Here is a 115,343-nt window from a genome sequence, read left to right on the forward strand (position 1 = left end):
TCAAGAAAATGTTTCCTAGAACAATACATGCAGTTACACTTGAAGGTTTTCTAATAAAGTTAACTCTGTTTGTGTTTGGACTCCAATTAAACAAATCAATTAACTAGCAACTTGAATTAAATATTAAAAGTCACACAAGTTGGTATGAGGTAATTAAATTTTACAAGGCACGAAAGTTGTCAAAAAAAGTGAGAAAGAAAATTACTGAATTTAAGTCACAATTATTACTCCCGGATAATTATGATGAGAGTATAAAAAGAAGCGGTTCTGATAAATCTGGTGCTTCAGTTAAAGTTAGTGCTGCTGGAAGTGAATTAAATGCTTCAAATGAAAATGTTTATGCAACGGAAACGCAAAAATCTTTGCAAATTAACAAGCTTAATAATTTGAGAAATGAACTTACTGAATTAAAAAAGATAGTAATTGAAATTTCTAAGTTTCTTGATAATAAACATATATATTTAGTTTTAGATGACTTTTATTTTGTTAAAAAATCAGATCAATCAAATTTTGTGGATTTTTTTCATAGGCTATCAAAAGATACTCCTATATATTTGAAAGTTGCTACAATTAAGCATAGATCAGCTTTATATAGTCACGTAAATGGAATTATTAGTGGAATTGAAATAGGGCATGATGCTCAACCAATAGAGTTAGATTATACACTTGATCAATTTCAAGCGTTATCAAATTTCATGTGGGATTTATTGATTCAAGCAAATAGAAATTCCAATGCAGGAGTTGATTTAAAAACACTTATTTCTGATAATGCTTTTAAGCAACTTTGTTTAGCTTCAGGTGGAGTTCCCAGAGATTTTTTGTCACTCTTTATAAAGCTCTGTAATAATATTATTTCAGGTAAATCAATAATCACAAAAACTGATGTTAATGAAATTGCAATAGAAAATTACCCTATTAAATTGGAAAACTTTAAAAGGGATACAGCAGAAGAAAAGGATCTTCTTGAATATTATCTTAAATTTCTGCGTAATTTTATGCTAACAGAAAAGAATACTAACATATGTTTAGTATCAAATAATGATTTGGGAGATTATAGTCAAATAAAGCAAGCTGTCAAAGAATTAGTTGATTTGCGATTATTACATCTTGTAGATTCAAATACAAGTTCAGCTCCATCTGATGGAAAGAGGTATAGTGCATACATGATAGATATTGGTTTGTATCCAAATTCAAAGCCACGTAATTTTAATCAAATTGAGCCAGGAGTAGTAGATGAGGCAGGGAGAAAGGATCAGATAAGATCATCACCAAAAGTTAACTTAGAGAGATTTAAGGATTATATTGATGATTTAAATCTATCGCATCAATTAAAGGAAACTGAATAAGTTCTGATAATATTTTATAAACACCCGATAGCGCGGATTTGCAATCCGTGCCCACAAAGTATGTAAAGCAATAAAAATCAAAATACTGTAACAAACCCCAGATAGCGCGGATTTTTAATCCGTGCCCGTAATGATAATCAAACTAAAATTGTTTTTAAAATGATTTTTGATACGCCGGAAGAGTGCAATAAGCTGAAACCATTTGTAGTTGATAAAAACGAAGAGAACTTTGATAAACTGGAAACTGAATTATCTAAAATGATATGACTTTTTTGCCAAATGGCAAATCACGTAAAAACAACTTTGATTAACTTGCCGTTATGAAAGCATTTATAGACTACATTTTGCAGTTTGGTGATTTAAACCAACAGCAAATTGACTTAATTACAAAAAAGGCTGGAGAGCTGGAACTTTTAAAAGACGAATATTTTTCGGAAGCAGGGAAAATTGCCCAGCAGGTTGGTTTTGTTTTGGAAGGTGTTATTCGGGTTTGTTACTACAATAACAAAGGCGAAGAAATTACCAAATATTTTATTGACGAAAATAATCTGGTGGTCGATTTAGAGAGTTTTAATAATGATATTTGTTCAAACGCTTATGTGCAGGCGGTGACTGATTGCAAAGTTTTGGTTTTTTCTAAAAAAGACTGGAAAGAACTTTTGGATATTATCATTCCGTGGCAGGCGATTGTAAATAAAATTATTTCAAGAGCGTTGATGCAGAAAGTAGAAAGAAGAAGTCCTCTGGTTTCAGAAGATGCTACGACGCGTTATTTGATGTTTCTAAAAATTTATCCTAATGGTGTAAATCGTATTCCGCTTTCTTATATTGCTTCTTATTTAGGTATGACACAATCTTCTTTGAGCAGAATTAGAAAAAACATCCGTTAAATTGCTTTTTGCCAAATGACAAATGATTTCATTTTTAAAGGAATCACCTTTGTATTGTTAATTTAAAACAGTAAAAAATGAAGTCAGTATTAATAACAGGAGCCAACAGAAGTATTGGTTTAGAAACAGTAAAACAGCTTTCGAAAAAAGGATTGTTTGTTTATTTAGGAAGTCGTGATTTAGAAAAAGGAAATGAAGTTGCAGACGAGTTAAAAAAGAATGGATATGAAAACGTCAAAGCCATTGAAATTGATGTTACAAATTCTAATTCAATTTTCGCAGCGAAGAAAATTATTGAAAGCGAGCAGGGAAAATTGGATATTTTGATCAATAACGCCGGAATATTGGGAACAAATCCACAGCACGCATCAGATACACCCATTGCTGATATTCAAAAAGTATTTGACACTAATTTCTTTGGTGTAATAAACGTTACTCAGACTTTTTTAGAATTGCTTAAAAAATCCGAAAGCCCAAGAATCAGTAATATTACTTCGGGTCTTGGTTCTTTAACATTGCACAGCGACCCTAGCTGGAAATATTATGGAATCAAAACAGCCGGTTACGGGACATCGAAAGCAGCTTTGAATGCTTATACTATTGCGTTGGCTTATGAGTTAAAAGAATTGTCTTTTAAAGTAAATGCAATTGATCCGGGCTATACCGCAACAGATTTCAATCACCATAGCGGACCCGGTACGGTTGAAAGTGCGGCGAGTTTTATTGTAAAACATACCTTAACGAAGGACAATGCGCCAACAGGAAAGTATTTCAGTAACGACATTGAAGATGAAACGGAAGAAAGTCCGTGGTGAGAAAATTTTTCAATCTTAACAGTGAAGTTTGAAAAACAAAAAACCGAAGCAGAGAATTTTTTCTGCTTCGGTTTTTGGAATTTGGATTTTTTTATTGGAATTTAGTTAATCCACCCATTTATAATAACGCGCCCCAACCAAAGTTGGAATATCTTTTTCGATTCGTTCTAAAATCCATTCGTTTTTTGGAGTTCTGACACTTTGTTTTTGTTCTTTTTTGTGAAGACTTTCGTAAGTGTTGAAGTCAATTTCTACGCTTTCTGCTAAGTTTTCAAAAAGTTTCACATTCACTAGAGCTGATTTCCATTCCGGTTGAATTGTACCTTCAAAAACTTTCGATTTCGATCCGCTTCCGTAAGCTAAGAAACCGAATTTAGTCTCTGCAACTTCTTTGTTAGTATCATAAAAATGAGCCAGAGTCGACAATAATCCCATGAAGATAGATCCGGTGTAAAGATTTCCAATTAAAGAAGAAGCCAATTCAGCAGGCTGTAATTTTTTGGTAACAAAAGTTCTGTAATCATCAGATTTTGCAACTTCTTTAATTTTTGCCTGATAATCAGCAGGCGCAATATCATCAGCAATAATTTTCCCGGCACTGTCTAAAGCGTAGATTTCAGACAACATTCTTCTTCCCTGGAAAGAGTAAGGCAAATGCATCACAATACTGTGCCAGGTGTTGTATAAAGTTTCGGTAGTATTTTTTAGTTTCTTGAATGAAAAGTAAGCGTTTCGTGTACGATCCATATAACACTGATTTGAATATTGTCCGTCAAAAACCGGCTGATCTTTATGGATTTCGATTTCGGCTTCTAAATTGTCAAACCAGGAGTCGTTATTTGTGTTTTGTGTAATGGCTTCTTTTGAAATCGTTCTGTATGGTTTAAAGAAATCAAAAACACCTTTTGTGCTGGTTGCCCAATTGTCATCAAAAGCAATGATTTTTGGATCTGCAGTAATCAGCATGGCAACAGCACCGGCGCCCTGAGTATATTCTCCGCCTGAATTTAAATCGTATTTGGCAAAATCACTGGTTACGACAATTGCTTTTTTCTCCGGATTTAATTTTACAAAATCAAGACAGTTTTGTAAAGCGTCAACTCCGCCAATACAAGCGAATGTAAAATCGACCACGTCACATTCTGCCAAAGAATCTTCTCCAAACTTTTGCTCCATCAAACTAATCAGATAAGAAGCAATTGGTTTTGAACTGTCAATGCCGCTTTCTGTACCAACATAGATTCGGCTGATTTCGTTTAGGTTTATATTATTGTCAATGATCAATTTTGTCAAGGCATTTGCTCCAAAAACTACAGCGTCCTGATGAACGTCAGGGAACGTCATTTTTAGTAAGCCTAGACCTTTTTCGAGTTTTTCGGGTTCAATATTTCTGGCAACAGCCAATGTTTTTATGGGTAAATGTATGTTGGCTACATCAAAAGAAATAGCATCAATTCCTGTTTTCATTCTCATTTTTTTTGAAGGCGGTAAAGGTAAAGTTATTAGAATGGAATGGCAATTTTTTAGGAATATAAAATTCCTGTTTAACGGTACATTTGTAGAAAACAAGCCAAAAGTTGAAGTAAAATAATAATTTAGTAAATTTTTGTTATTTTTTTACGGGATGCATATTGTCTGAAATAAATCGACTTAATTATAGATATGAAAATTTTTATAATAAATTAATGAGTAATCTGTTTTTTTTTATACGTAAAAGTACGTATACGTAGTCTATTTTAAAATGATTATAAATAACAACGAAATGGTTGTAGTTGATGTGTATTTGAGTTATTTTTGCTTAATTTTTAAAACAAAACTACTTAAACACTTATGGCACAATCTGCACTATTGAATGCTTCCATCTTAAAGAAAGTAGCTATGGCTCTTTCGGGAATATTCTTAATCACGTTTTTAGCGCTGCATGTTACCTTAAACTTCATTTCTGTTATTAGTGAAGACGTTTTTAACGAGGCTTCACATTTTATGGGTTACAATCCGCTAATACAATTTGTAATGCAACCAATTTTGGCAATAGGAGTAATTTTCCATTTCGTAATGGGATTTGTACTTACTGTTCAAAACAGAGCTGCAAGACCTATTGCGTATGCGAATTACAATGGGGCTGCAAACGCATCATGGAGTTCTAGAAATATGATTATTTCTGGATTGGTTATTTTAGCATTCTTAGGATTGCATTTTTATGATTTCTGGTTTCCTGAAGTTACGTATAAATACATAGCAGGAACAGCACCAGATGCTACTAGGTATTATGGAGAGTTAGTTCATAAATTTCATGACCCGATCCGTACAGGATTGTACTGCGTGTCTTTTATCCTTTTAGGATTCCACTTATGGCACGGGTTTGCATCTTCTCTTCAGTCTGTAGGGATGCACAACAAATACTCAAGATTTTTGGCAAAAGTGGGTTACTGGTTCTCAGTTGTAGTTCCGGCACTTTTCGTAATTATCGCTTTATTTCATCATTTCAATAATTAATATCAATTATAATGGCATTAGATTCAAAAATTCCAAATGGTCCTATAGCGGACAAATGGACAAATTATAAAGATCATATTAATTTAGTAAACCCGGCTAACAAACGTAATTTAGATATTATCGTTGTTGGTACAGGTTTGGCTGGAGGTTCTGCTGCGGCTACTTTGGCTGAGTTAGGATATAACGTAAAAGCATTTTGCTTTCAGGATTCTCCACGTCGTGCGCACTCTATCGCTGCACAAGGAGGTATCAATGCTGCAAAAAATTATAAGGGTGACGGTGACTCAGTTTACAGATTGTTCTACGATACTGTAAAAGGGGGTGACTACCGTGCACGTGAGGCAAACGTTCACCGTTTGGCTGAGGTTTCTGCAAATATTATTGACCAGTGTGTGGCTCAAGGGGTGCCATTGGCTCGTGAATATGGCGGATTATTAGATAACCGTTCTTTTGGAGGAACTTTGGTTTCCCGTACATTTTACGCACAAGGACAAACCGGACAACAATTATTGTTAGGAGCTTATTCTGCAATGAACCGTCAGATTGGTCGTGGAAAAATAAAAATGTACAACCGTCATGAAATGCTTGAATTGGTTGTCATTGATGGAAAAGCAAGAGGAATTATCGCCCGTAACTTAATTACAGGTGAAATCGAAAGACATTCTGCTCATGCTGTAGTAATTGGTTCTGGAGGATACGGTAATGTATTCTTCCTTTCAACAAATGCTATGGGAAGTAACGCAACAGCAGCCTGGAAAATTCATAAAAAAGGAGCGTTTTTCGCAAATCCTTGTTACACACAAATTCACCCAACATGTATTCCGGTTTCTGGAGATCACCAGTCTAAATTGACTTTGATGTCTGAATCGTTACGTAATGACGGTCGTATTTGGGTTCCTGCAAAATTAGAAGATGCTCAGGCAATTCGTGAAGGAAGAAAAAAAGCAACTGACTTATCTGAAGAAGAAAGAGATTATTTCTTAGAAAGAAGATATCCGGCGTTTGGTAACTTAGTGCCTCGTGACGTTGCGTCCCGTGCAGCAAAAGAAAGATGTGATGCCGGTTTTGGAGTTAATAAAACCGGAGAAGCAGTTTACTTAGATTTTGCTGCGGCTATTGAACGTTACGGAAAAGAAGCGGCTTATGTAAAAGGTTTGGATGCTAATGATAAAGCATTAGTGACTAAATTAGGAACTGCAATCGTAAAAAGTAAATACGGAAACTTATTCCAAATGTACCTGAAAATTGTTGACGAAGATCCTTATGTAACACCAATGATGATTTACCCTGCTGTTCACTATACAATGGGGGGAACCTGGGTTGATTACAACTTAATGACTACAATTCCGGGATGTTTCTCAATTGGAGAATCTAATTTCTCTGATCACGGAGCAAATAGACTAGGGGCTTCTGCTTTGATGCAGGGATTAGCTGATGGATATTTTGTGTTGCCATATACTATCGGGGATTACTTAGCTCCGGATATTAAAATGGGACCAATCTCTACAGACTTGCCGGAATTCGTTGAAGCTGAAAAATCAGTAAAAGATCTAATCAATAATTTTATCAATAATAATGGAACTCATTCTGTAGATTATTTCCACAAGAAATTAGGTAAAATTATGTGGAATAAAGTAGGTATGGCTCGTAATGCTAAAGGTTTAGCTGAAGCTATGGAAGAAATTGCCGCTTTACGTGAAGAGTTTTATAAAGATGTAAAAGTTCCTGGAAGTGCTAACGAATTTAATCAGGAATTAGAAAAAGCAATACGTGTTGCCGATTTCTTAGAGTTAGGAGAGTTGTTTGCGAAAGATGCTTTACACCGTAACGAATCTTGTGGAGGTCACTTCCGTGAGGAATACCAGACAGAAGAAGGAGAAGCACTTCGTGACGACGAAAACTTTGCATACGTTGCAGCCTGGGAATACAAAGGAAAACCAAGTGATGCAGTGTTACACAAAGAACCTCTTAATTACGAAAACATTAAATTAGTACAGCGTAGCTATAAATAAGAATTTGGTCGAAAGCCCAAAGTCTTAAAGTTAAAAGGCAAAATGTGCCAGGCGACTTTCGACTTTCGACTTTATGACTTTCAAACTAAAAAGGTATGAAACTTACATTAAAAATATGGCGTCAGAAAAACGCCCAGGATAAAGGAGGAATCGTTGATTACCCAATTGACGGAATCGAACCAGACATGTCTTTCCTTGAAATGCTTGACGTTCTTAATGAACAATTAATCAATAAAGGAGAAGAACCTGTTGCATTTGATCACGATTGCCGTGAGGGAATCTGCGGAATGTGTTCTTTATTTATCAACGGTGAAGCACACGGTCCGGACAGAGGTGTTACAACTTGTCAGTTGCACATGCGTATGTTTAAAGATGGTGATACGATTTTTATCGAGCCATTCAGAGCAAAAGCTTTTCCTGTAATTAAAGATTTAGTTGTTGACAGAAGTTCATTCGACAGAATTCAGCATGCAGGTGGATTTATCTCTGTAAACACTTCAGGAAATACAATCGATGCCAATACAATTCCAATTAACAAAGACGATGCAGATAAATCATTTGATGCTGCTGCGTGTATTGGTTGTGGTGCTTGTGTAGCCACTTGTAAAAACTCTTCTGCAATGTTGTTCGTTGGTGCAAAAGTATCTCAATATGCTTTATTGCCACAAGGTAAAGTTGAGGCTACAGAGCGTGTATTAAACATGGTTCACCAAATGGATTTAGAAGGTTTTGGTAACTGTACTAACACCGGAGCTTGTGAAGTAGAATGCCCTAAAGGAATTTCTCTTGAAAATATTGCACGTATGAACCGTGAGTATTTAGCAGCAAGTTTAAAAGGATAATTTAATTTGTCATTTAGACTGAATAATATAAAAGCTTCCCAAGTAATCGGGAAGCTTTTTTTGTAGTATAAATAATCTTAATATTTTATTTATATTTGAAAAAAAATGCTTTCGCATTTAATAAAAAAGCATTTGTAAAATCAATTAAATATATATGAAAAAAAAATTACTACTATTGATGCTAACTTCTTTTCTGATTGCTTGTTCTAGTGATTCAGCATCAGATGATTCCCAAAATTCATCTTCCAACAAAATAAGAAAAGTTGAAGAAATTCAAAACGATTTTGTAATAAAAACAAGTGAATATGAATATAACAGTGCAGGAAATATTTCTAAGCTAACTATAAAAGATCAATCAAAATTTTACCAGACAACTTTTAATTATGACACATCTAATAAAATGATTAGCTGGAATTTGAAAGAATACTATATATCTAGCCCTTCTGACGTAATACAACAATTGAATACACTGGAATATACAAACGGACTGATTACTAATATTTGTATTGACCGAAAAGAAACCGAATCAGATTATGTGACAAATTCAGCAGACAGAATTAGTCAGAGCTATTCAGGATTTGGTCTGACTTCTATAAAACATTATATCCAGATCACTGGTGGTGAAAACACATCATGTGATGAAGTTACAGATGTTGATACTGAGGAATTTTTTCAATACGCTAATGGAAATTTAATTCGTTATGAAGCACCAGGGACGGGATTCTCGGATGAATATTATAAAATAGAGCATGACGAGGGGAATAATTATTTATCAGGAGTAAAACCAGATGCATTTAGATATTCCATGGGTAGTCAGGTATCTGTCAATAATTTAAAAAATATAAATATATATAGTTCGTATAATGATAAATTGACGGCAACTGTCAAATTTGAAAATACGTATGATAAAAATAAAAATCTTATAAAAGCCGTAGAAAAATATTATTATGCTGGAAGTACAACTCCGTCTAATACCACAACAATGAACTACTATTACTATTAATTCAAAATTAAAGGAGAAAGACCAAAGTTGGTTTATGCTTAAAAAAGTTTTCTTAAAAGCGCATTCATTAAATTTTGGATGCGTTTTTTTTATCTTTATATAAAATTAAACAACATGAAAATCGCACTTATTCAATCGAATCTGATTTGGGAGAGCCCAAAAGATAACAGAACTAATTTTGAGGCTAAAATAAACGAAATAAAAGCTTTAGTTGATTTGATTGTACTTCCGGAAATGTTCTCGACAGGATTTAGTATGAATGCCTCAAAAATGGCAGAAACGATGCAGGGGGAAACTGTTTTGTGGATGCAGGATTTAGCGAAAAGCAATAATTGTGCGATTGCAGGAAGTCTGATTATTTCTGAGGAAGATAAATGCTATAATCGGTTATTGTTTGTTTTTCCGACTGGTGAAATTCATTACTATGATAAAAGGCATTTATTTACACTGGCAGGAGAAGATAAAATTTATACTGCCGGGACTAAAAAACAGATTGTTGAGTATAAAGACTGGAAAATTTGCCTTCAGGTTTGTTATGATTTGCGTTTCCCTGTCTTTATCAGAAATGTAGAAAATTATGACTTGCTTTTGTATGTTGCCAACTGGCCTAAAGTAAGGATTAATGCTTGGGATATTCTGTTAAGAGCCCGTGCGGTTGAAAATCTTAGTTATGTCATTGGAGTCAACAGGATAGGGGAGGATGCGAATAACTTCGAGCATAATGGTCATTCGCAAGTTGTTGATTTTTTAGGAAATTATATTCTACAGCCTCAGGAAAATGAAGGTGTTTTTTTAGTTGAATTAGACAAAAATATAATGCTTGAAACCCGTGAAAAAGTGAATTTCCTGAATGATAAAGACGGCTTTGAAATTAAAATTTAAAATGCAGTTTTCTTTTTCTTTTTTTCTGCTTTTATTTTTGCTTCTTCATTCTTCTTAGCCAGTTCCGGACTGTAGGGAATGCTTAAATCTATAGATTCAACTTTGTCCCAGTTCGCATGCAAATCAATTTCTTGCTGATAATAAAAAACTTCTTCGGCATATTTTTTTTCTAAATAGCTACCGGTATCGTATGCTTTGTTTTTATTGTCGTCATAAATAATTCGTACAGTATATACACTTGGCTCTAAAAGTAGAAAATCAAATTGGGTCTGTTTTTCAGAATAATCGCTCGCCATTACAACGTCTCCTTTTTTATTGGTTAATTCAACTATAATTGGAAAACGTTTTGCATTTTGTAAATTCAGTGTAAGATTGCCGTATTCTTCCACTTCTCGTGTAGTGAGTTTGTATGATAAGGTATCATTCGATTTTTCATAAAAATCGGTTAATGCACCCGGTAAAAAAGTAAAATTGTACTTTTCGGAAGGCTCTTTTTTAAAATCGATGTATAGTTTTTGTTCAAATTCATCATATTCAGTTGTATAAGCAACTGCAGCAGAATCTTTGTTAACTAATTTTATTTTTGATTTGTCAAATTTGACAAGCGGTGTAGCTGTTTCCAGTGTAAAGCGATCCCTGAAATGTATGATTCCATTTTGTAAAGCTGTAATGTTCAGGGTGTCTTTCTTTTGGTTTTTAATTTTGAATGTAAATTTTTTATCATAGTTGTCCTTGTTGATTTCTAATGATAATGAATCTGCTTTTAAAGGTTTATACCAAACTTGCAAAGAGTCCTTTTTTGGAAATTGAGTTATAATGGTTTCAAGAACTTCATTGCCGTTTTTAAGTACAATTTTAGGTTTTGAATCTTTAAAGTTTCGTTTTCCTTCATACGGAAGCAGTAATCTGTTTCCGGAAGCCTGGATTGGTTTGAATGCTTTTAAAGGAAGTTGTTCTTTGAATAATTCCAGTTCAAATACGGTATCGTTTGGGATGGTTATAGGTTGTTTAAGGAAGCCTATTTTATCATCCTTTGGGTTAAATTTATTATTGCTTCCCTTGTCTTTTAATGCAACCAAAAGATATTTTCCTGCTTTTAGGTTTTCTAAACGAAAAGTCGTTAAACTGTCTAGAGTATTGGTAATGTATCGTGGATTTTCTTTATAAATAACAGAATCTTTGAATTTGTCATTAACCTCATATAGCATTACAGATACAAAGTTATCGGCATTTTTTTCATAGGAATCTTTAATTTTTCCGTTTAACGCAAGTGAATCAATGTAAGAACCTGTTGAAAATACGTATTTGAATTGATTTAAGGGGTTTCCTTCGTTATTGTCAGCAATGCTTTGCCCAAAATTGAAGCTGTAAGTAGTATTAGGCTGTAAAGTATCTTTTATTTTTATACTGATAAATTTACTTGCATTAGTTGGCTCAATAATTGGCGGATTTTTCAAAGGGGGAGAAACAATTAGCTGTTTATTGGCGTTTTTAAGTTTTACATATTCATCAAATGTCAGAATGATTTCGTCTGCCTTGAAATCGGTGCTGAAGTTTTTAGGAGTGCTTGATTTTAATATTGGAGCAAGTGTGTCTTTTAAACCTCCTGTTATACTGCCGCGTTTTGCGCAGCTTAGCATTAAAAATACAAATAAAAAAGAAAAATATTTTAAACTGTTTTTCAGCATAACGATTTGTGATTTAATTCCACAAAATAACAATTATATTTGCTTTAATCGAAATTTTTTATCGTTTTATTGGCTTTTCAAACATCGTTTAAATTCCATAATTTTTTTTCTGACAATCTGCAATCAGACTATAATATTCTTACATTTGAGTTAGAATTTAATATTGCAGGTTTGAAAAAGAATTTCTTTTTGGTGTTGCTCTTCCTTTTGTTGGTTTCTTGTAATGAAAAAGCTAAGCCAGTTGTTTCATTTTATTACTGGAAAACCATTTTTAAATTATCAGAAACTGAAAAAAAAGCCATTCATGAAAATAATGTCAGAAAAATTTATATCCGTTATTTTGACATTGATTTAAATCCGAATGATGAAAATCCAATTCCTCTTACGCCGGTTCGTTTTCAGGAAAAAATGAATGATTTTGATATAGTTCCTGTGGTTTATGTCAAAAACAAAGTGATGCTGAAGCAAAATATCAATTTAGAAGATTTGGCTCAAAAAACGATTAAGCTGGTAAACGAAATCAGTTTAAAAAATAAAATATACAACAAAGAAATTCAAATCGACTGCGACTGGACACTTTCTAGCAAGGATAATTATCTGAATTTTATTGAAGTTTTGAAAAAGCTTTCGCAGAAGAAACTTTCGGTGACAATACGATTGCATCAGGTAAAATATTTCAGAAAAACCAAAATACCAAATGCTGATTCTGGAGTTTTAATGTATTACAACATGGGTAAGATTGCTCCTGACTCGTTAAATTCTATATATGACAGGAAAGTGGCAGAACGTTATCTTAAAAGTTTAAAAAGATATCCGCTGCATCTTAACTTTGCTTTGCCTATATATTCCTGGGCAGTGCATATCAGAAATCAAAAAGTGATTGGACTGCGTTCAAAACTGCATGTTTCATCGCTCAAAGAAGATGAAAATTTCGAGCAAATGAATTCTGTTTTTTTTAAAGTTAAACACTCTAATTATAAAAATGGCGTTTTTTATGAAGAGAATGATTTGCTAAAAACAGAGTCTGTTTCTTCTGAAGATTTAAAAGAAATGGCTCAGGATTTACAAGACAATCTGGCTCAGCCCCCAAATGAAATTATTTTTTACGACCTTGATGAATTCAATATAAAAAACTATGAAAAGAATATTTTTAAACAAGTTGTTTCTTGTTTCTAGCGCTTCTTTGCTTCTTGCTTACGGAGTGATATTTGCCTGTGCAGATGGAGATTTTGGTTATTTTGGAGGAGATTCTAATTTTACACCTGAAACATTTGTTGACGAATCCTATACGCCGCTTTTTTTGTCCGGTGATATTTTTTATGGAATTGGTTTTGATACTGAGCATAATTCCAGATTTAATAATGAAATCAAATCTGACTGGAATAAATATTTGAAAACAAAAGTTGATACAACTACAGTTAATTATTTTTTGATTGGAGAAGTAGAAAGACGGTCTTATTCTGAGGAAAAGAAAGTTTCGCAAAATAAAACGGATGTAACCCAGCTGCACGTTTTTCTTAAAACCAAAAAGCAAAATCAGGCAGCTACAAAATGGAGCAAAAAGATGGATTTGAAAGATGCGAAAGTTAAAAGCTTTATCGAATTTTTGTATTTGGCACAGAAGATTGAAACAGTTTCAGTAAATAAAGATTATTGGAGTTATGAACCTGTAGTGGCTAAAACGTTTAACGATTTGAAAATGATTCAGTCTATTGAAAATGTTTACAACACAACTTCTGATCCGTTTTTGAAAAACAGATATTGGTTTTTGACTATGAAGGCTTATTTTTATAGTAACAACAAGCAAAAAGCAATTACATTCTTTAATAAAACCGAAAAATCAGTACCGAAAAACAGTTTGTATTACAGGGCCTTGGCTTATGTTGCCGGAATTCAGCATAAATCAAAACAATATGCGGTTTCAAATTATTTGTATGCTTTGGTTTTTGATAAATGTCCGGAAATGCGAGTGGTAACAGCCTACAGCTTTCGTCCAAAAAACGAATCAGACTGGAATAAATCGTTGACAATGGCTAAAAGTAATGATGAAAAAGCAGCGCTTTGGGCTATTCACGGATATTACAAAGATGAAGTTCAGGCAATAGAGAAAATATATGGATTAGATCCTAAAAACCAGCATCTGGATTATTTGTTAACACGATTGGTAAATAAACAGGAACAGCAGGTAAATAATGAGTTTTATCAAAGGTCAGACGATTACAAAATTTCAAAATATCTTACTGTAGCAGAAAATAAATTAGAAAATAAAAGCAAAATAAATACAAAAGCTTTTGATCTCGTAACCAGAATTGCTGCATCCGGAAATGCAAAACAGTCTTATTTGTGGGATATTGCGTTGGGATATTTACAAATTTTAAAAGCAGATTACGCAAAAGCAGATGCAAATTTTGATAAAGCAGAAAAAACAATGCCGAAAACTAAACTTTCTATTAATCAGTTACGATTGCTTCGATTTGTAAATAATCTAAGTAAAATTGACAAGCTTACACCTAAAAACGAGAAAACAATTTTAGCTGATTTAAATTGGCTCTACCAGGAATTGCCTAAAACATACAAAGGGCAGGAATTTCGTTATCAAAATGCTTCGGCATGGAGTAAGCGATATCTGGCGGCGCTTTACAAAGAAGAATCAAATCCGGTTATGGCCGAATTGTTCGGCAATTCACAGGATTATTATTGGGGAGAAGGAAATTCTTTTTATGATAATGAAAAAGATTTACTGGCTATGAAAAAGTTTCTGACTAAGACTAATAAATCTGAAATTGAAAAAATTGGTTCAGAAATTTATAGCTTGAAGCTAAAAGATATCAATAATTTTCAGGCAGTTCAGGCGACTTTCAAAAATAAAATTCCGGAAGCAATTGCTTTTATGAAAGAAACAGATTCGATTCAGAATATGCTCTTTTTGGGAAATCCTTTTAATGGGAGTATAAAAGATTGTCATGACTGTGATCACGCTGCTTATCAAAAGAAGAAATATTCGTTTAATGATTTTTTAAATACTATAAAAATAATACAGGATAAAGTAGCTCAAAAAGAGGATGAGTATACTAATAATTTACTGCTTGGAAATGCATTTTATAATATTACGCATTTTGGAAACGGAAGAACTTTTTATGAAACGAATATTGTAGGATATGGATCAAGTCCTTATTCATTTAGGGGGCCAATGAAGGAAATGATAACCAATTGTAGTGTTTCCAAAATGTATTATCAAAAAGCATTTGAAGTAGCTGCTACAAAAGAACAAAAGGCAAAATGTATTTATTTGATGGCAAAATGTGAGCGCAATCAATATTATAATAATAAATACAGTACAGCTAAGAACTGGTGGGGAATTCAGGATGATAAAATTAATTTTATAGCATGGAACGGATTCAAAACACTGCAAAAGGAATACTCAGACACAAAATACTATCAGGATGTAATTGCAGAATGTGGTTATTTTAACACTTACATCAGTCAATAAAAAATTGTAATATTTATGGTAAATAAAATTGAGCATATAGGAATTGCAGTCAAAAATATGGATGAGGCCAATATTTTGTTTGAGAAATTATTAGGTGTTGCGTCTTATAAAACAGAAACGGTAGAAACAGAAAAAGTTGTTACTTCTTTTTTTCAGACAGGAGCTAATAAAATTGAACTTTTGATGGCAACCGATCCGGAAAGTCCAATTGCAAAGTTTTTAGAAAAAAAAGGAGAAGGGATACATCATATTGCTTTTGATGTTGAGGATATTTTTGCAGAAATGGAACGGTTGAAAAAAGAAGGTTTTGAGCTGATAAATGATATTCCTAGAAAAGGTGCCGATAATAAATTAGTGGTTTTTTTATATCCAAAAAGCACAAATGGTGTTTTGATAGAGCTTTGTCAGGAAATCAGATGATTTTTTTTATTAAAATAATTGATTGATAATCAATTTGATTTGAGTGATAAATGTAAATATTTAAATTTATATACAAATCATAGCGCAAAATATTTGGAGCAAATAAAAAATAGTAGTAATATTGCAAACTCTTAACCGGTCCTATAGCTCAGCTGGTTAGAGCACCTGACTCATAATCAGGTGGTCCCTGGTTCGAGCCCAGGTGGGACCACAGAAAAAAGCTTCATAATTTTTATGAAGCTTTTTTTGTTTTGGTTTGATGTTTTTTGAATAAAAAGCATACATTTGTAGCAGATTTTTGTGAAAGAACCACGCTTTTGTAGAAATTCAAACAAAACATTTTTAGTATTATTCTAAGATTTTAAATTGTCCCATTCTATGAAAATACCAGGTAAAATTGCAATTTTGTTACTGATGTTGTTTAATGCGGTAATGGTTTTTGCTCAGCCACCCTGCCCTACTTGTCCTGTTGCACCTCCTTCTGTGCCAATTGATGGCGAGTTTTTAGCTGTGTTAATTGCTGCCGGTTTTCTGTTGGGAGTGTATACTATATATATAAAACAAACAAAAACAAAAGCTTCAGTGTAGAGTGAAGTTTTTGTTTTTTGTGGAAGCGTTTTAGGGCTATTTATTTATAGCATACAATCTTGAAATGTATTTTCCGACAACGTCAAATTCTAAATTAATCTTAGTGCCAACTTTGAAATTTTTGAAATTTGTATTTTCAAAGGTATAAGGTATTATCGAAACACTGAATTCGTTTGTTTTTGAGTTTACAACAGTTAAGCTGACGCCATTTACGGTTATTGACCCTTTTTCGATGGTGATGTTGTTTAGGTTTTTGTCGTATTCAAACGTGTAATTCCAGCTTCCGTTTGCTTCTTCAATGTTGGTGCAGGTTCCGGTTTGGTCTACATGGCCTTGTACTATATGTCCGTCAAGACGTTCGCCAAGTCTCATTCCTCTTTCTAAATTAACAATGTCATTAATTTTCCAGTCTCCAATATTGGTTTTCAGAATGGTTTCATTAATGGCTGTCACAGTATAAAAGGAATCTTTTATGGCGACTACTGTCAGACAGATGCCATTGTGTGAAACACTTTGGTCAATTTTTAATTCATTTGTAATAGAAGAGTCTATTGTGATATGAAGGTTGTTCTGGTCTTTTTGTATTTCGTGAATCCTTCCTAAGGTTTCTATAATTCCTGTAAACATTGTTGGTTTTATTTTACTAAATTTGCACATCAAAATTAGTAATAAATAATTGGAGCTCATGAATAAAAAAGCAGAAAATATAATTGTTGGAATTTCAGTCGGAGATTTAAACGGTATTGGAAGCGAAGTTATATTGAAAACATTCGAAGATTCCCGTATGTTGGAATTATGTACGCCGGTTATTTTTGCAAATGCTAAGATTCTTTCCTTTGTAAAAAAGAGTTTTACCTCTACAGTTCAGTTTCATGGAGTAGATAAATTAGATCAGGTAATTCCGGGGAAAGTAAATGTTTATAATCTTTGGAAAGAAGGAGTCGATATTAATTTAGGTACTAATGATGAGAAAATAGGTCAGTATGCTATAAAATCATTTGTTGCAGCTACAAAAGCACTGAAAGAAGGTGAGGTTGATGTGTTGGTAACAGCTCCAATTAATAAATATAATATCCAGTCGGAAGATTTTAAATTTCCGGGGCATACAGATTATCTGGATCAGGAGCTGGAAGGCGATGCGCTAATGATGATGGTTCATGATGATTTGAGGGTAGGACTGCTGACCGATCATGTTCCTTTAAACGAAGTGTCTTCTTATCTGACAGAAGAATTGATTAGGAGAAAAATAAATACCATTTGTAAATCCTTAATTCAGGACTTTAGTATTGTAAGACCGAAAATTGCGGTTTTAGGATTAAATCCACATTGTGGAGACGGAGGTGTTATTGGTAAGGAAGAAGATTTAGTGTTAAAGCCTGTCTTGAAAAAAATATTTGACGAAGGGACAATGGTTTTTGGGCCTTTTCCTGCAGATGGTTTTTTTGGAAGTGGGCAATACGAAAAATATGATGCCGTCGTAGCAACATATCATGATCAGGGATTAGTTCCGTTTAAAACTTTATCTTTTGGGAAAGGTGTAAATTATACAGCTGGTCTGAATAAGGTAAGGACTTCTCCGGATCACGGTACGGCTTATGATATTGCCGGAAAGGATATGGCAGATTACAATTCTTTCAAAGAAGCCGTCTATCTGGCAATTGATGTGTTTCGTTCACGTAATCAGTATGAGGAGATTAGCAAAAAACCTCTTAAAATAAAAGAAAAACAGTTATAAACAAAAAAAGGTCAATAAGATTATTAGTTTTATAATAATTTTATATCTTTGCACCCCAATTCAGGTATCTGAGTTTTAGAACCTAATTGTACAAATTGATGTTGAAATGAGCAAGACAAAAGAATTTTTAATTCCTTTCGTGGGGTTAAAGCTAGGAAAACACCATTTTGAGTATCAAATAAATAATAAGTTCTTTGAGGACTTTGACTATGATGAATTTCAAAATTCAGATATCAAAGTCAGTTTAGTTTTAGATAAGAAAAGCAATATGCTGGAGTTGGATTTCAAACACAAAGGTACAGTAAACGTTCCTTGTGATCTGACCAGTGAAGATTTTGACTTGCCTGTTAAAGGGAAAATGAAGCTCATCGTTCGTTTTGGAGAAGAATTCAATAATGATAATGAAGAGTTGCTCATCTTGCCTCATGGTGAATTTGAAATAGATGTAGCGCAGTACATTTTTGAAATGATTGTATTGTCAATTCCGCAAAAAAGAATTCATCCGGGTGTAAAAGATGGAACTTTGAAGACAGAAGCGCTTACAAAACTAAATGAGTTAAAGGTTAAAGAACAAAAGCAAGAGAGTAAACAAGAAGAAGATATTGACCCGCGTTGGGAAAAATTAAAAAAACTATTAACGGATAAATAATATAGTAAAATGGCACATCCTAAGAGAAAAACCTCGAAAACAAGAAGAGATAAGAGAAGAACACATTATAAAGCTACTGTAGCTCAAATCGCTACATGTCCTGTTACAGGTGAAGCGCATTTATACCACAGAGCTTACTGGCATGAAGGTAAAATGTACTACAGAGGGCAAGTTGTTATCGATAAATCTGAAGCGGTTGCTTAATACATTTTTGTAAATGATATTGGAACTCTCACTATGTGAGAGTTTTTTTTGTTGGATATAACTTTATTTTTTAAAGAATTTTACGACAATACGTTTAGATTTTTTTTTGTAATTTTCACGTCTTTTAAAAATTTTTCAAATAGAAATATTTGAGAGGAAATAATAGAATATAATGAATACAATCACAGCCGCAATTACCGCTGTTGGAGGATACGTTCCTGACTTTGTACTTTCTAATAAAGTACTAGAAACAATGGTTGATACCAATGATGAATGGATTACTACCCGTACCGGAATAAAAGAAAGAAGAATTCTTAAAGATGCTGATAAAGGGACTTCTTATCTTGCTATAAAAGCAGCACAAGATTTAATAGCAAAAGCCAATATTGATCCGTTAGAAATTGATATGGTAATAATGGCAACAGCAACACCGGATATGATGGTGGCTGCTACAGGTGTACATGTTGCTACAGAAATTGGTGCAACTAATGCATTTGCCTACGATTTACAAGCGGCCTGTTCCAGTTTTTTATACGGAATGTCTACAGCAGCAGCTTATGTACAATCAGGTCGTTATAAAAAGGTATTACTAATTGGTGCCGATAAAATGTCCTCAATTGTAGATTATACAGACAGATCTACCTGTATCATTTTTGGTGATGGAGCTGGAGCAGTTTTATTCGAACCTAATTATGAAGGTTTAGGTTTACAGGATGAGTATTTACGAAGCGATGGCGTAGGACGAGATTTTCTTAAAATTCCTGCAGGAGGTTCTTTAATTCCTGCTTCTGAGGAGACCATTAAAAACAGACAGCACAATATTATGCAGGACGGTAAAACAGTGTTTAAATATGCTGTTACTAATATGGCTGATGCAAGTGAATTAATTTTGCAAAGAAATAATTTGACAAAAGAAGAAGTAAGCTGGCTGGTGCCACATCAGGCAAACAGACGTATTATAGATGCTACAGCAGGGAGACTGGATCTTGATGAGTCTAAAGTACTTGTAAATATCGAAAGATATGGTAATACAACTTCTGGAACTTTACCATTAGTATTGGCTGATTTTGAGCACAAGTTCAAAAAAGGAGATAATGTTATTTTTGCTGCTTTCGGAGGTGGATTCACTTGGGGATCTATTTACCTGAAATGGGCTTACGATAAGAAATAAATTAAAACTAAAAACGAATCATTATGGATTTAAAAGAAATTCAAAACCTAATCAAATTTGTAGCAAATTCGGGTGTTGCAGAGGTAAAGTTAGAAATGGATGATGTAAAAATTACCATCAGAACAACTTTAGAGACAAATACAACGGAGGCTACTTATGTACAGCAATTACCAGCTCAGACCGTTATACCTCAGACTGCAGTTCCTCAGGTTACTGCTCCGGTAGTTGTAAATGTAACTTCGGAAGCACCAGCTGCCAACGATTCTAAATATATTACAATAAAATCTCCTATCATTGGAACATTCTACAGAAAACCATCTCCGGATAAACCAGTTTTCACTGAAGTAGGAAGCACAATCGCTAAAGGTGATGTTCTTTGTGTGATTGAAGCAATGAAATTATTCAACGAAATTGAATCAGAAGTTTCAGGTAAAATTGTGAAAATTCTTGTTGACGACATGTCTCCTGTAGAATTTGACCAGCCTTTATTCTTAGTTGATCCATCTTAATTTTAGATCGTTAGATCGTTACATTTTAGACTTTTTCGAAAGTGCTTGAAATCTAATTATCCAATTATCTAATTATCTAATTATCTAATTTTAAAAAGATGTTTAAAAAAATATTAATTGCGAATAGAGGAGAAATTGCACTACGTGTAATTCGTACATGCAAGGAAATGGGAATTAAAACTGTAGCAGTTTACTCTACAGCCGATGCGGAAAGCTTACACGTTAAGTTTGCTGATGAAGCGGTTTGTATTGGTCCTCCTCCAAGTAACTTATCGTATTTAAAAATGTCAAATATTATTGCTGCTGCAGAAATTACAAATGCAGATGCAATACATCCGGGATACGGATTTCTTTCAGAGAATGCTAAATTCTCTAAAATTTGTCAGGAGCATGGAATCAAATTTATTGGTGCAGCCCCTGAAATGATTGACCGAATGGGAGATAAAGCTTCTGCAAAAGCGACAATGAAAGCTGCAGGAGTACCTTGTGTACCAGGTTCTGACGGATTATTAGAATCTTTTGAACATGCACAAAAAACAGCCAAAGAAATTGGTTACCCAGTTATGATGAAAGCTACTGCCGGTGGTGGTGGAAAAGGAATGCGTGCGATCTGGAAAGAAGATGAGCTTTTAAAAGCATGGGAAAGTGCCCGTCAGGAAGCAGCTGCAGCTTTTGGAAATGACGGAATGTACATGGAGAAACTTATCGAAGAACCACGTCATATCGAAATTCAGGTTGTGGGAGATTCTTACGGAAAAGCATGTCACCTTTCTGAAAGAGATTGTTCTGTTCAGCGTCGTCACCAAAAATTGACAGAAGAAACACCTTCGCCTTTCATGACAGATGAATTGCGTACAAGAATGGGAGAAGCTGCTGTAAGAGCTGCTGAGTTCATTAAATACGAAGGAGCCGGAACGGTAGAATTTTTAGTGGATAAACACAGAAATTTCTATTTCATGGAAATGAATACCCGTATTCAGGTAGAGCATCCAATCACAGAACAGGTTATTGATTACGATTTAATTCGTGAGCAGATTATGGTTGCTGCAGGAATTCCGATTTCAGGAAAAAACTACTTACCAGAACTACATGCAATCGAATGTCGTATTAATGCTGAAGATCCTTACAACGATTTTCGTCCTTCACCTGGAAAAATTACTACACTTCATATGCCGGGAGGTCACGGAGTTCGTTTAGATACTCATGTTTACTCTGGCTACAGTATTCCGCCAAATTACGATTCGATGATTGCGAAGTTAATTACAACAGCACAGTCCCGTGAGGAAGCTATCAGTAAAATGAGAAGAGCGCTTGACGAATTTGTAATCGAAGGAGTGAAAACAACAATTCCTTTTCACAGACAATTAATGGATGATCCGAAATACATTGCAGGAGACTATACGACTGCTTTCATGGATACTTTCAAAATGAATAGTCCGGAATAAATAATATTAAACCTCATTGAAAAATGAGGTTTTTTTATGCACTGATTTAACTGAAAAATGCCAATTATTTAATCTGGATTTAAAATTATAGCCAGCTAAAGGAAATATTTTTGCAGACAAAAAAATATGAAATCCTTTTTGTTTCTCGGTATTGCACTTTTTACAGGTTTTGTAATAATGTCATTTAATCCCGGAGATAATGAATATATCACTACAAATGCAATAGTCAATCAGGGTTTAAAAACTTTTAAGGATGAATTGACTGTTTTAAAATCAGACACCCATCTGTTTCAGCAGCATAAAATCTCAAAAGAAGATTTACAGAAATCTTTAAGAAATACCAGAAATTCATATAAAGAAATAGAATTTTATGTTGCGTATCATTATCCTGAATTTTCAAAAACACATCTGAATGCCGCCCCATTATTTCATATTGAAGGGACAGGGACCGCTTCTAATACCTTGCCTCCGGAAGGATTACAGGTTTTGGATGAACTTATTTTTTCAGATGAAGTTGGTACGCAACAGGATAAGATAGTGGAAATAACAGATTTTCTTTATAATAGTTATAATGATTTTTATCTAAGCACATTAAAAAATGGGTTTTCAGAAGAAAATAATAAAACGCTGCCACTACGAATAGAACTTATTAGAATTTACACAATGGGTGTTACAGGATTTGATACGCCGGGATCACTTAACGTTTTCGAAGAATCTATCCATGCTCTTAAAGGAATTGATAACTACATTAAAAAAGATGATTACTTTAAAAAATTTGACACCCAAAAAGCTGAAGACTTATTAGCGGGTAGTATCAAGTACCTTTCTGAAAACACCAATTTTGATTCTTTTGACAGAATAGAATTTTATAAAGATCATCTTCAGCCTTTGTATGAAGAACTGGGAAAATGGGACAATACTCCGGATGATTTAAAAGAAATTTCAGGCTGGAATATTAATAATAAAAACTTTTTTAGTGATGATTTTCTAAATCCTTATTTTTATACACTCTTAAAATCATCTGAAGATAATGCTGAATTGAGGTCTTTGGGAAAAGCAATTTTCTATGACGAAAGTTTAAGCAAAAATGAAAAAATGAGCTGTGCTTCATGTCATTTGCCTGAAAATGCTTTTACCGATTTAAAAACAAAATCCTTAAGTAATGTAGAAGGTAAAACTGTTTTAAGAAACTCTCCTTCTCTGTATAATGCTGTTTTTGCTAAAAGATTCTTTTATGATTTACGCGCTTTTTATCTTGAACAGCAGGTAGAACATGTAATCTATAATGAACAGGAATTTAATACCAGTTATGAAAGTATCATTAAAAAACTAAAAACAAATCCACAGTACAAAAGAGGTTTTAAAAAAGCCTTTAAAAATGGAGATGTCAATAAACAGAACTTCTCTAAAGCCTTAAGTTCTTATGTTGCTTCGTTATATTCTTTCAATAGTGATTTTGATAAATTCATGAGAAACGAAAAAGAAATTTCTGAAGATGCCAAAAAGGGTTATAATCTTTTTATGGGAAAAGCTGCCTGCGCGACCTGTCATTTTGCGCCCCATTTTTCAGGATTAGTGCCTCCTTTTTATAATGAAAATGAATCTGAAGTTTTGGGTGTAACAAAACAGCCATTACAAATATTGCCTATTGAGATTGATGATGATAAAGGAAGAATAAACAGCAATGTAAAAAAAGAAAATTCATGGATTTATGAAAATTCGTTTAAGACAATGACTGTAAGAAATGCGGCTCTTACAAAACCGTATTTTCATAATGGAGCATTTACAACTTTAGAAGAAGTGATCACTTTTTACAATGAGGGAGGTGCTGAAGGAATGGGGCTGGAAATTAAAAATCAGACATTGTCTCCGGATAAACTGAATCTTGATCAAAAAGAAATAAAGCAGCTTATCGCATTTATCAATTCCCTGACAGACATCAGTAAAGTGCAATACTAACTTAATCTTAACAGGTTAACATTTAGTTTAAGATTTGCTAATTTATAACAAGAGTTATTTAAAATAGACTTAATACAAAGTCCGGCAGAGGAAAATAACTTCGCACTGTATAACAAAACACACTATACCGTGAAAAGAAAATTACTTTCAGTTGCCGCTTTTTTATTGATGACTAATTCAGTTATTCAGGCTCAAACTACAATTTTTGATAAAGCTTCATCATGGAGTTATGATGACAAAGGAGTACAATTGGCTGATGAATGGAAAAAACCTGCATTTGATATTTCAGCCTGGAAATCAGGAAATGGGCCATTAGGATATGGTGATCCAGTAACTACTACCATCACAAAACCTTTAAATGCAGCTTATTTTACTAAAGATTTTACCGTGAATTTAGCTGATCTTACCGAGACAGTGGAGCTAGGTGTGATGAGAGATGATGGTATTCTTGTTTTTTTAAATGGAGTAGAAGTAGTAAGGGATAATATGCCTGCTGGAACGATTACCTACGCCACACTTTCAAGTACGACAATTGACGGGACAAATGAAAGTATTTATAATGTTTTCTCCATCCCAAAAGCAAATTTTGTACAGGGAACAAATAGGATTTCCATTGAATTACACAACCGAGGAGCAAGCAGTTCTGATTTGAGAATGGATGCTTATCTTAAGAATACAGCTCCACCAGTAGTTATTCCACCGGATACTTCGTGTAATGACGGAAACCATATTAGCTGTTTTACATCTATTGTACCTACAGCACAGACTTCAAAATTAATTATTCCTACACAGCATAAATTTCAATTGATTCTTAAGGAGGGTGATTCTTATACTGAAGGAGGAGGGTTTGTTGGAGGGCAAAACGATTTTACAGGTTATGTGGCTAAAAAAGTAGGTGGTACGCCAAGCAGTACAGATGGATATCTTTCTGTAAATCATGAGACAAATCCGGGTGGGGTTACGATGGCAGAAATTAATTTCAATGCTACTACCAAACTTTGGGAACTTACAAAGTCAAGAGCTGTAGATTTTTCATCGGCGAGTTTAGTACAAACTATCAGAAACTGTTCAGGAGGAGTTACACCTTGGGGAACTATTGTTACTGCTGAGGAATCTGTAACAGGTAACGATACAAATGGCGATGGATATAAGGATTATGGCTGGTTAGTAGAGATTGATCCTGCTACTGCAGAGGTTTCTTCAAAAAACACCAATGGAACGAAAGGTAAGCTTTGGCAAATGGGGATTATGAATCACGAAAATGTAGTGGTTAATGATGCAGGAACTTTGGCTTATTATGGTGAAGACGGAGGAACACACATGGTATACAAATATGCAATGGATACTCCAAATGATCTTTCGTCTGGGAATTTATATGTTTTAAAACTGGACCAAGGTATAGTAAATGGAGATCCAGTAGGTTCTACAGCGACATGGATTCAGGTTCCGAATAAGACACAAGCGGATCAAAACAATACAACTTCTTTGGCTGAATCTTTAGGAGGAACTAAATTTAACGGAATAGAAGATGTAGAAATAAGTCCGTTAGATGGTAAAATCTATTTTACAGCAAAAGGACTGGATAAAGTATACCGTTTAAAAGATAGCGGAACAACAGCTTCAGAAGTAGAAGTTTTTGTTGGAGGCGGATCAACGGTTTACAATTTATACACAACAGACGGAGTTAAAACAGAAGCCTGGGGAGATGGAAATGACAACTTGACTTTTGATGAATTAGGGAATCTTTGGGTGCTACAGGATGGTGGAAAAAATTACATTTGGGTAATAGCTCCGGATCATACTCAGGCAAATCCTAAAGTTAAACTTTTCGCTTCAATGCCAGCTGGTTCTGAACCGACAGGACTTACTTTTACTCCTGACCATAAATTCGGGTTTTTCTCTATTCAACATCCAGGTTCAGGTATTGATACAGATGTGGATGCAACTGGTAACACGATTGATTACAAAGGAAAATCTGCTACAATAGTTATTGCGCTCAAACAAAATCTGGGTAAAGACGGCTCTTTAGGTACTATTGGTCACAACATACAAAATGATGGTATTGTTTCTCCTAATCCAACTTCAGGAGTTGTAAATATTAATTCGGAGAATCTTAAAAACCTAACGCTTACTGCTTATAACTTGCTGGGACAGATTGTTTATAAGAAAGCTTTCGCCGAAACAAGCTCTGTTTTAGAATTAGATTTCACGGCTCAACTGCAATTTTCAAATATGTTGATTTTAAATATAGAAGCAGATGGTTTCCAAAAAACTGTAAAACTTCTTAAAAAGTAAGTACTAATTTTATTTTTTAGCTGCCGGCATTTACTGTCGGCAGCTTTTATATTTATGAAAAAAATACTTTTATTTATTACAATTATTTTTTCGTTCTCTAATGTAAAAGCGCAAATTGATCCCGTCAAATATCCAACATATACCGATATTGATGCGGCACTTTTAAGCAAAAAAACAGTTTACAGTATGAGTTTCAGGAACAAAGGATTATATAATCTTCCTCCTAATCTTGTAAAAATGGATTCTCTTTTTTTTCTAAATCTAATGGCGAATCATTTAGAGAAAATGGATAGAGTAATATTCTCTCTAAAGGAGCTCGAAATTTTGAATGTAAACGAAAATAGTATCCGGTTTATTCCCTGTGAAATTAGTGAATTGAAAAAGTTAAAAACGTTATCGATGAATCTTAATAGCCTGACGGTTGTAAATTCGGAAATTTCAAAACTCAATAACTTAAAGATTGTACATTTTGATTCCAATAATTTAAGTGTTTTTCCTGAAGCGCTTTTAAGTATACCATCTCTGGAAGAAATAAACCTGCACAGTAATCAGATTAGCAATGTTTCTAACCGGTTAGATAAAATAAAAAACTTAAGATATCTGAATCTTTCGTCTAACCAAATTAACGATTTGGGCGAAATGAGATTACCGAAATATCTAAAATATTTAGAATTGCAAAAAAATCATATTGTGAAAGTCCCTGAAACCATATTTCAGTCTAAAAATATCGAATATCTCAATGTAAGCGATAATGCTATTACTCAGATTTCTCCAAAAATAGGTCAATTAAAAAATGTCGTAAGTATGAATTTGGCCAATAATAAACTAAAAGATCTCCCAGAAGAAATTAAATATCTAAAACAGCTCAAAACTCTAATTCTGGTGGGCAATCCGATGACTAAGGAATCTATTGCTAAATTGAAAGTTTTGATGCCTGAAACCACTATTTATTTTTAAAGTCATAGTTTCAATTCAAAAATATTCCGATAAAATTTAAACCGCAGATAATATGCGGTTTTTATTGTTTTCAATTAAAATTCAATTTTCTAAAAAAAAAGCCACATCAGTAAAGATGTGACTTTTTGATTGTAAGCTGTAATTAACTAATATTTAGTTCTTAATTTTAAAAGTAACTCTTCTTGCTAATTTTCTTGCCAAAGCAGAATCTTTATCAACAGAAGCATCTATACCTCCGCTGGTAATAGTTATTCTTTCAGGAGCTATCTTAGCTTTAGTTAAAATGTTTTTTACATTGTCTGATCTTTCATTAGCTAATTTTTCGTTGTATGAAGAGTTGCCAATCTCATCTGCATAACCTGTAATTTCAACAGTAGCCGAAGGGTTGTTTCTTAAGTAGTTCAATACAAAGTTAATTCCGTCTAAAGAAGCTTCTGTTGGGGTAGATTTGTTGAAATCGAAATAAGCAGCAACATAACCTCCGTTAACTAATTTTGTAATTGATTCTTTATCACTTACAGGATCGTCACCACTAGTAGCTTTTGGATAAGTTTTGGTTAAGTAACGCTCTAATTCATCTGGAATTGCATTATTGTTCGTGTCAATAGCTCTTCCTTTAGAATCTACCATAAGTCCGGCGATGGTATTTGGTTCAAGATCCAGATAATCAGCCACACCATCTTTATCAGAATCAATCAGCATTTTTTCAAGTTCATCAACTCTGTCTTTTAAAGCTGTAGCTTCTCTGTCGGTAATTATGATCCAGTCTGCATGTTTTTGGCTTTTACCAAGATAAACAGTTAAACCTAATGTCCCATTAAATAAAGCTCCTGCAAAACCTTTTTCAGGGTTTTTAGCTGCGGCATCGTAAGTATTATCCTGAAGAGCGTTAACTATTGTTGTAAAATCTGCTGTAAGTGCTAATTTGTCTGATAATTTAATTTGTGTAGTTACACCGACCATGTAATTGATCATTTTGTCATCTAATGAAGAATTTTTATCTTCAAAGTAAGCACCCCCAAATCCCGTATGTAACAATAAACCAATAGTATTAGTCCAGGTTTGAAAGTCCATAATACGGCCCAAATTAGCTACACCCTGAATGTCAAATCTGTAATATTTGGTATCAAAAGGCTTTGAGCCTTTTCCTTCCTGAAAACTGTTGAAACCAAAATCAGCTTTTAAACCGAATTTAGTGTTGAACATGTATCGCGCACCCAAATCTACAACGTACGGACTTACTTTTTCCGTGTAGTATTTCATAGGCTGGGTTGGTTTGTTAATTCCTCCAGCAAATTCGATAGACCATTTATTGAAATCTACATCTGTTAAACTTTCACCAATGCTTGTCTGAGCGGTAACATCCCCCAATGTCGCAATTAGAACAAGTAATAGTATAATTTTTTTCATTTTACAATTTTTTAAATTTTGTGCAAAAATAGGATATTAATGCTAAAAATTAAGAAGTTGGGCGCAATTCTGCCCAGATGAAGAACAATTATATGAAAAAACAGGTTACTCAATATTTTTATTGATAATATTCGGTTTTAAGGCACGTTTTTTTCAATAAAATGAACTGATTAAATTTCTGTTTATCAAACAATTGACCTGAAAAGTAAGGTTAGTATTTCAAATTAAGTACAGCCAAACTGATGATGCGTTAGATTGTTTCGCTGATCTGTCTAAATCGAGGAAAAATCTTGTGGATAAATTCTTAATTTTTGGATTACAGAATAAAAATCATGTTCAGAAATCCTTTTCTCGAAATTACATATAATTGATAACAAACCTTTGTTTTGTATACTTTTTACACACTATGTTTTTAAAATTACACACAAACAACTCTTTTTAAATCAGAACGTTTTCTTGGTTAATTCCTTTAAAAATAGTACTTTAGGTGGTTTTGAAAGTGTATTTTAAGTTACGGCATAATAATTTCTTTACCTTAAGCGTAGAAAACTATTAATAATTTAAAATATACACATTATGAAAAATTTATTTTTATCAGCCGCAATCGTTTTGGGAGGTTTAACTTCTTTCGCATCAACCTCTCCAGTTTCAAATACTATTGTAAAAACAATTTCTGTTCAGGATGAATATACAGAAGTAAAATTAGAAGAAGTACCAACTGCTATTACTGATGCTCTTAAAAAAGCATATCCGGATGCAGTACTTTCAAAAGCCTATAAAAATGCAAAATCAGAATATAAACTGGATGTTACTGTAGGAGACAAGGTAGGTAATCTTTTTGCAAATGCAGACGGTACCTGGATCAAAAAATAATCACAATAATCTTTAAAAAAATATTATTATGAAAAAGTTAATCTTATCGGCAGCTATCCTTTTAGGAGGGTTGTCACTTCAGGCAGCTACACTGAGTTCAATAAATCCTGTTATCAAATCAGTAGATGTTCAGGATGAATATAAAGAAGTTGATGCTGTACCTGCAGCAGTTAAAACAGGTTTAGATAATGCGTATCCAGGTGTAAAACTTGATAAAGCTTATGTGAACGATAAAAAAGAGTATAAAATCGAAATAACAGTAAGAGGAGAAAAATCTACTGTTTATACAGATGATAAAGGAAATATCATTAAAAAATAATCCGAAATAAAAACCAATAATTATGAAAAAGCTAATCTTATCTGCAGCAATTATTCTGGGAGGATTATCGGTTCAGGCAGCTGCTCCGGTTATAACAGCTTCAGTTCTTCCTGTAAATATTCAGGATGAATATACAGAGGTTACTGCAGATGCAATTCCGGCAGCTGTAAAATCTACAGTTGAAAAATCTTTTCCAAACACTAAGCTTGAAAAAGCGTACAAAAATCAGAAAAACGAGTATAAACTTGAGATTTCCAATGGAGATAAAAAGTATACTATTTTTACAGATGCATCAGGAAACATCATTAAAAAATAATTTTTTAAAATCAGTATTATGAAAAAGTTAATCTTATCCGCAGCGATAATCCTTGGAAGTTTATCAATTTATGCATCAACAGCTAATGATGCAGAACCAGTAAAAACTACTGTAAATTTTCAGTCAGCATATACTGAGATTAAAACAGATGAAGTACCTGCTGCCGTAAAAACAGCACTCGAAACTGCTTATCCAGGTGCTAAACTGGAAAAAGCTTATGTAAACGAAAAAAAGGAATACAAATTAGACATAGCAGTTGGAGACCAGAAGGCTACTGTTTACTCAGATGCCAATGGGAACTGGTTAAAAATATAATTAGGTGAATTAGATTTATGTTTTTGGTGAAAAAGAGATTGCTACGGCAGTCTCTTTTTTTTTGCATAATTTTGTGAAAATACTGTATTAATAGTGGTATTTTAGCAAAAAAGTCCCAAAAAGTAATGCCAAAGATATTATTAATAGAAGACGATATTTCGTTTTGCAAATTATTAGAAAAGTTTCTGATAAAAAAGACGTTTGATGTAACTATTGCTTTCTCAGCAGAAGAAGCCCGATCCTATATCAAAAAAGAATCTTTCGATTTGATTTTGACGGATCTTCGTTTGCCAGATGCTGACGGTATTGTTTTGATGACCGAATTCAAAACTTCCTATCCTGAAATTCCTGTTATACTTATGACAGGCTACTCTGATGTAAATACGGCCGTAAAAGCAATTAAAAACGGCGCCTCTGATTATATTTCGAAGCCATTTAATCCTGATGAAGTTTTATTGGTGATTACAAACGCATTGCAAACTTTTCCGGTTGAAAAAGAGGTTGTAAAAGAAAAAAAACTTCCCCAAAAACTGGTTTCTGCTGAAAACGAATTTGTAAAAGGAATTTCTGTTGCCTCCAAAAAATTATTAGAGCATATTAAACTTGTCAGTCCAACAGATATGTCTGTTTTGATTATTGGTGAAAGCGGAACAGGAAAAGAAATTATTGCCAAAAGTATTCACCAGCAAAGTCATCGTAAAAACAATAATTTTATAGCTGTTGACTGCGGTGCAATTCCGAAAGAATTGGCTGCGAGTGAGTTCTTCGGTCATTTAAAAGGATCTTTTACCGGAGCAATCAGTGATAAAACAGGTTATTTTGAAGCGGCAAACGGCGGAACTATTTTTTTGGATGAAATAGGAAATCTTTCGTATGAAAACCAAATTCAGTTGTTGAGGGCGCTTCAGGAACGAAAAATAAAACCGGTCGGCAGCAACAAAGAAATCAATGTTGATATCCGGATTATTACTGCAACCAACGAAGATTTGCGTGAAGCTGTTAAAAACGGAGATTTTCGTGAAGATTTATACCACCGAATCAATGAATTCTCCATTCAGTCGCCTTCATTGACAGACAGAGGAGAGGATTTGATGGTCTTTGCTGATTACTTTTTAGAAAAAGCCAACCAGCAGTTAAACAAGGATATTATTGGTTTTTCACCAGAAGTGGTAGCCATTTTTCAAAAATACAGCTGGCCGGGAAATTTACGCGAACTTCAAAACTGTATCAAACGCGCTACACTTTTGTCTCAGGGAGATTTCATAGAAAGTGATGTTTTACCAATCGAATTTTTTCAATCGGAAAAAAGGGAGAATTCAGGAAGTTTCTCTTTGTCTGATAATGAAAAAGAAGCTATTATTCATGCTTTGTCGAGAACCCAAAATAATAAATCTGAAGCGGCAAAGCTGTTGAAAATAACCCGAAAAACACTTTACAATAAACTGAAACAGTACAATATTGATTAAAGATTTTCTTTCTTTAGACTATCAAAAAGCCAATCGATTTTGATTTTTAAATTATTGTAAAGAGCTTCCAAATCCGAATTTTGCAAAGTATTTTGTTCTAATTTTTTTAGAATTTCTCCGGTTTCATGTGCCTGAATTTGTCTGAACATTGGTGCCATCCTATGACTGATTGCATTTACTTCGGCTATGTTTTTTTTCTGAACCGCATATTCCAAAGCGTTTAAATTTTGCTTTGTACTTTCTATAAATGATTCAATAAATTCCTTTGCCGATTCAGTATCGTTTCCTAAAAACTCTTTTAAGGTTTCTAAAGAATATGATTTTGAAGAAATTTCTTTTTCGTTTTTTACAATTGTATTATCAAAAGTTATAGTGTTGTCTAAAACTTTCTGTATGGTTTCAAGTAAGACTTTTGGAGAATAGGGTTTGTTTATTACTGTCGAAAAACCAGCGTCCGTATAAGTAGAAAAATCCAAATCTGTTCTTCCTGTGATAGCAATAATGGGCTGATTTTTATAAAATGAATTGGTTTTACTTTTTAATTTTTTAACAAACAAAAACCCGTCAATTTCAGGCATTTGAATGTCTGTAATGATAAAATCAAAATCAGTGTTCCGGATAGTTTCTAAGGCTTCAGCTGCGCTTATAAATGATAAAACCTGATGTTTCTGCTGTTTTAAAACAGTGCTGGTCAAATTCAGTAAATTGATATCATCATCCAGAACAATAAAAGTAAATTTTTCAGAATTCGAAATTATTTCTTTTTGTTCTGGTTCGGGTAAAGCTACACTTGTATCGAACAACAGCGGAAGTTTAATTTTAAAAGTACTTCCTTCTCCAAACGTACTTTCAAGATTTAATTTTCCACCTAAAATCGAAATAATTTTCTGGCAGATAGCAAGGCCTAAACCTGTTCCGCCGTATTTTTTTTCGATGTTTTCATTGGCCTGGGCAAATTCTTCGAATACGAGTTTCTGATTTTCTTTCTCAATTCCAATACCGGAATCTTCAATGGTAATGGCAAAAAAATCATTGTCTTCGGCAACATAAGCACTGATTCTTATGAAACCCTGTTCGGTAAATTTATAGGCATTTCCAACAATGTTGCTCAAAATCTGTTTCAGACGAAACGGATCTCCAACAATTTTTGTATTTAGCTTTTCATCCACATTAATGATGAGGTCAATGTTTTTTTGTGTGTAAACGGTCTGAATACTTTTGGCCACTTCATCAATGATTTCTGGTAATAAAAAAGGAACTTTTTCTATCGTAATTTTGCCGGCTTCAATTTGAGAAAAATCCAATAAATCCTGAACCAGCTGGGTGATGTATTCTGAAGAATTCTTAATGTTTTTAATAAAATACGATTGTTTGGTACTGACATCAGAATTGCCCAAAAGTTCAGAATACCCTACAATCGTGCTCAATGGCGTTTTTAAATCATGACTTACGGTAGAAATAAGCTGCTCCCGGCTTTTTAGAAGGTTTTTGGTTTTAAAATTGGCAATCTCCAGCTGCTTTTTATACAATTGGGATTTCGAATAATCGCTTACGATTAAAATAGAGAAAAGAATCGTAAGTAATAAACCCGTAACGGCCGAAGCGGTAACAATTTTATTAACTTTTTTAAGCGACTTTTCTTTTAATGAATTGTTTTTGATAGAGTTGATGATAATTTCCCGTTCAATAATCCGGAGCACTTTTCGGAGCTGTTCAGAAATGGCAATTTCATTTTTAAGCAGCTTGTTTTCTTCAAAATTGAGCGATTCCTTTTTCTTCTCTGCTTTTTGTTTTACGTCACTCAAAAGTTTTTTAGAATTGGCCAAAATCGAATCAGAAGCTTGTTTGCTCAGGGTATTTGTACTGTCATCCGGAATATTCTGGTTGAGGTAATCAACATATTTTTGCAGCACACTACGCTGATAGCTTCCAAGTTCATTCGGACTTTTGGTAAAATCCTGAAGTTCCAGTTTTCTGAGCTTAAACTCCATTTTGGTAATTTCATCGATAGCAGTATTTACAGAAACTTCATCATCAGCTTTGTTTTTGATGGTTTTTAATTTTCGGATGTTTTCTGTTTTTTCAGACAGAAAGTAAGTGACACTGTCTAATAAAGTTTTTTCATATTGCGAATTGACAATCTGTTTTAATGTGTCAATCCTTGATTTTAAAGAATCTGTTTCAATAAGATAACTTTTAAAATCCTTTTCAGAATTGGTCTGAATCGTTTTACGTGCCAGACTTTCTGTTTTATATACGTTTGAATAAAGCTTGCTGACCCTTAAAATTTTTGTTTTTTCAAGGGCAATTTTATCTTCGAGTCTGTTGTAGATTACATTTTCAGAATATAAAAACCAGCCTACGGTAACAACCAGTGCCAGTAATGCAACATAGCTAAGAAGAACCTTGATAGGCATGTAGCTTTTTTTACTTTCCATAAAATGTTATTGAGATTGTTTTAAGAATTGATTACTGCAATTTATTCAATATTTTCTGTTTTAAAAAGCCAAACTTTCTTTAAAAAAAGAGGCCACAGACTGTAAATCTGTGGCCGTTTTATTTTCTTTATTTATTAAAGGGTTTCGTTGAGCCATTTAAAAAATTCGTTTTGCCATACCTGTGCGTTTTGAGGTTTTAGAACCCAGTGATTTTCATCTGGGAAATAAAGAAAACGGCTTTTGATTCCTCTTAATTGTGCCGCCTGAAAAGCTTCCTGACTTTGCCCGATTGGAACACGAAAATCTTTTCCGCCCTGCACAATTAAAATAGGCTTGTTCCAGTTTCCAACCAAAGTAGCAGGGTTAAAAGTCGTGTATGTTTTTTGAGCAACTGCATTGTCTTTTTCCCAGTAAGCTCCGCCAAAATCCCAATTGTTAAAGAAAACTTCTTCGGTAGTTCCAAACATACTTTGTGTATTGAAAACCCCGTCATGAGCGATAAAAGTCTTAAAACGGTTTTTGTGAATTCCGGCCAGATAAAATACAGAATATCCTCCGTAGCTTGCGCCCACACATCCTAAACGGCTTTTGTCTACGAAGTTTTCTTTGGCAACATCATCAATCGCAGACAGATAATCGTCCATAACCTGTCCGCCCCAGTCTTTACTGATCTGTTCGTTCCATTCTACACCATGACCCGGCATTCCGCGACGATTTGGCGCTACAACTACATAGCCTTTAGCAGCCATTAAGGAGAAATTCCAACGGAAAGAATACGATTGTGTTAACGGACTTTGAGGTCCTCCCTGACAGAACAATAAAGTTGGGTATTTTTTTGAAGCATCAAAATTGGGAGGCAAAATTACCCAAACCAGCATTTTTTTGCCATCAGTTGTAGTCACATAACGCTTTTCGGTTTTGCTAAGGGCTAACGTTTTGTATGTTTCTGTGTTAATGTTTGATAATTGCTTCCAGGTGTTTTTCTTTAAATGAAAAGAATAAATTTCTGAAGCGTGATTCATATCAGAACGTGTTACGATAATATCATCACCAGCAAAACCAACTAAATCATTAACATCAAAATCTCCATTTGTCAACTGACGAACCGTAATTGCAATTCGGGTCACTCCTGGAAAATTGACAATAAAAAGTTGTTTTGTCCCGTCAACCGGAGCTGTAAAATACACATTTTTACCATCTTTGCTCCAGATAAAGTTATCTACAGTTCCGTCCCAGTTTGCGGTTAAGTTTTGTTTGATTCCTTTAAACTCAACAATAATATCGTTTTTATCAGATTCATAACCGTCACGTTTCATTTGCAGCCAGGATAAATTTCCTGTTGGAGAGAATTGCGGAGCAGTATCGTAACCCAAATTGTCTTCGGTTCTGTTTACTGTTTTTTGAGTTTCTAAATTGTACTCATAAATATTCGTATTGGTAGAAATAGCATATTCGGTTCCTGCTTTTTTCTTGCATACATACAAAATGTTTTTGCTGTCCGGAGACCAGATATAATCTTCATCACCTCCAAAAGGTTTTTGCGGACTGTCGAAATTTTCACCTTTTAAAATGTCAATTCCTTTTGCACCGTCTTTGTTTTCTTTATAAAAAACATGATTAAATTTCCCTTCGTTCCAGGTATCCCAATGACGATAATCCAGTCCGTCATAAATTTGGGCATCCGATTTGTCAAGATTTGGATAGAAATCTTTACCTAATACTTTTTCCAGTTTTACTTCTTCATTATATATCAGATATTTTCCGTCAGGCGAAATGTTTTTGTCGGTCAGAACTTCTTTGGTGTCTTTAATTTCAGTTGCATTTCCGCCGTTTACCGGCATAATGTAAAATTTAGAATTCGATTTGTTTTCCTCTACAGAAGGAATGGAAACCTTAAAAACCACATTTTTACCATCTTTCGAAAGTCCAAGTGGTGTTACTCTTCCTAGTTTCCATAGTAATTCCTGCGACATTACATTTTGTCCGATAGCGCTTAAACTCATCATTATTAAGGTTATAAATAATACTTTTTTCATAATAAAATTCTATTTTCTGTGGGGCTAAAAATACAACATTTAAAGCCTGGATAGTTAAATTTCAAATTTCAATAATTGTTAAAATTTAGAAAATCAAATTCCAATTTTTAAATTCTAAAAACTACAGTGGGAATTTTTGTATCACGAATAAATTTAAAAACAAAGTTTTGAATTTGAAATTTAAAAAATTGTAATTTACACCAAGATTGGAATTTGGGATTTTTAAAATTGGAATTTAACAAAATGCAAAGATGGAACTAAGTTATTGGGAACTAAAAAACTGGTTTACAAATGTTGATTATACCATAGTCGGGAGTGGGATTGTAGGTCTTCATACAGCACTACGCTTACGCGAAAGATTTCCGGAAGCAAAAATTCTCGTATTAGAAAAAGGAATGCTGCCTCAGGGAGCAAGTACCAAAAATGCCGGTTTTGCCTGTTTTGGAAGTATTTCTGAAATTATGGAAGACCTAAAAACACACACGGAAGAGGATGTTGTTCAGTTAATAGAAAAACGCTGGCAGGGTCTGCAGTTGCTTCGAAAAAGACTTGGGGATAATGTCATAGATTTCAGGCCTCACGGCGGTTATGAATTGTTTTTGAAAGAGGATGAATCTGGATTTAATGAATGTATTTCTAAAATTCCTTTTATAAATGAAGTCCTGAAACCAATTTTTAAAGCAGAAGTTTTTACTAAAGAAATTGACCGTTTTGGATTTGAAAACATTCAGGAGTATTTGATCTTTAATCCTTTTGAAGCGCAGATCGATACCGGAAATATGATGCAGGAATTGCTCAAACAGGCTGTTGCTGCTAATATCTTAATTCTGAACCAGCAAACGGTAACTTCTTATACTGATGCCGGAAACCATGTTGAAGTAATACTGAATGATTTTAGTTTTAATTCTAAAAAATTACTTTTTGCTACTAATGGTTTTGCAGAATCTTTGACAAATGGAGCTGTAAGACCTGCTCGTGCTCAAGTTTTAATAACAAAGCCAATTGAAGGCCTGGATATCAAGGGGACTTTTCATCTCGATCGGGGTTATTATTATTTTAGAAATATCGGGAATAGAATTTTATTAGGAGGCGGTAGAAATCTGGATTTTGCAGCAGAAAACACATCAGAATTTGGTCAGACGAAAATTATTCAAAATAAATTGGAGAATTTACTTATTAATGTAATTTTGCCACATCAAAATTTTCAAATTGAACATTGGTGGAGCGGTATAATGGGGATTGGAAATAGTAAGAATCCAATAGTTACGCAGTTATCAGAAAATGTCTTTTGCGGAGTGCGTTTGGGAGGAATGGGAGTAGCAATAGGAAGTTTGATAGGAACAGAATTAGCAGATTTAATATAACACGTTTAAACGAAACCACTAACTAAAAACAATCCCAAACATGCAAAAAACTACACTTGTTGTTCTTTTTTCTATTTTTAACCTACTTTTTTTACGAGCAAACCCAATTGCCGAAAACAAAATTGCAGAACCTAATTTTAGTGTTACCGTTTCTTATACAGGAGATGTTGAGGTTACATTTAATGATTATGACTTTATGTCAACTTATGAATGGCAATTTGAATACGGTCCAATTGGTTTTAAATCCGGACAAGGCACCGTTAAAAGTGTTTCAGGGATTCACTTTTATAGATTTACAGTAAATCCTTTATATGGCTATGATTTTAGAGTGAGACAAAGATATTTAACCAACAATAATCTTGTGTGGACAGATTGGTCTGCAGCAAAAACAATTTTTCCAACAAGTGATAAAGTTTTTTCGGTAGGATATACAACAAATTTTGATACTCAAAGCGAAACAAAATTAGAATGGAGGGGATTAATTTATAAGAATTCTTCCAGTACTGCAGGGATCTATCCGAGCCAAGACAATCATAGTGAGAGTAATAAACCAGGATTTTCAATGAGCATGACAAATTATAATTATGCTACCGGTTCTGAAATAGCTTTAGTATCTCCAAAATTTAATGATTTGGCAACTGACCGAAAAATAAAATTTTGGACTTATGGCTATGGTAGTGATAGTGAATTGCTTGTAGGAACAATGACAAACCCAAATGATCTAAGTACTTTTCATTTGCTTTCACGTCCAGAAACTACACAGGGCTATGGCTGGCATCAGAAAACTGTATATTTTAATAATTATAAAGGCGGTGATCAATATATTGTGTTTTTATTTAAAAGAAAATATTATGGTGCCAATGAAGAGATAACTATTGATGATTTTAGCTATGAAACGGCTGCGAATTGTTATGATCTGACTAATTTTTCGCTGACAAATGTAGAACAGAATTCGGCTCAGATAAGTTTTGATTCTCAAAATCAAAATGATTATGAAATTAGTTTAACCAATGTTGTTCGTCGTACGACCGAAATTGTAAAGTTTCAGGGCAGTCTTTACACTCTAACAAATTTAATTGGGAATACAGATTATGAAATTAAAGTAAGAGCTCATTGTATTGATGATTTATATTCTAACTGGACAAAAACGATTAGTTTTAAAACTCCTTGTGCAGTAATTTCGGGATATTACAGTACCTCGTTTGAAGGTGCAAAATATGTCGATCCCTGCTGGAGTACAATTGAAAATAATTGCTTAGTAAGATCTAGCATGGAAAATCTGGGAGAAACACCAAAACTTATAGCCAAAACAGGTGAGGCAAGTATCAGAATGTCGGATTTTGTAGGAACTTTAAATGTAAACAAAGCTTATCTCATAACACCCTATATTGGAGACTTAGATGCCGATAAAAGAATAAAATTTAGCCTGATAACTTATAGTGGAGAGGATACATATAACCGAACAAGTCTTACAATTGGAACAATGTCTGATCCTAAAGATGCCTCAACATTTGTAGCCTTAAAGTCGATTTTGCCTTCAGAAATGAATGAGCTCCAAAATGATAACAAATCTTCAGAATGGAAAGAGCATACCGTTTATTTAGATAATTATATAAAAAGCAATAATCATCATTACATTGCAATTAGGTATAATAATGAAGGTAAATCACAATTTAATATTGATGATTTTATATATGAGAAAGCTCCTTCTTGTAATGAACCCCTAAACCCAGTGACAGTCGATTTTGGATATGATTTTGCAATAGTAAAATGGGATAACTATAAACCAGCCTCAGAATGGCAGGTCGAATATGGACCAAAAGGTTTTGAGCATGGAAAAGGAACAATTGTTACGGCAACAGGTTATCCTTTTAAAATTACAGAATCGATATTAGGGGGAACTGATTATGACTTTTATGTGCGTTCTAAATGTGGAAGTAATTACAGCCCATGGTCAGATAGGGGATACTTTAGAACAAATTGTGAAGGTTTTACGGAAGGTTACACTGACGGTTTTGAAAATGTTTCTTTTGAAAAGACAGGATGCTGGACCAGAATAGTGCCTTACTTTAATGAAAGATGGTATAATAAAAATCGTTACATTTCTGAAATAAAGGGGAGTGCTGGAACTTTGATACACAGTGGTACCAAATCTATTTGTGTGACCAACCAAACAGATGACCCTTTTCCGACTGGTACAGGTGAGGATGCTGATCGTGTTGTATTAGTATCACCAAGACTGAAAGATCTTGACCACTATAAAAAAATTGTTTTTTGGTTGAAAACAAGAGCAGGAATTTCAAAGGGGCCAGTAGAAGTTACCATCGGGACATTAGCTGATCCTAGAGATTATAATACGTTTACGACCTATAAGGTTTTAACTGTTCCTGTCGGAAATAATGATAAGTGGATCAAATATGAAGTAGAGTTTTCAGATTATTACGGAACAGATAAGTTTGTTGGTTTCAAACATAGTTCCAAAAACCAGCGATTGGATTACTTTTATATTGATGATTTTGAATATATTCAAAATGAATGTCCAAGATCCGGACTATTAGGTGCCAGACAATCAGGATCTGATAGTGTTTCTTTGGATTGGAGAGATAATAACACAAAAAAAACATCAGAAAGCTGGGATATAGAATATGGACCAAAAGGTTTTGCAGATGGCCAGGGAATTCTTATCAATGTGAATACTAACCCATATAATTTGACAGGTTTAGCGCAAGGAATCTATGACTATCGGGTGCGTGCATATTGCGAAAAAGCAATTGTAAGTGAATGGTCAGATCGTTATACCTTTAAAATTGGATGTACAGAAAAAGCGCCATTTATTGAGAATTTTGATCAATATCCGCTGTCTAATGAAATTCCTAATTTTTGCTGGACTAAAAATAGTTTTATTGATACTCAGCTCTACGAATATCATTTACCAAATATAAATAGCGGACCAAATGTCTTTTATCTCCAAAACAATGAGGACACTGCACTTTTGGTATCGCCTTATTTAGATGATTTTGATCAAAATAAAAAAATTAAATTTTGGCTTAATCAGCAAATAACTAATGCCAATTTGAAATTTGCTAACTTGATTATTGGAACTATTAAGAACCCTATTGATATAAGTACTTTTGAACCTTATCAATATATTTCATTAGAAGAATTACGAAACCTTCCTGTATACGGAAAAGAGATAAACGTTGACTTTTCTGAATACAAAGGAGCTAATAAACAAATCGCTTTTCGATTTGTAGCTGAGAATTTAGAATTTCAAGGGACCAATAGGGTTTTAATTGATGATATTTATTACGATCACACTTTGTCATGCAAGGATCCTGTTGATGTTGTGTTTTCAAATATAAATAGTGAATCATTGCAAATAAACTGGACTTCTAAAAATAAAACATCAGAAAACGTGGAGATAGAATATGGCCAGACAGGTTTTATTCCCGGAACAGGTAAAATTATTGTTGTCAATACAAATGAAATTAAGATTTCTAATTTAGCAGAAGGAACTTCCTATCAGTTTTATCTAAAAACAGTTTGTGATTCTGGAAATTCGATTGTGGTGGGGCCAAAGAAAATTGAAACTACCTGCAAAAGCAAATCGCTGCCGTGGATAGAAAATTTTACCAATTTAGCAAATTATGGGGCAAATGTATTGCCGGACTGCTTTAAGCTCTTGTATGGAGATTTGACATTAGAAAAGACTGCTGTTTCAGATAATTATTACAATTATGGCCCAGATTATATACGTACCGGATATGATGATACAAGTTATTTGCATATAAGAGGGAGTCATCGTACAGAATTGATGACGCCCATGTTTTTTCTGACTGCCGGCACAACATATAAATTTAGTTTAAAAGCCCGAAATAGTTACGAGTACAGAACGCAGGGAGTCGGTCTTTCTGTGGGTAGAGGACAGAACGACTACAATATGGAGACAAATATATCAACATCGGGTTCAGGTAGACTTACAGAATATAATTATACAGATCTGTCCTATTACTTTACTCCTATGATTTCTGGTGATTACAGTTTTTTGATGAATTTTTCAAACTTCGGTGCTCCTAATTTAGTGGCAGATAAATTTGAATTAAAGGAAGGGTATAAAGCAGCTGTTGATGGAAATAAAGCATTAACTGTTTATGATTTTCAAAATGAAATTTCAGATGATGTAATTTTAGAAGAAACTACAAGTTCTTATATCGATGTTGAATCTGATAATCAATCCATCAATAATAAAATTGCTGTGATGAAAGGAAATAGCAGTTCTGATGAGTGGGTAACTGCGTCTAATAACTCTGCTTCCGGGAAAACAGCAGAAAATTCAGTTTCGGTTTGGGAATTAAACCAAAGGAGCATTACAAAAGTTAACACAAAAGTAGATGCTACAAAAGCTACTTCTTTGTTTATGAGTTTTGACCTGAAACAGACTTTTGTTAACAGTAATATCGAATCGATGTTTAGGGTTGTTGTAAACGGTAACGTTTTAGGTGAAATAATAAAACCCGAAAAAAATAGTGGAGACAATTTTGAAAAATATTTGTTTGACTTAACTCCGTATGTAGGTTCAGAAATTAGAATTTCGCTGCAGCATATCGGAAAATCTTATTTAGGAGATAATGCATATTTAGACAATCTTAGCTTTGCTAAAACAGTCGAAAGTTTATCGATAGATGAAAATAAAATGACTGATTTTAAATATTATCCAAATCCAGTAGAAAATATTTTAAATATAGAAAGTAATTCAATAATTTCGAATTTAGAAGTTTATGATGTAAACGGACAATTGCTTTTTGAGAATAAATATTCAGATTCAAAAATATCGGTCGATTTTAAACGATTTTCAGCTGGTTTGTATTTGATTGTTTTAAAAAGTGAAGAAAAGAAACAAATTTTTAAAGTGATTAAAAAATAATTGTAAGCTCTAGTTTGGATGGTGCAATTAATAAATAGAATTCAATATAATGGCAACCAAAAAACCAATACCGAAAAAAACTACAGCAGGCAAATCTAAAACAGTTTCAAAGAAGTCGAACCGTTCTTGGGGAGAAAAAATAAAATGGTTTTTTATTAAACTGATGTTATGGTTCTTTGGGCTTTCGATAGCATCGGTTGTGATTTTTAAATATATTCCTGTACCGTTTACACCACTAATGCTGATTCGTGCGATCGAAAATAAAATGGCCGGTAAAGAAGTTTATTTTGATCACGACTGGGAGCCTATTGAAAAAATTTCGAAGAACCTCCAGAAAGCAGTCATTGCCAGTGAAGACGGAACTTTTTTATACCATAACGGATTCGATTTTAAAGCACTTCAAAAGGCATATAAAAGTAATGAACGAGGACGCAGAATTCGTGGAGGAAGTACGATTTCGCAGCAGACAGCCAAAAATGTTTTTCTTTGGCAGGGAAAAAGCTATTTCCGTAAAGGTCTCGAAGCCTATTTTACCGTTCTGATTGAAATTATCTGGGGCAAAGAACGTATTATGGAAGTGTATCTGAACAGTATCGAAATGGGGGATGGCGTTTACGGGGCGTATGCTGCAACAGAACACTGGTATCGCCGTGATGCTTCGAGCTTAACACCAATGCAGGCGGCCGGAATTGCTGCAATTCTGCCTAATCCAAGGAAATTTAAGGCAACAGGATCTTCTAGTTATATCAACAGAAGAAAAGAAAGAATTGTTCGTGAAATGCGAGCAGTTGGTAAATTAAACTATGATGGGAAGTAAAAAACACTTATTTCTGCTTTTCATGGTATCAGCATTTAGTTTTGCTCAGGGGAAAAAAGCAGAATTTGGTTTTATCTCAGATAATGATTTATATACCTCGTCCAAATATGACATGTATTATACCAACGGTCTCGAGATTTTTTATCGGTTTTTATCTAAAAATGACAACGAAAAAATCAATAAAAAAATCACAGAATTCAGAGTTGGCCAATATATTTACAATCCCAGGTTTATCAATAAGGAAGCTGTTACTATAAACGATCGTCCATTTACAGGTTATCTTTTTGCAGAAGCGGGAAGAAGTTTTTTTTACCAGAGTGAATCGGTTTTAAAAACTGATTTTCAATTAGGTTTTATGGGGCCGAATGCTTTTGGCGAAGAAGTACAGGAAGGTTTTCATCATATTATTGGTTATAAAGAAGTCTATGGCTGGGAAAATCAGTTGCATAATGCATTTGCCGTACAGACACATGTTATGTATTCTAAGAAATTATTCCCAACAAAACATAATGATTTTGTAGACCTTCATTTTCAGTCTGAAGCCAATCTGGGAACTATTTTTACAGGTGTTTCCGCAGGATTTTTAGCCCGTTTTGGATTCAAAAAGCTACTGCCTGTTTACGACTCTAATTTGCACGATGCCTCGGTAAGTTTTGAGTCTCAGTATAAAATTCGCGAGTTTTATTTTTATGCGATGCCAATCGTAAATTACCAGTTTTATGACGCCACAATTCAGGGCAGTATTTTTAGTGATTCCAGTCCGTTGACTTTTGATCTGGAGCCTTTGCGGTTTAATGCCGAGGCTGGTTTAAAGTATCGTTATAATAATTTTAATATCTCCTATTCGTTTATTTATCGCGGAAGGGAATTAAAAGATCCTGAGACTAATACCAATACGGGGTATTTTTACGGTTCGATTCGTTTGGGATTTTTATTAAAATAGTTTATAAAATCGACAATTTATGGTTAACCTTAAAATCGTATTTCTAAGTTTTGTAATTTTATATTATGCAGAGTAAAATGATTTCTAACTTATAACTTAAAAGAAAAAAACAGCATGGGAAAATTTGTAATTACCAAAAGAGCCAACGGAGAATTTCAATTCAATTTAAAAGCAGGAAATGGTCAGACCATTTTGACAAGCGAAGGTTATTCAACAAAGGCAGCTTGTTTAAACGGAATAGAATCTGTAAAAACGAATTCGCAGGACGATTCAAGATTTGATAAAAAAGAATCAGCAAACGGGAAACCGTATTTTAATTTAAAAGCATCAAACGGTCAAATTATTGGAGCAAGCGAAATGTACGAAAGCACAGCTTCCAGAGACAACGGAATTGCATCTGTAAAAACTAATGCTCCGGATGCAGAAACTGATGATCAGGCTTAGGTTTGGATTTGTAACAATATAATTGGAAAGCTCTCGTAATTGGGGGCTTTTTTTTATGTAAAGTGTTTGAGGTTCCTGAAAAATTGAGGGGCTCTAACTTAGCCCTGATGGTAGCGGCATCTCCCGATTTAAAAAAACAAGGCTATTTAGCCGTAGTTTTTGTTATCGGGAATATAGCGGACAGCAGGACAAAATTTCTATTTGAAAAACCAAATAAACTGCTCCTGAACTATTCAATAATACAATCTAAAGTCGAGAAGTTTGCAAAGGTCGTAATGCTTTTCGTAGAGTGTTTCTACAATTTCAATAAGGTCATCCTCTTCTTGGCATAATTTGAAGAAAGCTTTGTCGACAGAACCGGTACTGGTAAATTTATTAGAAACCGTTCCGTAGCCGGAAATAGCTCTCGCGCCAGTGATATCCAGAAAATATTGCGCTTCTTCTTCGTTTAAATCCAATATTTTCGAATTGGCAAAATGCAGGATTTTACCTTTCATTTTTCCTTCAAAAAGTTCGGCGATTTCTTCTAAACTGTAATAATAGTCATGAAGACAGATGTTGTTTGCTTCACCTTTCATTACGAGATAGATGATTTCGTAATCTTTAAAATTATGATCGTCATAAAGCAAGGTGTTCAGACTTTCTTCAAGCCCCTCGATCGTGTCACAGGCTTTGTAAATACTAGAAATGCCCTGGTTAAAAGCGAGTTTTTCAAGGCTTTTAACGACTTCAGTAGCGGTGTTGTTTTCTATATCGGAGACGCCTTCGAGGCAGAAAATAAATTTATCAGAATCCATGACGATTGCTTTATGCAGTCCAAAGGTGCAATTGGTACTTTTTTAATCTTTGTGACCAATTTAATTATAATTGTCCAAATTTAAGGCAGCAGAAAAGAGTTTAACACAAATTACAAAGCTTAACTTTTAGATAATATCCTGCAGTTTTAAAAGTATTATTTTTAATTCAAAATTAAAATTATGGAAATCAACTGGATAGTTTTAAGTGCAGTTGCTGTAGTCGTTTTTATTTTGATTGTATTCATGATTAGGAAAAATCAAAAAGAAAAAAAGAAATTAACGGATCTTCTGAACAATGATTTTAAAAAAGTGGATGAAGACGAGCCGGATTTTGAAGATACTGCAAATGAAAAATAAAAGATAAACCCTTGTAAAAACAGAATTTACAAGGGTTTTAAATTTGTGGAGAATACCGGATTCGAACCGGTCACCCCTTGCCTGCCAGGCAAGTACTCTAGCCAAATGAGCTAATCCCCCAATTCGATAGCAAATAAAGTCAATTAATTTTCAAAAAACAAATTTAAGGGAGTTTCAGGTAAAATATTTTTCAAAACCGTAACTTTACGTTTAAATCCATTTTTATGAGTTTAGAAAATGTAAACGGAAGTTTAGAAACTTCTTTTCAAAATACCATCGCAACTGTTCAGTTTGGTCATCCGGCAAGTAATTCTTTTCCGCGCCAGTTGTTGAATCGCCTTACTTCCGAAATCAATTTATTAAGTCGAAACGAAAGTGTTTCGGTAATTGTTCTGCAAAGCGAAGGCTCAAAAGTGTTTTGTTCCGGAGCTTCGTTTGATGAACTTCTAAAAGTACAAAACGAAGAGCAGGGAACCGAATTTTTCTCCGGTTTTGCTCATTTGTTAAATGCGATGCGAAATTGTACCAAACTCATTATCGGGCGTGTTCAGGGAAAAGCCGTTGGAGGGGGAGTGGGTATTATTGCGGCCTGCGATTATGTTTTGGCAACGCCTGAGAGTGCTGTAAAACTCTCAGAACTTGCTATTGGAATTGGCCCGTTTGTGATTGAACCAGCTGTTTCACGTAAAATAGGTAAAACTGCTATGACCCAAATGACTTTGGCAGCACACGAATGGAAATCGGCAAGCTGGGCTTTGCAAAACGGACTTTATTCGGCACTTCATCACGCCGATTTACTAGATGCAGAAGTCGAAAATTTTGCACAAAAACTAAGTTCATATAATCCCGAAGCTTTATTAGAAATGAAGAAAGTCATCTGGGAAGGTACAGAACAATGGGAATCGATCTTAATTGAACGCGCTAAAATTACCGGAAAACTGGTTTTGTCTGATTTTACCAAAAAGGCTTTATTGCAATTTAAGAAGTAGTTTTTTCAGGAGCTGTTCCTGCTGTCCGCTATATCTTTTGTGGCAAACCCTGCCACAAAAGGATGCCGCTTCCATCAGGGCTAAGGTCATAAATCAGACCTTTTTGTATTAAAAGACCATTTCTCACATCTATTTCCTAAATTTGCAAAAAAAATACCCGATGAGTAATATCAGAATTACAAAACAATTTAGTTTCGAAACCGGACACGCTTTGTACGGCTACGACGGAAAATGTAAAAACGTTCACGGACACAGTTACAAATTATCGGTAACGGTTATTGGTTCACCAATTACAGACCGATCCAATGTAAAATTCGGAATGGTGATTGATTTTTCGGATCTAAAGAAAATTGTAAAAGAAGAAATCGTCGATCAGTTTGATCATGCTACTGTTTTTAACGAAACTACACCTCATGTCGAATTGGCAAACGAATTGAAAAACCGTGGACATCACGTAATTTTAGTAGATTATCAGCCAACCAGTGAAAACATGGTAATAGATTTTGCCAAAAGAATTATATCGCGTTTGCCTGTAGGAATTTCGCTTTTTTCCTTAAAACTTCAGGAAACCGAATCGTCATTTGCAGAATGGTTTGCAAGTGATAATTTGTAAAAAAGTAAAAAGTTCTCAGTAAAATGTGAAAAGGAAATACACAATAAACAGTTACATTTTACATCTCACAAATCACATTTCACAATACAATAAATGAAAAAAATATATTTTGCTTCTGATCAGCATTTTGGAGCTCCAACTCCCGAATTGAGCCTGCCCCGTGAAAAGAAATTTGTAGGCTGGCTGGATGAGGTAAAAGAAGATGCAGAAGCTATTTTTTTATTAGGTGATTTATTCGATTTTTGGTTCGAATATAAAACGGTTGTGCCAAAAGGTTTTGTTCGTATTTTAGGTAAACTGGCAGAACTTCGCGACAGTGGAATTCCAATTTATTTCTTTGTCGGAAACCACGATTTGTGGATGAATGATTATTTTGAAACTGAATTGAATATTCCGGTTTATCATGATAATAAAGAATTTACCTTTAACGGAAAGACTTTCTTAATTGGTCACGGCGACGGAAAAGGTCCCGGAGATAAAGGCTATAAACGAATGAAAAAGGTCTTTACAAATCCGTTTTCAAAATGGCTTTTTCGCTGGCTGCATCCTGATGTTGGTGTAAGTTTGGCGCAATATTTATCAGTAAAAAATAAACTGATTTCAGGTAATGAAGATGTGAAATTTTTAGGAGAAGAAAACGAATGGCTGGTTTTGTATGCCAAACGTAAACTCGAAACCAAACATTACAATTATTTCATATTCGGTCACCGTCATTTGCCTATGATTATTCCGGTTGGAGAAGATGCTAAATATGTAAATCTGGGAGACTGGATTGGATATTTTACTTATGGTGTTTTTGACGGAGAAACTTTTGAACTTAAAAAGTTTGAGAAATAATTAATTCTTAGTGGCAGGATAAACAGCTATTTTGTGTGTTCTTAGCGAATAACTATTAATAGCTGGATTATTTGATTGCTGAAAACGAATTGCTTTAGAATCCTGTTTGGGCATGTGGCATTCTACGCAATTATTTGCTAGCCCTGATTTTGAAATTGTTTTTAAGGTAATGGCTGTATGTTTGGTACTTTGGTGGCAGCTCATGCAGATTTTAGAATAAGTAATGTGGTTTTGTGGCGTATCCTGATGAGGATTATGACAAGTGATACAATCCATAGTCTGGCTTTTCTGAAAACATTTGCTCTGCGAAAGCAAACCTAACTGATTGCCATGAACATCATAATTCAAAGTGTCTTTTGAGCGTGGATTTTCCTGAAAATAGTCCGAAAGACTTTCTCCGGGTTTGAACTGAAATCGTGATTTTAATTTGCTTTTATCATTTCCCGAATGACATAAGGCGCACGCATCAATTCTTTGCTGCCTGTTTAGATTCCGAAAAGACACCATATTTTGAGCTTTCTTTAAATCAGGAAATTTTAAATGCGTCTGAACGTGAGTCTTTGCCGGACCATGGCATCGCTCACAATCTATCCCGTAAATCAGCGTGTTTTTGCTCATAAAATCATCGACTTCCATTCCCATAAAAGTATAAGTTTCAGAGCTCGAGGTAGTCACATATTTACTTGCAATATTAGAACTGTGGCAGGCAAAGCATTCTTTTAATATTTTTCTGTTAAAGTCAGGTTTTGTAGCAGAATAATTTGGACTTGTTGCCCAGTTGTTTATTGATTTATAGTAAGAAACAGGTAATTCATAAAAATAATGATTTTTCCAGTACCCGCTGGTTTGTGCATGTTTGGCACCGAAGAGAACATCAAAGGGATACGCTTTAATTTCCTTACCGTTTTTGTATAAAACCTGATAAAGAGAATCATTACGTTCCTCCATGACTACTTTAGTGTTTTTGTCATAAACGAAAATATTTTTGCCATTTTCAAAATGACCTAAAATATTTTCTTTGGTAGCCGGTAACGAAGCTTTGTAATGAGAACTGTGAATGGCAGTTTCGTGTTGTTTTTGATGGCATTGAATACAGCTTTCAGAACCTGCATAATCGGTTCCGCGAGGGTCTGTATAGTCGTCCGATTCATTTTTGCAGCTTGTTAAAAATACACCCCAGACAAAAATGATAAAAAGAATATATGCTTTTTTCATTATTGTAAATATACTTTTTTTAAATAAATATATTTAAATTATGAAAAAAATACTGTTAAATAATTTTGAATTCACTAGTTTAAGCCCGATCCGTATACATATTCATCAAGTTCAATTTTGAATAATGTACCTTCAACCAAATCCTTTATCGATTTTATTTCTTTCATCGAAACTGCCAAATCAACTTGAGATAAAGGTGTTTTTAGTAAAAATTTATGGCATGAATTTCTCATTTCACATGCTTTACAGCAAGTGTTTTCGATAAGACTATTCTCAATCAAATCACAAAACTGATTCAATTCGGCAACAGAAAGATAAAATCCGGTCTCTCTAAAAACCAATTGTACTTTATCTAATATCGTTTTGTTTTCCTTTTTCCAGTAAAAGGCAACGCCAAAGTTATTATGGTATATCTGTTCAATATCTTTCATTATAAATGCTTTATTTCAACAAATATAAATATTATTTATATTAATTCTAAATAAAAGAAATGAAAAATATTAGTTATTCTGATTTAAAGTTTGCCTATTCCATATTCTGATGATCTTCCATATCTTTTTGAAGATCTAAATTTCTAAAGGTTGGTGAAGCCGCTCCAAAACCTAAAACGGTTAATAATGTCATACTTCCTCCAAAAATTACAGAAATCACGGGTGTCATTAATTTAGCTGTCAAACCGCTTTCAAAGGCACCTAACTCATTTGATGAGCCAACAAACATTGAGTTTACGGCAGCTACACGCCCACGCATGTGATCGGGAGTTTTAAGCTGCAGAATAGTCTGGCGAATTACTACTGAAATTCCATCAGCAACTCCGCTCAAAAATAAGGCTGCGACTGAAAGCCAGAAAATAGTAGAGATTCCGAATAAAATTATACACAATCCGAAAACAAAAATGGCGATTAAAAGTTTCATTCCGGCTTTCTTATACAAAGGAACATAAGCAGAAATTAACATGGTAATAAAAGCACCAATAGCCGGAGCTGCCCTTAATACTCCAAATCCTTCTGGTCCTACTTTTAAAATATCCTGAGCAAAAACAGGTAATAAAGCGACTGCACCACCAAACAGAACCGCAACCATATCTAATGAAAGTACACCAAGGATGGTTTTATTGTTAAACACAAATTTGATTCCTTCTTTCAGGCTCTCCATTACCGGTTCACCAATTTTTGGATTTAAAATCGGTTTTTTCTCTATTTGTGATAAAGCAATTAAAGAGAAAACAGAAAATCCAACAACTGTACACATAGACCAGTGAACTCCAATGAAATTAATTGAAAACCCCGCTACAGCCGGTCCTAAAACTGCTCCGATCTGCCAGACAGAACTGCTCCAGGTCGCAGCATTTGGATACGCTTTTTTAGGTACGATTAAGGACAATAGGGAGAAAATTGTTGGTCCGAGAAAGGCACGAACCAATCCTCCTAAAAATACTAAAGCATAAATAGAATATAAAATAGTATCAGCAGATAAACCGCCTACCACTTTTGGCCAGGTTAGTAAAAAGAGTCCGAAGCTAATCACAGAGAATCCGAGGATACATTTTACCAATAAGCCTTTTTTCTCTCTTTGATCGACCATATGTCCGGCAAATAAGGCCATCGAAACAGCCGGAATTACTTCCATTAAACCAATCATTCCCAAAGAAAGCGGATTCTTAGTTAAACTATAAACTTCCCATTCAATAACAATAAACTGCATGGACCAGGCAAAAACCATGGCGAAACGCAATAATAAAAAAACATTAAATTCTCTATAACGTAACGCCTGATACGGGTCGTTTTTCTTTTCTTTATTCTTCATTTTTTCTAATATCTTTAAGCATAAGCTGAGTTGAAACAGTGTCATTCCACTCATTTTCAGCCAGTGAATAGGCTAGCTGAAAAGTATTTTGATTTTTTGTAATTTCAATTTTTTTTCCAAGTCCAAAACCTATCGCCGCAATTCCGTCTGAATTATTTTGTTTTACAAAAAGTCTCAAATGTTCATCATCTGCGCCTAAAGTTTTAGCGTAGCCCGTATCTTTTACGTTGGAAGACATAAAAACCGGAGTCATGTTCTGTGGTCCAAAGGGTTCAAATTGTTTTAGAATCCGAATGAGTTTTGGCGTTATGTCTGAGAAATTAATTTCGGCATCAATTTCGATTTCGGGTGTTCGCATGTCGGGATGAATAGTTTCTTCAACACATTTCTCAAAAGCTGCTTTGAAAGCCAGATAATTTTCTGCCTTCAAGGTCATTCCGGCTGCGTACATGTGACCTCCAAATTGCTCCAGATGTTCTGAGCAGGTATCTAATGCATTGTAAACATCAAAACCCTTTACTGATCTTGCAGAAGCTGCATATTTGTCACCGCTTTTTGTAAATACCAAAGTAGGACGGTAATACGTTTCAATTAATCTTGAAGCCACAATTCCGATTACGCCTTTGTGCCAGTCTTCCTGAAAAACAACGGTAGAAAAGCGATCTTCTTCCTGGTTTTCTAAAATTTGCTGAAAAGCTTCTTTGGTAATTTTTTTATCCAAATCTTTTCGGTCTGCATTGTATTGCTCAATTTCTGAAGCAAATTGCTGCGCCTGTTCAAAGTCAAATTCGGTCAGCAATTCAACAGCATGATTACCATGTTTGATTCTTCCCGCCGCATTAATTCGGGGAGAAATAATAAAAACAACATCGGTAATATCCAAGACTTTCTTTTTGATTTGATGTGTCAGGGCTTTAATTCCAGGTCTTGGATCACTGTTGATTACCTTTAATCCAAAATAAGCCAAAACCCTGTTTTCACCTGTAATTGGAACGATATCTGCTGCAATTGCCGTAGCAACTAAATCCAGATAGGGAACGAGATCTTCGATTGTCTCATTCCATCTTTGACCTAAAGCCTGAATCAGTTTAAAACCAACTCCGCAGCCGCATAATTCATCGTAAGGGTAGGAACAGTCTTCTCTTTTTGGATCTAAAACAGCCACAGCATCCGGGAGAATTTCTCCGGGACGGTGGTGGTCACAAACTATAAAATCGATATTTTTTGCTTTCGCGTAGGCGATGTGATCTATTGATTTTATTCCACAATCTAAAGCGATAATCAAAGAAAATCCGTTGTCGTCTGCAAAGTCAATTCCTTTAAAAGAAATTCCATAACCTTCATCATAACGATCCGGAATATAAGTCGCAATATTTGGGTAATGGGATTTTAAATACGAAGAAACCAAAGAAACAGCAGTCGTTCCGTCGACATCATAATCACCAAAAACTAAAATGTTTTCCTGATTTTCAATTGCCGATTCGATTCGGGCAACGGCTTTATCCATATCTTTCATCAGATAAGGATCATGCAAATGTTCTAATGAAGGGCGAAAGAAATTTTTAGCATCTTCGAAAGTTTCAATTCCACGCTGAATCAAAAGTGTGGCTACAAAATCTTCTACGTTTAAGGCGGCTGCAAGATGTTTTACCTTTCCTTCTGAAGGTTTTGATTTGAGGGTCCAGCGCATAAATAATTATGAATTGAAAATTAAGAATTAGGATTTTATGTGAGAGAACAAATTTAGTTTAAAATAGCGAATCATTTTAATCTTCTTCAATGCAAATTAATCAAATAGAAACCTTAAGTTATCTTATATGGTTATCTGTCTTAATAAGCGATATTAAGTCATATGAGAAAAGAAAAATGAAAATTTGTTATTACTTTTGAGTATATCATTTTTAAAACAAACAAAAATGCAAATTCAAGGACAAATTATTGACATCAAGAACCGACGTATTTATGCTGGGGAAATCACTGTCGAGAACAAAAAAATCACTTCGATAATTGAGAAAAAACACAATGTAAAAAATTACATTCTGCCGGGATTTATTGACGCTCATATTCATATTGAGAGTTCGATGCTTGTTCCTTCCGAGTTTGCAAAAATTGCCGTACTTCACGGAACAGTCGGTACCATTTCTGACCCACACGAAATCGCAAATGTTTTAGGAACGACAGGGGTTTATTATATGATTGAAAACAGTAAAAAAGTACCGTTGAAATTTCATTTTGGCGCACCGTCCTGTGTTCCTGCAACTTCTTTTGAAAGTGCCGGTGCTATCATAGATTCAGACGGAATTAAGGAACTACTGGCTTCTCCCGACATTTATTATTTGGCAGAAATGATGAATTATCCCGGTGTTTTATTAAATGACGAAGAAGTTTTAAAGAAAATTCAATGGGCAAAACATTTTAACAAACCCGTTGATGGTCATGTACCGGGATTAAGAGGTGAAGCGGTTGAAAAATACATTTCGGCCGGGATTTCTACCGACCACGAATGCTTTACTTTTGAAGAAGCCGAAGAAAAATTATCTCTGGGAATGAAGGTAATTATTCGCGAAGGAAGTGCTGCCAAAAATTTCGAAGCGCTCATCGATTTGCTTCCAAAACATTTCGAAAACATGATGTTTTGTTCAGACGATAAACATCCTGATGATTTAATTATAAGTCATATTAATTCGCTTTGCGCCCGCGCAGTTGCAAAAGGAATTGATGTTTTTAAAGTCTTACAGGCAGCTTGTGTAAATCCTGTGAATCATTATAAAATGGATGTAGGTTTATTGAAAGTAAACGATGCTGCCGATTTTATCGTAGTCGAAGATTTAGTTGATTTTAAAGTGAAACAAACTTACATCAACGGCGAATTAGTTGCCGAAGATGGTGAATCTTTTATAAAACATATTCCGTTTGAAACGCCTAATAATTTCAATATCACTTCTAAAGAAGTAAGCGATTTTAAAGTTTCGGGTTCGGGTTCAAAAATCAGAGTAATTGAAGCTTTAGATGGACAATTAATTACCAATGAAATTCACCATCAATCCTTAATCGTTGATGGAAAAATCGTTTCAGATACCGAAAATGATATTCTGAAAATGGCTGTTGTGAATCGTTATCAGGATACCAAGCCTGCTATTGCTTTCATTAAGAATTTTGGCCTGAAAAAAGGTGCTATTGCCAGTTCTGTAGCACACGATTGTCATAATATTGTTGTTGTGGGAACTTCTGACGAAGAAATTTGCAATGCTGTTAATCTGATTATTAAAAATACGGGTGGAGTTTGTGCCGTAAATGGTTCTGAAAGCAAAATGCTGCCGTTGCCTGTTGCCGGAATTATGAGTGACAAAAATGGTTGGGAAACAGGAAAATTATATCAGGAAGTTGATGCAATGGCAAAAGAATTAGCTTCGCTCGATTCGGCTTCGCCTCGGGTAGGAAGCAATCTGAAAGCGCCTTTTATGACGCTTTCGTTTATGGCTTTACTGGTTATTCCCGATTTAAAGTTATCCGATAAAGGATTATTTAGCGGAAATAGTTTTTCATTTGTTGATTTGGAAATTATTTAACCATAAAGGTTAAGAAGTAACTTATTTTTCTCAGTAGTAGTGAGAATTCGTTTTATCCGTGGCCAAAATAGTTAAGATTTCAAAGTCAAAGCATCTCCTTCAAACTGGATTCCGTCCCAGCCTAAATTGATGAAATTTCTAATGTTTTGATGGTTTGTTCCGTTTGGATCACCCAGAACTTCTTCAAAATAAAAAGTACCAAAGCATGCTAAAGTTTCTTCTTTGCTTAAATTCTGCAATTTTGCGAAAGAAAATAATTTGCAGGAACCTGAATTTTCGCCTGCAGCGTTATGTTGTGTCCCGTTTTGAAAAGCAGTTGGCGTAAAGTTGTAGTTTTCCTCGATTACTGAAATAGTTTCAGGAAATGTGATTTGAGTTGGGTTTTGTTTTACTTTTTCTAAAAAGGTTTGAATGCTCATTATGTATTTATTTTTGTAAGTTTTAAAATTATTTTTGGTCTATAAATTTATACAAGTCAGATATTATATTATCAAGTTGTTCATTATTTTCAATTAGTTCTGGATAGCTATAATCTCCATTAATAACAAATTCACATAGCTTAGTTTTATATGAAGATTTTAAAGTTCCACTGTCATCTTTAAATTTTTTAAAATCTTTTATATGATTTTTTTCAAATAAATCAGTAATAAATTCTCCAAGTCCTATCGAAATATAATCTTTTCTATCAAAAGAAATTTCATTGATATTTTGCTTTTCAGAAGAATTAATGAGCTCGATTAAAAAATCTTTAATAACTTTTACAGGCAGAAGGTTTTCAATTTCTCTGTAATTTGTGTTTTGATATTTAAAGTGTTTTTCATTTTTAGAGATTTCTTCTAGTCCTTGTCTTCTTTTAAGCTTTTTACCTTTAGGATTATCATTGTCAGAAAGAAGATAAATTTTGTTAGATAAAGCAAATGAATTGATTTTATCACGAACTTCTTCTTCACTAAAGAGTTCTTCAAAATCTTCATCGAACAAATAATGTTCAATTAGGTTTCCTCCATATTCAAAAAAAGCAAAGTCAATATCTTCTTTTAAATGTTTTCGATTATGTTTTGTACAATAAAGTTTTAAAAAAAATGAAATATATCTTCTGTCAGTTGGACCTTCAACCCAAATAGATGAATTTGCTATTAAAACGGACGAGTTATTTACACCTAGTAAATCAAGAGTTTCTTTATTAGGTTTAACATTCTTTATCTTGAAAACTTCTTGATTTTCTTTATGAAATTGGAATATAGAGATATCATTAGTGTGAAGAGATAAATCAAGAAAATGATTAGAATGGGTTGTGAAAAAATATCTTAAATTTTTACTATTTAAATATTCATTGTTTAATAATGTTTCTATAAAAATTCTTTGGAGACCTGGATGCAAATGTGTTTCAGGTTCTTCTATAAAGCACCAAGTATTGTCATCTGATGTGAAAATTGGAAATAACAATAAAATTAATTGTTGGATTCCGTCTCCGATATTAAAAATGGAATTCATTTCGTCACCAATTTTTAATAATAAATTACCATTTGCCATATCTGGAATTAATTGTAAACTTTTATTTTGATAAAAATTATCTTTTATCCATGAAGTAAATTCCTCTAGCTTAGTAAAATTTTCTGAATTATGAAGCTTGAAAACGTCATCGAACAGTTTTAATCCCGTAAAAACATTTTCTTTTAATCCATATTTGTTTTCTAAAATTTTATTAAATGATTCTTTGTCTAATTTAGAATCAGAAATAATTGATCTTAAAATTGGAATATAAATTTTATGTTTATTCTTATGTTTAGCATTATATTTAAATAGTTCCAGCAAATCATATATCGAATTAAGAAGCGATTTTTGATTCTGAAATTTATTAGACTTACCAACTACTTTTTCTATTAGTATTGAATGTTCTACTTTTTTTGTATAATCTTGTATTTCATTTGATAGGAGTTCAAAGTTGTTGGCGTAATTGGCTTGACTCTTAAAATTAGCCCAAAAGTTTAAAAAATCTTTATCAAATTTTTCAGTGTCATCATAATTAATTGCAGCATCTAATTGAATTAATAAATCAGAGATGTTGTTTTTTGTTTCTAATAACATCTCATAGTTATGAGATTTGAAAAGGCCTCTTAAAAACCTACTTTTGCCAGAATTATTTGCTCCAACAAAAAAATTTATGAGACTTAACTTACCAAATGAAGCTTTTCCTTTATCAAAAAGTCTAGAATTATCTAAGAAGTAATTGTTTTTTGAAGTAGCTGTTTCGTTATTGAAATCAAAATCTAATTTCCCAAATTCATTAGGAAAATTATCTTTGTTAACTCTTTGGCTATAATTAAAATATATATACATATTATGTATTATTCTTCTTCTTTAGAAAATTTACTTTTCTTAGGCTCTTTAGTTATTGTTTTTCCCGCAACAACCACAACGATTTCACCTCTTGGAGCAGTTTTTTCAAAGTGTGCTAAAACTTCTTTGGCTGTTCCACGAACATTTTCTTCATGTAGTTTTGATAATTCACGCGAAACACAAACTTGTCTGTCTTCTCCAAAATACTGAATAAATTCGCTTAAAGTTTTAACCAGCTTATGTGGCGAAACATACAAAATCATCGTTCTTGTCTCTTCTGCCAAAGCCAAAAAACGGGTTTGACGCCCTTTTTTATCGGGCAGGAAACCTTCAAAAACAAATTTGTCATTTGGGAGTCCGCTGTTTACTAAAGCGGGAACAAAAGCTGTTGCTCCAGGAAGACATTCTACTTCAATTTTATTTTCAACGCAGGCGCGGGTCAGTAAAAATCCGGGATCTGAAATGGCGGGAGTTCCGGCATCTGAAATTAAGGCGATGGTTTCACCTGCTTTCAGACGGGCGATTAGATTTTCGGTTGTTTTGTGTTCGTTGTGCATGTGATGGCTGTGCATGTGCGTGCCAATTTCAAAATGCTTCAGGAGTTTACCGCTCGTTCTGGTGTCTTCGGCCAAAATCAGATCGACTTCTTTCAAAACCCGAATGGCTCTGAAAGTCATATCTTCAAGATTGCCGATTGGCGTTGGAACGATATATAATTTTGACATATTTTTTTATTCGTGAAATGTAAAATGTGAGATGTGAAAATGTCTTAAGAGAATTTCTTTTCAATTATTCCAAGAAAACGTTCTGCATAATCGTCTTTTCCTTCCCAGTCGTTATAATCAGGTTTTACCATGGTTTCGATGAATTCTTTTGCTTCATTAAAACTGTCGAATGTCAATAGCTGATTCAAAACTCGGCTGTAATCTTCGGTATTATTTCCGAAAAGATTTTTGGTAAAGGCAATTCGGTCATTCAGATCAATATGAAAACCTCTGGCTAATTTTTCGTTAAGCGGCACTGTTTTAGGTTTTTCCGGTTCTGCAATTACCGTTTCAGCTACAGCTTTTTTCTCTTTGAATTCATTTATTGATGGAGCTGGTGTAGCAGTGATGTTTTCAAAATCATCCACTTTTACAAATTGTGCTTCGGCATAATTAACGCCCAGAATATCTGCAAATGAAATATGAACAGCATCTGATTTTACGGGAGTTTCAGTTTTTGGTTCTTCTGTTTTTAGCTCTTCCGTTCTTAATTCTTCTGCTTTCGGCTCTTCTTTGTCTAATTCAAAAGTAGGTTTAAAATCAGGAATTGGTTTTAAATCGCTTACGGTTTTAAAGGAAAGTTCTTCAGCAGGTTGTGTTTCTTTTTGGATTTGAGAAACAGGTTTTTCAATTTTTGCAGCAATTTCCTCGACAACTTCTACCGGAATATCCACTACGATTTCTTTCTTTTCAGCGATTATTTCCGGAATTTCAGCAATGATTTCAGCCGGAGTTTCTTCAATAATTTCAGGTTCAGTAATAGTTTCTGTGACAATTGCAGTTTCTTCAACGGCAACCGGAAGTGTTTCTTCAGCTTTAATTGCTGCAGGAAGATTTTCTTCTTTTTCAAAAACAGTTTCAATCTGTGACTCTATTTCACCGTATCCGATAGTTGGTTTTATATCGTCGAAATTTTCATCAATAAATTTCAAAACCGCTAATTTTTCGTATAATTTCTGTGTTTCCAGATACAATTGATTGATATCGGATTTGTTTTTAAGTTTTAAAATTCGATGTGCAATGCTGATTAAATCGGCTTCCAGTTTTTTTTTCATAACTATTGAAATTATAGTGAATAGGGTATTTTAGTATATTTTGAATGTCTTTTTAATTCGCAAAAGAAATTTGCCTGATATTTATTTTCTGTTAATAAACGCGAGCGAATCTTCAATTTGATAAAAATTCTCTACTTTTGAAAAAGTGTAAAAGAACAATTTTTCACGTCAATTTATTACCAGTACAAAGTAATAAAAACTATTCATTTTTAAAGGTAGAAAAATACAAAATGTTTCTCGAAAATACAGTAAATCACAAAGAACAATTTGGCTGGATTGAAGTTATTTGTGGATCAATGTTTTCGGGTAAAACCGAGGAGTTAATCCGCAGATTAAAACGTGCGCAATTCGCCAAACAAAGAGTCGAAATCTTTAAACCTGCCATTGATACCCGCTATCATGACGAAATGGTCGTTTCTCACGATGCTAATGAAATCCGCTCAACACCGGTTCCTGCAGCTGCCAATATTGCTATTCTGGCACAAGGCTGCGATGTTATCGGAATTGACGAAGCTCAGTTTTTTGATGATGAAATTATTACCGTTTGTAATGATCTTGCGAATCAGGGAATTCGTGTAATTGTGGCCGGGCTGGATATGGATTTTAAAGGGAACCCATTCGGACCTATGCCGGGACTTATGGCAACTGCTGAGTATGTTACGAAAGTGCATGCAGTTTGCACCAGAACCGGAAACCTGGCGAATTACAGCTTCCGAAAAACGGATAATGATAAATTAGTAATGCTTGGCGAAACCGAAGAATACGAACCGCTTAGCCGTGCAGCGTATTTTAATGCAATGAAAAAGAATCAGGAGAAATAACAACCCTAATTCATAAGCCTTAACAATACAACCATGAGAAAACAAAATATTCTATTTTTAACAATTATCGTAATTGCGTTGGGTGTAGTAGCTTATTTTTATTTTTTTCTTGCCGAAAACACTGAAGAAGCAACTGCAGAAATAACGGAATTAGTAGCGAAATACAATAAAAATTGCCCATTGACCATTCAGGAAGGGATTCGTTTAGAGAGTGTGGGTTTGCACGAAGAGAGAACGGTTCAGTACAATTTGACTTTGTTGAATGTTGTAAAAGAAACGGCTGAGGTTAATGTTATAAAAACAGAAATTGAAAAGAGTCTGATAAGTACAGCAAAAGCAAATCAGGGACTTCAGGTTTTTAGAGATAACGATTATACTTTGATTTATAGTTACGGTGATAAAAATAAGACGTTTTTATTTAATGTAAAGATATTACCGGATCAGTATAAATAATTGAAACGTTTTTACGTTGCTAAACCCGACAGTTTTCAGACCTATCGGGTTTGTTATTTTTAAATAACTTATATTTCTTATATGGTTATAAAAAAATTAAATTTTCTTCCTCATTCTTGCAACCGGAATATCTAGCTGTTCACGGTATTTTGCAATAGTTCTTCTCGCAATTGGATACCCTTTTTCTTTTAAGATTTCGGCTAGTTGATCGTCTGGTAAAGGTTTCTTTTTATCTTCTTCTTCAATTGTATTTTTAAGAATCTTTTTAATTTCCAAAGTCGAAACATCTTCTCCCTGATCGTTTTTCATGGCTTCAGAGAAAAACTCTTTAATCAGTTTGGTTCCGTATGGAGTTTCAACGTATTTGCTGTTTGCCACACGCGAAATAGTCGAAATGTCTAAACCAACCATATCAGCAATGTCTTTTAAAATCATTGGTTTTAGTTTGGTTTCGTCACCGTCTAAGAAATATTCTTCCTGATAATGCATAATCGCATTCATCGTTACAAATAATGTTTCCTGACGCTGTCTGATGGCATCGATAAACCATTTCGCAGAATCTAGTTTTTGTTTGATAAACTGAACCGCATCTTTCTGAGCAGTCGATTTGTCTTTAGATTCTTTATACGTCTGCATCATTTCTTGATAATCCTTAGAAACGTGCAGGGAAGGGGCATTACGGCCGTTTAAAGTCAATTCTAATTCACCATCCACAATTCTGATAGCAAAGTCTGGAACTATATTCTCAGTAACTTTATTATTCCCGGTGAAAGACCCGCCTGGTTTTGGATTTAAACGTTCAATTTCGTGAATTGCTTTTTTAAGCTGTTCGTTCGAAACACTGTATTTCTGTAAAAGTTTATCGTAATGTTTTTTGGTAAAAGCATCAAACTGATTTTCGATAATGTCAATTGCTAAATCAACATATTCAGTTGGGGTTTTGTGCTTTAACTGCAATAATAAACACTCCTGCAAATCACGAGCGCCGACTCCCGAAGGTTCCAGTTCGTGAATCACCGTCATCATTTTCTCAACCATTGCTTCATCAGTATAAATTCCCTGAGTAAAAGCCATGTCGTCTACAATGTCTGGAATGCTTCTGCGGATATACCCCATATCATCAATACTTCCAACAAGAAATTCAGCGATTTCGCGTTCTTCATCATTCAGAATAAAAGTATTGAGCTGATTGATTAAATCCTGATGAAAACTAATCGGAGCTGCAAAAGGCGTTTCACGTTCCTCATCTTCGCTGTAATTGTTTACCTGAGTTTTGTAATCAGGCGTATCGTCGTCGCTTAGATATTCATCGATATTAATGTCGTCTGCTTCGATTCTGTCAGATTCTGCATCATCATAATCGTCGTAATCCTCGTTATCGTATTCATCAGCTTCGTAATCGTCTTCTTTTCCAGCTTCCAGAGCCGGATTTTCGTTCATTTCTTCTAATAAACGCTGTTCAAAAGCTTGCGTAGGCAATTGAATTAACTTCATCAGCTGAATTTGCTGCGGAGATAATTTTTGAGATAATTTTAAATTTAAAAATTGCTTTAGCATAAAAAAAGTTGCTAAGATACTAAGCTCCTGAGAGGCTAAGTATCTTATGTTGACGAATTGAATTCGCGTAAAATTATTTTATTTATATTTTAAAAACTTAGAATCTTAGTGTCTTAGCGACTTAGAATCTTAGATTAAAACTCTGCACTTCCAGGAGTTCTTGGGAAAGGAATTACGTCTCTAATGTTTGTCATTCCAGTTACAAACAATACCAAACGCTCAAATCCTAAACCAAATCCTGCGTGTGTTGCAGAACCAAATCTTCTGGTGTCTAAATACCAGTATAATTCTTCTTTGTCTATTCCTAGTTTTTCCATTTTCTCAACTAGAACATCGTAACGTTCTTCTCTTTCAGAACCTCCAACGATTTCTCCAATTCCAGGGAAAAGGATATCCATTGCGCGAACAGTTTCTCTGCCTGGTTCAGTGTTGTCGTTCAAACGCATGTAAAACGCTTTAATGTTTGCTGGGTAATCGTATAAGATTACCGGACATTTAAAGTGTTTTTCAACTAAGAAACGTTCGTGTTCTGATTGTAAATCAGCTCCCCATTCGTTGATTAAGTATTGGAATTTCTTCTTTTTATTTGGAGTTGAATCTCTTAAAATATCAATTGCTTCTGTATAAGAGACACGTTTGAAGTTGTTTTCTAATACGAAGTTCAATTTCTCTAACAAAGCCATTTCGCTTCTTTCAGCTTGTGGTTTTGATTTTTCTTCTTCTAAAAGTCTTCCTTCCAAGAATTTCAAATCATCCTGACAATTGTCTAAAGCATATTTAATCACGTACTGAATAAAATCTTCAGCCAAATCCATGTTGTCATCAAGATCGTTGAAAGCAACTTCCGGCTCGATCATCCAGAATTCTGCCAAGTGACGAGAAGTATTTGAATTTTCTGCTCTAAATGTTGGTCCAAAAGTATAAATCTGACCCAGAGCCATTGCAAAAGTTTCACCTTCTAATTGTCCAGAAACCGTTAAGTTGGTGTGTTTTCCAAAGAAATCTTTTTTGAAATCAATGTTTCCTTCTTCATTTTTTGGAAGATTATCCAAAGGCAATGAAGTTACTTGAAACATTTCTCCAGCACCTTCAGCATCAGCTCCGGTAATAATTGGCGTATTTACATACACAAAACCTTTTTGCTGGAAATAACTGTGAACTGCATAAGATAAAACCGAACGCACACGCATAATCGCGCCAAAAGCATTTGTACGTACACGCAAGTGAGCGTTTTCACGTAAAAATTCTAAAGAGTGTTTTTTAGGCTGCATTGGGAATTTCTCTGCATCAGAATCTCCAAGAATTTCAAGTTTGTTTACTTGAATTTCGTATTTCTGACCTGCACCTTTACTTTCAACCAAAGTTCCAAAAACCGAAACCGCAGCTCCAGTCGTGATTCTTTTTAAAGTCTCTTCTGGCGTATTTTCAAAATCAACAACACATTGTATATTATTAATTGTAGAACCGTCATTTAGCGCGATGAACTGATTATTTCTAAAAGTTCTCACCCATCCTTTTGCATTCACTTCCTGTAGCGTAGTCGTACTGTTTAATAAGTCTTTAACCTTTGTGTGTCTCATTTTAATTTTAGATTTATAGATTGCTGATTTTAGTTTAAAATAAAACCAGTGTTTTTATATCGAATTGCAAATATAATTGATTTGTTTGTAATTGCCACATTGGATATAGAAGTTAGGAGCTGTTTCCAGCTATTCGCTATATCTCTTATGGCGAACCCCGCCACAAGAGGATGTCGCTGCTATCTGGGTTAGCACTTTTGAGGTAAAAAAGCACCCAAGAATTAATTTTTTAAACTTAAACTTTTAAGAATAAAAAAAGCCACAATTTTTACAGTTGCAGCTTTTGAAATATGATTTTATTATTTTTTTAGTTCTTTATAAACTTAAATGTTTGCTTATTATCTGTTGACAAAATATACAAACCATTACTTAAATTAGAAACATCAACAGACTGAATGTTTTGAGCGTTTTTAACCGTTTTAACTGTTTTACCTGTGCTGTCACTGATAATTAAAGATTTTACGTTTGACTCAGTACTAATATTCAAATTGTCCTGAACCGGATTTGGATAAAATACTACTTTACTGGCTTCGTTTTCAAATTTTTCATTCGCCAGAGTGATATTCGCTCCAATAAAAGTAATATCATCAATATAAAAAGTAGTTGTACTTTTTCCTAAATCAAGATTAAGTCTGGTTGAAGTGTTTTTTGCAGCAAAGCTATACGATATTTTTTGCCACCCTGCTATCAGTGTTGTATTTGGGCCATAATTTGCATCTGATGAAGGAGTAGTGGTAGTGGAGAATCGCACAGTTGTACCGGCAGTAGAAGGTTTTATCCACATGCTTGCAGTGTATGTTCTGCCAACTACGAGAGTCATAGGATCACTTACCAATTGCACATTATATTCTGCTGATCCAGTTGAAACCGCTTTTAATGCTCTAACTCCTCCATGAACTTCTACAGTTTCTGCCGTTAAATTAGCGGCACCATTATATTTTGACCAATTGGTAAATACATCGCCTGTTCCGGCCTCTAGGTTGCCATTTAAAATAAAATCTAAAGAAGGTGATGTTGTTAAGTCATACATTGCAACATCGTCAATATAAAAGATGTCAGTTCCTTTTCCTAAATCAAGACTAATTTTAGTGGCAGTTGCTGTTGCGGTAAATGTGAGAATACAATTTTTCCATCCGCTATTTATATCTGTAACTGCAAAAGCAGGTCCGTAAACTGCTGTTCCTCCAGAAGTCGAGAAACGTACAGTATTGCCTCCAAGCGTTCCTTTAATCCACATGCTTACCTCATAAGTATGTCCAATTACAGTTGCAATATCCTCAGTTTGAATCTGAACGTTGTATTCTAACAATCCTGTCGAAATTGCTTTCAGGGATCTTGATCCACTGTGTACTGTTAAAACATCAGCTGTTAAATTTGCTGCGCCATTGGTTTTAACCCAATTTGTAAATATGTCTCCGGTTCCTGCCTCAAAATTTCCGTTGACAATTAAGTTTTGTGCGCTTAGAGATGTAAAGCCGGCAGTGAATACTAAAAAAAGTAGTTTTTTAATCATGGTTTAGTTTTTATAGTTAATAAAGTTAAAACAATCGATTGCGTAAATAAAGAATGGTTTTAACAAATGTAGGAATTTATTCTATTCAAAAAATAATTTTAAATATTAATAATCAGTATGTTGTGTAAAATTGTTAATATTTAAAATTTTCAAGCAACCGTTTGTGTAGTTTTGATTATTTTGAATATAAAAAGCTGAAATGCAATGAATTTTCAAACTTTTGGGAATAAAAAAAACTACAGACTGGAAAGCTGTAGTTTTTTAATATTATTCTAAGATCTGTCTTTTAAGATTTGTGATGGTCAGGATTATTTTCTAAACTCTCCAATTCCTCTTTCCTTGTTTTCTTCTTTTCGAAAGTTAAAACCAGCGATGGTAAAACCACCAGGTTAGCAAACATTGCAAAAACCAAAGTACAGGAAATCAATCCTCCTAAAGCAATGGTTCCGCTGAAGCTCGATAATGTAAAAGTTGCAAAACCTAAAATTAAAACTACTGAAGTATAGAATGTACTTACTCCAGTTTCTCTCAAGGCACTGAAAACAGATTTTTTAACTTTTCCTTTGTTTTGTATTAGGTCATGTTTGTATTTCGCCATAAACTGAATCGCATTATCGACCGAAATTCCGAAAGCAATACTAAATACCAAAATCGTCGAAGGTTTTAGCGGAATTCCGAAATAACCCATTAATCCCGAAGTAATACAAAGCGGTAAAATATTAGTAATCAAAGAAGCGGCTACCATTTTGAACGAACGGAATAAGTACAACATCAAAATAGCAATCGTCAAAATTGCAAAAAGCAATGACTCTATTAAATTGTGCGCCAGATAAGTTGTTCCTTTTTGGAAAACCAATGCTTTTCCGGTAATCGTAACTTCAAAACGGTCTTTTGGGAAAATTTCATCGATTTTTTTGCGAAGTTTTTCCTCTACTTTTGCCATTTCATCCGTTCCGATATCTTTCATGAAAGTAGTGATTCTGGCATATTGTCCAGTCGAATCAACGTAGGCTTTCATTAAATTTTCTTTACTGTTTTTAGTTGCGTTTTTAGCATAACTCAAAATAAAAGTCTGCTCCTGCGAAGTAGGCAATTGGTAATATTCAGGGTTTCCGTTATAGAAAGCCTGTTTAGAATATTTTACTAAATTCACCACAGAAACCGGTTTTGCCAGTTCCGGAATTTCAGCAATTGTATTTTGCAGTTCATCCATTTTGCGAATCGTCGAAGCTTTCATGACACCTTTTTTCTTTTTGGTATCAACCATAATTTCAAGAGGCATAACTCCGTTAAATTCTTTTTCGTAAAACAAAATATCTTTAAAGAAAGAAGCGCTTTTGGGCATTTCACCAATTAAACTTCCCGAAACTTTCATTTGTCGAACTCCATTTAAACTCACTACAAAAAGAACCGCATAAATGATGTAAACTACGGTCTTCTTACCTTTAACGATAGTTGTAACGGTGTTTAAAAGGGTTGAAATATAGGTTTTGTCTAAATGATACAAATGTTTTGCTTTGGGTAAAGGCATAAAACTGTAAATAATCGGCACGATAAAAAGTGTCAAAGTATAAACAGAAAGTACGTTGATAGAAGTTACCAATCCGAATTCAAAAAGCAGTTCGTTTCCTGTAATCATTAAGGTTGCAAAACCAATTGCGGCTGTTAAATTGGTCATCAGAGTAGAAGATCCGATTTTTGAAATCACACGCTGTAATGCTTTTGCCTGATTGTTGTGTAATTTAATTTCCTGCTGGTATTTATTAATAAGGAAAATACAATTTGTGATTCCGATTACAATAATCAACGGAGGAATAATGGCTGTTAAAATCGTGATTTTATAACCAAATAATCCGAGTGTTCCAAATGACCACGTTACACCGACAATTAAAATAACAATCGAAATAAAGGTAGCTCTGAACGAACGGAAAAAGAAAAAGAAAATTAGGGAAACTGTCAATAAAGATGCTCCGATAAATAATCCGATTTCGCCTTTCATATCATCCGCATTGATTGTTCTGATATATGGCATCCCGGAAACTTTTAAGTCAATACCGGTAGTTTTTTCGAATTTGTCAATTTTAGGAACTAAATTTTCAAGGATAAAAGTCTTTCTCCCTGCAGTATTCACAAGTTTTTTATTTATGTAAATCGCAGAACGGACACTGCCGCTTTCTTTATTGAATAAGAGTCCTTCGTAAAACGGTAAATTATGGAACAATTCATGCTGAACACTTTTTAAGTAAGCAGGATCAAGAACTTTGTTTTGATCAATAAATGGTGCTAAGACAAATTTTTCGTTAACGGTGTCTTTTTCCAGTTTTTTCAAATCATTCAAAGAAACGACCAAATCAACTTCTTTCGATTTTTTTAAACCGGTCATCAATTCGTTCCAGGCGGCATAATTTTTAGGAGTAAAAAAGTTTTTATCCTGAAAACCAATCACAACAAGATTTCCTTCTTCACCAAACTTATCAAGGAATTTTTGGTATTCTTTGTTCGCAATATGATCTTTCGGAAGCAGGTTCGCTTCTGTATAGGTCATAGAAAGGTTTCTCCATTGAAAACCAAAGAAAATGGTTAAAGCAGATAGGATAACTAGAATTGTGATTCTGTTTTTAAGTATGATTCGGGCTAATTTTTCCCAAAAACCAACTTGTATAGTGTTTTTCATAAAATTTGTAAAATGGATGCAAATGTAATGAAAAGCGCTAAAAATCATTTAAAAGCGTTTCTGTTTTTACGATATGTTAACATAAATTAACAAACTCCTTTAAATGAAAACGGTCTTTTTTCTGTTATACTCTGTATGCTTTTCTGATATTTGCAGCGATTTAAAAATGAACGGAAAGGAATTAAGCTTTTTAATGCCAAAATTGTTATTTTTATCTCTTAAGAATCCTAAAAAAACTATTGCTAACAATAAATTACAATGCAGGAAAACAATACCATAACGTTTATTTTTTTGGCAATTCTTGTGTTGCTTGTTGTGATCATTTGCTTTATGATATATCAGTTAATGCAGTCAAAGAAGGCAAAAGAAAATGCAGAACAAAGTTTTTATGCTTTGGAAGCAAAAGTAAACGATCTGCAATTAGAAAATCTAGAGTCTAAACTGAATCCGCATTTGTTTAAGAATATTCTAAATTCGATTCAGTCACATGCTTATCAGACTTATTTTGCCCTTGATAAACTGGCGAATGTCCTGGATTATATTTTATACGAAAGCAAAAAGAAATTTGTTACGGCCAAAGAAGAAATCGATTTTGCATTGAATTTAATTGAAATCAACAAAATCAAAATCAGCCCGCTTTTTGAATTAAAAATCAAAACCAATATTAACAAAGAAGACAAATTGTACGATCAGCCTTTACTGGCACCGCTGATTTCGATTGATTTGATTGAAAATGCTTTTAAACACGCCGATCTTCAAAGTGCCGATGCTTTTATTTCGGTTGTTTTTGAGTTTAAAGACAATGCTTTTTTTATGACGGTTTCGAATAAAATCTCCGATAAAAAAGTGTTGAAAAAGGAGCGAAGCGGTTTTGGACATGCGACTCTCGAACATCGTTTACGCATCATTTATAAGAATAATTTCAAATTGGAAAAGTTTATAGAAAACAACGTTTATATTGCTCATCTAAAAATCGATTTACTTGAATACAAAACTGAAATGCTTACTTCTGGACGATGAGCTTCCCGGACTAACGTATTTAAAGATGCTTTGCGAACAAATTCCCGAAGTAGAAATTGTAAAAACGTTTAATGATCCTGAGAAACTTTTATCTGATATTGCCAGTCTTGATTTTGACTTGCTGATTTCTGACATTGAAATGCCGGGAATCGACGGACTTCATCTTGCGGAAATGTTACAGGGCAAATTGGTTGTTTTTTGTACAGCCTACAAAGAATATGCAGCAGAAGCTTTTAATATTGATGCGGTAGATTATATTACAAAACCAGTAAAATTGGAACGTCTTCAAAAAGCAATTTCAAAAGCAACAGAGCGTTTGAATAAACATGATTCGGGTAAAAAATTTATTCAGTTAAATACAGATAAAGGTAAAACACTGCTTTATTTTAACCAGATTCAATACATAAAAACAGCTCTGAGTGACAGCCGCGATAAAACTGTTTTGCTCACAGACGGAAGCTTTCTGAATCTGAAAAACATTAAATTCGATACACTTTTAAATGAACTGCCTGAGACTGAATTTTGCAGAGTAAACAAAAAAGAAATTATTGCTGTAAAAGCAATTAAATTTTTTAATCATAACGAAATTGTGCTGCATCATCAGGAAGAAAACAACAAGAACACAACCTTGATTTTGAGCGAAACCTATCGCCCCGAATTTTTAAAAAAGGTGAAACTGTAAGCTCTTCGACTCCGCTCAGAGTGACACACTGAGTTTTAAATATAATAAAGTTTTAATGATGAATGGGGTTTGAAATTTTAGAGTTTAGGACTTGATTTCATTGTCAGGCTGAGCGGAGTCGAAGCCCGTTTTAGAACTTATTACAAAGTTTTGCAGACTTATTACATAGATTGAAAATTACCTTTAAAATTGCTTTTTCAGGTAAAACTGACTTCTGATATTTGCTCCATAATTTTAAAAAACGGGTTATGAATAACTTTAAAAACTCCTTGTTTTATATTACGGTAATCGGCGGTTTTACTGCTTTAATATACTGGACAATTTCGAAGGGCGCTTCGCTGGAAGCCGGACGAAATGTAGTAGAGAAAAAAATAGAAAGCAATCACTGGAACGACTTTCTGCATTCAATGGTCGAAAACCTGCAGCATCCTCTTGCAATATTATTGGCTCAGATTGTTACAATTATTTTAGTGGCGCGATTGTTTGGATGGTTTTTTAGAAAAATCGGACAACCATCTGTAATTGGAGAAATGATTGCCGGGATTGTTCTTGGGCCATCTTTAGTTGGAATGTATTTTCCGGAGTTTTCAGCAGCTTTGTTTCCAAAAGAATCTTTAGGGAATCTTCAGTTTTTAAGTCAAATAGGTTTGATTCTTTTCATGTTTGTGATTGGGATGGAACTGGATTTAAAAGTGCTTAAAAACAAAGCTCATGACGCTGTTGTAATCAGTCATGCCAGTATCGTTATTCCGTTTGCCTTAGGATTAGGTTTAGCTTATTTTATCTACGGAACTTTTGCTCCTAATGGTGTTGCATTTTCTTCTTTCGGATTATTTATGGGAATTGCCATGAGTATTACGGCGTTTCCGGTACTTGCGAGAATAGTACAGGAACGAGGACTTCAAAAAACTAAACTGGGAACAATTGCCATAACCTGTGCTGCTGCAGACGATATTACGGCATGGTGTATTTTGGCTGTTGTTATTGCAATCGTAAAAGCAGGATCATTAGTAAGTTCGCTTTATGTGATTGGTCTGGCAATTTTATATGTGATTATAATGCTGAAAATTGTTCGTCCTTTCCTGAAAAGGGTTGGAGATTTAAATTCAACACGAGAAAGTTTAAATAAACCAGTTGTTGCAATTTTCTTTTTATCACTTTTATTTTCGGCTTATGCAGCTGAATTAATCGGAATTCATGCTTTATTCGGAGCTTTCCTTGCAGGTGCAATTATGCCGGAAAACAATAAATTCAGAAATATTTTTATCGAAAAAGTTGAAGATGTTTCAATCATTGTCCTTTTGCCATTGTTTTTTGTATTTACAGGTCTGCGTACCCAAATCGGATTATTGAACGATCCTGAGTTGTGGAAAATAACAGGTTTGATAATCGTAGTGGCTGTAGTAGGTAAATTTTTTGGAAGTGCTTTGGCTGCAAAATTCGTTGGACAAAACTGGAAAGACAGTCTGGCTATTGGTGCCCTCATGAATACAAGAGGTTTGATGGAACTGGTAGTTCTGAATATCGGTTACGATTTGGGCGTTTTGTCTACAGAAATTTTTACCATGATGGTTATTATGGCTTTGGTTACAACTTTTATGACCGGACCGGCTTTAGATTTTATAGCTTTTGTTTTTAAAGATAAAACGACTGTAGTGCCACAGGAAATCGGAAACAAAAGCAAGTATAAAATCCTGCTTTCTTTTGCCACTCCCGAAAAAGGAAAAAAACTGCTTAAAATTGCGAACAGCTTTGTAAAAAAACAAGGTGATAATTCAATTGTAACAGCAATGCATTTGTCCCTGAGTACCGAAATACATTCATTTGATGTGAAAGATCATGAGCGCAAAATGCTGGTTCCCGTTATCGAAGAATCACAGCGCCTGAATCAGAATATGGTGAGTGTTTTTAAAGTAACAAACGATATTGATACAGATATTATTGATACGGCAAATCAGGGTGAATTTGATTTATTGCTGGTGGGCTTGGGTCAGTCTATTTTTGACGGAACCCTGCTCGGAAAGATTTTAGGTTTTACCACCCGAATTGTAAACCCTGACAGGCTAATTGATAAGTTTACGGGTAAAGAAGGTTTGTTCGAAAATTCTCCTTTTGACGAAAGAACACGACATATTATCACCAAAAGTAAAATGCCGGTCGGAATTTTTATTGACAAAGATTTAGAGGAAGTAAATCAGGTTTTCATGCCAATTTTCAGCAAAGAAGACTCTTTCCTGATCGAATATGCTAAAAAACTAATCAACAACAACGGATCACAGATTACGGTTCTTGATGCTGGCGGAGAGGTTAGAAATACAAGAGATATTCAGGAGACAATTCGTTCGATTGAACAAATTGCACCAAATCATATTATGATTATGAACGACAGGACTATTAAAAAGGAATTTCTTGAAACTCAGAACATCATGATTATAAGTTTAGAGAGCTGGAAAAAACTAATTGAATCCCAAAGTATCTGGCTGAATAACACGCCTTCGGTTTTGATTCTTAAACCTTAAGTTTTAGAAACCTGAATTTTTAAAATCTCAAATTCCATTGGAGTTTGGGATTTTTTTGTTTTATATAATTTCTACTGAAAGGAGAGATTGACGATTTAGATTGTAGAATTTTTAGTATGAACGTTCTTTACTCGTGACAAACAATACGTAAAATTGGAATTTGGAAATTTAAATATTGGGATTTAAACTTTAAAGCCCCAAATCAATCACATACGAAATCTTTATGGCGATATTATCTTCAAATTCCATTAGTTGATTTGGACCGTAGCGGTAAAAGCCACCCAAACCAAATCCTTTAAAAATCTTGTTTAACTCAATTCCTGATTCAAAGAAACCTTTATTGAGGGTTTTGTAAGCTGGACCAACATGTTGTTCGGGTTTTTCCATATCTCCCCATGCCATTCTTGTAACTAATACCAGCGAAGGGCGTACTTTTTTCATGATTCTGATTCGGTCAAAACCATGTTTGATTTGAAAAAAGACATATTGGCTAGAGAAAAACTCATTAAAATACATGGTTTCAAAACTGTTTCTTCCTGCAAAAGTAATACGCTGAAAAATAGTTTCTTTGTTGAGGTTATTCGGCATAGTATTGTACAAATGTGTGATAGGTACATCGCCTATAGCATAACCTCCCTGGAGTAAAAAACTGGTTTTCTGGCCGTTTAAGTATTTTTTTTCAAACTCGGTTTTAAAATCTATTTTGCTGAATGTAAAATCATTGTCTAAAACATTTGGTAAAGACTGTGTGAGCTGAAAGGTAAATCTTGGGAAACGTTTCTCTGTTTCGGATCTGCCGGTCGGTGTCTGCATGAAGTCACTAAATGGCGCCCAGACTATAGAAGCCATTGCGGTGGTCATAACATAATTCGAATACAAATTACCGTTATAATTAAAAAGATAATCGAATTTTGGTTCAACATACGTTCTTGCTAATTCAAAAACAGCTTCTGTTTTCGGAATAATTTTGGTCTGCAAATTGGCTTTCCAGCTGATATAATGATAAAAAGTGCTAATGTTAATAGGACGAGGGTCATAAATTTTAAAAACACGTTTGTCAACCGCAAAAAGTGTACTCGCAATCTCGCGAACATCGTCTGTATATGATCCGTTTAGCCATGTATTAGTGTTTTTTTCTAATAAAAAACCGGTGCCGAGATTGTACTTGAATTTACCGTCTTTTGTTCCGTATGCACCGTAACCCTCAATCCTGAAATATTTAGAAAAACGATCATTTGTAATTCCGCCAAGACCTAATCTAAAACCTTCGTAATTGTTATAGCTGATTACCTTTTTTAAATCCATGTCAACTGGTCCCAGCGGGAGATAGCCATTTATGATTTTTCGCCCAAGACCCAAACGTTTTTCGATTCTTTTTTTGATGGAAATACTATCTAATAACAGATAGGTTCTCTGGCTTTTCAGGTCAAGGTTTTCTTTTCGGTATTCATCCCAGAATTCTTCCGGTTTTTTACTGGCATCATCTTTAATTTCGATATAAAGTGACGGATCTTTTATCGGAGCAGTTGTATTGTAATGTATGTCGAAATTGTTGCTTTCTGAGAGCAGGTAAGTAAAATCAGAAGCCGTTTTTTTTCTGGTTTCAAAAAGGTTTTCCCCGTCCCCGTCAAACTGAATGGTTCCGCCTAAAAAATTGATATCTTCATTATTTCTTCCTTTTACAATTTTAAAGGAAGTATTAGTCGGGAACCATATTTTTTCTTTATGAACATATTCAAATTCATGAATTCCACTAATGTCCAGTACGCCTTTTATACGCATTATGGCTTTTGCAATGGCAAAATTTTCCTGATCGATATACAAAACTCCTTCTAAGCCGGCAGCCTTTCTTTTTTCTTTATTCTTAAAATAAATCATAAAAGTATTTCGTCCTTTAATATCAACAGTATCCAATAATTTATAATTGTAGTCTTTTAAAGCATCGTTTGAAACTGGATTGCTGTATTTGGTCTCAAAAAGTTCATATTTCGAATCATAAATAGAGATCGACTGCAAATTAAAAGCAATGATTTCGTAAACAGGCTGTTTAAAACCTGCCATTTTGGTACCCAGAATGGTTTCTTTGAGCTTTTTATTTCCGAATTGGTATTGCGAAACTTTTTCAGTCTGAAATAAATGCTGCTTGCTTATCACTTCTTTAAACTTATAGTCTGAAGAGTCAATGTTTATTCTTTTTTTCTTTAAATCTTTATAAGACGCTGACGAATCGATCCTGCCGTTAATTGAATCCGGATTAGCTGTTACTATAAGTTTATTATAGGTTTTGTATTCAAAGTTCTTGAGTTTTTTCTGCGGATTATTGGTGTTTTTGTTTGCAATTACCTTTCTCAAAATAGCCAGAGCAGGATTTTCATTAGAAACAACAACCTCTTTCAGGTCATCTGTTTTTTGCTGAAGATATACTGTATAAAACTTTTTGCTGTCTGAAACCGTAATGGTTTTAGTCTGAAAACCTACGTAAGAAATGGTAAAAGAATTGATTTTTGTTTTTGAAGAAATTGTAAATTTTCCATCCACATCAGTAATCGCATTATTGTTGTCCGAAGTTGTAATCGTAGCAAAGGGAAGCGGATCGCTGTTGGAATCGTTTACAATTCCGTTTATTTGAAATTGCGCCTGAAGTGTAAGCGTAAAAAACAAAGTAAATAAACAGAATAGCTTCATACAGAGTGTTGTGGTTTCGAAACCAAGGATATTGTTTTTGGTATGCAAAAATAGCAATAAAAAAATCCGTCTGGTAAAATTTTAACCAAACGGATTCTTAATTTTGTGTCAAATTTGTTACACCTTCATGATTTCGGCTTCTTTAGCAGCCAATAATTCATCTATTTTTTTAATGTAAGTATTTGTTAAGTTCTGGACTTCTTCTTCAGCAGATTTGCAAATGTCTTCAGAAGTACCTTCTTTTTCTAATTTTTTGATATCGGTATTAGCATCTTTACGTGAGTTACGAATACCAATTTTTGCATCTTCAGCTTCAGATTTTGCCTGTTTAGCCAAATCTCTACGGCGCTCTTCTGTCAAAGGCGGTACACTGATGATAATTACGTCACCATTGTTCATTGGGTTAAAACCGATATTGGCAATCAAAATTGCTTTTTCGATTACAGATAACATGTTTTTCTCAAAAGGCTGCAACGTAATTGTTCTTGCATCAGGCACACTAATTTTAGATACCTGAGAAAGCGGTGTTGAGGCACCATAATAATCAACAAAAACACCTCCAAGCATAGCCGGAGAAGCTTTTCCTGCACGAATATTTAGAAATTCTTTTTCTAAATGGGCAATCGTACCATTCATTGATTCTTCAGTACTTTCTAATATGAAATCTATTTCTTCAGTCATTTTGTTTAGATTTTAGATTCTTAGAAGATTAGATCTTTAGACTTTAAAAATGGTTTCTTCTAATTTACTAACTAATATTATTTTTCTTTTTTTGATTATCTTAATTGTTGTTAAAAATTCAGAAATCCTATTTAATCTAAAATTCTAACAATCTAAGAAGTCTAGATATTTACTACAGTTCCGATGTTTTCGCCTTTGCAGATTTTCAAAAGATTTCCAATTTTGTTCATATCAAAAACAACAATCGGTAATTTATTTTCCTGGCTTAAGGTAAAAGCTGTGGTATCCATTACATTCAGTCCTTTTTTAATTACATCGTCAAAAGAAATGAAGTCAAATTTTACTGCCGAAGCATTTTTTTCAGGATCACAATCGTAAACACCGTCTACGCGGGTTCCTTTTAAAATAACATCAGCATTGATTTCGATTCCTCTTAAAACAGCTGCTGTGTCGGTAGTGAAATAAGGGTTTCCCGTTCCGGCACCAAAGATTACAATTCTTCCTTTTTCAAGATGACGGTCTGCTCTTCTTTTGATATAAGGTTCTGCAATAGATTCCATTTTCAAAGCAGTCTGCAAACGAGTTTTCATTCCTTTGTCTTCAAGAGCACCTTGTAAAGCCATTCCATTTATAACAGTAGCAAGCATTCCCATATAATCACCCTGTACTCTGTCCATACCTGAACTTGCACCGGCAACTCCTCTAAAAATATTTCCTCCTCCAATAACAATAGCAATTTCTACTCCTTTGTCGTGAATCTGCTTGATTTCATCGGCATATTCAGCTAATCTTTTAGGGTCGATTCCGTATTGTAAATCTCCCATTAAGGCTTCTCCACTTAGTTTTAGAAGAATTCTTTTATATTTCATGTGTGTTGCGTTTGTTTGTGCAAATATAGACATATTCTGTTTTTTTAAAATAGTGTTTTAAAAAATTAATTGTTTCTTTTCTAAATTAAATTTCAGCTGATTTTTAGGATTTATTTCTTTCAAATGTGATAAAAGTCATTCGGGAATCTTTTTAAAAAGCTTAATTTTATGATGTCAAAACGAAATAAATATGAAAAGTATTGTAGCCAAAGCATTATTCAGTAGTCACTCTTATACTGAATACAGAAAACTAGTTGCTGATTTATTGTTAGAAGGCAAATCAACCGGTAATGAACAGTCTGAAAGTCTGACAAATTATTCTAAACTAAACGAAGCCAGAATGAACAGGCTGGAAAAAACAATTCAAATCTCTGAAGATGTTATTTTGAAACTTCAGCATCTGGACAATCATTACATCTGGCTTGTAATTTCTGAGGGCTGGTGTGGAGATGCGGCTCAGATACTTCCAATATTGAATAAAATGGCACTTGCTTCGGAGAAAAAGATCGATTTAAGAATTGTGCTTCGAGATGAAAATGATGAATTGATGAGTCAATATCTCACGAATGGCGGGAAAGCTATTCCAAAAGTAATTGTTATTTGCAAGGAAGCCGGAATTGTTCGTGCTGACTGGGGGCCAAGACCCGAAGGAGCAACGGAATTAATGGCAAAGCATAAAAGGGAAGTGGGGCCTATTGATGAAAAAATTAAAACTGATTTACAATTGTGGTATCTGGCAGATAAAGGAAATTCTGTACAGGAAGAGCTGGTTCAGATCATGGAGAATATCAAATACAATCGGTTATAAGTAAAATTTATTGTAATTATTTGAAAATAAGTGATTTAGTGTTAAAAATAAACTAAAGTATTTTTTCAGCCATTTAAAACTTTGTAACTTAGTAAATAATCCCACTTCTATCTATCAGCTTTCTGATTTACTCTTTTTATTGGTGTTCATTTTATGTTTAATTATAAAAATACACTGTCATGAAAAAGTTATTCGAAAGGTTTTATGATTTTATTTCTAAATTTTTATTTGGAGGAAAAAATGTGCCTCACTATTAATCAAGGTAAGTATGAAATAACTGTACTTATTTTTTAGAAGCCTGGCACATTACTTCTCATGTGATGTGCTTTTTTTATGGATTATTACTTTAGACTTTCTTCGAATAAAGTAATATCAAAGGCATCTTTTACGTCAAAATTACCAATTTTGGTTCGGCGCAAAACAGTTAAATGTGAGCCGGATTTCATTGCCTTGCCAAAGTCATAAGCCAGTGAACGAATATAAGTTCCTTTGCTGCAAACGACTCTAAAATCAACTTCTGGTAACGCGATTCGGGTAATTTCGAATTCGTGGATGGTAGTTTTTCTGCTCTCAATTTCTACAGACTCTCCTGCGCGTGCATGTTCATACAAGCGTACGCCGTCTTTTTTTATAGCGGAGAAGATTGGCGGTTTCTGATCTATTTCGCCTAAAAAGTCTTTTACCGTTTCATGAATCAAAGCTTCGTTAATGTGTTCTGTTGGAAAAGTGTGGTCAATTTCGGTTTCCAGATCATACGATGGGGTAGTGGCTCCAATGTAAAATGTTCCTGTATATTCTTTGGGCTGACCCTGAAGTTCAGCGATTCTTTTAGTAAATTTTCCGGTACAGATCAATAAAAGTCCGGTAGCTAATGGATCTAAAGTTCCTGCGTGACCAATTTTAAACTTTTTTGGAAGTCCCACTTTATTAATCAAAAGGTATTTTAATTTATTGACAGCCTGAAATGAACTCCATTTTAATGGTTTGTCAATCAATAAAACCTGGCCTTCTAAATATTCTTCGAGTGTCATTATATAATTGTAAGCGGATGAATGAAAAAGTGAATCAGTAATAAAATGATTCCGGCAATAATTCGGTAATAACCAAAAACTTTAAATCCGTTTTTTGTTAAAAACCCAATGAAAGTTTTGATTGCCAAAAGCGCAACTATAAAAGCCACAACGTTTCCAATAATAAGGATATTGATTTGGTCATGCGATAATTCAAAACCGTCTTTGTAATAATCGTAACATTTTTTTGCTGTGGCTCCCAGCATAGTCGGGACAGCCAGAAAAAATGAAAATTCAGCAGCTGTTGTTCGGGATAATTTTTGAGACATTCCGCCCACAATACTGGCGCCGCTACGTGAAACTCCGGGAATCATAGCGATACACTGAAATAGTCCAATTTTGAAGGCCTGTAAATAACTGATCTGCTGAGAAGTTTCGGTTGTGTCTGGCGTGTTGAACCATTCGTCAACTTTTAACAAAATAGCACCTCCAATTAAAAGTGAAATAGCTACTGTTACAGGGTTTTCTAATAATCCGTCTATAAAATCACTCAATAATAAACCTAAAACTACAGCCGGAACAAAAGCGACTAAAAGTTTAAAGTAAAAATCGAATGACTGAAAAAAACGTTTGAAATATAAAATAACAACCGAAAGTATAGCACCAAGCTGAATTACAATGGTGAAAAGTTTTGTGAAATCTTCCTGTGCAATTCCAAAAAAAGAAGAAGCAATAATCATGTGGCCTGTTGAAGAAACGGGTAAAAACTCAGTGATTCCTTCAATAATAGCAAGAACGATAGCTTGTAATGTATTCATTAAAATTAGATTTTTAGATTTTTAAACTTTCTTAGGTTTTTAGACTTAAGATTAATCTAATAATCTAAAGCTCTAAGAAGTTCTAAGAGGTCTAAAATGAGTCTATTTAGTTTTTTTGAAAATAGAATAAATTGTAATTCCAAAACCAATTAAAACGGTTGTTGGGGCTAAACGAATACGTCTAAAACTGAAGATATCTTCATTAAAAACTTTCGGATCATGACTTCCTCCACCAGACATTAAAATAAATCCTAAAGCAATAACAGCAATCCCAATCAATAAGATTTTATAATTGATGCTGTCAAAAAGAAATTCCTGCTTTGGCTGTTGTTCTTCTGTATTATTATTTTTCATCTTTATAATTTGTCACCCCGAACTAAGTCGAAAGGCTTTTGTTTTTAAAATTTAAAATTTAAACAGTAATCCTGAAAATTAATAAAGATCGTCTGTTCGTAAGTTAAGAAAACGCTGTGTTGCAAAGTGCGTACTTACCCATGTAATTAAAACACCTAATCCGAAAACACCCACTAAAACCAATCCTATTAATACTTTGTCTTCTAAGATTCCTAAGCCTGGGAAATTGCTTTCCACATACATTAAAAGCGCAATCAGGGCAACTATCGCTAATCCTGCTCCCAGCATTCCAAGCTTTACGCTACGCATCACAAATGGTTTACGTATAAAGGCTTTTGTCGCACCAACCATTTGCATAGTTTTAATAATAAATCTATTGGAATGAATAGATAAACGTAATGAACTGTTGATTAATAAAACCGCAATTACAGCTAGGAAACCACTGATAATCAAAATCCACATACTTACTTTTTTGATATTATCATTTACAAGATTAATTAATTGTTTGTCATAAACGATATCTTCTATCATAGCGTTTTTACGCAGATTGTTTTCGATTATAAGAATGCTGTCTCTTTCAACATAGTCAGCTTTTAAGTGAATGTCGTAAGAATTCAGTAATGGATTTTCTCCTAAAAAGGTGAGGAAATCTTCGCCAATGATATCGGTATGTTCTTTTGCAGCTTTTTCTTTGGTTACATAAACAAAAGTTTTAGCAAAAGGCGCTCTCTTTAATTCAGTATTAAATGCTTTGATGACACTGTCATTTGCCTCATTTTTAAAGAAAACGGTCATCGCGATTTTTTCTTTAAAATCATTGGCCAGTTTTTTTGAATTAATAATGAATAATCCCAGTACACCCAAAAGGAATAAAACGAGAAATACACTTAATACTACCGAAAAATAAGAGGAAATTAACCTGCGCTTTTGAAATTTATCAAAGTTGGAACTCATAGTCTGCTTAAATTATGTGGTAAAAATAATAAAGAATTTCTTTATTTGAAGTTATTAACGAACTTTTATACTTAAAAGTACAATTTAAATCTTGAATAAAACGGGTTTGATTGTAAAGCAATAAAAAAACTTAGCAACTTAGTATCTCAGAATCTTAGCATCTTTACTTAACTTTATATACTTCTATACTTTTCAGCCAGTAAACATGTCGAGGACCAGTTTTGATATCATTTTTACAAATTGCAATCATTTCGCCATTTTTGACCGGTTTGCCATTTTCTTCAAAAAGAATGAACGTGTTTTCTCCGGTTGGATTGTTAAAAATTTCAGCCCATGAAAAAGTGGCTTTGTAATCATCAGAAGCTCTCGCTACGATATAAAAGTTTCGGTCTTTATGACCGTTTTGCCTGATTTTGGCTTTTTCTAAAATGTCTTTCAATAAAACGCCTTTGCAAACTTTATCGTCTTTTTTAACCTCACCGCTTTGACAAACGACTTTGAAATCATCAATTGTAACTACCTTCATCTTTTTTAAGGAATCAACAGTCAATTGCTGCGGAAACTCAACATCGCCTTTTACTTCAATTTGATGATTGACCATTTTTAAACTGTCGGCTGCCGAAAGAACAGGATGTTTGTGATTGTCGTTTTGCGAAATTTTTTCTGTGGAAAGGTTATCTTCTTTTTTAGAAGAATTACACATCGAGCATGAAAAAGCAACGAGTAGAATGAGAATGTAATTTTTAGTTTTCATATAAATTTATTTTGAATTTTGCTGACCGAATCCGAGGAACGAAAAGAGTAAAAAAGGAATGATTTTTAATTTCATAAATTAGAAAAAATACAGTGTGTTTTGAAATGAATACTGATAACTAAAAAATAAATCTGTTTTTAGCGGATTAAAATATCAGTATGTTTATAAATGAACACTGAAGATTATTAAAATTGGTTTTTGGGGTTAATTTTTTTTTAAATGCAATTCATTATGTTTCAAAATGAATAGTGCGCAGTAAATTTTTAAAATTTTAGGTTTTGAGTTTCCTTAATGGCAAAATCCTTAATTCGCTTTTCGAGTTCGTAAAAAACAGCAATAGCTCTTTCGCCAGCTTCAGTCAGTCGGGCACCTCCGCCGCCTTTTCCGCCAAGAAGTTTTACAACCAAAGGAGATTCAGCACGTCGGTTCATTTCTTCAACCAGCTGCCAGGCCTGACGATATGCCATTTTCATTTCCTTGGCTGCATTGGTGATCGAACCGGTTTTCCTGATATTTTCAAGAAGCCAGACTTTTCCAATTCCCAGAAACGGACCATCAGATTCTTCAATCCAAAGCCGGACTTCTACATTGTATTTTTTATTATCACTCATCGATGCAGATTTAAAAAGAAACTTTTTTGATAATCAATTATCTTTAAATACGTATTTGCAATGTTACGTATTTTTACTTAAATAAAATACGTATTTTGTTATTTTATTTGTTTGTCAATGAAATAGCTTTGGTACAATCTGTAATAAATGTAAATTTGCGGATTAAAATTAAGCGACAAAGAGAGGAAAACCTCAGAACCTTTGCAACTTAGAACCTTAGTACCTTAAAAATGAAATACAATCCGAACGAAATTGACGCCAAATGGCAAAAATATTGGGCAGAAAATCAAACTTTTGCAGCCAAAAACAATTCTGAAAAACCGAAGCATTATGTTCTCGATATGTTTCCTTATCCGTCAGGAGCAGGATTACACGTTGGGCATCCGCTGGGTTATATTGCTTCAGATGTGTATTCTCGTTTCAAAAGACATCAGGGCTTCAATGTTTTGCATCCAATGGGTTACGATAGTTTTGGATTACCTGCAGAACAATATGCGATTCAGACCGGACAGCGTCCGGAAGATACAACACGTGTAAATATTGACGGTGGAGTAGATAAAGAAGGAAAACAAATTGCAGGATACAGAAAACAATTAGATAAAATTGGATTTTCTTTTGACTGGAGTCGTGAAGTTCGAACTTCAAATCCGGATTATTATAAACATACACAATGGATTTTTATTCAGTTGTTCAATTCCTGGTACAATAAAGATTCAGACAAAGCAGAAGATATTTCGACTTTGGTTTCTATTTTCGAAAAAGAGGGAAACACAAATGTAAAAGCCGTTTCGGATGATAATATTCAAAGTTTTTCATCAGGCGAATGGAATGCATTTTCGAAAGACGAGCAGGAAAAAATCCTTTTACAATACAGATTAACTTATTTGGCCGAAACTGAGGTAAACTGGTGTCCAGGCTTAGGAACAGTTCTGGCAAATGACGAAATTGTAAACGGAGTTTCGGAGCGTGGAGGCTTTCCTGTTATAAGAAAAAAAATGACACAATGGAGTATGCGAATTTCTGCTTATGCCGAACGCTTGCTTCAGGGCTTAAATGATATCGATTGGAGTGAGTCTATAAAAGAGTCTCAAAGAAACTGGATTGGGAAAAGTGTTGGTGCAATGGTTTCTTTCAGCCTTGTGCCCACGACTCACAGCTCTGAGCTGAAAGCCATAGAAGTTTTCACCACACGTCCTGATACTATTTTCGGAGTAACTTTTATGACTTTGGCTCCAGAACATGAGTTGGTGGCTAAAATCACCACTCCGGAACAAAAAGCGGCTGTTGAAGCTTATATCGAAAAAACTTCAAAACGTTCTGAGCGTGAGCGTATGGCCGATGTAAAAACCATTTCTGGAGTATTTACCGGAGCTTATGCCGAACATCCATTTACAAAAGAAGCTATTCCGGTTTGGATTGGGGATTATGTTTTGGCTGGTTACGGAACTGGTGCTGTAATGGCGGTTCCTTGTGGAGACGAAAGAGATTATGCTTTTGCTAATTTCTTTAAAGGACAAAACGGAATGCAGGAAATCAAAAATATCTTCGCCAATGTTGATATTTCTGAAGCGGCTTACGGTTCAAAAGATAACGTTGAAATCGCAAATTCGGATTTCTTAAACGGATTAAATTATAAAGAGGCTACTAAAAAAGCAATCGAAAAATTAGAAGAAATCGGGCAGGGAACAGGAAAAACAAATTACCGTTTGCGTGATGCAGTTTTCTCTCGTCAGCGTTATTGGGGTGAACCTTTCCCGGTTTATTACGTAAACGGATTGCCAAAAATGATCGACGCACAGCATTTGCCAATCATTTTACCGGAAGTAGAGAAATATTTACCAACCGAAGATGGTTTGCCTCCGTTAGGAAATGCAGCAGTTTGGGCTTGGGATACTAAAAATAATAAAGTTGTTGATACAGATTTAGTTGACAACGTAGCGATTTTTCCTCTTGAATTGAACACTATGCCAGGCTGGGCAGGAAGTTCATGGTATTGGATGCGTTATATGGATGCGCATAACGAAAATGAATTTGCGTCGGCAGCAGCTTTGGCTTACTGGGAAAGTGTCGATTTGTACATTGGAGGAAGCGAACACGCAACGGGACACTTATTGTATTCTCGTTTTTGGAATAAATTTTTAAAAGACAAAGGTTTTGCTCCAACTGAAGAACCATTCAAAAAACTGATTAATCAGGGAATGATTTTGGGGACAAGTGCTTTGGTTTATAGAGTTTCCGGAACAAATAAATATGTTTCTAAAAATCTTAAAGATGATTATGAGACAGAAGCATTGCATATTGATGTTAATATGGTCAATGCTGCAGATGAAATTGATGTTGAAAGATTGAAAAGATGGCAACCTCAATTTGAAAATGGTGAATTTGTATTAGATAACGGAAAATTCATCGTTGGTCGCGAAGTGGAGAAAATGTCTAAGCGTTGGTACAATGTAGTTAATCCAGATGATATTTGTAATGAATATGGAGCAGATACCTTGCGTTTGTATGAAATGTTTTTAGGGCCGTTAGAGCAAACAAAGCCTTGGAGCACTGGAGGAATTACCGGAGTTTTTGGTTTCCTTAAAAAATTATGGAGATTGTATTTTGATGATAATGGTTTAATCGTAAACAACGACGAACCTACAAAAGATAACTTAAAATCATTACACAAAACAATCAAAAAAGTAGCAGAAGATATCGAGAATTTCTCTTTCAATACTTCAGTTTCTCAGTTTATGATTTGTGTAAACGAATTGTCTTCTCAAAACTGTCATTCAAGAGCAATTTTAGAACCATTGGCTATTTTAGTTTCGCCTTATGCACCGCATATCGCTGAAGAATTATGGGCACAGTTAGGGCATACAACTTCAATTTCAGAAGTGGCTTTCCCAATTTTTGAGGAAAAACATTTAGTGGAGACCAATAAAGAATATCCGGTTTCTTTCAACGGAAAAATGCGTTTCACCATCGAATTGCCTTTGGATTTAACCAAGGAACAAATCGAAGAAATCGTAATGAAAGACGAAAGAACACAAAGACAATTAGACGGAAGAACGCCGAATAAAGTGATTATCGTTCCCGGGAAGATTATTAATTTGGTTGGATAACCAAAATTTAAATTCCAATATTTGAAATTCCAAATTCCAATTTTTACGATTGGGGTTTGGATTTTTTTTCGCCTTAATTTGTCATTTCGACGTAAGGAGAAATCACACACGGGATTCGGCAAAGATTGGATTCACTGTGGGGAGCTACTAATGTGATTTCTCGTTCCTTGAAGATGACAAAATTGTGAAGTCTCTTTATGTTGGTTTTAGGGGTATGTTTAGTTTGTTGCGAAAGAATTCATAATTAATATCTAAAGTTGAGTGTCATTTTGGCATTTTACAAAAATGGTTCGTAAATTGTTGTGATTTTTACAAAGACAAAACATAAACTAAAAATATAAAATCATGGGAAGCGGATATTTAATTCTTGCCGGAGCTATTATGTTATTTAGCTGGCTGGTAAGTTCAAGATTAAAAAGTAAATTCGAATTGTATTCAAAGTTGCAATTGCAAAACGGAATGAGTGGTAGGGAAATTGCAGAAAAAATGCTCGCCGATAACGGTATTCGGGATGTTCGTGTAATTTCGACTCCGGGACAATTGACAGATCATTATAATCCGGCAGATAAAACGGTTAATTTGAGTGAAGCGGTTTATAATCACAGAAACGCAGCTGCAGCGGCCGTTGCAGCACACGAATGTGGTCACGCCGTACAGCACGCAATAGGTTATGAATGGCTGACAATGCGTTCGGCGTTAGTTCCTATTGTGAGTGTAGCATCCAATTATGTACAGTGGATTTTATTGGCGGGTATCCTGATGATCCGAACTTTTCCGCAGTTATTGTTAGTTGGGATTATCATTTTTGCTGCAACAACATTGTTTACCATCATAACATTACCTGTTGAATACGATGCCAGCAACAGAGCATTAGCCTGGCTGGAAAATAAACGAATGCTGACACAGCAGGAGCAGGCTGGGGCAAAGGACGCCTTAAAATGGGCTGCAAGAACTTATGTTGTAGCCGCTATTGGTTCTATTGCTACTTTGTTGTATTACATCTCGATTTACTCAGGAAGCAGAAGGAACTAATTTTTAATGTGACAATTTAGATAATTATTCAATTAGATAATTTATAGCAAACCTGACAGATTTAAAATCTGTCGGGTTTATTGTTTATATATTTTTTAAAATTATCAAATTATCAAATTATCAAATTGACACATTATCTATTTTACAGCTGAATCTGCCTGTCAATCTGCTGGTCCAGTGAAATAAAAGTCTCAGTTCTTGAAACCCCTTCAATAGCCTGAATTTTGGTGTTTAAAAGCTGCATTAAGTGTTCGTTGTCACGACAGATAATTTTAATCAAAACCGACCAGTTTCCTGTGGTGTAATGGCATTCTAAAACCTCAGGAATTTTTCTCAGTTCTTTTACGGCCTCAGAGTTTCGGGAAGCTTTGTCGAGATATACTCCAATAAAGGCCATGGTGTTATAACCCAGTATTTTAGGATTTACAGTGAATTTTGATCCCGAAATCACACCTGATTGTTCCAGTTTTTTCAAACGCTGATGAATCGCCGCTCCCGAAATGCCTATTTTGTTGGCAATTTGAAGAATAGGTTTTCGGGCATCGTCCATAAGATAACGAAGGATTTCTTTGTCGATACCGTCGATTTCGATTAATAGCGAGTTGATTTTCATAGCTTAAAATTTGAAACTAATTCTTGTGATTTGGTTTAGAACAGAAATCAAATGTAGTTAAATTGCAATAGAAAAAGAAATTCCAAATGTTTAAACTCTAAATTGCAAGGGAGTAGGATTGTTGTAAAAAAGAAAAAATTCCAGATTCCAACTTTACAATTGGGAACTGGAATTTTTAAGATTGTATATTTTAGAATTTATTTTGCTTTGTTTGCTTCGGCAATGTATTTTTCTAAAGCCATTGTCATAGAAGGAGTTTCAGGAGTTGGGGCAAGAATGTCAATTCTTAATCCGTGGTCTAGGGCTTCTTTTTGAGTTGTGCTTCCAAATACAGCTATTCTGGTGTTGTTTTGTTTAAAATCAGGAAAGTTTTTAAACAGTGATTTTATTCCGGTTGGGCTGAAAAAAGCCAGAACATCATAATACACATCGGCTAAATCAGATAAGTCACTCATAACTGTTCTGTAAAAGATGGCTTGTGCCCAGTCTACTTTTAAGCCATTTAAGGTTATAGGTGCATCAGCATTTAATTGGTCAGAAGCTGGCAATAAGAATTTTTCGTCTTTATATTTTTTGATAAGCGGCGATAAATCTGCAAAATCTTTGGCTCCCACGTAAATTTTACGTTTTCTGTACACTACATATTTTTGCAGGTAAAAAGCAACCGCTTCAGACTGACAGAAATACTTAAGACCTTCAGGAACTTTGTAACGCATTTCATCAGCTACCCTGAAAAAATGATCAACCGCATTTCGGCTTGTTAAAATAATCGCTGTGTAATGATTAAGATCGATTTTTTGTAATCTGATCTCTTTTGCACTAACTCCCTCCACATGAATAAAAGGTCTGAAATCAATTTTTATTTTGTGTTTCTGTTGGAGCTCAAAGTAAGGGGAGTTTTCCACTTTAGGTTCAGGCTGTGACACCAAAATTGTTTTCACTTTCATATTATAGACATTTACTGAGCCACCTTTGTAATCCAATAATACATGAAATAATAAGGGGCTATTTCAAGAGCGCAAAGATATAAAATAAAATAAAATAACTTGTTGATTATTGTATTTTGATAAGTTTTAATTGAAATAAAGTAGGAAAACAGGTTTATACATGCTGAAACCCCTATTATTGCTAGGGGTACGATTTTAGATATATCGTCACGATAAAACAAAACAGCATTAACAGGAAGGATTAACAGGCCAATGTACGTCCTGTAGGTTGCTTTTTGCAGGTTAAAAAGGTCTACAAACTCATCAATATTGAAAGCAGTTCCTATGATTTTTTCGATTAAATATTTCGCTAAAATAAAATAGGTCAAAAAAGTAGCAATTCGGGCAAAAAGCATCCAGTCTGTTTTTTCAGTACCTGCAAACCCAAAAATAGACAGTGTGAGCTGTATGAAAAAAGCATACGAAATAATTTGCACAATAAACAAACCTACTGTAAAGCTGCTTTTTAAATGTGAAACATCCCGGTAGATTTTAATGTATTTATCCGAAAAGATAAGTTTTGTAAACTCACTAAACCGGTTTTCGTAAGCTGTTTTTGTAATAGCAACAACAGCAAAAGCCAACACAAACAAAAGTGTTGCCCAATCTTTGTTTTCAATAATTCGTGGATGAAGCTGTTCAATCATAACGATACAAAATTAGTAATTTTTTGTCGCAATACTTTTATTATATATTTATTGTGAATGAAATGGCATAAAAAGTTTACTTTTGCGGTGAAATTACCCAGAAAAATGAATGATTGTATTGTCATAATTCCCACCTATAACGAAATTGAAAACATAGAAAGTATAGTTAGAGCTGTGCTTTCACAACACAAACCTTTTCATCTTTTGATCATAGACGATAACTCGCCAGACCGTACTGCAAATAAAGTTGTTGCATTGCAGGAAGAATATCCAGGAAGATTGTTTTTAGAAAAAAGAGAAAAAAAATCGGGTTTAGGAACCGCTTATGTTCATGGTTTTAAATGGGCTTTGGAACGAAAATATGACTTCATTTTTGAGATGGATGCTGATTTTTCGCATAATCCGAATGACCTCGAAAAATTGTATGACGCCTGTCATTTTGGAGGTGCAGATTTGGCCATTGGTTCACGCTATGTGAAAGGTGTAAATGTGGTAAACTGGCCTTTAAGCCGTGTTTTGATGTCGTACTTTGCATCTGTTTATGTAAAATTTATTACCGGAATGAAAATTCACGATGCTACAGCAGGTTTTGTGTGTTATAAAAGAGCAGTTTTAGAAAAGATAAATTTGGATAAAATTAAATTTGTGGGTTACGCTTTTCAGATTGAAATGAAATACAGAACCTATTGCAATAAATTTGAAATTACAGAAGTCCCGATTATTTTTACAGACAGAACCAAAGGGGTTTCGAAAATGAGCAATGCTATTATTAAGGAGGCTATTTTGGGCGTAATTTCACTTCGATTAAAAAAATTATTCAATACACTATAAATAAAAAGACGATGAACAGGATTTTAATTAAAAATGCTAAAATTGTAAATGAAGGGTCTGTTTTTGAAGGAGATGTTTTGATAGAAAATGACTTAATTGTTGAAGTGGCCGATAGTATCAGTCTGAAATCATCAGATTGTAAGGTAATTGATGCCGAAGGAAGTTATCTGATTCCGGGTGCAATTGACGATCAGGTTCATTTTAGAGAGCCGGGCTTAACACATAAAGGAGATATTGAATCTGAGTCGAGAGCTGCTGTTGCCGGCGGAATTACTTCGTTTATCGAACAGCCAAACACGGTTCCGAATGCGGTTACTCAGGAAATTTTAGAAGATAAATACCAAATTGCTTCTCAGAAATCATTTGCGAATTATTCGTTTATGATGGGGGCAACCAATGATAATCTGGAGGAAGTTTTAAAAACGAATCCAAAGAATGTTGCAGGAATTAAAATCTTCCTTGGTTCTTCAACAGGAAATATGCTGGTAGATAATGAAGTGACTTTAGAAAAAATATTCTCAAGTACACCAATGCTGATTGCGGTTCACTGCGAAGATGAAACTACGATTCAGAATAATTTGGCAGAATTTAAAGCAAAATATGGAGATGACGTTCCGGTAACGGCTCATAACTTAATCAGAAGTGCAGAGGCTTGTTATATTTCGTCCTCAAAAGCAGTGGCATTGGCAAAAAAAACCGGAGCCAGACTTCATATTTTCCACCTTTCAACAGCTAAAGAAATGGAATTGTTTACCAATAAAATTCCGTTAGAAGATAAAAAAATCACGGCTGAGGTTTGTGTGCATCATCTTTGGTTTACGGATGAAGATTATAAAACAAAAGGAAATTTCATAAAATGGAACCCTGCTGTAAAAACGGATGAAGATAGAAAAGAACTTTGGAAAGCGTTGAATGATGGCAGAATTGATGTAATTGCAACTGACCATGCTCCACATACAAAAGAAGAAAAAAACAAGTCGTATCTGGAAGCACCTTCCGGAGGCCCGTTGGTTCAGCATGCGGTTGTAGCTATGTTTGAAGCGCATCATCAGGGAAAAATTACGGTAGAGAAAATCGTAGAGAAAATGTGCCATAATCCGGCGAAAATTTTTAAAATCGAAAAAAGAGGCTTTATAAAGGAAGGTTATTATGCCGATTTGGTTATTGTAAATCCAAGTTTGCCATGGAGTGTAAAACCTGAGAATATATTGTATAAATGTGGCTGGTCTCCGTTTGAAAATTTTACTTTCAAGTCCAGAATTACACATACTTTTGTAAATGGCGAAATGGTGTATAACAACTTTAAAGTAAAAGACGTTCGTGCCGGAAAACGATTATTATTTAACAGATAAACTGCAATGAAGAATTTTGTATTTATAGTATTGGTTTTGTTTCTTTCTGTAAGTTGTAAAAAAGAGCTGGTTAAAGAACCTGCTAAGCTTATCGAGAAAGAAAAAATGATTGATATTATATACGATCTCTCTCTTTTGGAAGCCATAAAATACCAACAGCCTCTAACGCTGGATTCACTTGAGTCTAATCCGAAGAAATTTATTTTCAAAAAATATAAGGTTGATAGCCTGCAATTTGCGCAGAGCAATATGTATTATGCGGCGGATTTCGATACTTACAAGGAAATGTTTGACGAAATAAGCGCCAGACTGGAAAAAGAAAAAAAGAGTAATGAGAAGAAATTAAAAGCTGAAGAAAAGAAGGCTAAAGCCAAAAAAGATGCCGAAGCGAAAAAAAAGAAGTCAAAAGAAACTCCAAAAGACTCCATAAAAAAGACAACAAAAAAAGTCAATCTTGATTCTGTAAAAAGAGTAAAGAGATTACAACAGGATAAAGGATTATAATTTCGATGCTTTTATGTATTGATGCACATCTGAAAAAACCGTTCCCAGAGCGGTTTTTATTTTTTCATTCGAATACAGATGTTTAGAATAGGATGCTTTTGCGGTTGCTTTAGTAATGCTTCTTTTTCTAAAAAACAAAGTTGAAAACAAAGCATCTGCAATCCAAATTAAATTCATAGAAAAAGGCGTTGCGTGAATTCGGGGCCTTTTTACTTTAAAAGCATCTGCAATTGTATTAAATATATCTCTGAAAATAATATTGTCTGCAATTAAAGTAAAGCGTTCGTTTTTAATATCACTTTTCATTAGTTTACAGGCTATTTGCACAACATCTTCTACTGTAATAAAACCAGTACTTCCAAGCATGTAAAACGGAAGCCCGTTAGCAACTTTTGTGTACAATTCTGAGCTTCCTTCCGGATAAATTTTTGCTACGGGAATTGAGGGTAAAATAACTCCGGGGTTGATTATAATTACATCTAAACTTTCCTGAACGCCTCTCCAGACTTCCATTTCAGCACCGTATTTTGAGATTGCGTAATCGCTGTGTGGTTTTTCCGGATTCCAGTCTGTTTCTTCGGTAATGTGTGTTTCGTGTGGGGCAATATCTCCCAAAGCCGCTATTGAGCTTACAAAACAGAATTTTTTGATTCCGTAAGCCAAAGAAAAATTAACCATATTGGCTGTTCCTTCGATGTTGGTTTTTCGAAGTGCTTCCTCATCTTTTGGATTGAACGAAATTAAAGCAGCGCAATGGTAAACGTATTCAATACCGGTAAAAGCAATTTCAAGAGAAGGAACATCAAGAATATCGGCTTCAAGCCAATTGATTTTTTCGAATAAATCCCCTTTTTTATACAATTCAAAAAGCGATTTTGTTTTTTGGATATTGTTCTGATTTCGGTAAATAGCCCGGACATTTTCTCCATTTTCAATTAAATGAAGCAATAAATGCGCGCCAACTAAACCGGTTCCTCCTGTTACTAATACCATTTTGTAAAGATAACTTTTTGGCTGAAAGTTGCAAGGTTACAGAGTTGCAAAGTTTCAAAGGTTTTTTTGGAGGATCAAAGTAACAGAGTTGCACAGGCTCAAAGCTTTTATTGTTTTCTTTTGAAATTGATTTTTACCATTGAAATTGATATTGCCATTGCCATTGATTATATTTGCGCAAAAATATTTTAAAATGAAGAATCTAGTTGAAGAATTAAAGTGGCGCGGTTTGTACCATGATAGCATGCCAGGAACGGAAGAACAATTGCTAAAAGAGGTAACATCGGCTTATATTGGTTTCGATCCAACGGCAGATTCGCTGCATATAGGCAGTATGGTTCAGATTATTTTACTGGTTCATTTAAAGAATTTTGGTCATCAGCCTGTTGCTTTAGTAGGTGGTGCAACCGGAATGATTGGTGATCCGTCCGGAAAATCTGATGAAAGAAATTTGCTGAATGAAGAAACTTTAGCTAAGAACGTTGCCGGAATCAAAAGTGTTCTGTCACGTTTTTTAGATTTTAATTCAAATGAACCAAACGGACCAATCATGGTAAACAACTATGACTGGATGAAAGAGTTCTCGTTTATTGATTTTGCCCGTGAAGTTGGAAAACGTATTACGGTAAATTACATGATGGCGAAGGATTCTGTTAAAAAGAGAATTAACGGTGAAGGCGAAGGAATGTCTTTTACAGAATTTACCTATCAATTAATTCAGGGTTACGATTTTTATCATTTATATAAAAATAATAACTGCCTTTTGCAAATGGGAGGTTCTGACCAATGGGGAAATATTACTACAGGTACAGAATTAGTGCGCAGAATGGGCGGCGAAAATGCAAAAGCTTTTGCTTTGACAACGCCATTAATAACAAAATCAGACGGTTCTAAATTCGGGAAGTCTGAAGGAGGAAATGTCTGGCTGGATGCTGATAAAACTTCGGTTTACAAATTCTATCAGTTTTGGGTAAACGCTACAGATGCTGATGCTGAGAAATATATTAAAATCTTTACTTTTTTAGATAAGGAAACAATTGATGATTTAATCGCAGAACATCAGGCGGCTCCACATTTAAGAGTTTTACAAAAGAAATTAGCCGAAGAAATCACGATTTTTGTTCACAGCAAAGAAGAATTGGAAAAAGCGATTCAGGCTTCGAATATTTTGTTCGGAAATTCAACTGCTGAGGATTTGAAGAAACTGGATGAGAAAACATTTTTAGAAGTTTTTGACGGAGTTCCACAGGCAGAAATCGCAAAATCAGATCTGGAAAACGGTTTGGATATTATTACTGTTTTGAATGAAAAAACAGGGTTCTTTAAATCAAACGGAGAGGCGAGAAGAGCTTTAACTGCAAATTCTATTTCGGTAAACAGAGAAAAAATTAAAGAAGATTTTGTGTTGACTGTAAATGATTTAATCAATAATCAGTTTGTATTATTGCAGAGTGGTAAGAAAAATTATTTTGTGATTAGAGTAGTTTAAAAGGTTTAACTGTTTAATCGGTTAATTGTTTAATTGATTTCGGAAGGTTAAAGTATAATTATATAGATCTCAATAATTCGAAAGAGTTATTGGGATTTTTTATTTTACTTTAGTATTAAATGATATTTTTAGTATGTTTATTACTTAAAAATAAACTTATGATAGGAATTGTATTTATTTATTGGATTTGGAAATCGTTTAGCGACTTGGCTAATGAATATAATAAGAACAAATGGGCTTATGCTCTTATTGGATTAGCATCTTATTACGGAACCACTCTTGTTGCTGGCGTTATATATGGAGCTTGTGTTGTTTTTATTAATGGTGTGGATGGGGTAAATGACGAAAATTATAATAGTATTGGATGGAATTTGCTTTTCGTTCTTTTGGGAGGACTAGTGTGTTATGGGGTTTACAGTTTATTGAAAAGTAAAGGCGAAAAAGAAAGAGAATTATCCAGAAAAGATGGAATAGATAGTATTGGCGTGATGGAAGAAAATTAGATTTTTTGTTTAACTGTTTAATCGAGTTTAAGCCGATTAACCGATTTCAACAAATAAACGATTGAACATTAAAGAACCATTAAGTTGCACCCACGAATATCAGAATTATCAAAACGTCCCAATACCTCGAAAGAGTTGTTGGGATTTTTTTTGCCTAAATCCTGTGTAGCGATAAAAGAACAGGAATTGATATTGGCTAAATCAATTACGTTGATTCCGCCTGTTTTCCCATCTTTCACGTAAGTGAGCGCATCTTCGGGATCGCGCATGAGAACATGCATCCACGAAGGGCATTCAAAAACACCTTCACCAAGAGAATAGGCTTGCGCCAAAAGTTCAGTCATGCCATATTCCGAATGGATAGAAGAAACTCCAAAACCTTTACATAAAATTTCATGCAGTTCTTCGCGAATCATTTCTTTACGTTTGCCTTTCATTCCCCCGGTTTCCATAATAATGGTATTCTGAAGGCTGAATCGGTGTTTTTCGATCAAATCTAATAAGGCATAGGTAACACCAATCAAAATCACGTTTTGTCTGGATTCATCCAAAGCAGTCAGTTTTTTGATTAAGTCGTCGTGATTGTGTAAATAAAACCCACTTTCAGGCTGATTCGAGAGTTTTATTAAATCTTCTACCATATAAATCAATGAAGATCCGTCGCGTTCTAAATAAGACGGCAAAAGAGCTAAAACAACGTAATCTTCTATATTTCCGTAGAATTGAGAAAAGCCTTTTCGGTAGCTTTCCTCATAAAGAGAAACATCAGTAACCAAATGTCTGCTCGTAATCATTCCGGTAGTACCGCTGCTGGTAAACGTAACCTGCGGAAAATCGGAACTAGAAACTACCTCATGGCTTTTAAAAAACTGAATAGGTAAAAAAGGAATCTTTTCCAGAGATTTTACCTGTTGCGGATTTACGTTTAAAAAATCACAGAAATCACGATATACTTTGTTGTTCTCGTGTTGAAAACGAAACAGCTTAAGTGCTATTTTTTCAAATTGTTTCTGACTCGAAATGGTAAATATATCGTTGGCTGTAATCAAAACTTTTTTTGTGCAAAGATATAAATAATTGTAGGATGTAAAGGCAATAAAAAAGCCCCAAATTATTGGAGCTTTATATGATTTTATGTTTATCTGACAATCAACTTTCGGGTAGCCGAATTGTTTTGTTCTGTTATTTTTATAATGTAAACACCAGGGGTCAGATCAGCTACGTTTAATTCCTTGGTTGTTATATGTGCCTGAAGCACTTTTTTGCCTAAGACATCAAAAACGATAATCTCTTTCTCCAGATCATTCTTAGACGTAATATATACTTTTCCGTTTGTAACAGGGTTAGGGTATAGGCTCAATCCTTCTATAGTGACGGCATCACGGGTTTTAGGCAACTGTTTATTGTCCTGAGCTGAGCTGCTCACAGTAAAGAAAAATGCCAGTAAGAGAGTAATATAAAAGTAATTTTTTGCCATCGCATTTATTTGGATATGGTAAATATACAAAAAAAGTTTTCAATAATTACGCCAAAAAAAAACATCCTAAATATTTAGGATGTTTTTAACAGTTTATAAGTGAGTCTTATAGCTTTTCTAATAAGTTTACACCATCTACAATAGCCCATGCACCAGGAGTTAAAGCAGCTCCGGTAGCTGTTGTGCTTGTTGTAAAGTTTCCGGTAGGAAAAGCAATAGTAAAACCAGTAGCTCCAGTTCCTGTTAGAGGTGTAGCAGCATCATCAACTTTTACATTAAGCAATTTAATTTTTCCACCTGTAACCTGATTAGTGTTTGTAGCGGCTTCCTGAATTCTAACGGCAACAGATCCTGTTGTAGTAAATCCTGATATTACAATATTAGAATATTCACCATTTCCATCTTTTTTGAATTGGATTGCATCATATTCTACAGAACCTGCCGCTTCAGTTGTTGTTCCGGCAGCTCTTCTTAAAGTAATGTTTGAAACTTTTGGGAAGAAAGCATTGTTAACACTTTTTGCTTCGATTTCCATTCCGAAATTTCCGGCACCAGTTTGGTAAGCATACCAGTTAGTGTTTGCCTGACCTTGCCATCCATCCTGCCAGTCAAAAGAATCATCCGTATTTCCATAAGAAACTAAGTTTTTAGCACTTACAGTCCCTCCGTAAAATTCGAAACCGTCATCTGCTCCTTTGTAAGCTACTAAGTTTTCTAAAACTGTTCCTGAACCTACAGCGTAGAAAGAGAAACCGTTCATTTCTGAGTTTCCGTCAAGAATTTTTTTACCTGCATATTCTACACGAACGTATTTTAAACTTCCACTGCTGTGAGTTTGGTTTGATCCTCCATAAACAATATTTGTTCCGTCTTCTGAAGTTGCTGTAGTAATTGGAGTCCCGTCTGCTGTTTTTCCTGAAACGATTGGAGCATCACCAAATATGATAATTCCACCCCAAGATCCTGGAGTTTTAGATTTTTCTGTAAAAACTACTGGTTCGGCAGCAGTACCAGTTATAACTAATTTACCATCTTTTTCTACTAATAAAGCATCAGGTCCGTTTGTTGCATCTGCGGTAATAACTGATCCGGCTTCAAAAGTTAATGTTACATCTTTCTTAACTCTCACAGTTCCGCTTAATGTGTAAGTACCTTTAATATATGTTTTTGAAGCAGTAATGTCTCCGGTAATTTCTCCTGAGCCACTTGGTGGAGGCGTTACAGTATCATCATCGCTAGAAGAACAACTTGCGAAAATTAAGCTTAAAAAAGTAAGACTGATTGCTAATTTTTTCATTTTTGAATGATTTTAATTATATTTTTTTTGTGTTATTATTTGTTTCAAAAATACTCTCGGTATTTCTAAATTTAGTTAGCTAATTGTTATCAAAGTATTATATAACAATCAATTTGATGTAAATTTTGTGTTATGTAATTAAGCAAAAAAAAGAGCCGTAAAGCTCTTTTTGTAGATTAGAAAGTATATCCGATATTTACTGAGAAACCAACTCCTTTTTTGTATTCACGAAGTACCAATGAGTCTTCTGTAATATCTATAGTGCTGTTTTTCCCTAACTCTTTTCTGTAATATGGATTAAGTAAATTCTCTGCTGCAAATTTTAAGTCGATGTTTTTAGAAAGTGTGCTTGACCATACAAAATCTAGTTTGCTAAATGATTTTTCATAAATGTGATCCATTCCTGATGAACCTACTGCAAAAATTCTGTCACCGTACACATTGTAAACCAGTGTCATTGTGTTTTTCCACTCTTTGTTCAGTGTAAACTCATATTTCAGGTCAGTATTAATCATCCAGTTTGAAGCTCCCTGAAGTTTACGGTTTTTGCTGTTTTCTAATTCATTTCCTTGTTTGGTTAAATCAATTTTCACATCAGTATTCATTAATGAAGTATTGAAACCAAACGTAAAGTTTGATAATGATTCGCTAATTCTGTTTAATGTTAAAATCATTTCAATTTCAGCACCGTAAATAACAGCTTCCTCAGAGTTTTTAAAAGTAGTAATCTGTCCACCACTATTTGCAGTTGGTTTGAAAACTCTTTCTATCGGATTTTCGATTAATTTTCCGAATGCTCCAATAGCAAATAATTCTTTACTGTTTGGGAATAATTCATATTTAAAATCTGCGTTGTAATTATTACTGTTCAATAAGTTTGAGTTACCACTTACAGAAGTTGCATCCGGGTTGATGTAGTTGATTGGCAGCAACTCCATGGCAACAGGTCTTGTAATAGTTTTGCTTACAGATGCACGAAGATTACTGTTCTCGTTTACGGCATACTTAGTATTTATCGATGGAAGTATATCAAGACTCTCATCAGTTTTCTTGCGATAAGCGCTTCCAAATGGATCTCCTTGTTCTCTGTACTTGATCTCACGAGTAGAATTTTCAGCTCTAACACCCGCATTTAAATCCCATTTTTCTCCAAAAGTGTAGTATAAATTGAAGTACCCGGCATTTACAAACTGATTCAGCTTTACTTTATAATCTCCATTAGATTCTTCCTGAACATATAAGATTCCGTTATCAATATCGTCATTGATTGGGATACTGATGGTGTTTAAGTCAGCTGTATAATTTTTTTCAATATTTCTTCTTCCTGAAAAGAAACGATAGCTTGATTGCATGTCATTTAGGAAATTATTATACCCAACAGATAAGTTGTTTAGTTTTTCTTTATTTCCAAATTTCAAGTTGTATTCAGCTAAAGCCGAGAAGTAGAAGTTTCCATTTACATCTAGGTATTGGCGGTTTAAGTTGTTTCCTCCGTATGACATATTGATTTCGGTATCACTCACTTTTTGACCCGTTATAAATTTTCTGTCCGGTTGTTGAAATCCTGTTTTCACATAAGAACCTCCTGCTTTTATGGTTTGCTTCCCGTCTTCTGTCAATTTATAATCTCCAAATAGCTGAGTATTCCAATACCTTGATTCTTCAAATTGATTTCCTCTAATAAGGTTGTTGTTTACATTTGCTAAACTGTTAGTGTATCCTAGCTGATCCTGGATTAAACTTTCGGTAGCCTGAATAAACAAACTTGTAAAATTCAGGTTTAATCTGTTGGTTTTATATTTTAAACCGGCTAAACCTGAGAAGGTTGTTTGATAAGAGTATTGGGTGTTGAATAAATTGTTGTCATAGTTTCCTTGACCTAAATTAAAAGTTCTGTCTACCCCTTCTCTAAAAACATATTTATTATCAAAGTTAAATGACATGATATAGCTTATGTTTCTTTCTTTTTCAAGATCAAATTTTTGTGAGTGTAAAAAACCAATACTTGAATTTAAAGGACTCGCAGTTTCATTAACATCCCAGTTTTTGTCGTCGTAAGCATTGTGATATTCGTCAGGAGACAATTTTTTCCCACTAGGTACAGAACCAAAAACCTCAGGTAATTCTCTTTCGTTTCCAATTAAACCAAAAGTACCTTTTGTGGAGTTGGCATCATTAGAAAGTAGAAAGTTTTTAAGATTGTTATTAGTAGTGTAACCAAAACCTACATTAATTTTAGTGATATTTTTAGGCTGGGTTGTTTCTATGTTTACAGTTCCTCCTGCAAAATCTCCTGAAATATTAGGGTTGAATGTTTTGTATATATTTAAAACCCCAACGATGTCTGTAGGAAATAAGTCTAACGGAATAATTTTTTTGAACGGACTGTTTGATGGAGTCTGTAATTCATTAACTAATAAATTATTGTAACGGTCTTCAAGCCCTCTGATAAATAAACCTCTTCCGTCTACTTTAGTAATTCCGGTTATTTTTGTTAGTCCATCTTCAACATCGCTAACTCCTTTTCTGGACATTTCCTGTGCTCCAATGCTTTGTTTAATAACGACAGCATTTTTTTGTTCCAAAAGTAAAGCAGTTTCTTTTTCTCTGTTTCCTCCTGATGATTTTACAACTACATCTTTCAGTGTGTAACCTCCGGCAGATAATACCTGGTTAACAGTAATGGTTTCGTTTGCTTTAACAGTAACAGGCTTTTCTACAGATTCATATCCAACAAAACTAAATACAAGAGTATAGTTTCCTGGATTTACAGTTAAGGAATATTTTCCGTCAATGTCAGTGTTGGCACTAATATTTGTACCTTTAATTAAAATATTTGCAAAAGGTAACGATTGATTATTTGTTTCTTTGTCGGTTAAAACTCCAGAAATCGTACCTTTGTTTTGTGCTACGGAAATGGCACAGATAAATAATGCAATAAATAGAAATCTTAAATTGAATTTCATTGTCAGTGTTGTGTTTATATTTTGGTGCAAAGAAATATACACACTGTAAAGTTCATGTTAGGCACTTGTTATGTTTTTGTGTCTTGAAGATTATCAAATTGTTATGAGATTAAATTACCGTTAACACAACTTTTTAACCGTTGTTTTTATATTATATTTACCATCGCAATTCAAAAACATCGAATATTTAATAATGAAAATTTGATGTAAAAATTTCAATTTTTGCTATTTATGAAAAAAACACAAACCAAGATTTTGTTAGTTGATGATGAGCCGGATATTCTTGAAATTGTAGGTTACAATCTCGCTCAGGAAGGCTATCAGATCGTTACCGCTTCAAATGGAAAAGAGGCAATCGCAAAAGCTCAGAAAGAACTCCCGGAACTTATTATTATGGATGTAATGATGGCCGAAATGGACGGGATGGAGGCCTGCGAAAACATCAGAAAAATCCCTGAATTAAATAACGTTATCATAACATTTTTAACGGCAAGAAGCGAAGACTATTCACAAGTTGCTGGTTTTGATGCCGGTGCTGACGACTACATTACAAAACCTATAAAACCAAAAGTACTGGTAAGCAAAGTAAAGGCTTTGTTAAGAAGGTTAAAAGAACAGGAAGTAGTTACAGATACCTTAAACGTTGGCGGAATAGAAATCAATCGCGAAGAATACAAAATTATCAAAGATAATGTTGAAATTTCCCTGCCAAGAAAAGAATTCGAATTGTTTTATCTGTTAGCTTCAAAACCAGGAAAAGTATTCAAAAGAGACGAAATTTTAGATAAAGTTTGGGGTAATGAAGTGGTAGTGGGTGGAAGAACTATTGATGTGCATATCCGAAAATTACGAGAAAAAATTGGCGAAGACCTTTTTAAAACCATAAAAGGTGTGGGCTATAAATTTGAAGCTTAAACATTCAATATAAATTTGAACCATATAAGTAATATAAGTTTATTAAATTTATAGTGTTTATATCTTAATTGAAGTCAATCTTTGTCAAAGTTTAATTTTGACAAAGATTGACTTTTTTAAAATTCATTTAAAGCATAAAATGTTTGCTTTTTAAATGAACTTATATTACTTATATGGTAAAAAATAGTCTCTTAATCGTTTATTTTAAAATTTAAATGAAAATCAATTTCAAAAAAACTTACAGATTCGCTATCAAATCAGCATTGTATATAAGTCTGTTTACCACGGGATTTGTGTTGCTGCTGATGAATATGTTTTATAAAAATCAATTAAAGTATCAGGCCGGATTTGGAATAATCTTTTTAATTTCAGTTTACATCTTTTCATTTTTGGTATTACAGTATCGTGTAGAACGTTTCATATACAGAAGAGTGAAAAAGATATATGATGAAGTTTCCTTGCTCGAATCAACACCCCTCATCAATCAGCCGATTACAACTGATATGGAAACGCTTTCCCGTGAGGTGAAAAAATTCGCTACCGATAAAAAGCTCGAAATCGAAATGCTTGAGATTAGGGAGCAATACCGAAGAGAATTTTTAGGAAATGTTTCGCACGAGCTAAAAACACCATTGTTTACTGTTCAGGGGTACGTTTCTACTTTGCTGGATGGTGCGATGGACGATAAAACCATTCGAAAAAAATATTTAAAGCGTGCAGAAAAAGGTGTAGAGCGTCTGATCTATATTGTTGAAGATCTGGATATGATTACCAAATTAGAATCGGGTGATCTTGATTTGAACATTATCGAATTTGATATCGTTGAATTGATTCGCAATGTTTTTGATTTATTGGAAATGAAAGCTGATAAAAAGAAAATTAAATTAGCCTTTGAAAGCAAAAATTTGCAATCCTTAATTGTAAAAGGTGATAAAGACAGGATTCAGCAGGTTTTAGAAAATCTGATAGTAAACTCAATCAAATACGGTAAAGAAGGCGGACTGACAGAAGTTGGAGTGGTGAACCTGACAAAGAAGAAAGTTCTTATTCGTATTAGTGATAATGGAGAAGGAGTTGAAAAACAGAATATTCCAAGGCTTTTTGAGCGTTTTTACAGAGTCGACAAAAGTGGGACGCGTTCTGAAGGCGGATCAGGTTTAGGTCTGGCCATCGTAAAACATATTATAGAAGCCCATAAAGAGAAAGTATATGTAGAAAGTGAGTTCGGAATTGGATCTGAATTCTCTTTTACACTTGAAAAAGCGCAAAAAGCACAAAAACCTGAAGTTAAATAATTGTAAGTAGAGGTTTCTTAAAAGCCGTAAAACAAAGGTTTTAACAATAAATAAACTTACGGATTTGACCCGTAACATTAAATTTTTATTATAGTAACATCTGGTTAATGATTTCTTAACATAGGTGATACATCTTTGCATCCTGAAATTAAGGGCTTTAGAAAAAATGATAAAAAGAACAATTCTAGCAGTTTTAGTACTGCTTACCTGTACAGCCAATGCACAGGAATTAAACAAACAAGATGTGAAAAACGAAGTGATGCGCATTTTGGATTCTATTAACAAAGCAAAACTTCCAGATACCAAATCGGGAGGAGGTGTCGAGGAACATTGGTATGACAGAATCTCGCTAAGAGGTTATGCACAAATCAGATATAATGGTTTGTTTTCTACAAACGACAAAGTTTCCTGCGACCAGTGTGATAAATCCTGGGGAACAACTTCTACAGCTCCTGATGCAAAAGCAAACAACGGGCTTTTTGTACGTCGTGCACGTTTAGTATTTTCAGGGCAGGTTCATCCAAATGTATTTTTCTATTTTCAGCCGGATTTTGCGAGTTCGCCAAGTAGTGGTATTAATAATTTTGTTCAGATTCGTGATTTGTATTTTGATGTTTCTTTTGATAAAAAAAGAGAATATCGTGTACGTGTGGGGCAAAGTAAAATTCCGTATGGATTCGAAAATATGCAGTCTAGTTCACAGCGTCTTGCTTTAGACCGTGCAGACGCCATAAACAGTTCAATAGCAAACGAACGTGATTTAGGGATATTTTTTTATTGGGCTCCAGCCGAAATCAGGGAGCGTTTTGAAATGCTGGTAAAGGATGGTTATAAAGGTTCTGGAGATTTTGGGGTTTTGGCACTTGGAGCTTATAACGGTCAAATAGCCAATAAAATAGACGGGAACAGGGATTTAAATGTAGTGGCAAGGGTTACTTATCCGTTTGTTATCGGAAGCCAGATTATAGAACCTGGAATTCAGGCCTACACCGGAAAATGGGCGTTTACAGGAGAAGTTTCGTCTGGAGTTGTCGTTAACAGTGATCCGCAGTATGTAAAGGATGAGCGAATAGGAGCTACTTTTGTTTTGTATCCAAAACCTTTTGGTATTCAGACTGAGTACAATATAGGAACAGGGCCTCGTTATAATCCGACAACCAATAGGGTTGATGTAACTGATTTGAATGGAGGGTATGTTTTACTAAATTATAAATGGGATATTAAAAAACAGCGTATTTATCCTTATGCCAAATTTCAATATTATGACGGAGGGAAAAAATATGAAAAAGATGCTAGGAAATACCTAGTAAGAGATTACGAAATTGGTGTAGAATGGCAACCAATCAAAGCATTAGAACTAACAGCAGAATATGTCATTGCCGACAGGACTTTTGAAGACAGTGCAATTCCGGTTAATAGACAGCAGGGAAATGTATTGCGATTACAGGCGCAGTTTAATTTCTAATTTTACTTTTCAAAAACTGTAAATAACGAATCCCAGTCGATTTTGTTTTCAAATAGGGATAACCCTTTAAACGATTTTACTTTTGAAAGATCTTCAATCGTAAAGTCGTTTTGCGTTGCATAAGGTACTAATTGCTCCTCCTGAAGTTTTACCGCTAAGTATTCCTGCTCATATTGGCCGGGTGTCGGGATAAAAAAAGCTTTTTTGCCTAGTTTTGCCAAATCCATAACAGTAGTGTAACCTGAACGGCACAAAACCAAATCACTTTCATTAAAAGTCTGCTCCAGCTGTTTGGTGTTCATGAAATTGTAATACGTTACATTTTTTATTTGCTGTTTGGTTTGTGTTTTTTCGACAACACCTTTTACAAAAACAATTTCACCTCTGTAACGTGTAATTTCTTTTTGCAGTTTTTCTTCCAGCAATGTACGCTGAGGTTCCGGACCTGACAAAATAATCATTAAATCATATTGTTTTGGTGTATCTTTTTTGCGCATTCTGCTCAAAGGTCCGATATATTTCAGATTTAGCTCGCTGTTTTTAAGATGTCCCAGATTGCCGGTTAAATTCGGATTTTCATCAGTATCAGGAATCCAGCATTCATTATATTTTTTTATAAAATACTGATGGCATTTGCTGGTAAACTTTGTTGTGTTTCCTGTCATTACATTCAATTGATGGGTAATAAATACCGAAGGTACTTTTTTACTGAAGACACCAAGTCTGTTATCTGAAATGATACCGTCTATATCATATTTTCTTATCCATGAATTCACCATTTTTTTTTCATCCAGAATGGCAGTAATCATTTTAGGTAAACTTTTAATCAGTTTCCATTTAAAATTTTTACCATTTTTAGCATATTCAATATGATAAGAAGGCAATTCTAAGGTTTGTATATATGGAAATTCTTTTTGTAACAATGCCAACGCAACCCCATCTGAAGCAATTATGGGAATATAATTGTTCTCCTGTAAAGCCTTAATTATCGGAATGCATCGGGTCGCATGACCTAATCCCCAGTTTAAAGGAGTTATTAAAATAGTTTTATTGGCAGTATATTCGATGCTCATATTGGGCGATTTTCAAACGAAGATAAAGAAATGATCTTTTTCTGTTATTTCGGATACATTACTAAATTATTAACTCTGAAAATCAAATTTCAAAATTCAAAATTCAAATTCAAATTCAATAAAAATTAACATCTAACCTGATGACTGAAATTGAAAGTGTCATGCTGAGCGGAGTCGAAGCCCTCAAAGTTAAAAAGAGCCTTTAATTTAGTTTTGCATGACTTCTTAAATAAACTAAAAAAGCCCGGACTTTCACAATGGAAATCCGGACTTCTTTGGTCAGATAGAAAGTTTTTTAATCCTGAATATAGGTTTTGTTACCGTTTTTATTGATGTAGTATTTTCCGCCTTTTGGTCCGGTGTATACTTTTTTACCGTTGTATTCCCCTGTAACTTTATCGGCTACTTTTGGTGCCTTTTCGTTTGTTTCTTTTAACGTTTTAGCACTTGTTTTTGAGGCAGATTTTTTAGCCTTTTCAGCATCAGCTTTAGCTTTGTCAGCTGTGGTTTTGGCGCTTGAAGCTTCTTTTTTAGCTTTAGTGGCTTCTTTATCTGCTGCAGTTTTAGCATCTGTGGTCTCTTTTTTTGCTGAAGTTTTTGTACTGGCCGCTTCTTTTTTTGCTTTTACAGAGGCCTGAGTTGCTTTATCAGAAGCTGCTTTGGCTTTGTCGGCTTCTTTTTTGGCGTCTGCTTTTGCTTTTTTTGCATCTGTTTCTGTTTTGATCTTAGTAGCATTTACAGTGGCTTCCTGAGCATAAATATTAGATGAGAAAACAACTATAAAACAAAGGAATAATAATTTTTTCATGAGATTAGGAGTTTAAATTTCAATTAAAATTAATCAATTTTAGGATAGCTTTTTAGTAAAGTGCTAAAAATAAGCACGTAACTGAATGTTTCCAGTATGTACGGTAACGCCTGTCTCGCTTTTACGTCCCTGATAATTTAAGTTTACATCTAAAAACTGAGTGATATTTTTTTGCAAGAGTAATTTCCATACTAAATTTTCACCTGCCTGAAGTCCCTCGAGCATCTGAAACCCAACAGATGAAAATTCATCACCCACAAATTTGTTTTGATAAAAAGAAAATTCTCCGTTTACAGTCACTTTTTTATCTCCCGCATACGAAAAAGAAGTTCCTAGTCGGTTTTGAGTTAAAGTTTCAAAATTACCTATCTGGTTTTCTTTATTTTGCAATTCATAAAAAAAGTCAAGACTTGTGTTTTTCGAAAATAAATAACTGATTTTAGGTGCAATCTGATACCCGGTTAAATCATAATTTTTTGACTCAAAATCTTTTGAAGTTAAGGACGTCTGAATCGTTTTGGTGAACAAATTAAACAGCCAGCTTTTTTGATATAAATGGGTGTATTGCAATTGATGCGAATTGTTTTTTACAGACTGTGAACCAATCGAAAGCAGACTTTTTCCGTTGTTAATCAAATAGGAATAAGTTACAGAATGCTTCTGCTTACCCCGATTATAAAACAAACTGTTTCTGAAACTCGAATTTAATCCTAAGATATTTTCTTCAGAAGAATCAAAGGGGTTCAATTCAAAATTATCACCATCACTTTTTACTTTTCGATCCATAATAAACGAGGTCTGATTGTAAAAATAGGAGACGGTTTTTTTGAAACCTTTTTTGTTCTGCCACTGCAGCGGATTTATAGTCAGCGATTGCGAAAACTTGTTTTGGTTGGTTTTAATGTAAACCCTATTAGGTAAAAAGACACGAATGAATTTTGCCTGATCCGGAAAAGGGGCGGTCTCAAACTCTTCCAGCTCCTGAATACCATTGCCGTTATAATCATTCCATGCATATATACCCTGACCGGCGGGAACTTCCAGATAGGTGTATTCCTGTTGTGCTATAGTTCCTGAACTGGTTTCATAAACGGTTCCGATTTGAACCAACTGATTAAAAAAACGATCGTTGTACAATATTCTTGAATTTAGTGAAGGCTCATTTTCCCGGTCATCAGCTGTAAAATCCAAATTTCGATAGCTGGCATAAACGGCCAAATCTGTTTTTTTGTTCTGAATCAGTTTCGATTTCAAAAAATAGGTTTGTGAATTGCTAACATGCTGTAATAAGCCATTTTGTAAGCTGTCGTTTTTTCTGCGTACATAGCCCAATTCCATAAAAACTTTGGTGCTGTCGCCACGGCCAACAAAAGCGCCATATTCTGCAAATCGCTGACTTATGGCAGAGAATTGGTGGGTAACTTTGTCTTTTTCCTGATTGTCTTCGATTTGAATGTTGCCTCCAATCCAGTTTTTTCCGAAATGATATTTGGTTTTGGCAAGGTTTCGAATGAATTTTGAAGTAGAAGCTGTGGCATCACTGTTCAAAAAACTTCCCTGATTTTCTATTGTCCAGTTTTTTAGTTTAAAAAAAGCAGTGGATGTATGTCGGTTACCCGAATAGCTTTCGGTAAAATCCAATTTTTCGAACTGATAACTGAACAATCCGACATTGGTTGTTTTTTTCTTCGAAAACAAATCAAAATTCAAACCTGCAACTAACAGACTCTGGTTGCCTAATAACGTTGTGTTTAAATTCCAGTCACGATTAAATTCAATATTATATAAACGTTCTACTGACTTGAAATCTTGATCAACAAACTGGTAGTTGGCGTAAGCGTCCAGTGTCCAGCTTTTTGAGAAAAGACGTTTTTTGGTATTTAATTTTAAGGCAATTCCGTTATTATCCCCATCATCAATATTGGAGAATAAATTCTGGTCATTGTTGCTAATCCCAATTTCAAAATCAACCAGCGTTTTTTCGTTCGGATTGTATTTACCTAAAAAAGTTGCTGCCTGAAGTTTCATCGGTGCGACCAATTGTACAATGGGATCGTAATTTCCCTGAAGAATTCCGTTTACGGGAGCTGCATATTCATAAATGCGTTCAACTGAATTAGCATTCTTAATTACATAATTCCCTGAATTTGCTCCCACAAGACTGAATTTTACATTGTATAAAACGTCTTCTGGATTCTCGGAATATTGGTAAATTTCAACTGAATTTTCAATTATTTTTTTATACAAAATCTTATTGTCAGCATAAGTATCTTCGTAGGCTGATGGAGCTTTCATCAGAGTTGAGTCGTCTCCTGCTTCACTTAAAATCTGAACTTGTTCCGGAGAGAGATTTTGTTGTAAAGGCTGGTTTTTTAAATCATTTTCTGAATATAAATAACCGGCAAAACTCCATTTTTTATTTTCATGAGAAGCTCCAGCGTAGGTGACCATACGGTTGTAATTCCGTTCTGAATATTGGTATTCAATGTTGATTCGCATTTCAGAGGTAATCGTAAAAAGCGATGTAAAAACAATTTCGCCGGCATTATAATCAATCACATAATCATTGTTTTCACCTCTTTTAAGCAAAACTCCATTTACATAAACACGTTCAGATCCCGAAATGACCAAAACATACAATTCGCCATTTTGCCCTTTTAGTTTATACGGTCCCTGATTTCCTTCCTGTCCAATAAATGTACTTTTGGCATATTGTCCTTTTGCGAAAGCTACTGACGCAAAAACATTAGTTTTATTGTCCTCTTCACCAAAATCAAAACTGGCAGAAAGACCCTGGACTTTTTTGTTGAAACTTAAAAATTGTGCCTTTCTGTTTTCTAAAAATACATCTCCTGCCCTAATATTCCAGTCATCGCTGAATAATTCCATGAAGATATTATCAAACTGATCCAGTTTTTGTGAATATCCGCCTTCCTGCAGCGGAATGTTATTGTCCTGCAGCGAAGCCCGAAGACTTACTTTGTCAGATATTTTACCTGTAATCTGAAGATCTAAATTGGAGTTTAAAACCGTGTTCTGATTGTTTCCAATCGTAACACCGCGGGTAATACTTCCGGAAGTATTCAGTCCGTCAAACGGAGTCGTTTTTTTAGCACTGGGATTGTCTATTTTATATAATTTTTCAGAACCAATATCATTACTTACAATCTGGCTTGAATTGTAAAGACTGTATTCTTTAGTTAGATAATCCGGATATTTTAGATAGTTGACAATTAAACTGTCTGAATCTGAAGTGAATTTTTCGTTTAAAAGTAGATGTCCTTTCTGAAAATTAATTGTATAAAAAGTAGAATCTATGGGTTCTTTTTTGGAATTTAAAAGCTGAAAAAAACCGGAATTGATGCTGATATTTTCCAGATGAATCGTATCTCTTGTGATTTTTACTTTTTTGGTTTTATAGAGCGGATCTGTTTCCTGAGCCCAAAGCCCGGAACAACAAATCAGAACCAATAAAAAAAGTAATTTTTTCAGCATAAATACTTTAACTCTAAAAAGCCAAAAGTAGTATTTATAATTGGGAATTGTTTGGGTGACAGTTCTAGTTTGCGAAATTTAGAATTCAGTATAATTATCGGTACAATACTGTAAAAATGAGCATAAAAATAATTAACGCAATCATGACGTGAGTAGCATTTGGATTTGCAAAATTAGTAGTCCATCCAAATTCCTTTATTTTTCTAGGAACCCATAGTCTTTTGTCTTCTCGATTGTAATAAAACATTCCCCAGGCCCAATTGTCAGGGTCGTTATACCATCTGTTTTTTTGTTCTTCGGAAGGGTCGTTATTCATGTCTAAAAACAATAAGTTAACTTTTTGAATGATAGTAAATTTACCTGTTTTTTTGGATAAAATAGAATTATTGAGCAACAAAAAAGGCTTCACTGTAAAGTGAAACCTTTCTCTATAATCTGAATTGAATAATTACCTTTTTACAAATTATTATTTTAATTCTTTAGTCACAATCTGCATAGTTTCGCGGCTTACTTGTCTAAGTAAAACTTCCTTGTTTTCTACAACTGTTTCTGCAGCCTGTTCGTTAAAGTGACGGATTGTGTATAAGGTTACATTTTCGTTATAATCTACTTTGAATTTTTTCGAAAGAATGGCATTCAGTTCATTGAAGTTTCCAAATTTATCTTCTACACAAACAGAGAAACTAATCGCAGAGTTCTGAATCAGATTTACTTTCAGTTTAAACTGATGGAATAATCCAAAAATTTCGCTAATGTTTTCTTCCATGATAAAGGAGAAATCAATAGAAGAAAGCGAAATTAAAAGCTGCTCTCTTTTTACGATAAAACAAGGCAGATATGGTTCTAAATCTACTCCTTTAGAAACGCATGTTCCTTTTAATAACGGATTAACAAACGATTTTACGTATAAAGGGATCTCTTTTTTCTGTAATGGCTGCAAAGTTTTCGGGTGTATAACCGTTGCACCGTAAAAAGCAAGTTCAATTGCTTCTCTGTATGAAATCTGGTTTAACAAACTTGCATTTTCAAAATAACGCGGATCTGCGTTCATCACTCCCGGAACATCTTTCCAGATCGTTACGCTTTCTGCATTTAGGCAATAAGCAAAAATTCCGGCAGTATAGTCAGAACCTTCACGGCCTAAAGTGGTTGTGAAATTGTTTTCATCTGCACCCAAAAATCCTTGAGTAATGTTTAATATTTTGCGAGGTACATTTTTGCTGATGTTTTGCTGTGTCGTTTCCCAGTCCACTTCTGCGTCTCTGTAATTTGCATTGGTTTTAATGAAGTTACGAACATCAAGCCACTGCGTCTGAATGCCCATGAAATTCATAAAATAACTTAAAATGTTTGTCGAAATCAATTCACCAAAACTCACAATCTGGTCGTAAACAAAATTGTAATTAGGAGATTTGTTATGTGCCAGAAAGTATTCTAATTCTGAGAACTGCTCATTGACAGCTGCAAAAACACCATGTTTTTCATCTTCAAATAAATCTAGTAATATTTGATTGTGGTATTTTTTTATTTCTTGTACAGATGAACTTAGCTCTGCTGATTTGTCAAAATAATTCTTGATAACAACCTCTAATGCATTTGTGGTTTTCCCCATCGCCGAAACGACCAAAATCACATCTTCATACCCAACTTTTTGTAAAACGTCGTAAACATTTTTAATTCCTGCAGCATCTTTCACCGATGCACCACCAAATTTAAATACCCTCATCTTTAATTTGTATTGTTGAGACATACAATCGTGCGTCTCTGTCTGTTTTTTAAAATTTTAATATTTTGACAGATGTTTACTCCTTAAATATCTGTCTGTTTTTTATAATTAATTAATTTTTTCTAAGTACGAATTAATTCCTGCTTCATCCATCTGAACTACTCTCCATTCTTCCAGAACTTTTGCGCCAGATTGTTCATAGAAATTTACTGCGGGAGTATTCCAGTTGAGAACATTCCATTCGATTCTTCGAACATTATCTTTTTTTCCTTGTTTCATTATTTCAGAATAAAGTGCAGAACCTAAACCCGTACCTCTCATTTCTTCTTTTACAATTAAATCCTCAAGATGAATTGTTTTTCCTTTCCAGGTTGAATATCTATAATAGTACAATGCTATACCAACAATTTCCTTTTCGACTTCTGCTACAAAAACATGAAACAACGGTTTTTCGCCAAAACCATCGCGTATTAAATCCTCTTCGGTTATTAAAACGGCATCAGGCTCTTTTTCGAATATTGCAAGCTCCTGAATTAGTCCTAAAACGGCTTTCATGTCTTCAGGGTTTCCTTTTCTAATATTCATAATTCATATTTTTAATCTGTTATTGGCTAATTAAGTATTTTTTTATTGGATACTTTTTGCAATTAATTAGCAAATATACAATAGTAGCAAACTAACGAAATAATTTTTGAATCATTCTCACAAAAAAAGCGATATTTGTGACTTATAAACAAAATTACAACGATATAGCAATGGAAGAACGCAATAAAACACTGGGAGAGTTTATTATTGAGAACCAAAAAGCATTTCAGTATTCATCTGGGGAATTATCCCGGATTATCAACTCTATACGTCTGGCGGCAAAAGTTGTCAACTATAAAGTAAACAAAGCTGGATTAGTGGATATAATAGGCGCCGTGGGCGAACAGAATGTTCAGGGAGAAGACCAGCAGAAATTAGATGTGTATGCAAACGAAGTATTCATTCAGACGTTAATAAACCGTGAGATTGTCTGTGGAATCGCTTCAGAAGAAAACGACGAATATATTACTGTCAAGGGGAGCGACAACAGTAATAATAATAAGTACGTGATCTTAATGGATCCGCTTGACGGATCTTCAAACATTGATGTGAATGGTTCTCTTGGAACTATTTTTTCTGTTTTCAGAAGAATTACACCAATTGGAACTCCTGTAACAAGCGAGGATTTTTTACAGCCGGGAGTTAATCAGGTAGCGGCTGGATATGTTATTTACGGAACATCAACGATGTTGGTTTATACAACTGGTCATGGAGTTAATGGTTTTACATTAAATCCGGCAATTGGAACTTTTTACCTTTCGCATCCAAATATGCAATTTCCGAAGGATGGTCATATTTATTCAGTAAACGAAGGAAATTATGTGCATTTTCCGCAAGGGGTAAAAAACTACATAAAATATTGCCAGCGTGAAGAAGAGGACAGACCTTATACTTCAAGATACATCGGTAGTTTAGTTTCTGATTTTCATCGAAATATGATTAAAGGAGGAATTTATATTTACCCAACCAGTTCTAAAGCGCCAAAAGGGAAATTGCGCCTAATGTACGAATGTAATCCAATGGCATTTATTGCAGAACAGGCAGGAGGAAAAGCAACTGACGGTTTCGGAAGGATTATGGAAATCCAGCCAACCGAACTGCATCAGCGTGTTCCATTTTTCTGCGGAAGCGTAAATATGGTAGAAAAAGCTGAAGAGTTTATGGCGGTTCAGTAAAATAAAAACCCGATACAAAATGTATCGGGTTTGTTTTTTAGGGTAAAAATCTAAACTATTATTTGTTCATGTTTTGCATTTCGAACATGAAAGTATCCAAATCTACTTTTTTATCAACCAGTGATAATGCTTTTGAAATAATGTAATTTACGTTTCCTGGTGTAAAACCTAAAGCTAATCCTATACGGGTCAGCATTACTTCCTGTTGGTCTCCCAGCTGGTGGTCAATATGAACCATTCTGGCTAAGTCATACAGACGTTCTAATCGCTGTGTGTGTAAATATGGAGGATTTATATCATGGCTCCACGGATCTTTAAGGATTTCCTTGTATTCCTCTTCTGAAATGTCTAGTCTTGTAGCAAGTTTGTCCAGGAACGCTTGTTCTTCTTCATTAATCCTTCCGTCAGCAAAAGCTACACGCACAATGGCAGAGAAATGGCCTCTGTTTCTTTCTTTGAATTCGTTATCAAATAATTCTGAAAATGGCATAATTAAAAGGGTTTTTATTGAACAAAGATAAATTTTATTTTAAATTATTAATTTTAAAGTTCTCATAAAATTTAACTTATTTTTATCCGTTCATTAGCTTAAGGGGTTATTTGGTTTTTCAAAATAAATCGTAAGTTTACATCCCCCAATCAATTAATATAATTAGCCTAATGTCAGAATTTTGGATTTATTTTCAGATTGGTTTAAAGCATGTTTTGGATATTCATGCGTATGACCACGTATTGTTTTTAATAGCTTTAACAACACCGTATGCTTTTAAAGACTGGAAACGGATTTTATTACTTGTTACAGTTTTTACAGTTGGTCACACACTGGCTTTGTTGCTTTCGGTTTTTGGAATTATAGCGGTAAAAGCAAATCTTGTAGAGTTTTTAATTCCGGTTACCATTTTGATAACGGCATTTTTTAATCTTTTTACAGCAGGAAAAACATTTAAAAATGAAAGTCTAAATCTGGTGTTTTTTCTAACATTGTTTTTTGGAATTATTCACGGTCTTGGATTCTCAAATTATTTTAAAACTATTTTAGGAGGTACAGCTTCTTCAAAATTACTACCTTTAGGGGAATTTGCTCTGGGCATTGAGGCGGCACAGCTGATAGTGGTTTTTATAGTTTTAATCTTATCTTATATAGTCCAGACGGTTTTTCGTTTTTCAAAACGCGACTGGGCACTGGTAATGTCGGCTTTTATCATAGGAGTTGTAATTCCGATGATAATAGATAGTCCAATTTGGAACAGATAAATTTTAAATGGAAATAAAAAAATTAAATAAATACGATAAGGCTTATTTGCGAATTGCAAGAGAATGGGGTTCGTTGTCTTATTGCAAGCGTAAGCAGGTAGGTGCTATAATCGTAAAAGACCGTATGATTATTTCAGATGGTTACAACGGAACACCAACAGGATTCGAAAATTGCTGCGAAGACGAAAACGGATTAACACGCTGGGACGTTCTGCATGCTGAGGCCAATGCGATTTTAAAAGTAGCCAGATCAACACAGTCTTGTGAAGGAGCGACTTTGTATATTACACTTTCACCGTGTAAAGAATGCAGTAAGTTAATACATCAGTCGGGGATAAGAAGAGTAGTATACCAAAACGGTTATCGTGATGATTCCGGTATTCAGTTTTTATTAAAGGCGGGTGTTGAAGTGGAGCATATCCCTGATTTAGAAGAATAATGAAATTCAGTCCAAAATATTTGCCAATTATTATCGGCGCAGCCTTTGCGCTGGGAACCGTTTTCGGAAGCCTCATGAATGCTCCCGTTGAAGATCAGTTTTTGGCAAAAAATAACTCCAAAACCAAACTGAATAAACTGATTGATTTTATCAATACCGAATATGTGGATAATGTCAATACAGATTCGATTGTGAATCTTACAGTAGATAATATTCTGTCAAAACTGGACCCGCATTCGGTTTATATTCCGCCAAGTGAACAGGCAGAAGTTGCAGAAAGCATGAAAGGGGATTTTGTAGGAGTCGGAATCAATTTTTACATGTATAAAGATTCGGTCGCAATTATAAAACCTGTTGAAAATGGGCCTTCTGCAAAAGCCGGAATAAAATCGGGAGATCGTATTTTGTATGCCGGAAAAACGAAATTGTTTGGCAGAAAATTGCCTTCGGACAGTTTGTTCTCCAAATTAAAAGGGACAAAGGGTTCTGAAATCGAATTGACTGTTTTTAGAAAATCTGAGCAAAAGAAACTTAAGTTCAAAATAAAAAGAGATGTCATTCCTATAAAAAGTGTAGATGCAGCAATGATGCTTTCTGATAATACAGGATATATCAAAATCAATCGTTTTGCCGAGACAACTTATGATGAATTCAAGGCTGGTTTGACGAAACTGAAACAAAAAGGAATTCAGTCTTTAGTGATTGATGTTCGTGATAATGGCGGAGGGTATATGGAAGAAGCTGTAGCCATTGCCGATGAATTTTTGAAAGACAAACAACTAATAGTTTTTACCAAAAATAAAAATGGTGCAACTGAGAAAACGTATGCTACAAAAAGCGGAAGTTTTGAAACCGGTAAAGTAACGGTTTTGATTAATGAAAACAGTGCATCTGCAAGTGAAATTTTGGCTGGCGCTATTCAGGACAATGACCGGGGAACTATCGTTGGCCGTCGCTCTTTCGGAAAAGGACTGGTACAGCGTGAAATGGATTTTAATGACGGATCGGCTGTCCGATTGACAGTGGCGAGATATTATACTCCAACCGGAAGGTCAATTCAAAGACCGTATGCAAAAGGAAACGAAGAATATTTTAAAGAGTCTGAAGCCCGAATTAAAACAGGCGAGTTGTATGTTAAAGACAGTATAAAAGTTGCTGATTCTTTAAAATTTAAAACTCCAAAAGGAAGAATTGTTTACGGCGGCGGCGGAATCGTTCCGGATGTTTTTGTGCCAATGGAGGCAGAACACGGTAATGAAAATGTAGCATATTTGCTGCAAACAGGAATCGTCGGGCATTTTGTTTTTGAAGAATTGGATAAAAACAGAAATGCATTTGCAGGACTTCGTTTTAATGAGTTTTTAGTTAAAATGAAAAATTCAGATACCTACTTCAGGAAATTTAAAAACTACATTTTTATGACCGGTCTCGATCTTAAATTAGATAAAACTAAAAATTTGGTTAATCGTTATATTACTGCTGAATTTGCAAGACAATTATATGGTGAATTGTATTATTACGATGTGATTCTGAAAGAAGATGCCATGATT

General features: G+C 34.2%; 99 protein-coding genes, 2 tRNA genes and 1 pseudogene (1 of these 102 running past the window's edge). 58 read left to right on the forward strand and 44 right to left on the reverse strand.

Annotated elements, in window-relative coordinates; all coding sequences use genetic code 11:
* From AAEO57_RS20875 to AAEO57_RS14515, 4 genes and pseudogenes are all read left to right on the forward strand, one after another.
* A pseudogene (locus AAEO57_RS20875) lies at positions 1 to 107 on the forward strand (IS982 family transposase); the annotation flags it as partial.
* 81 nt (positions 108 to 188) lie between these two features.
* Positions 189 to 1,346: a hypothetical protein gene (locus tag AAEO57_RS14505; protein ID WP_341693749.1), complete on the forward strand. Its 1,158-nt coding sequence runs from the start codon at positions 189 to 191 to the stop codon at positions 1,344 to 1,346.
* Positions 1,347 to 1,666: 320 nt separating this feature from the next.
* Positions 1,667 to 2,236 carry a Crp/Fnr family transcriptional regulator gene (locus AAEO57_RS14510; RefSeq protein WP_341693750.1) on the forward strand — a complete coding sequence of 190 codons (570 nt, stop codon included), beginning with the start codon at positions 1,667 to 1,669 and terminating at the stop codon, positions 2,234 to 2,236.
* 77 nt (positions 2,237 to 2,313) lie between these two features.
* Positions 2,314 to 3,051, forward strand: a complete 738-nt coding sequence (locus AAEO57_RS14515) for an SDR family oxidoreductase (protein ID WP_341693751.1) — start codon at positions 2,314 to 2,316, stop codon at positions 3,049 to 3,051.
* 105 nt (positions 3,052 to 3,156) lie between these two features.
* Here AAEO57_RS14515 and AAEO57_RS14520 read toward each other — a convergent pair whose 3' ends face one another.
* Positions 3,157 to 4,518: a hydroxymethylglutaryl-CoA synthase family protein gene (locus AAEO57_RS14520; RefSeq protein WP_341693752.1), complete on the reverse strand. Its 1,362-nt coding sequence runs from the start codon at positions 4,516 to 4,518 to the stop codon at positions 3,157 to 3,159.
* 363 nt (positions 4,519 to 4,881) lie between these two features.
* Here AAEO57_RS14520 and AAEO57_RS14525 point away from each other — a divergent pair, with 363 nt between their 5' ends.
* The 5 genes from AAEO57_RS14525 (at position 4,882) to AAEO57_RS14545 (ending at position 10,286) form a co-directional block, all read left to right on the forward strand.
* Positions 4,882 to 5,547, forward strand: coding sequence for a succinate dehydrogenase cytochrome b subunit (locus AAEO57_RS14525; RefSeq protein WP_341693753.1), 666 nt, complete (start codon positions 4,882 to 4,884; stop codon positions 5,545 to 5,547).
* A gap of 11 nt (positions 5,548 to 5,558) precedes the next feature.
* Entirely contained in the window at positions 5,559 to 7,559 is a 2,001-nt protein-coding gene (locus AAEO57_RS14530) for a fumarate reductase/succinate dehydrogenase flavoprotein subunit (protein WP_341693754.1), read from the forward strand.
* Positions 7,560 to 7,654: 95 nt separating this feature from the next.
* Entirely contained in the window at positions 7,655 to 8,401 is a 747-nt protein-coding gene (locus AAEO57_RS14535) for a succinate dehydrogenase/fumarate reductase iron-sulfur subunit (RefSeq protein ID WP_031455145.1), read from the forward strand.
* Between the two features lie 154 nt (positions 8,402 to 8,555).
* On the forward strand, positions 8,556 to 9,404 hold the full coding sequence (locus AAEO57_RS14540) for a hypothetical protein (RefSeq protein ID WP_341693755.1): 849 nt from the start codon (positions 8,556 to 8,558) through the stop codon (positions 9,402 to 9,404).
* Positions 9,405 to 9,518: 114 nt separating this feature from the next.
* The gene (locus AAEO57_RS14545; protein WP_341693756.1) at positions 9,519 to 10,286 is read left to right on the forward strand and encodes an amidohydrolase; all 768 of its coding nucleotides are present in this window, start codon (positions 9,519 to 9,521) and stop codon (positions 10,284 to 10,286) included.
* Here the strand turns inward: AAEO57_RS14545 and AAEO57_RS14550 are convergent.
* Positions 10,283 to 11,974: an Ig-like domain-containing domain gene (locus AAEO57_RS14550; RefSeq protein ID WP_341693757.1), complete on the reverse strand. Its 1,692-nt coding sequence runs from the start codon at positions 11,972 to 11,974 to the stop codon at positions 10,283 to 10,285. The genes AAEO57_RS14545 and AAEO57_RS14550 overlap by 4 nt on opposite strands.
* A 171-nt stretch (positions 11,975 to 12,145) precedes the next feature.
* Here AAEO57_RS14550 and AAEO57_RS14555 point away from each other — a divergent pair, with 171 nt between their 5' ends.
* The 5 genes from AAEO57_RS14555 to AAEO57_RS14575 all read left to right on the forward strand — a co-directional run bounded on the left by AAEO57_RS14555 (position 12,146) and on the right by AAEO57_RS14575 (position 16,472).
* The gene (locus AAEO57_RS14555; protein ID WP_341693758.1) at positions 12,146 to 13,150 is read left to right on the forward strand and encodes a hypothetical protein; all 1,005 of its coding nucleotides are present in this window, start codon (positions 12,146 to 12,148) and stop codon (positions 13,148 to 13,150) included.
* On the forward strand, positions 13,110 to 15,464 hold the full coding sequence (locus AAEO57_RS14560) for a hypothetical protein (protein WP_341693759.1): 2,355 nt from the start codon (positions 13,110 to 13,112) through the stop codon (positions 15,462 to 15,464). The genes AAEO57_RS14555 and AAEO57_RS14560 overlap by 41 nt, the downstream gene beginning before the upstream one ends.
* Positions 15,465 to 15,479: 15 nt before the next feature.
* Positions 15,480 to 15,884 (forward strand): methylmalonyl-CoA epimerase, encoded by a 405-nt coding sequence (gene mce, locus AAEO57_RS14565; RefSeq protein ID WP_341693760.1) that lies wholly within the window; start codon positions 15,480 to 15,482, stop codon positions 15,882 to 15,884.
* A 137-nt stretch (positions 15,885 to 16,021) separates the two neighbouring features.
* Positions 16,022 to 16,095 (forward strand) — tRNA-Ile (locus AAEO57_RS14570).
* A 167-nt stretch (positions 16,096 to 16,262) separates the two neighbouring features.
* On the forward strand, positions 16,263 to 16,472 hold the full coding sequence (locus tag AAEO57_RS14575; RefSeq protein ID WP_341693761.1) for a hypothetical protein: 210 nt from the start codon (positions 16,263 to 16,265) through the stop codon (positions 16,470 to 16,472).
* A 36-nt stretch (positions 16,473 to 16,508) separates the two neighbouring features.
* Here AAEO57_RS14575 and AAEO57_RS14580 read toward each other — a convergent pair whose 3' ends face one another.
* Positions 16,509 to 17,099, reverse strand: coding sequence for a riboflavin synthase (locus AAEO57_RS14580; RefSeq protein WP_341693762.1), 591 nt, complete (start codon positions 17,097 to 17,099; stop codon positions 16,509 to 16,511).
* Between the two features lie 58 nt (positions 17,100 to 17,157).
* Here AAEO57_RS14580 and pdxA point away from each other — a divergent pair, with 58 nt between their 5' ends.
* The 9 genes from pdxA to AAEO57_RS14625 all read left to right on the forward strand — a co-directional run bounded on the left by pdxA (position 17,158) and on the right by AAEO57_RS14625 (position 27,396).
* Positions 17,158 to 18,207, forward strand: a complete 1,050-nt coding sequence (gene pdxA / locus AAEO57_RS14585; protein WP_341693763.1) for a 4-hydroxythreonine-4-phosphate dehydrogenase PdxA — start codon at positions 17,158 to 17,160, stop codon at positions 18,205 to 18,207.
* A gap of 106 nt (positions 18,208 to 18,313) precedes the next feature.
* Positions 18,314 to 18,856 (forward strand): YceD family protein, encoded by a 543-nt coding sequence (locus AAEO57_RS14590; RefSeq protein WP_341693764.1) that lies wholly within the window; start codon positions 18,314 to 18,316, stop codon positions 18,854 to 18,856.
* A gap of 9 nt (positions 18,857 to 18,865) precedes the next feature.
* A complete protein-coding gene (rpmF, locus tag AAEO57_RS14595) occupies positions 18,866 to 19,060 on the forward strand; it encodes a 50S ribosomal protein L32 (RefSeq protein WP_163398385.1) in 195 nt (64 codons plus the stop codon).
* 172 nt (positions 19,061 to 19,232) lie between these two features.
* Complete coding sequence (locus AAEO57_RS14600) at positions 19,233 to 20,231, forward strand: beta-ketoacyl-ACP synthase III (protein WP_341693765.1); 999 nt, start codon at positions 19,233 to 19,235, stop codon at positions 20,229 to 20,231.
* Positions 20,232 to 20,254: 23 nt separating this feature from the next.
* Positions 20,255 to 20,740, forward strand: a complete 486-nt coding sequence (accB, locus tag AAEO57_RS14605) for an acetyl-CoA carboxylase biotin carboxyl carrier protein (RefSeq protein ID WP_341693766.1) — start codon at positions 20,255 to 20,257, stop codon at positions 20,738 to 20,740.
* A gap of 98 nt (positions 20,741 to 20,838) precedes the next feature.
* Positions 20,839 to 22,185, forward strand: a complete 1,347-nt coding sequence (gene accC / locus AAEO57_RS14610) for an acetyl-CoA carboxylase biotin carboxylase subunit (protein WP_341693767.1) — start codon at positions 20,839 to 20,841, stop codon at positions 22,183 to 22,185.
* A 126-nt stretch (positions 22,186 to 22,311) separates the two neighbouring features.
* Positions 22,312 to 24,144 carry a cytochrome-c peroxidase gene (locus AAEO57_RS14615; protein WP_341693768.1) on the forward strand — a complete coding sequence of 611 codons (1,833 nt, stop codon included), beginning with the start codon at positions 22,312 to 22,314 and terminating at the stop codon, positions 24,142 to 24,144.
* 129 nt (positions 24,145 to 24,273) lie between these two features.
* A complete protein-coding gene (locus AAEO57_RS14620) occupies positions 24,274 to 26,439 on the forward strand; it encodes an alkaline phosphatase PhoX (RefSeq protein ID WP_341693769.1) in 2,166 nt (721 codons plus the stop codon).
* Positions 26,440 to 26,493: 54 nt separating this feature from the next.
* A complete protein-coding gene (locus AAEO57_RS14625; RefSeq protein ID WP_341693770.1) occupies positions 26,494 to 27,396 on the forward strand; it encodes a leucine-rich repeat domain-containing protein in 903 nt (300 codons plus the stop codon).
* 153 nt (positions 27,397 to 27,549) lie between these two features.
* Here the strand turns inward: AAEO57_RS14625 and AAEO57_RS14630 are convergent, their stop codons facing one another.
* On the reverse strand, positions 27,550 to 28,806 hold the full coding sequence (locus AAEO57_RS14630) for an OmpA family protein (RefSeq protein ID WP_341693771.1): 1,257 nt from the start codon (positions 28,804 to 28,806) through the stop codon (positions 27,550 to 27,552).
* Positions 28,807 to 29,382: 576 nt separating this feature from the next.
* On the opposite strand from AAEO57_RS14630, the gene AAEO57_RS14635 reads away from it, so the two are divergent.
* From AAEO57_RS14635 to AAEO57_RS14655, 5 genes are all read left to right on the forward strand, one after another.
* A complete protein-coding gene (locus AAEO57_RS14635) occupies positions 29,383 to 29,679 on the forward strand; it encodes a hypothetical protein (protein WP_341693772.1) in 297 nt (98 codons plus the stop codon).
* A 28-nt stretch (positions 29,680 to 29,707) separates the two neighbouring features.
* A complete protein-coding gene (locus tag AAEO57_RS14640) occupies positions 29,708 to 29,998 on the forward strand; it encodes a hypothetical protein (protein WP_341693773.1) in 291 nt (96 codons plus the stop codon).
* Positions 29,999 to 30,020: 22 nt separating this feature from the next.
* On the forward strand, positions 30,021 to 30,314 hold the full coding sequence (locus tag AAEO57_RS14645; protein ID WP_341693774.1) for a PepSY-like domain-containing protein: 294 nt from the start codon (positions 30,021 to 30,023) through the stop codon (positions 30,312 to 30,314).
* Positions 30,315 to 30,332: 18 nt separating this feature from the next.
* Complete coding sequence (locus tag AAEO57_RS14650; RefSeq protein ID WP_341693775.1) at positions 30,333 to 30,629, forward strand: hypothetical protein; 297 nt, start codon at positions 30,333 to 30,335, stop codon at positions 30,627 to 30,629.
* 125 nt (positions 30,630 to 30,754) lie between these two features.
* Positions 30,755 to 32,095: a sigma-54-dependent transcriptional regulator gene (locus AAEO57_RS14655; protein ID WP_341693776.1), complete on the forward strand. Its 1,341-nt coding sequence runs from the start codon at positions 30,755 to 30,757 to the stop codon at positions 32,093 to 32,095.
* Here the strand turns inward: AAEO57_RS14655 and AAEO57_RS14660 are convergent.
* Both AAEO57_RS14660 and AAEO57_RS14665 read right to left on the reverse strand, forming a co-directional pair.
* On the reverse strand, positions 32,092 to 34,533 hold the full coding sequence (locus AAEO57_RS14660; protein WP_341693777.1) for an ATP-binding response regulator: 2,442 nt from the start codon (positions 34,531 to 34,533) through the stop codon (positions 32,092 to 32,094). The two genes, AAEO57_RS14655 and AAEO57_RS14660, sit on opposite strands and share 4 nt — an antisense overlap.
* Positions 34,534 to 34,667: 134 nt before the next feature.
* Positions 34,668 to 36,569: a S9 family peptidase gene (locus AAEO57_RS14665; protein ID WP_341693778.1), complete on the reverse strand. Its 1,902-nt coding sequence runs from the start codon at positions 36,567 to 36,569 to the stop codon at positions 34,668 to 34,670.
* 251 nt (positions 36,570 to 36,820) lie between these two features.
* On the opposite strand from AAEO57_RS14665, the gene AAEO57_RS14670 reads away from it, so the two are divergent.
* From AAEO57_RS14670 to AAEO57_RS14690, 5 genes are all read left to right on the forward strand, one after another.
* Positions 36,821 to 37,933: an NAD(P)/FAD-dependent oxidoreductase gene (locus AAEO57_RS14670; protein ID WP_341693779.1), complete on the forward strand. Its 1,113-nt coding sequence runs from the start codon at positions 36,821 to 36,823 to the stop codon at positions 37,931 to 37,933.
* Positions 37,934 to 37,973: 40 nt separating this feature from the next.
* On the forward strand, positions 37,974 to 42,857 hold the full coding sequence (locus AAEO57_RS14675; protein ID WP_341693780.1) for a T9SS-dependent choice-of-anchor J family protein: 4,884 nt from the start codon (positions 37,974 to 37,976) through the stop codon (positions 42,855 to 42,857).
* Between the two features lie 49 nt (positions 42,858 to 42,906).
* Positions 42,907 to 43,674: a monofunctional biosynthetic peptidoglycan transglycosylase gene (mtgA, locus tag AAEO57_RS14680; RefSeq protein ID WP_423972151.1), complete on the forward strand. Its 768-nt coding sequence runs from the start codon at positions 42,907 to 42,909 to the stop codon at positions 43,672 to 43,674.
* Positions 43,661 to 44,617, forward strand: a complete 957-nt coding sequence (locus tag AAEO57_RS14685; RefSeq protein ID WP_423972152.1) for a lipid A deacylase LpxR family protein — start codon at positions 43,661 to 43,663, stop codon at positions 44,615 to 44,617. Before mtgA ends, AAEO57_RS14685 begins: the two co-directional genes overlap by 14 nt.
* A gap of 114 nt (positions 44,618 to 44,731) precedes the next feature.
* Entirely contained in the window at positions 44,732 to 45,061 is a 330-nt protein-coding gene (locus tag AAEO57_RS14690; protein WP_341693781.1) for a YegP family protein, read from the forward strand.
* A 233-nt stretch (positions 45,062 to 45,294) separates the two neighbouring features.
* On the opposite strand, the gene AAEO57_RS14695 is transcribed toward AAEO57_RS14690, so the two are convergent.
* Entirely contained in the window at positions 45,295 to 45,858 is a 564-nt protein-coding gene (locus tag AAEO57_RS14695) for a DUF6642 family protein (RefSeq protein WP_341693782.1), read from the reverse strand.
* Positions 45,859 to 46,038: 180 nt separating this feature from the next.
* Between AAEO57_RS14695 and AAEO57_RS14700 the strand changes: the two genes are divergently transcribed.
* A complete protein-coding gene (locus AAEO57_RS14700) occupies positions 46,039 to 46,215 on the forward strand; it encodes a hypothetical protein (RefSeq protein WP_341693783.1) in 177 nt (58 codons plus the stop codon).
* 46 nt (positions 46,216 to 46,261) lie between these two features.
* On the opposite strand, the gene AAEO57_RS14705 is transcribed toward AAEO57_RS14700, so the two are convergent.
* A tRNA-Ala gene (locus AAEO57_RS14705) sits at positions 46,262 to 46,335 on the reverse strand.
* A 104-nt stretch (positions 46,336 to 46,439) separates the two neighbouring features.
* Between AAEO57_RS14705 and AAEO57_RS14710 the strand changes: the two genes are divergently transcribed.
* The 3 genes from AAEO57_RS14710 (at position 46,440) to AAEO57_RS14720 (ending at position 48,654) form a co-directional block, all read left to right on the forward strand.
* Positions 46,440 to 47,204: an enoyl-CoA hydratase/isomerase family protein gene (locus tag AAEO57_RS14710; protein ID WP_341693784.1), complete on the forward strand. Its 765-nt coding sequence runs from the start codon at positions 46,440 to 46,442 to the stop codon at positions 47,202 to 47,204.
* Positions 47,205 to 47,364: 160 nt separating this feature from the next.
* Positions 47,365 to 47,817 carry a 6-pyruvoyl trahydropterin synthase family protein gene (locus tag AAEO57_RS14715; RefSeq protein WP_341693785.1) on the forward strand — a complete coding sequence of 151 codons (453 nt, stop codon included), beginning with the start codon at positions 47,365 to 47,367 and terminating at the stop codon, positions 47,815 to 47,817.
* A 93-nt stretch (positions 47,818 to 47,910) separates the two neighbouring features.
* Entirely contained in the window at positions 47,911 to 48,654 is a 744-nt protein-coding gene (locus AAEO57_RS14720; RefSeq protein ID WP_341693786.1) for a UDP-2,3-diacylglucosamine diphosphatase, read from the forward strand.
* Here the strand turns inward: AAEO57_RS14720 and AAEO57_RS14725 are convergent, their stop codons facing one another.
* The 4 genes from AAEO57_RS14725 to recJ form a co-directional block, all read right to left on the reverse strand.
* Positions 48,655 to 49,869, reverse strand: a complete 1,215-nt coding sequence (locus AAEO57_RS14725) for a hypothetical protein (protein ID WP_341693787.1) — start codon at positions 49,867 to 49,869, stop codon at positions 48,655 to 48,657.
* A 74-nt stretch (positions 49,870 to 49,943) separates the two neighbouring features.
* Positions 49,944 to 50,300, reverse strand: coding sequence for a hypothetical protein (locus tag AAEO57_RS14730; RefSeq protein ID WP_341693788.1), 357 nt, complete (start codon positions 50,298 to 50,300; stop codon positions 49,944 to 49,946).
* 94 nt (positions 50,301 to 50,394) lie between these two features.
* A complete protein-coding gene (locus AAEO57_RS14735; protein ID WP_341693789.1) occupies positions 50,395 to 51,675 on the reverse strand; it encodes an MFS transporter in 1,281 nt (426 codons plus the stop codon).
* Positions 51,665 to 53,365, reverse strand: a complete 1,701-nt coding sequence (gene recJ / locus AAEO57_RS14740; protein ID WP_341693790.1) for a single-stranded-DNA-specific exonuclease RecJ — start codon at positions 53,363 to 53,365, stop codon at positions 51,665 to 51,667. Before recJ ends, AAEO57_RS14735 begins: the two co-directional genes overlap by 11 nt.
* Before the next feature lie 226 nt (positions 53,366 to 53,591).
* Between recJ and ade the strand changes: the two genes are divergently transcribed.
* On the forward strand, positions 53,592 to 55,244 hold the full coding sequence (gene ade, locus AAEO57_RS14745; RefSeq protein ID WP_341693791.1) for an adenine deaminase: 1,653 nt from the start codon (positions 53,592 to 53,594) through the stop codon (positions 55,242 to 55,244).
* A gap of 71 nt (positions 55,245 to 55,315) precedes the next feature.
* Here ade and AAEO57_RS14750 read toward each other — a convergent pair whose 3' ends face one another.
* Genes AAEO57_RS14750 through AAEO57_RS14765 form a run of 4 tightly spaced genes read right to left on the reverse strand, consistent with a single transcriptional unit; the run spans position 55,316 to position 59,403 of the window.
* Complete coding sequence (locus tag AAEO57_RS14750; protein ID WP_341693792.1) at positions 55,316 to 55,663, reverse strand: HopJ type III effector protein; 348 nt, start codon at positions 55,661 to 55,663, stop codon at positions 55,316 to 55,318.
* Positions 55,664 to 55,691: 28 nt separating this feature from the next.
* Positions 55,692 to 57,584 carry an AAA family ATPase gene (locus AAEO57_RS14755; RefSeq protein WP_341693793.1) on the reverse strand — a complete coding sequence of 631 codons (1,893 nt, stop codon included), beginning with the start codon at positions 57,582 to 57,584 and terminating at the stop codon, positions 55,692 to 55,694.
* A gap of 8 nt (positions 57,585 to 57,592) precedes the next feature.
* Entirely contained in the window at positions 57,593 to 58,309 is a 717-nt protein-coding gene (gene rsmI / locus AAEO57_RS14760; RefSeq protein ID WP_341693794.1) for a 16S rRNA (cytidine(1402)-2'-O)-methyltransferase, read from the reverse strand.
* A gap of 44 nt (positions 58,310 to 58,353) precedes the next feature.
* The gene (locus AAEO57_RS14765; RefSeq protein ID WP_341693795.1) at positions 58,354 to 59,403 is read right to left on the reverse strand and encodes a hypothetical protein; all 1,050 of its coding nucleotides are present in this window, start codon (positions 59,401 to 59,403) and stop codon (positions 58,354 to 58,356) included.
* 230 nt (positions 59,404 to 59,633) lie between these two features.
* Between AAEO57_RS14765 and AAEO57_RS14770 the strand changes: the two genes are divergently transcribed.
* Together AAEO57_RS14770 and AAEO57_RS14775 are read left to right on the forward strand one after the other, a co-directional pair.
* Positions 59,634 to 60,224: a thymidine kinase gene (locus AAEO57_RS14770; RefSeq protein ID WP_341693887.1), complete on the forward strand. Its 591-nt coding sequence runs from the start codon at positions 59,634 to 59,636 to the stop codon at positions 60,222 to 60,224.
* Between the two features lie 33 nt (positions 60,225 to 60,257).
* The gene (locus AAEO57_RS14775; protein ID WP_341693796.1) at positions 60,258 to 60,677 is read left to right on the forward strand and encodes a hypothetical protein; all 420 of its coding nucleotides are present in this window, start codon (positions 60,258 to 60,260) and stop codon (positions 60,675 to 60,677) included.
* A gap of 96 nt (positions 60,678 to 60,773) precedes the next feature.
* Here the strand turns inward: AAEO57_RS14775 and rpoN are convergent, their stop codons facing one another.
* The 4 genes from rpoN to AAEO57_RS14795 form a co-directional block, all read right to left on the reverse strand.
* A complete protein-coding gene (gene rpoN / locus AAEO57_RS14780) occupies positions 60,774 to 62,234 on the reverse strand; it encodes an RNA polymerase factor sigma-54 (RefSeq protein WP_341693797.1) in 1,461 nt (486 codons plus the stop codon).
* Between the two features lie 134 nt (positions 62,235 to 62,368).
* On the reverse strand, positions 62,369 to 63,814 hold the full coding sequence (asnS, locus tag AAEO57_RS14785) for an asparagine--tRNA ligase (RefSeq protein WP_341693798.1): 1,446 nt from the start codon (positions 63,812 to 63,814) through the stop codon (positions 62,369 to 62,371).
* A 307-nt stretch (positions 63,815 to 64,121) separates the two neighbouring features.
* Positions 64,122 to 65,327: a T9SS type A sorting domain-containing protein gene (locus AAEO57_RS14790; protein WP_341693799.1), complete on the reverse strand. Its 1,206-nt coding sequence runs from the start codon at positions 65,325 to 65,327 to the stop codon at positions 64,122 to 64,124.
* 286 nt (positions 65,328 to 65,613) lie between these two features.
* Positions 65,614 to 68,001 (reverse strand): efflux RND transporter permease subunit, encoded by a 2,388-nt coding sequence (locus AAEO57_RS14795; protein ID WP_341693800.1) that lies wholly within the window; start codon positions 67,999 to 68,001, stop codon positions 65,614 to 65,616.
* A gap of 258 nt (positions 68,002 to 68,259) precedes the next feature.
* Between AAEO57_RS14795 and AAEO57_RS14800 the strand changes: the two genes are divergently transcribed.
* The 3 genes from AAEO57_RS14800 to AAEO57_RS14810 all read left to right on the forward strand — a co-directional run bounded on the left by AAEO57_RS14800 (position 68,260) and on the right by AAEO57_RS14810 (position 72,222).
* The gene (locus AAEO57_RS14800) at positions 68,260 to 69,021 is read left to right on the forward strand and encodes a sensor histidine kinase (protein ID WP_341693801.1); all 762 of its coding nucleotides are present in this window, start codon (positions 68,260 to 68,262) and stop codon (positions 69,019 to 69,021) included.
* Complete coding sequence (locus AAEO57_RS14805; RefSeq protein WP_341693802.1) at positions 68,984 to 69,703, forward strand: LytR/AlgR family response regulator transcription factor; 720 nt, start codon at positions 68,984 to 68,986, stop codon at positions 69,701 to 69,703. The genes AAEO57_RS14800 and AAEO57_RS14805 overlap by 38 nt, the downstream gene beginning before the upstream one ends.
* A gap of 248 nt (positions 69,704 to 69,951) precedes the next feature.
* Positions 69,952 to 72,222 (forward strand): cation:proton antiporter, encoded by a 2,271-nt coding sequence (locus AAEO57_RS14810; protein WP_341693803.1) that lies wholly within the window; start codon positions 69,952 to 69,954, stop codon positions 72,220 to 72,222.
* Between the two features lie 189 nt (positions 72,223 to 72,411).
* Here the strand turns inward: AAEO57_RS14810 and AAEO57_RS14815 are convergent, their stop codons facing one another.
* The 3 genes from AAEO57_RS14815 to pyrH all read right to left on the reverse strand — a co-directional run bounded on the left by AAEO57_RS14815 (position 72,412) and on the right by pyrH (position 76,457).
* On the reverse strand, positions 72,412 to 74,907 hold the full coding sequence (locus AAEO57_RS14815; RefSeq protein WP_341693804.1) for a DUF5686 family protein: 2,496 nt from the start codon (positions 74,905 to 74,907) through the stop codon (positions 72,412 to 72,414).
* Between the two features lie 117 nt (positions 74,908 to 75,024).
* Positions 75,025 to 75,588: a ribosome recycling factor gene (gene frr, locus AAEO57_RS14820; protein WP_341693805.1), complete on the reverse strand. Its 564-nt coding sequence runs from the start codon at positions 75,586 to 75,588 to the stop codon at positions 75,025 to 75,027.
* 161 nt (positions 75,589 to 75,749) lie between these two features.
* Positions 75,750 to 76,457: a UMP kinase gene (gene pyrH, locus AAEO57_RS14825; RefSeq protein ID WP_163395516.1), complete on the reverse strand. Its 708-nt coding sequence runs from the start codon at positions 76,455 to 76,457 to the stop codon at positions 75,750 to 75,752.
* A 190-nt stretch (positions 76,458 to 76,647) separates the two neighbouring features.
* On the opposite strand from pyrH, the gene AAEO57_RS14830 reads away from it, so the two are divergent.
* Positions 76,648 to 77,265, forward strand: coding sequence for a thioredoxin family protein (locus AAEO57_RS14830; protein WP_341693806.1), 618 nt, complete (start codon positions 76,648 to 76,650; stop codon positions 77,263 to 77,265).
* 341 nt (positions 77,266 to 77,606) lie between these two features.
* Here the strand turns inward: AAEO57_RS14830 and truB are convergent, their stop codons facing one another.
* The 6 genes from truB to AAEO57_RS14860 form a co-directional block, all read right to left on the reverse strand.
* Positions 77,607 to 78,296: a tRNA pseudouridine(55) synthase TruB gene (gene truB / locus AAEO57_RS14835; RefSeq protein ID WP_341693807.1), complete on the reverse strand. Its 690-nt coding sequence runs from the start codon at positions 78,294 to 78,296 to the stop codon at positions 77,607 to 77,609.
* Positions 78,296 to 79,093, reverse strand: a complete 798-nt coding sequence (locus AAEO57_RS14840) for an undecaprenyl-diphosphate phosphatase (protein ID WP_341693808.1) — start codon at positions 79,091 to 79,093, stop codon at positions 78,296 to 78,298. Before AAEO57_RS14840 ends, truB begins: the two co-directional genes overlap by 1 nt.
* 102 nt (positions 79,094 to 79,195) lie before the next feature.
* Positions 79,196 to 79,447, reverse strand: a complete 252-nt coding sequence (locus AAEO57_RS14845) for a DUF3098 domain-containing protein (RefSeq protein ID WP_341693809.1) — start codon at positions 79,445 to 79,447, stop codon at positions 79,196 to 79,198.
* A 78-nt stretch (positions 79,448 to 79,525) separates the two neighbouring features.
* A complete protein-coding gene (locus AAEO57_RS14850) occupies positions 79,526 to 80,401 on the reverse strand; it encodes a cell division protein FtsX (RefSeq protein WP_341693810.1) in 876 nt (291 codons plus the stop codon).
* Between the two features lie 163 nt (positions 80,402 to 80,564).
* Positions 80,565 to 81,155 carry a molybdopterin-dependent oxidoreductase gene (locus AAEO57_RS14855; RefSeq protein WP_341693811.1) on the reverse strand — a complete coding sequence of 197 codons (591 nt, stop codon included), beginning with the start codon at positions 81,153 to 81,155 and terminating at the stop codon, positions 80,565 to 80,567.
* 263 nt (positions 81,156 to 81,418) lie between these two features.
* Entirely contained in the window at positions 81,419 to 81,766 is a 348-nt protein-coding gene (locus AAEO57_RS14860) for a winged helix-turn-helix domain-containing protein (protein ID WP_341693812.1), read from the reverse strand.
* Between the two features lie 230 nt (positions 81,767 to 81,996).
* Here AAEO57_RS14860 and leuS point away from each other — a divergent pair, with 230 nt between their 5' ends.
* Together leuS and AAEO57_RS14870 are read left to right on the forward strand one after the other, a co-directional pair.
* A complete protein-coding gene (leuS, locus tag AAEO57_RS14865) occupies positions 81,997 to 84,873 on the forward strand; it encodes a leucine--tRNA ligase (RefSeq protein WP_341693813.1) in 2,877 nt (958 codons plus the stop codon).
* 345 nt (positions 84,874 to 85,218) lie between these two features.
* Complete coding sequence (locus AAEO57_RS14870) at positions 85,219 to 85,905, forward strand: zinc metallopeptidase (protein ID WP_341693814.1); 687 nt, start codon at positions 85,219 to 85,221, stop codon at positions 85,903 to 85,905.
* 142 nt (positions 85,906 to 86,047) lie between these two features.
* Here AAEO57_RS14870 and AAEO57_RS14875 read toward each other — a convergent pair whose 3' ends face one another.
* The 3 genes from AAEO57_RS14875 to AAEO57_RS14885 form a co-directional block, all read right to left on the reverse strand.
* Complete coding sequence (locus tag AAEO57_RS14875; RefSeq protein WP_341693815.1) at positions 86,048 to 86,518, reverse strand: Lrp/AsnC family transcriptional regulator; 471 nt, start codon at positions 86,516 to 86,518, stop codon at positions 86,048 to 86,050.
* 197 nt (positions 86,519 to 86,715) lie between these two features.
* Positions 86,716 to 87,465: a uroporphyrinogen-III synthase gene (locus AAEO57_RS14880; protein WP_163410085.1), complete on the reverse strand. Its 750-nt coding sequence runs from the start codon at positions 87,463 to 87,465 to the stop codon at positions 86,716 to 86,718.
* Positions 87,466 to 87,476: 11 nt separating this feature from the next.
* Positions 87,477 to 88,151 (reverse strand): DUF4271 domain-containing protein, encoded by a 675-nt coding sequence (locus tag AAEO57_RS14885; RefSeq protein WP_341693816.1) that lies wholly within the window; start codon positions 88,149 to 88,151, stop codon positions 87,477 to 87,479.
* 105 nt (positions 88,152 to 88,256) lie between these two features.
* Between AAEO57_RS14885 and AAEO57_RS14890 the strand changes: the two genes are divergently transcribed.
* Genes AAEO57_RS14890 through AAEO57_RS14900 form a run of 3 tightly spaced genes read left to right on the forward strand, consistent with a single transcriptional unit; the run spans position 88,257 to position 90,838 of the window.
* Positions 88,257 to 88,982, forward strand: coding sequence for a polyprenol monophosphomannose synthase (locus tag AAEO57_RS14890; protein ID WP_341693817.1), 726 nt, complete (start codon positions 88,257 to 88,259; stop codon positions 88,980 to 88,982).
* 11 nt (positions 88,983 to 88,993) lie between these two features.
* Complete coding sequence (locus tag AAEO57_RS14895) at positions 88,994 to 90,334, forward strand: dihydroorotase (RefSeq protein WP_341693818.1); 1,341 nt, start codon at positions 88,994 to 88,996, stop codon at positions 90,332 to 90,334.
* 6 nt (positions 90,335 to 90,340) lie between these two features.
* Positions 90,341 to 90,838 carry a DUF4296 domain-containing protein gene (locus tag AAEO57_RS14900; protein ID WP_341693819.1) on the forward strand — a complete coding sequence of 166 codons (498 nt, stop codon included), beginning with the start codon at positions 90,341 to 90,343 and terminating at the stop codon, positions 90,836 to 90,838.
* Here AAEO57_RS14900 and AAEO57_RS14905 read toward each other — a convergent pair.
* Positions 90,833 to 91,831, reverse strand: a complete 999-nt coding sequence (locus tag AAEO57_RS14905) for an NAD-dependent epimerase/dehydratase family protein (protein ID WP_341693820.1) — start codon at positions 91,829 to 91,831, stop codon at positions 90,833 to 90,835. The two genes, AAEO57_RS14900 and AAEO57_RS14905, sit on opposite strands and share 6 nt — an antisense overlap.
* A gap of 193 nt (positions 91,832 to 92,024) precedes the next feature.
* On the opposite strand from AAEO57_RS14905, the gene tyrS reads away from it, so the two are divergent.
* Together tyrS and AAEO57_RS14915 are read left to right on the forward strand one after the other, a co-directional pair.
* Positions 92,025 to 93,320, forward strand: a complete 1,296-nt coding sequence (gene tyrS, locus AAEO57_RS14910) for a tyrosine--tRNA ligase (RefSeq protein ID WP_341693821.1) — start codon at positions 92,025 to 92,027, stop codon at positions 93,318 to 93,320.
* Positions 93,321 to 93,478: 158 nt separating this feature from the next.
* The gene (locus AAEO57_RS14915; protein ID WP_341693822.1) at positions 93,479 to 93,823 is read left to right on the forward strand and encodes a hypothetical protein; all 345 of its coding nucleotides are present in this window, start codon (positions 93,479 to 93,481) and stop codon (positions 93,821 to 93,823) included.
* 68 nt (positions 93,824 to 93,891) lie between these two features.
* On the opposite strand, the gene AAEO57_RS14920 is transcribed toward AAEO57_RS14915, so the two are convergent.
* From AAEO57_RS14920 to AAEO57_RS14935, 4 genes are all read right to left on the reverse strand, one after another.
* A complete protein-coding gene (locus AAEO57_RS14920; protein WP_341693823.1) occupies positions 93,892 to 94,872 on the reverse strand; it encodes a LuxE/PaaK family acyltransferase in 981 nt (326 codons plus the stop codon).
* Between the two features lie 89 nt (positions 94,873 to 94,961).
* Positions 94,962 to 95,300: a T9SS type A sorting domain-containing protein gene (locus AAEO57_RS14925; protein ID WP_341693824.1), complete on the reverse strand. Its 339-nt coding sequence runs from the start codon at positions 95,298 to 95,300 to the stop codon at positions 94,962 to 94,964.
* A gap of 106 nt (positions 95,301 to 95,406) precedes the next feature.
* On the reverse strand, positions 95,407 to 96,597 hold the full coding sequence (locus AAEO57_RS14930; RefSeq protein ID WP_341693825.1) for a hypothetical protein: 1,191 nt from the start codon (positions 96,595 to 96,597) through the stop codon (positions 95,407 to 95,409).
* Positions 96,598 to 96,773: 176 nt separating this feature from the next.
* Positions 96,774 to 99,563, reverse strand: coding sequence for a TonB-dependent receptor (locus AAEO57_RS14935; protein ID WP_341693826.1), 2,790 nt, complete (start codon positions 99,561 to 99,563; stop codon positions 96,774 to 96,776).
* A 231-nt stretch (positions 99,564 to 99,794) separates the two neighbouring features.
* On the opposite strand from AAEO57_RS14935, the gene AAEO57_RS14940 reads away from it, so the two are divergent.
* From AAEO57_RS14940 to AAEO57_RS14950, 3 genes are all read left to right on the forward strand, one after another.
* Positions 99,795 to 100,478: a response regulator transcription factor gene (locus AAEO57_RS14940; protein ID WP_341693827.1), complete on the forward strand. Its 684-nt coding sequence runs from the start codon at positions 99,795 to 99,797 to the stop codon at positions 100,476 to 100,478.
* A 215-nt stretch (positions 100,479 to 100,693) separates the two neighbouring features.
* Entirely contained in the window at positions 100,694 to 101,773 is a 1,080-nt protein-coding gene (locus tag AAEO57_RS14945; RefSeq protein WP_341693828.1) for a sensor histidine kinase, read from the forward strand.
* Positions 101,774 to 101,939: 166 nt separating this feature from the next.
* Positions 101,940 to 103,238 carry a porin gene (locus AAEO57_RS14950; RefSeq protein ID WP_341693829.1) on the forward strand — a complete coding sequence of 433 codons (1,299 nt, stop codon included), beginning with the start codon at positions 101,940 to 101,942 and terminating at the stop codon, positions 103,236 to 103,238.
* A gap of 2 nt (positions 103,239 to 103,240) precedes the next feature.
* Here AAEO57_RS14950 and AAEO57_RS14955 read toward each other — a convergent pair whose 3' ends face one another.
* The 6 genes from AAEO57_RS14955 to AAEO57_RS14980 form a co-directional block, all read right to left on the reverse strand.
* Positions 103,241 to 104,311 (reverse strand): glycosyltransferase, encoded by a 1,071-nt coding sequence (locus tag AAEO57_RS14955; RefSeq protein WP_341693830.1) that lies wholly within the window; start codon positions 104,309 to 104,311, stop codon positions 103,241 to 103,243.
* A gap of 295 nt (positions 104,312 to 104,606) precedes the next feature.
* On the reverse strand, positions 104,607 to 105,119 hold the full coding sequence (locus tag AAEO57_RS14960) for a hypothetical protein (RefSeq protein ID WP_341693831.1): 513 nt from the start codon (positions 105,117 to 105,119) through the stop codon (positions 104,607 to 104,609).
* A 63-nt stretch (positions 105,120 to 105,182) separates the two neighbouring features.
* Positions 105,183 to 108,614 carry a hypothetical protein gene (locus AAEO57_RS14965; RefSeq protein WP_341693832.1) on the reverse strand — a complete coding sequence of 1,144 codons (3,432 nt, stop codon included), beginning with the start codon at positions 108,612 to 108,614 and terminating at the stop codon, positions 105,183 to 105,185.
* A 94-nt stretch (positions 108,615 to 108,708) separates the two neighbouring features.
* On the reverse strand, positions 108,709 to 108,930 hold the full coding sequence (locus AAEO57_RS14970) for a hypothetical protein (RefSeq protein ID WP_341693833.1): 222 nt from the start codon (positions 108,928 to 108,930) through the stop codon (positions 108,709 to 108,711).
* Positions 108,931 to 109,080: 150 nt separating this feature from the next.
* The gene (locus tag AAEO57_RS14975; RefSeq protein ID WP_341693834.1) at positions 109,081 to 110,340 is read right to left on the reverse strand and encodes an aspartate kinase; all 1,260 of its coding nucleotides are present in this window, start codon (positions 110,338 to 110,340) and stop codon (positions 109,081 to 109,083) included.
* Positions 110,341 to 110,448: 108 nt separating this feature from the next.
* Positions 110,449 to 110,925 (reverse strand): GNAT family N-acetyltransferase, encoded by a 477-nt coding sequence (locus AAEO57_RS14980; RefSeq protein ID WP_341693835.1) that lies wholly within the window; start codon positions 110,923 to 110,925, stop codon positions 110,449 to 110,451.
* Positions 110,926 to 111,095: 170 nt separating this feature from the next.
* On the opposite strand from AAEO57_RS14980, the gene fbp reads away from it, so the two are divergent.
* Complete coding sequence (gene fbp, locus AAEO57_RS14985; RefSeq protein ID WP_341693888.1) at positions 111,096 to 112,100, forward strand: class 1 fructose-bisphosphatase; 1,005 nt, start codon at positions 111,096 to 111,098, stop codon at positions 112,098 to 112,100.
* Positions 112,101 to 112,158: 58 nt separating this feature from the next.
* Here the strand turns inward: fbp and AAEO57_RS14990 are convergent, their stop codons facing one another.
* The gene (locus AAEO57_RS14990; RefSeq protein ID WP_341693836.1) at positions 112,159 to 112,590 is read right to left on the reverse strand and encodes a TerB family tellurite resistance protein; all 432 of its coding nucleotides are present in this window, start codon (positions 112,588 to 112,590) and stop codon (positions 112,159 to 112,161) included.
* Between the two features lie 170 nt (positions 112,591 to 112,760).
* On the opposite strand from AAEO57_RS14990, the gene AAEO57_RS14995 reads away from it, so the two are divergent.
* The 3 genes in view from AAEO57_RS14995 to AAEO57_RS15005 are tightly spaced (at most 7 nt apart) and all read left to right on the forward strand, a layout consistent with a single transcriptional unit that may run on beyond the window.
* Positions 112,761 to 113,354 carry a HupE/UreJ family protein gene (locus AAEO57_RS14995; RefSeq protein WP_341693837.1) on the forward strand — a complete coding sequence of 198 codons (594 nt, stop codon included), beginning with the start codon at positions 112,761 to 112,763 and terminating at the stop codon, positions 113,352 to 113,354.
* Between the two features lie 7 nt (positions 113,355 to 113,361).
* Positions 113,362 to 113,793 carry a deoxycytidylate deaminase gene (locus tag AAEO57_RS15000; RefSeq protein WP_341693838.1) on the forward strand — a complete coding sequence of 144 codons (432 nt, stop codon included), beginning with the start codon at positions 113,362 to 113,364 and terminating at the stop codon, positions 113,791 to 113,793.
* A protein-coding gene (locus AAEO57_RS15005; RefSeq protein ID WP_341693839.1) for a S41 family peptidase crosses the window boundary here: on the forward strand, positions 113,793 to 115,343 show its 5' portion. It continues 27 nt past the right edge of the window; 1,551 of the gene's 1,578 nt are visible here — the first part of the coding sequence; its start codon is at positions 113,793 to 113,795; its stop codon lies off the right edge, out of view. The genes AAEO57_RS15000 and AAEO57_RS15005 overlap by 1 nt, the downstream gene beginning before the upstream one ends.

It is taken from the genome of Flavobacterium calami (genome assembly GCF_038290035.1).
Taxonomy (GTDB): domain Bacteria; phylum Bacteroidota; class Bacteroidia; order Flavobacteriales; family Flavobacteriaceae; genus Flavobacterium; species Flavobacterium calami.

What these genes read in the sequence shown, in the direction of transcription:
- AAEO57_RS14510 (WP_341693750.1), top strand. Translation starts at nt 1,667, where the DNA reads ATGAAAGCATTTATAGACTACATTTTGCAGTTTGGTGATTTAAACCAA.
- AAEO57_RS14515 (WP_341693751.1), top strand. Translation starts at nt 2,314, where the DNA reads ATGAAGTCAGTATTAATAACAGGAGCCAACAGAAGTATTGGTTTAGAA.
- AAEO57_RS14520 (WP_341693752.1), bottom strand. Translation starts at nt 4,518, where the DNA reads ATGAAAACAGGAATTGATGCTATTTCTTTTGATGTAGCCAACATACAT.
- AAEO57_RS14525 (WP_341693753.1), top strand. Translation starts at nt 4,882, where the DNA reads ATGGCACAATCTGCACTATTGAATGCTTCCATCTTAAAGAAAGTAGCT.
- AAEO57_RS14530 (WP_341693754.1), top strand. Translation starts at nt 5,559, where the DNA reads ATGGCATTAGATTCAAAAATTCCAAATGGTCCTATAGCGGACAAATGG.
- AAEO57_RS14535 (WP_031455145.1), top strand. Translation starts at nt 7,655, where the DNA reads ATGAAACTTACATTAAAAATATGGCGTCAGAAAAACGCCCAGGATAAA.
- AAEO57_RS14540 (WP_341693755.1), top strand. Translation starts at nt 8,556, where the DNA reads ATGAAAAAAAAATTACTACTATTGATGCTAACTTCTTTTCTGATTGCT.
- AAEO57_RS14545 (WP_341693756.1), top strand. Translation starts at nt 9,519, where the DNA reads ATGAAAATCGCACTTATTCAATCGAATCTGATTTGGGAGAGCCCAAAA.
- AAEO57_RS14550 (WP_341693757.1), bottom strand. Translation starts at nt 11,974, where the DNA reads ATGCTGAAAAACAGTTTAAAATATTTTTCTTTTTTATTTGTATTTTTA.
- AAEO57_RS14560 (WP_341693759.1), top strand. Translation starts at nt 13,110, where the DNA reads ATGAAAAGAATATTTTTAAACAAGTTGTTTCTTGTTTCTAGCGCTTCT.
- mce (WP_341693760.1), top strand. Translation starts at nt 15,480, where the DNA reads ATGGTAAATAAAATTGAGCATATAGGAATTGCAGTCAAAAATATGGAT.
- AAEO57_RS14575 (WP_341693761.1), top strand. Translation starts at nt 16,263, where the DNA reads ATGAAAATACCAGGTAAAATTGCAATTTTGTTACTGATGTTGTTTAAT.
- AAEO57_RS14580 (WP_341693762.1), bottom strand. Translation starts at nt 17,099, where the DNA reads ATGTTTACAGGAATTATAGAAACCTTAGGAAGGATTCACGAAATACAA.
- pdxA (WP_341693763.1), top strand. Translation starts at nt 17,158, where the DNA reads ATGAATAAAAAAGCAGAAAATATAATTGTTGGAATTTCAGTCGGAGAT.
- AAEO57_RS14590 (WP_341693764.1), top strand. Translation starts at nt 18,314, where the DNA reads ATGAGCAAGACAAAAGAATTTTTAATTCCTTTCGTGGGGTTAAAGCTA.
- rpmF (WP_163398385.1), top strand. Translation starts at nt 18,866, where the DNA reads ATGGCACATCCTAAGAGAAAAACCTCGAAAACAAGAAGAGATAAGAGA.
- AAEO57_RS14600 (WP_341693765.1), top strand. Translation starts at nt 19,233, where the DNA reads ATGAATACAATCACAGCCGCAATTACCGCTGTTGGAGGATACGTTCCT.
- accB (WP_341693766.1), top strand. Translation starts at nt 20,255, where the DNA reads ATGGATTTAAAAGAAATTCAAAACCTAATCAAATTTGTAGCAAATTCG.
- accC (WP_341693767.1), top strand. Translation starts at nt 20,839, where the DNA reads ATGTTTAAAAAAATATTAATTGCGAATAGAGGAGAAATTGCACTACGT.
- AAEO57_RS14615 (WP_341693768.1), top strand. Translation starts at nt 22,312, where the DNA reads ATGAAATCCTTTTTGTTTCTCGGTATTGCACTTTTTACAGGTTTTGTA.
- AAEO57_RS14625 (WP_341693770.1), top strand. Translation starts at nt 26,494, where the DNA reads ATGAAAAAAATACTTTTATTTATTACAATTATTTTTTCGTTCTCTAAT.
- AAEO57_RS14630 (WP_341693771.1), bottom strand. Translation starts at nt 28,806, where the DNA reads ATGAAAAAAATTATACTATTACTTGTTCTAATTGCGACATTGGGGGAT.
- AAEO57_RS14635 (WP_341693772.1), top strand. Translation starts at nt 29,383, where the DNA reads ATGAAAAATTTATTTTTATCAGCCGCAATCGTTTTGGGAGGTTTAACT.
- AAEO57_RS14640 (WP_341693773.1), top strand. Translation starts at nt 29,708, where the DNA reads ATGAAAAAGTTAATCTTATCGGCAGCTATCCTTTTAGGAGGGTTGTCA.
- AAEO57_RS14645 (WP_341693774.1), top strand. Translation starts at nt 30,021, where the DNA reads ATGAAAAAGCTAATCTTATCTGCAGCAATTATTCTGGGAGGATTATCG.
- AAEO57_RS14650 (WP_341693775.1), top strand. Translation starts at nt 30,333, where the DNA reads ATGAAAAAGTTAATCTTATCCGCAGCGATAATCCTTGGAAGTTTATCA.
- AAEO57_RS14655 (WP_341693776.1), top strand. Translation starts at nt 30,755, where the DNA reads ATGCCAAAGATATTATTAATAGAAGACGATATTTCGTTTTGCAAATTA.
- AAEO57_RS14660 (WP_341693777.1), bottom strand. Translation starts at nt 34,533, where the DNA reads ATGGAAAGTAAAAAAAGCTACATGCCTATCAAGGTTCTTCTTAGCTAT.
- AAEO57_RS14665 (WP_341693778.1), bottom strand. Translation starts at nt 36,569, where the DNA reads ATGAAAAAAGTATTATTTATAACCTTAATAATGATGAGTTTAAGCGCT.
- AAEO57_RS14670 (WP_341693779.1), top strand. Translation starts at nt 36,821, where the DNA reads ATGGAACTAAGTTATTGGGAACTAAAAAACTGGTTTACAAATGTTGAT.
- AAEO57_RS14675 (WP_341693780.1), top strand. Translation starts at nt 37,974, where the DNA reads ATGCAAAAAACTACACTTGTTGTTCTTTTTTCTATTTTTAACCTACTT.
- mtgA (WP_423972151.1), top strand. Translation starts at nt 42,907, where the DNA reads ATGGCAACCAAAAAACCAATACCGAAAAAAACTACAGCAGGCAAATCT.
- AAEO57_RS14685 (WP_423972152.1), top strand. Translation starts at nt 43,661, where the DNA reads ATGATGGGAAGTAAAAAACACTTATTTCTGCTTTTCATGGTATCAGCA.
- AAEO57_RS14690 (WP_341693781.1), top strand. Translation starts at nt 44,732, where the DNA reads ATGGGAAAATTTGTAATTACCAAAAGAGCCAACGGAGAATTTCAATTC.
- AAEO57_RS14695 (WP_341693782.1), bottom strand. Translation starts at nt 45,858, where the DNA reads ATGGATTCTGATAAATTTATTTTCTGCCTCGAAGGCGTCTCCGATATA.
- AAEO57_RS14700 (WP_341693783.1), top strand. Translation starts at nt 46,039, where the DNA reads ATGGAAATCAACTGGATAGTTTTAAGTGCAGTTGCTGTAGTCGTTTTT.
- AAEO57_RS14710 (WP_341693784.1), top strand. Translation starts at nt 46,440, where the DNA reads ATGAGTTTAGAAAATGTAAACGGAAGTTTAGAAACTTCTTTTCAAAAT.
- AAEO57_RS14715 (WP_341693785.1), top strand. Translation starts at nt 47,365, where the DNA reads ATGAGTAATATCAGAATTACAAAACAATTTAGTTTCGAAACCGGACAC.
- AAEO57_RS14720 (WP_341693786.1), top strand. Translation starts at nt 47,911, where the DNA reads ATGAAAAAAATATATTTTGCTTCTGATCAGCATTTTGGAGCTCCAACT.
- AAEO57_RS14725 (WP_341693787.1), bottom strand. Translation starts at nt 49,869, where the DNA reads ATGAAAAAAGCATATATTCTTTTTATCATTTTTGTCTGGGGTGTATTT.
- AAEO57_RS14730 (WP_341693788.1), bottom strand. Translation starts at nt 50,300, where the DNA reads ATGAAAGATATTGAACAGATATACCATAATAACTTTGGCGTTGCCTTT.
- AAEO57_RS14735 (WP_341693789.1), bottom strand. Translation starts at nt 51,675, where the DNA reads ATGAAGAATAAAGAAAAGAAAAACGACCCGTATCAGGCGTTACGTTAT.
- recJ (WP_341693790.1), bottom strand. Translation starts at nt 53,365, where the DNA reads ATGCGCTGGACCCTCAAATCAAAACCTTCAGAAGGAAAGGTAAAACAT.
- ade (WP_341693791.1), top strand. Translation starts at nt 53,592, where the DNA reads ATGCAAATTCAAGGACAAATTATTGACATCAAGAACCGACGTATTTAT.
- AAEO57_RS14750 (WP_341693792.1), bottom strand. Translation starts at nt 55,663, where the DNA reads ATGAGCATTCAAACCTTTTTAGAAAAAGTAAAACAAAACCCAACTCAA.
- AAEO57_RS14755 (WP_341693793.1), bottom strand. Translation starts at nt 57,584, where the DNA reads ATGTATATATATTTTAATTATAGCCAAAGAGTTAACAAAGATAATTTT.
- rsmI (WP_341693794.1), bottom strand. Translation starts at nt 58,309, where the DNA reads ATGTCAAAATTATATATCGTTCCAACGCCAATCGGCAATCTTGAAGAT.
- AAEO57_RS14765 (WP_341693795.1), bottom strand. Translation starts at nt 59,403, where the DNA reads ATGAAAAAAAAACTGGAAGCCGATTTAATCAGCATTGCACATCGAATT.
- AAEO57_RS14770 (WP_341693887.1), top strand. Translation starts at nt 59,634, where the DNA reads ATGTTTCTCGAAAATACAGTAAATCACAAAGAACAATTTGGCTGGATT.
- AAEO57_RS14775 (WP_341693796.1), top strand. Translation starts at nt 60,258, where the DNA reads ATGAGAAAACAAAATATTCTATTTTTAACAATTATCGTAATTGCGTTG.
- rpoN (WP_341693797.1), bottom strand. Translation starts at nt 62,234, where the DNA reads ATGCTAAAGCAATTTTTAAATTTAAAATTATCTCAAAAATTATCTCCG.
- asnS (WP_341693798.1), bottom strand. Translation starts at nt 63,814, where the DNA reads ATGAGACACACAAAGGTTAAAGACTTATTAAACAGTACGACTACGCTA.
- AAEO57_RS14790 (WP_341693799.1), bottom strand. Translation starts at nt 65,327, where the DNA reads ATGATTAAAAAACTACTTTTTTTAGTATTCACTGCCGGCTTTACATCT.
- AAEO57_RS14795 (WP_341693800.1), bottom strand. Translation starts at nt 68,001, where the DNA reads ATGAAAAACACTATACAAGTTGGTTTTTGGGAAAAATTAGCCCGAATC.
- AAEO57_RS14800 (WP_341693801.1), top strand. Translation starts at nt 68,260, where the DNA reads ATGCAGGAAAACAATACCATAACGTTTATTTTTTTGGCAATTCTTGTG.
- AAEO57_RS14810 (WP_341693803.1), top strand. Translation starts at nt 69,952, where the DNA reads ATGAATAACTTTAAAAACTCCTTGTTTTATATTACGGTAATCGGCGGT.
- AAEO57_RS14815 (WP_341693804.1), bottom strand. Translation starts at nt 74,907, where the DNA reads ATGAAGCTATTCTGTTTATTTACTTTGTTTTTTACGCTTACACTTCAG.
- frr (WP_341693805.1), bottom strand. Translation starts at nt 75,588, where the DNA reads ATGACTGAAGAAATAGATTTCATATTAGAAAGTACTGAAGAATCAATG.
- pyrH (WP_163395516.1), bottom strand. Translation starts at nt 76,457, where the DNA reads ATGAAATATAAAAGAATTCTTCTAAAACTAAGTGGAGAAGCCTTAATG.
- AAEO57_RS14830 (WP_341693806.1), top strand. Translation starts at nt 76,648, where the DNA reads ATGAAAAGTATTGTAGCCAAAGCATTATTCAGTAGTCACTCTTATACT.
- truB (WP_341693807.1), bottom strand. Translation starts at nt 78,296, where the DNA reads ATGACACTCGAAGAATATTTAGAAGGCCAGGTTTTATTGATTGACAAA.
- AAEO57_RS14840 (WP_341693808.1), bottom strand. Translation starts at nt 79,093, where the DNA reads ATGAATACATTACAAGCTATCGTTCTTGCTATTATTGAAGGAATCACT.
- AAEO57_RS14845 (WP_341693809.1), bottom strand. Translation starts at nt 79,447, where the DNA reads ATGAAAAATAATAATACAGAAGAACAACAGCCAAAGCAGGAATTTCTT.
- AAEO57_RS14850 (WP_341693810.1), bottom strand. Translation starts at nt 80,401, where the DNA reads ATGAGTTCCAACTTTGATAAATTTCAAAAGCGCAGGTTAATTTCCTCT.
- AAEO57_RS14855 (WP_341693811.1), bottom strand. Translation starts at nt 81,155, where the DNA reads ATGAAAACTAAAAATTACATTCTCATTCTACTCGTTGCTTTTTCATGC.
- AAEO57_RS14860 (WP_341693812.1), bottom strand. Translation starts at nt 81,766, where the DNA reads ATGAGTGATAATAAAAAATACAATGTAGAAGTCCGGCTTTGGATTGAA.
- leuS (WP_341693813.1), top strand. Translation starts at nt 81,997, where the DNA reads ATGAAATACAATCCGAACGAAATTGACGCCAAATGGCAAAAATATTGG.
- AAEO57_RS14870 (WP_341693814.1), top strand. Translation starts at nt 85,219, where the DNA reads ATGGGAAGCGGATATTTAATTCTTGCCGGAGCTATTATGTTATTTAGC.
- AAEO57_RS14875 (WP_341693815.1), bottom strand. Translation starts at nt 86,518, where the DNA reads ATGAAAATCAACTCGCTATTAATCGAAATCGACGGTATCGACAAAGAA.
- AAEO57_RS14880 (WP_163410085.1), bottom strand. Translation starts at nt 87,465, where the DNA reads ATGAAAGTGAAAACAATTTTGGTGTCACAGCCTGAACCTAAAGTGGAA.
- AAEO57_RS14885 (WP_341693816.1), bottom strand. Translation starts at nt 88,151, where the DNA reads ATGATTGAACAGCTTCATCCACGAATTATTGAAAACAAAGATTGGGCA.
- AAEO57_RS14890 (WP_341693817.1), top strand. Translation starts at nt 88,257, where the DNA reads ATGAATGATTGTATTGTCATAATTCCCACCTATAACGAAATTGAAAAC.
- AAEO57_RS14895 (WP_341693818.1), top strand. Translation starts at nt 88,994, where the DNA reads ATGAACAGGATTTTAATTAAAAATGCTAAAATTGTAAATGAAGGGTCT.
- AAEO57_RS14900 (WP_341693819.1), top strand. Translation starts at nt 90,341, where the DNA reads ATGAAGAATTTTGTATTTATAGTATTGGTTTTGTTTCTTTCTGTAAGT.
- AAEO57_RS14905 (WP_341693820.1), bottom strand. Translation starts at nt 91,831, where the DNA reads ATGGTATTAGTAACAGGAGGAACCGGTTTAGTTGGCGCGCATTTATTG.
- tyrS (WP_341693821.1), top strand. Translation starts at nt 92,025, where the DNA reads ATGAAGAATCTAGTTGAAGAATTAAAGTGGCGCGGTTTGTACCATGAT.
- AAEO57_RS14915 (WP_341693822.1), top strand. Translation starts at nt 93,479, where the DNA reads ATGATAGGAATTGTATTTATTTATTGGATTTGGAAATCGTTTAGCGAC.
- AAEO57_RS14925 (WP_341693824.1), bottom strand. Translation starts at nt 95,300, where the DNA reads ATGGCAAAAAATTACTTTTATATTACTCTCTTACTGGCATTTTTCTTT.
- AAEO57_RS14930 (WP_341693825.1), bottom strand. Translation starts at nt 96,597, where the DNA reads ATGAAAAAATTAGCAATCAGTCTTACTTTTTTAAGCTTAATTTTCGCA.
- AAEO57_RS14935 (WP_341693826.1), bottom strand. Translation starts at nt 99,563, where the DNA reads ATGAAATTCAATTTAAGATTTCTATTTATTGCATTATTTATCTGTGCC.
- AAEO57_RS14940 (WP_341693827.1), top strand. Translation starts at nt 99,795, where the DNA reads ATGAAAAAAACACAAACCAAGATTTTGTTAGTTGATGATGAGCCGGAT.
- AAEO57_RS14945 (WP_341693828.1), top strand. Translation starts at nt 100,694, where the DNA reads ATGAAAATCAATTTCAAAAAAACTTACAGATTCGCTATCAAATCAGCA.
- AAEO57_RS14950 (WP_341693829.1), top strand. Translation starts at nt 101,940, where the DNA reads ATGATAAAAAGAACAATTCTAGCAGTTTTAGTACTGCTTACCTGTACA.
- AAEO57_RS14955 (WP_341693830.1), bottom strand. Translation starts at nt 104,311, where the DNA reads ATGAGCATCGAATATACTGCCAATAAAACTATTTTAATAACTCCTTTA.
- AAEO57_RS14960 (WP_341693831.1), bottom strand. Translation starts at nt 105,119, where the DNA reads ATGAAAAAATTATTATTCCTTTGTTTTATAGTTGTTTTCTCATCTAAT.
- AAEO57_RS14965 (WP_341693832.1), bottom strand. Translation starts at nt 108,614, where the DNA reads ATGCTGAAAAAATTACTTTTTTTATTGGTTCTGATTTGTTGTTCCGGG.
- AAEO57_RS14970 (WP_341693833.1), bottom strand. Translation starts at nt 108,930, where the DNA reads ATGAATAACGACCCTTCCGAAGAACAAAAAAACAGATGGTATAACGAC.
- AAEO57_RS14975 (WP_341693834.1), bottom strand. Translation starts at nt 110,340, where the DNA reads ATGAGGGTATTTAAATTTGGTGGTGCATCGGTGAAAGATGCTGCAGGA.
- AAEO57_RS14980 (WP_341693835.1), bottom strand. Translation starts at nt 110,925, where the DNA reads ATGAATATTAGAAAAGGAAACCCTGAAGACATGAAAGCCGTTTTAGGA.
- fbp (WP_341693888.1), top strand. Translation starts at nt 111,096, where the DNA reads ATGGAAGAACGCAATAAAACACTGGGAGAGTTTATTATTGAGAACCAA.
- AAEO57_RS14990 (WP_341693836.1), bottom strand. Translation starts at nt 112,590, where the DNA reads ATGCCATTTTCAGAATTATTTGATAACGAATTCAAAGAAAGAAACAGA.
- AAEO57_RS14995 (WP_341693837.1), top strand. Translation starts at nt 112,761, where the DNA reads ATGTCAGAATTTTGGATTTATTTTCAGATTGGTTTAAAGCATGTTTTG.
- AAEO57_RS15000 (WP_341693838.1), top strand. Translation starts at nt 113,362, where the DNA reads ATGGAAATAAAAAAATTAAATAAATACGATAAGGCTTATTTGCGAATT.